The sequence below is a fragment of the Actinomadura sp. RB99 genome, from assembly GCF_014706005.1.
GTDB lineage: Bacteria > Actinomycetota > Actinomycetes > Streptosporangiales > Streptosporangiaceae > Spirillospora.
Map to the genome: position 1 here is coordinate 1 of NZ_JABMCA010000026.1, position 114,134 is coordinate 114,134.

The 114,134-nt window shown below is 72.5% G+C and carries 103 protein-coding genes, 2 pseudogenes and 1 riboswitch (1 of these 106 running past the window's edge); of the genes and pseudogenes, 31 read left to right on the forward strand and 74 right to left on the reverse strand.

The window, feature by feature from the left end; all coding sequences use genetic code 11:
• Window positions 1-1,019, reverse strand: a 1,019-nt coding sequence (locus tag amrb99_RS22905; RefSeq protein WP_190859373.1) for a serine/threonine-protein kinase, incomplete at its 3' end; no start/stop codon positions are given.
• Window positions 1,020-1,110: 91 nt separating this feature from the next.
• Window positions 1,111-2,025, reverse strand: coding sequence for a LysR family transcriptional regulator (locus tag amrb99_RS22910; RefSeq protein WP_190859375.1), 915 nt, complete (start codon window positions 2,023-2,025; stop codon window positions 1,111-1,113).
• A gap of 73 nt (window positions 2,026-2,098) precedes the next feature.
• Here amrb99_RS22910 and amrb99_RS22915 point away from each other — a divergent pair, with 73 nt between their 5' ends.
• Together amrb99_RS22915 and amrb99_RS22920 are read left to right on the forward strand one after the other, a co-directional pair.
• On the forward strand, window positions 2,099-3,109 hold the full coding sequence (locus amrb99_RS22915) for an EamA family transporter (protein WP_190859377.1): 1,011 nt from the start codon (window positions 2,099-2,101) through the stop codon (window positions 3,107-3,109).
• Window positions 3,110-3,114: 5 nt separating this feature from the next.
• Window positions 3,115-4,005: a dihydrodipicolinate synthase family protein gene (locus amrb99_RS22920; RefSeq protein ID WP_190859379.1), complete on the forward strand. Its 891-nt coding sequence runs from the start codon at window positions 3,115-3,117 to the stop codon at window positions 4,003-4,005.
• Between the two features lie 145 nt (window positions 4,006-4,150).
• Here amrb99_RS22920 and hemL read toward each other — a convergent pair whose 3' ends face one another.
• A complete protein-coding gene (hemL, locus tag amrb99_RS22925) occupies window positions 4,151-5,443 on the reverse strand; it encodes a glutamate-1-semialdehyde 2,1-aminomutase (protein ID WP_190859381.1) in 1,293 nt (430 codons plus the stop codon).
• A gap of 136 nt (window positions 5,444-5,579) precedes the next feature.
• Here hemL and amrb99_RS22930 point away from each other — a divergent pair, with 136 nt between their 5' ends.
• Window positions 5,580-7,277 carry a serine/threonine-protein kinase gene (locus amrb99_RS22930; RefSeq protein ID WP_190859383.1) on the forward strand — a complete coding sequence of 566 codons (1,698 nt, stop codon included), beginning with the start codon at window positions 5,580-5,582 and terminating at the stop codon, window positions 7,275-7,277.
• A gap of 84 nt (window positions 7,278-7,361) precedes the next feature.
• Here amrb99_RS22930 and amrb99_RS22935 read toward each other — a convergent pair whose 3' ends face one another.
• The 8 genes and pseudogenes from amrb99_RS22935 to amrb99_RS22970 form a co-directional block, all read right to left on the reverse strand.
• On the reverse strand, window positions 7,362-8,000 hold the full coding sequence (locus amrb99_RS22935; RefSeq protein ID WP_190859385.1) for a bifunctional DNA primase/polymerase: 639 nt from the start codon (window positions 7,998-8,000) through the stop codon (window positions 7,362-7,364).
• Window positions 8,001-8,119: 119 nt separating this feature from the next.
• Complete coding sequence (gene hemB, locus amrb99_RS22940; RefSeq protein ID WP_190859387.1) at window positions 8,120-9,103, reverse strand: porphobilinogen synthase; 984 nt, start codon at window positions 9,101-9,103, stop codon at window positions 8,120-8,122.
• Between the two features lie 54 nt (window positions 9,104-9,157).
• A complete protein-coding gene (locus amrb99_RS22945; protein ID WP_347256816.1) occupies window positions 9,158-10,687 on the reverse strand; it encodes a uroporphyrinogen-III synthase in 1,530 nt (509 codons plus the stop codon).
• Between the two features lie 122 nt (window positions 10,688-10,809).
• Window positions 10,810-11,730: a hydroxymethylbilane synthase gene (gene hemC / locus amrb99_RS22950; protein WP_190859389.1), complete on the reverse strand. Its 921-nt coding sequence runs from the start codon at window positions 11,728-11,730 to the stop codon at window positions 10,810-10,812.
• A 384-nt stretch (window positions 11,731-12,114) separates the two neighbouring features.
• Window positions 12,115-13,407: pseudogene (locus amrb99_RS22955) on the reverse strand (glutamyl-tRNA reductase); the annotation flags it as partial.
• 157 nt (window positions 13,408-13,564) lie between these two features.
• A complete protein-coding gene (locus tag amrb99_RS22960) occupies window positions 13,565-14,308 on the reverse strand; it encodes a redox-sensing transcriptional repressor Rex (RefSeq protein ID WP_190859391.1) in 744 nt (247 codons plus the stop codon).
• Window positions 14,309-14,671: 363 nt separating this feature from the next.
• Window positions 14,672-14,947, reverse strand: coding sequence for a glutaredoxin family protein (locus amrb99_RS22965; RefSeq protein WP_190859393.1), 276 nt, complete (start codon window positions 14,945-14,947; stop codon window positions 14,672-14,674).
• A 2-nt stretch (window positions 14,948-14,949) separates the two neighbouring features.
• Window positions 14,950-16,320 carry an antibiotic biosynthesis monooxygenase gene (locus amrb99_RS22970; protein ID WP_190859395.1) on the reverse strand — a complete coding sequence of 457 codons (1,371 nt, stop codon included), beginning with the start codon at window positions 16,318-16,320 and terminating at the stop codon, window positions 14,950-14,952.
• Between the two features lie 244 nt (window positions 16,321-16,564).
• Between amrb99_RS22970 and amrb99_RS22975 the strand changes: the two genes are divergently transcribed.
• The 4 genes from amrb99_RS22975 to amrb99_RS22990 all read left to right on the forward strand — a co-directional run bounded on the left by amrb99_RS22975 (window position 16,565) and on the right by amrb99_RS22990 (window position 21,702).
• Window positions 16,565-17,191, forward strand: a complete 627-nt coding sequence (locus tag amrb99_RS22975; protein WP_190859397.1) for a sigma-70 family RNA polymerase sigma factor — start codon at window positions 16,565-16,567, stop codon at window positions 17,189-17,191.
• 135 nt (window positions 17,192-17,326) lie between these two features.
• A complete protein-coding gene (locus amrb99_RS22980) occupies window positions 17,327-17,554 on the forward strand; it encodes a hypothetical protein (RefSeq protein WP_190859399.1) in 228 nt (75 codons plus the stop codon).
• A 10-nt stretch (window positions 17,555-17,564) separates the two neighbouring features.
• A complete protein-coding gene (locus tag amrb99_RS22985) occupies window positions 17,565-18,440 on the forward strand; it encodes an HAD-IB family hydrolase (RefSeq protein ID WP_190859401.1) in 876 nt (291 codons plus the stop codon).
• Between the two features lie 61 nt (window positions 18,441-18,501).
• Window positions 18,502-21,702: a BTAD domain-containing putative transcriptional regulator gene (locus tag amrb99_RS22990; RefSeq protein ID WP_347256803.1), complete on the forward strand. Its 3,201-nt coding sequence runs from the start codon at window positions 18,502-18,504 to the stop codon at window positions 21,700-21,702.
• Here amrb99_RS22990 and amrb99_RS22995 read toward each other — a convergent pair.
• The 3 genes from amrb99_RS22995 to amrb99_RS23005 are packed head-to-tail and all read right to left on the reverse strand — an operon-like array spanning window position 21,680 to window position 24,400.
• A complete protein-coding gene (locus amrb99_RS22995) occupies window positions 21,680-22,456 on the reverse strand; it encodes an ABC transporter permease (protein ID WP_190859403.1) in 777 nt (258 codons plus the stop codon). The genes amrb99_RS22990 and amrb99_RS22995 overlap by 23 nt on opposite strands.
• Window positions 22,453-23,466, reverse strand: a complete 1,014-nt coding sequence (locus tag amrb99_RS23000) for an ATP-binding cassette domain-containing protein (protein ID WP_190859410.1) — start codon at window positions 23,464-23,466, stop codon at window positions 22,453-22,455. The genes amrb99_RS22995 and amrb99_RS23000 overlap by 4 nt, the downstream gene beginning before the upstream one ends.
• Before the next feature lie 58 nt (window positions 23,467-23,524).
• A complete protein-coding gene (locus amrb99_RS23005; RefSeq protein WP_190859412.1) occupies window positions 23,525-24,400 on the reverse strand; it encodes a hypothetical protein in 876 nt (291 codons plus the stop codon).
• 484 nt (window positions 24,401-24,884) lie between these two features.
• Here amrb99_RS23005 and amrb99_RS23010 point away from each other — a divergent pair, with 484 nt between their 5' ends.
• The 3 genes from amrb99_RS23010 to istB all read left to right on the forward strand — a co-directional run bounded on the left by amrb99_RS23010 (window position 24,885) and on the right by istB (window position 28,834).
• Window positions 24,885-26,168 (forward strand): HNH endonuclease signature motif containing protein, encoded by a 1,284-nt coding sequence (locus tag amrb99_RS23010; RefSeq protein ID WP_190859414.1) that lies wholly within the window; start codon window positions 24,885-24,887, stop codon window positions 26,166-26,168.
• A 600-nt stretch (window positions 26,169-26,768) separates the two neighbouring features.
• Window positions 26,769-28,013 (forward strand): IS21 family transposase, encoded by a 1,245-nt coding sequence (istA, locus tag amrb99_RS23015; protein WP_190859416.1) that lies wholly within the window; start codon window positions 26,769-26,771, stop codon window positions 28,011-28,013.
• The gene (istB, locus tag amrb99_RS23020; RefSeq protein ID WP_190859418.1) at window positions 28,013-28,834 is read left to right on the forward strand and encodes an IS21-like element helper ATPase IstB; all 822 of its coding nucleotides are present in this window, start codon (window positions 28,013-28,015) and stop codon (window positions 28,832-28,834) included. The genes istA and istB overlap by 1 nt, the downstream gene beginning before the upstream one ends.
• Before the next feature lie 585 nt (window positions 28,835-29,419).
• On the opposite strand, the gene amrb99_RS23025 is transcribed toward istB, so the two are convergent.
• The 9 genes from amrb99_RS23025 to amrb99_RS23065 all read right to left on the reverse strand — a co-directional run bounded on the left by amrb99_RS23025 (window position 29,420) and on the right by amrb99_RS23065 (window position 37,277).
• A complete protein-coding gene (locus amrb99_RS23025) occupies window positions 29,420-30,184 on the reverse strand; it encodes a dienelactone hydrolase family protein (RefSeq protein ID WP_190859420.1) in 765 nt (254 codons plus the stop codon).
• 78 nt (window positions 30,185-30,262) lie between these two features.
• Window positions 30,263-30,607 (reverse strand): peptidase inhibitor family I36 protein, encoded by a 345-nt coding sequence (locus tag amrb99_RS23030; RefSeq protein WP_190859422.1) that lies wholly within the window; start codon window positions 30,605-30,607, stop codon window positions 30,263-30,265.
• A gap of 72 nt (window positions 30,608-30,679) precedes the next feature.
• Entirely contained in the window at window positions 30,680-31,855 is a 1,176-nt protein-coding gene (locus tag amrb99_RS23035) for a low temperature requirement protein A (RefSeq protein ID WP_206700073.1), read from the reverse strand.
• A gap of 37 nt (window positions 31,856-31,892) precedes the next feature.
• Window positions 31,893-32,837, reverse strand: a complete 945-nt coding sequence (locus amrb99_RS23040; protein ID WP_190859592.1) for a lysophospholipid acyltransferase family protein — start codon at window positions 32,835-32,837, stop codon at window positions 31,893-31,895.
• Between the two features lie 105 nt (window positions 32,838-32,942).
• Window positions 32,943-33,968 (reverse strand): NAD-dependent epimerase/dehydratase family protein, encoded by a 1,026-nt coding sequence (locus amrb99_RS23045; RefSeq protein ID WP_190859425.1) that lies wholly within the window; start codon window positions 33,966-33,968, stop codon window positions 32,943-32,945.
• A 38-nt stretch (window positions 33,969-34,006) separates the two neighbouring features.
• Window positions 34,007-34,105 (reverse strand): AURKAIP1/COX24 domain-containing protein, encoded by a 99-nt coding sequence (locus amrb99_RS23050; protein ID WP_018654693.1) that lies wholly within the window; start codon window positions 34,103-34,105, stop codon window positions 34,007-34,009.
• Window positions 34,106-34,551: 446 nt separating this feature from the next.
• On the reverse strand, window positions 34,552-34,755 hold the full coding sequence (locus tag amrb99_RS23055; RefSeq protein WP_067466901.1) for a helix-turn-helix domain-containing protein: 204 nt from the start codon (window positions 34,753-34,755) through the stop codon (window positions 34,552-34,554).
• Window positions 34,756-35,095: 340 nt separating this feature from the next.
• Entirely contained in the window at window positions 35,096-35,995 is a 900-nt protein-coding gene (locus amrb99_RS23060) for a phosphatase (RefSeq protein WP_190859427.1), read from the reverse strand.
• A gap of 70 nt (window positions 35,996-36,065) precedes the next feature.
• Window positions 36,066-37,277 (reverse strand): acetoin utilization protein AcuC, encoded by a 1,212-nt coding sequence (locus tag amrb99_RS23065; protein WP_190859429.1) that lies wholly within the window; start codon window positions 37,275-37,277, stop codon window positions 36,066-36,068.
• Window positions 37,278-37,420: 143 nt separating this feature from the next.
• Between amrb99_RS23065 and amrb99_RS23070 the strand changes: the two genes are divergently transcribed.
• Window positions 37,421-38,413, forward strand: a complete 993-nt coding sequence (locus tag amrb99_RS23070; RefSeq protein ID WP_190859431.1) for an alpha/beta hydrolase — start codon at window positions 37,421-37,423, stop codon at window positions 38,411-38,413.
• Window positions 38,414-38,422: 9 nt separating this feature from the next.
• On the opposite strand, the gene amrb99_RS23075 is transcribed toward amrb99_RS23070, so the two are convergent.
• From amrb99_RS23075 to amrb99_RS23115, 9 genes are all read right to left on the reverse strand, one after another.
• Window positions 38,423-38,605 carry a hypothetical protein gene (locus amrb99_RS23075; RefSeq protein WP_190859433.1) on the reverse strand — a complete coding sequence of 61 codons (183 nt, stop codon included), beginning with the start codon at window positions 38,603-38,605 and terminating at the stop codon, window positions 38,423-38,425.
• Between the two features lie 141 nt (window positions 38,606-38,746).
• Window positions 38,747-39,181 (reverse strand): hypothetical protein, encoded by a 435-nt coding sequence (locus amrb99_RS23080; RefSeq protein WP_190859435.1) that lies wholly within the window; start codon window positions 39,179-39,181, stop codon window positions 38,747-38,749.
• 136 nt (window positions 39,182-39,317) lie between these two features.
• Window positions 39,318-40,112 (reverse strand): pyrroline-5-carboxylate reductase, encoded by a 795-nt coding sequence (proC, locus tag amrb99_RS23085; protein ID WP_190859437.1) that lies wholly within the window; start codon window positions 40,110-40,112, stop codon window positions 39,318-39,320.
• A 110-nt stretch (window positions 40,113-40,222) separates the two neighbouring features.
• A complete protein-coding gene (locus amrb99_RS23090; RefSeq protein ID WP_190859439.1) occupies window positions 40,223-41,143 on the reverse strand; it encodes a proline dehydrogenase family protein in 921 nt (306 codons plus the stop codon).
• A 117-nt stretch (window positions 41,144-41,260) separates the two neighbouring features.
• A complete protein-coding gene (locus amrb99_RS23095) occupies window positions 41,261-42,646 on the reverse strand; it encodes an LCP family protein (protein WP_241755833.1) in 1,386 nt (461 codons plus the stop codon).
• 96 nt (window positions 42,647-42,742) lie between these two features.
• Entirely contained in the window at window positions 42,743-43,477 is a 735-nt protein-coding gene (locus amrb99_RS50155; RefSeq protein WP_190859441.1) for an ABC transporter permease, read from the reverse strand.
• The gene (locus amrb99_RS50160) at window positions 43,474-44,205 is read right to left on the reverse strand and encodes an ABC transporter ATP-binding protein (RefSeq protein ID WP_206700074.1); all 732 of its coding nucleotides are present in this window, start codon (window positions 44,203-44,205) and stop codon (window positions 43,474-43,476) included. Before amrb99_RS50160 ends, amrb99_RS50155 begins: the two co-directional genes overlap by 4 nt.
• Window positions 44,206-44,314: 109 nt before the next feature.
• Entirely contained in the window at window positions 44,315-44,914 is a 600-nt protein-coding gene (locus amrb99_RS23110; protein ID WP_347256804.1) for a TetR family transcriptional regulator, read from the reverse strand.
• Window positions 44,911-45,795 carry a sugar phosphate isomerase/epimerase gene (locus amrb99_RS23115; protein WP_190859443.1) on the reverse strand — a complete coding sequence of 295 codons (885 nt, stop codon included), beginning with the start codon at window positions 45,793-45,795 and terminating at the stop codon, window positions 44,911-44,913. Before amrb99_RS23115 ends, amrb99_RS23110 begins: the two co-directional genes overlap by 4 nt.
• Before the next feature lie 157 nt (window positions 45,796-45,952).
• Here amrb99_RS23115 and amrb99_RS23120 point away from each other — a divergent pair, with 157 nt between their 5' ends.
• The 4 genes from amrb99_RS23120 to disA all read left to right on the forward strand — a co-directional run bounded on the left by amrb99_RS23120 (window position 45,953) and on the right by disA (window position 50,764).
• The gene (locus amrb99_RS23120; protein WP_190859445.1) at window positions 45,953-46,651 is read left to right on the forward strand and encodes a methyltransferase domain-containing protein; all 699 of its coding nucleotides are present in this window, start codon (window positions 45,953-45,955) and stop codon (window positions 46,649-46,651) included.
• A gap of 151 nt (window positions 46,652-46,802) precedes the next feature.
• Window positions 46,803-47,855 (forward strand): alpha/beta hydrolase, encoded by a 1,053-nt coding sequence (locus amrb99_RS23125; protein ID WP_190859447.1) that lies wholly within the window; start codon window positions 46,803-46,805, stop codon window positions 47,853-47,855.
• Between the two features lie 267 nt (window positions 47,856-48,122).
• Window positions 48,123-49,568, forward strand: coding sequence for a DNA repair protein RadA (radA, locus tag amrb99_RS23130; protein WP_190859449.1), 1,446 nt, complete (start codon window positions 48,123-48,125; stop codon window positions 49,566-49,568).
• A 113-nt stretch (window positions 49,569-49,681) separates the two neighbouring features.
• Complete coding sequence (gene disA / locus amrb99_RS23135) at window positions 49,682-50,764, forward strand: DNA integrity scanning diadenylate cyclase DisA (protein WP_190859451.1); 1,083 nt, start codon at window positions 49,682-49,684, stop codon at window positions 50,762-50,764.
• A 12-nt stretch (window positions 50,765-50,776) separates the two neighbouring features.
• Here the strand turns inward: disA and amrb99_RS23140 are convergent, their stop codons facing one another.
• A complete protein-coding gene (locus amrb99_RS23140) occupies window positions 50,777-51,382 on the reverse strand; it encodes a hypothetical protein (RefSeq protein ID WP_190859453.1) in 606 nt (201 codons plus the stop codon).
• 69 nt (window positions 51,383-51,451) lie between these two features.
• Here amrb99_RS23140 and amrb99_RS23145 point away from each other — a divergent pair, with 69 nt between their 5' ends.
• Both amrb99_RS23145 and add read left to right on the forward strand, forming a co-directional pair.
• A complete protein-coding gene (locus tag amrb99_RS23145; RefSeq protein ID WP_190859455.1) occupies window positions 51,452-52,324 on the forward strand; it encodes an A/G-specific adenine glycosylase in 873 nt (290 codons plus the stop codon).
• Window positions 52,325-52,408: 84 nt separating this feature from the next.
• Window positions 52,409-53,383, forward strand: coding sequence for an adenosine deaminase (add, locus tag amrb99_RS23150; RefSeq protein WP_190859457.1), 975 nt, complete (start codon window positions 52,409-52,411; stop codon window positions 53,381-53,383).
• Between the two features lie 43 nt (window positions 53,384-53,426).
• On the opposite strand, the gene amrb99_RS23155 is transcribed toward add, so the two are convergent.
• Window positions 53,427-53,879: an Lrp/AsnC family transcriptional regulator gene (locus tag amrb99_RS23155; protein WP_190859459.1), complete on the reverse strand. Its 453-nt coding sequence runs from the start codon at window positions 53,877-53,879 to the stop codon at window positions 53,427-53,429.
• A gap of 110 nt (window positions 53,880-53,989) precedes the next feature.
• Here amrb99_RS23155 and amrb99_RS23160 point away from each other — a divergent pair, with 110 nt between their 5' ends.
• Both amrb99_RS23160 and amrb99_RS23165 read left to right on the forward strand, forming a co-directional pair.
• Window positions 53,990-54,607, forward strand: coding sequence for a LysE family translocator (locus tag amrb99_RS23160; RefSeq protein ID WP_190859461.1), 618 nt, complete (start codon window positions 53,990-53,992; stop codon window positions 54,605-54,607).
• Window positions 54,608-54,659: 52 nt separating this feature from the next.
• Window positions 54,660-55,592 (forward strand): pyridoxamine 5'-phosphate oxidase family protein, encoded by a 933-nt coding sequence (locus tag amrb99_RS23165; RefSeq protein WP_190859463.1) that lies wholly within the window; start codon window positions 54,660-54,662, stop codon window positions 55,590-55,592.
• Between the two features lie 48 nt (window positions 55,593-55,640).
• On the opposite strand, the gene amrb99_RS23170 is transcribed toward amrb99_RS23165, so the two are convergent.
• The 7 genes from amrb99_RS23170 to amrb99_RS23200 form a co-directional block, all read right to left on the reverse strand.
• A complete protein-coding gene (locus amrb99_RS23170) occupies window positions 55,641-56,297 on the reverse strand; it encodes an ArsR family transcriptional regulator (RefSeq protein WP_190859465.1) in 657 nt (218 codons plus the stop codon).
• Window positions 56,298-56,334: 37 nt separating this feature from the next.
• The gene (locus tag amrb99_RS23175; protein WP_347256805.1) at window positions 56,335-56,736 is read right to left on the reverse strand and encodes a VOC family protein; all 402 of its coding nucleotides are present in this window, start codon (window positions 56,734-56,736) and stop codon (window positions 56,335-56,337) included.
• Window positions 56,737-56,886: 150 nt separating this feature from the next.
• The gene (locus amrb99_RS23180; RefSeq protein ID WP_190859467.1) at window positions 56,887-59,421 is read right to left on the reverse strand and encodes an ATP-dependent Clp protease ATP-binding subunit; all 2,535 of its coding nucleotides are present in this window, start codon (window positions 59,419-59,421) and stop codon (window positions 56,887-56,889) included.
• Window positions 59,422-59,773: 352 nt separating this feature from the next.
• Window positions 59,774-60,097 (reverse strand): Lsr2 family protein, encoded by a 324-nt coding sequence (locus amrb99_RS23185; protein ID WP_151543546.1) that lies wholly within the window; start codon window positions 60,095-60,097, stop codon window positions 59,774-59,776.
• Window positions 60,098-61,058: 961 nt separating this feature from the next.
• The gene (locus tag amrb99_RS23190) at window positions 61,059-61,739 is read right to left on the reverse strand and encodes an RDD family protein (RefSeq protein ID WP_190859469.1); all 681 of its coding nucleotides are present in this window, start codon (window positions 61,737-61,739) and stop codon (window positions 61,059-61,061) included.
• Between the two features lie 7 nt (window positions 61,740-61,746).
• Window positions 61,747-62,634: an RDD family protein gene (locus amrb99_RS23195; RefSeq protein ID WP_190859471.1), complete on the reverse strand. Its 888-nt coding sequence runs from the start codon at window positions 62,632-62,634 to the stop codon at window positions 61,747-61,749.
• A gap of 6 nt (window positions 62,635-62,640) precedes the next feature.
• Window positions 62,641-63,177, reverse strand: coding sequence for an amino-acid N-acetyltransferase (locus amrb99_RS23200; RefSeq protein WP_190859602.1), 537 nt, complete (start codon window positions 63,175-63,177; stop codon window positions 62,641-62,643).
• A 322-nt stretch (window positions 63,178-63,499) separates the two neighbouring features.
• Window positions 63,500-63,689, forward strand: a riboswitch (cyclic di-AMP (ydaO/yuaA leader).
• Between the two features lie 3 nt (window positions 63,690-63,692).
• Here amrb99_RS23200 and amrb99_RS23205 point away from each other — a divergent pair.
• The gene (locus amrb99_RS23205) at window positions 63,693-64,670 is read left to right on the forward strand and encodes an NlpC/P60 family protein (protein WP_347256806.1); all 978 of its coding nucleotides are present in this window, start codon (window positions 63,693-63,695) and stop codon (window positions 64,668-64,670) included.
• Window positions 64,671-64,969: 299 nt separating this feature from the next.
• On the opposite strand, the gene amrb99_RS23210 is transcribed toward amrb99_RS23205, so the two are convergent.
• Complete coding sequence (locus tag amrb99_RS23210; RefSeq protein WP_151543542.1) at window positions 64,970-65,182, reverse strand: LuxR C-terminal-related transcriptional regulator; 213 nt, start codon at window positions 65,180-65,182, stop codon at window positions 64,970-64,972.
• A 493-nt stretch (window positions 65,183-65,675) separates the two neighbouring features.
• On the opposite strand from amrb99_RS23210, the gene amrb99_RS23215 reads away from it, so the two are divergent.
• Both amrb99_RS23215 and amrb99_RS23220 read left to right on the forward strand, forming a co-directional pair.
• A complete protein-coding gene (locus amrb99_RS23215; protein ID WP_190859474.1) occupies window positions 65,676-66,698 on the forward strand; it encodes a LacI family DNA-binding transcriptional regulator in 1,023 nt (340 codons plus the stop codon).
• Between the two features lie 75 nt (window positions 66,699-66,773).
• Window positions 66,774-68,015 carry a cytochrome P450 gene (locus amrb99_RS23220; protein ID WP_190859476.1) on the forward strand — a complete coding sequence of 414 codons (1,242 nt, stop codon included), beginning with the start codon at window positions 66,774-66,776 and terminating at the stop codon, window positions 68,013-68,015.
• Window positions 68,016-68,037: 22 nt separating this feature from the next.
• Here amrb99_RS23220 and lysX read toward each other — a convergent pair whose 3' ends face one another.
• Window positions 68,038-69,528 carry a bifunctional lysylphosphatidylglycerol synthetase/lysine--tRNA ligase LysX gene (gene lysX, locus amrb99_RS23225; protein WP_347256807.1) on the reverse strand — a complete coding sequence of 497 codons (1,491 nt, stop codon included), beginning with the start codon at window positions 69,526-69,528 and terminating at the stop codon, window positions 68,038-68,040.
• Complete coding sequence (locus tag amrb99_RS23230; RefSeq protein ID WP_190859477.1) at window positions 69,525-70,490, reverse strand: LysR family transcriptional regulator; 966 nt, start codon at window positions 70,488-70,490, stop codon at window positions 69,525-69,527. The genes lysX and amrb99_RS23230 overlap by 4 nt, the downstream gene beginning before the upstream one ends.
• 84 nt (window positions 70,491-70,574) lie before the next feature.
• Here amrb99_RS23230 and amrb99_RS23235 point away from each other — a divergent pair, with 84 nt between their 5' ends.
• Entirely contained in the window at window positions 70,575-71,852 is a 1,278-nt protein-coding gene (locus amrb99_RS23235) for an MFS transporter (protein WP_190859479.1), read from the forward strand.
• Here amrb99_RS23235 and amrb99_RS23240 read toward each other — a convergent pair.
• The 5 genes and pseudogenes from amrb99_RS23240 to amrb99_RS23265 form a co-directional block, all read right to left on the reverse strand.
• Window positions 71,827-72,609 (reverse strand): type III pantothenate kinase, encoded by a 783-nt coding sequence (locus tag amrb99_RS23240; RefSeq protein ID WP_190859481.1) that lies wholly within the window; start codon window positions 72,607-72,609, stop codon window positions 71,827-71,829. The two genes, amrb99_RS23235 and amrb99_RS23240, sit on opposite strands and share 26 nt — an antisense overlap.
• 14 nt (window positions 72,610-72,623) lie before the next feature.
• Window positions 72,624-75,166: pseudogene (locus tag amrb99_RS23250) on the reverse strand (L-aspartate oxidase).
• 158 nt (window positions 75,167-75,324) lie between these two features.
• Window positions 75,325-75,741 (reverse strand): aspartate 1-decarboxylase, encoded by a 417-nt coding sequence (panD, locus tag amrb99_RS23255; protein WP_190859488.1) that lies wholly within the window; start codon window positions 75,739-75,741, stop codon window positions 75,325-75,327.
• Window positions 75,741-76,607, reverse strand: a complete 867-nt coding sequence (gene panC, locus amrb99_RS23260; protein ID WP_190859490.1) for a pantoate--beta-alanine ligase — start codon at window positions 76,605-76,607, stop codon at window positions 75,741-75,743. The genes panD and panC overlap by 1 nt, the downstream gene beginning before the upstream one ends.
• Window positions 76,608-76,884: 277 nt before the next feature.
• Window positions 76,885-77,823 carry a DUF2520 domain-containing protein gene (locus amrb99_RS23265; RefSeq protein WP_190859492.1) on the reverse strand — a complete coding sequence of 313 codons (939 nt, stop codon included), beginning with the start codon at window positions 77,821-77,823 and terminating at the stop codon, window positions 76,885-76,887.
• A 325-nt stretch (window positions 77,824-78,148) separates the two neighbouring features.
• On the opposite strand from amrb99_RS23265, the gene amrb99_RS23270 reads away from it, so the two are divergent.
• A complete protein-coding gene (locus amrb99_RS23270) occupies window positions 78,149-78,412 on the forward strand; it encodes a hypothetical protein (protein ID WP_190859494.1) in 264 nt (87 codons plus the stop codon).
• A gap of 263 nt (window positions 78,413-78,675) precedes the next feature.
• Here the strand turns inward: amrb99_RS23270 and amrb99_RS23275 are convergent, their stop codons facing one another.
• From amrb99_RS23275 to amrb99_RS23300, 6 genes are all read right to left on the reverse strand, one after another.
• Window positions 78,676-81,207, reverse strand: a complete 2,532-nt coding sequence (locus amrb99_RS23275; protein ID WP_190859496.1) for an FtsX-like permease family protein — start codon at window positions 81,205-81,207, stop codon at window positions 78,676-78,678.
• 4 nt (window positions 81,208-81,211) lie between these two features.
• Entirely contained in the window at window positions 81,212-81,985 is a 774-nt protein-coding gene (locus amrb99_RS23280; protein ID WP_190859498.1) for an ATP-binding cassette domain-containing protein, read from the reverse strand.
• Window positions 81,986-82,304: 319 nt separating this feature from the next.
• Window positions 82,305-82,598, reverse strand: a complete 294-nt coding sequence (locus amrb99_RS23285) for a chaplin family protein (RefSeq protein WP_190859500.1) — start codon at window positions 82,596-82,598, stop codon at window positions 82,305-82,307.
• A 534-nt stretch (window positions 82,599-83,132) separates the two neighbouring features.
• The gene (locus amrb99_RS23290) at window positions 83,133-83,429 is read right to left on the reverse strand and encodes a chaplin family protein (protein WP_347256808.1); all 297 of its coding nucleotides are present in this window, start codon (window positions 83,427-83,429) and stop codon (window positions 83,133-83,135) included.
• Between the two features lie 155 nt (window positions 83,430-83,584).
• On the reverse strand, window positions 83,585-84,331 hold the full coding sequence (locus amrb99_RS23295; RefSeq protein WP_241755834.1) for a response regulator transcription factor: 747 nt from the start codon (window positions 84,329-84,331) through the stop codon (window positions 83,585-83,587).
• 280 nt (window positions 84,332-84,611) lie between these two features.
• On the reverse strand, window positions 84,612-85,775 hold the full coding sequence (locus amrb99_RS23300; RefSeq protein WP_190859504.1) for a sensor histidine kinase: 1,164 nt from the start codon (window positions 85,773-85,775) through the stop codon (window positions 84,612-84,614).
• 124 nt (window positions 85,776-85,899) lie between these two features.
• On the opposite strand from amrb99_RS23300, the gene amrb99_RS23305 reads away from it, so the two are divergent.
• Window positions 85,900-86,925 (forward strand): SAM-dependent methyltransferase, encoded by a 1,026-nt coding sequence (locus tag amrb99_RS23305; RefSeq protein WP_347256809.1) that lies wholly within the window; start codon window positions 85,900-85,902, stop codon window positions 86,923-86,925.
• Between the two features lie 137 nt (window positions 86,926-87,062).
• Here amrb99_RS23305 and amrb99_RS23310 read toward each other — a convergent pair whose 3' ends face one another.
• Complete coding sequence (locus amrb99_RS23310) at window positions 87,063-88,271, reverse strand: cytochrome P450 (RefSeq protein ID WP_190859506.1); 1,209 nt, start codon at window positions 88,269-88,271, stop codon at window positions 87,063-87,065.
• Window positions 88,272-88,374: 103 nt separating this feature from the next.
• Window positions 88,375-88,821 (reverse strand): MarR family transcriptional regulator, encoded by a 447-nt coding sequence (locus amrb99_RS23315; RefSeq protein WP_190859508.1) that lies wholly within the window; start codon window positions 88,819-88,821, stop codon window positions 88,375-88,377.
• A gap of 99 nt (window positions 88,822-88,920) precedes the next feature.
• On the opposite strand from amrb99_RS23315, the gene amrb99_RS23320 reads away from it, so the two are divergent.
• Window positions 88,921-89,760, forward strand: coding sequence for an alpha/beta hydrolase (locus amrb99_RS23320; RefSeq protein WP_206700075.1), 840 nt, complete (start codon window positions 88,921-88,923; stop codon window positions 89,758-89,760).
• Between the two features lie 129 nt (window positions 89,761-89,889).
• Here the strand turns inward: amrb99_RS23320 and amrb99_RS23325 are convergent, their stop codons facing one another.
• Complete coding sequence (locus amrb99_RS23325; RefSeq protein ID WP_347256810.1) at window positions 89,890-91,146, reverse strand: PH domain-containing protein; 1,257 nt, start codon at window positions 91,144-91,146, stop codon at window positions 89,890-89,892.
• Window positions 91,147-91,409: 263 nt separating this feature from the next.
• Window positions 91,410-92,141 (reverse strand): PH domain-containing protein, encoded by a 732-nt coding sequence (locus amrb99_RS23330; protein WP_190859528.1) that lies wholly within the window; start codon window positions 92,139-92,141, stop codon window positions 91,410-91,412.
• 79 nt (window positions 92,142-92,220) lie between these two features.
• Here amrb99_RS23330 and amrb99_RS23335 point away from each other — a divergent pair, with 79 nt between their 5' ends.
• Window positions 92,221-93,369 (forward strand): NADH-quinone oxidoreductase subunit D, encoded by a 1,149-nt coding sequence (locus amrb99_RS23335; protein WP_190859531.1) that lies wholly within the window; start codon window positions 92,221-92,223, stop codon window positions 93,367-93,369.
• A 72-nt stretch (window positions 93,370-93,441) separates the two neighbouring features.
• Here the strand turns inward: amrb99_RS23335 and amrb99_RS23340 are convergent, their stop codons facing one another.
• From amrb99_RS23340 to dacB, 11 genes are all read right to left on the reverse strand, one after another.
• Window positions 93,442-93,915, reverse strand: a complete 474-nt coding sequence (locus tag amrb99_RS23340) for a DUF3180 domain-containing protein (RefSeq protein WP_190859533.1) — start codon at window positions 93,913-93,915, stop codon at window positions 93,442-93,444.
• Window positions 93,912-94,499 (reverse strand): 2-amino-4-hydroxy-6-hydroxymethyldihydropteridine diphosphokinase, encoded by a 588-nt coding sequence (gene folK, locus amrb99_RS23345; protein ID WP_190859535.1) that lies wholly within the window; start codon window positions 94,497-94,499, stop codon window positions 93,912-93,914. The genes amrb99_RS23340 and folK overlap by 4 nt, the downstream gene beginning before the upstream one ends.
• Window positions 94,496-94,861: a dihydroneopterin aldolase gene (folB, locus tag amrb99_RS23350; protein WP_190859615.1), complete on the reverse strand. Its 366-nt coding sequence runs from the start codon at window positions 94,859-94,861 to the stop codon at window positions 94,496-94,498. The genes folK and folB overlap by 4 nt, the downstream gene beginning before the upstream one ends.
• An 11-nt stretch (window positions 94,862-94,872) precedes the next feature.
• Window positions 94,873-95,310 (reverse strand): nuclear transport factor 2 family protein, encoded by a 438-nt coding sequence (locus tag amrb99_RS23355; RefSeq protein ID WP_190859537.1) that lies wholly within the window; start codon window positions 95,308-95,310, stop codon window positions 94,873-94,875.
• Window positions 95,307-96,188, reverse strand: coding sequence for a dihydropteroate synthase (folP, locus tag amrb99_RS23360; RefSeq protein WP_241755835.1), 882 nt, complete (start codon window positions 96,186-96,188; stop codon window positions 95,307-95,309). Before folP ends, amrb99_RS23355 begins: the two co-directional genes overlap by 4 nt.
• A 265-nt stretch (window positions 96,189-96,453) precedes the next feature.
• Window positions 96,454-97,068: a GTP cyclohydrolase I FolE gene (folE, locus tag amrb99_RS23365; protein ID WP_194737086.1), complete on the reverse strand. Its 615-nt coding sequence runs from the start codon at window positions 97,066-97,068 to the stop codon at window positions 96,454-96,456.
• 5 nt (window positions 97,069-97,073) lie between these two features.
• Window positions 97,074-99,080, reverse strand: a complete 2,007-nt coding sequence (gene ftsH, locus amrb99_RS23370) for an ATP-dependent zinc metalloprotease FtsH (RefSeq protein WP_190859539.1) — start codon at window positions 99,078-99,080, stop codon at window positions 97,074-97,076.
• A 323-nt stretch (window positions 99,081-99,403) separates the two neighbouring features.
• Window positions 99,404-99,967 carry a hypoxanthine phosphoribosyltransferase gene (gene hpt, locus amrb99_RS23375; protein ID WP_190859541.1) on the reverse strand — a complete coding sequence of 188 codons (564 nt, stop codon included), beginning with the start codon at window positions 99,965-99,967 and terminating at the stop codon, window positions 99,404-99,406.
• A gap of 96 nt (window positions 99,968-100,063) precedes the next feature.
• Complete coding sequence (gene tilS / locus amrb99_RS23380) at window positions 100,064-101,149, reverse strand: tRNA lysidine(34) synthetase TilS (RefSeq protein WP_190859548.1); 1,086 nt, start codon at window positions 101,147-101,149, stop codon at window positions 100,064-100,066.
• A 94-nt stretch (window positions 101,150-101,243) separates the two neighbouring features.
• Complete coding sequence (locus amrb99_RS23385) at window positions 101,244-102,356, reverse strand: zinc-dependent metalloprotease (RefSeq protein ID WP_190859621.1); 1,113 nt, start codon at window positions 102,354-102,356, stop codon at window positions 101,244-101,246.
• Between the two features lie 163 nt (window positions 102,357-102,519).
• Complete coding sequence (gene dacB / locus amrb99_RS23390) at window positions 102,520-103,827, reverse strand: D-alanyl-D-alanine carboxypeptidase/D-alanyl-D-alanine-endopeptidase (protein ID WP_347256811.1); 1,308 nt, start codon at window positions 103,825-103,827, stop codon at window positions 102,520-102,522.
• A gap of 221 nt (window positions 103,828-104,048) precedes the next feature.
• On the opposite strand from dacB, the gene amrb99_RS23395 reads away from it, so the two are divergent.
• Window positions 104,049-104,540 (forward strand): inorganic diphosphatase, encoded by a 492-nt coding sequence (locus amrb99_RS23395; protein ID WP_190859550.1) that lies wholly within the window; start codon window positions 104,049-104,051, stop codon window positions 104,538-104,540.
• A gap of 211 nt (window positions 104,541-104,751) precedes the next feature.
• Here amrb99_RS23395 and amrb99_RS23400 read toward each other — a convergent pair whose 3' ends face one another.
• Both amrb99_RS23400 and amrb99_RS23405 read right to left on the reverse strand, forming a co-directional pair.
• Window positions 104,752-105,942 (reverse strand): NlpC/P60 family protein, encoded by a 1,191-nt coding sequence (locus tag amrb99_RS23400; RefSeq protein ID WP_241755836.1) that lies wholly within the window; start codon window positions 105,940-105,942, stop codon window positions 104,752-104,754.
• Between the two features lie 159 nt (window positions 105,943-106,101).
• Window positions 106,102-107,862, reverse strand: coding sequence for a sigma-70 family RNA polymerase sigma factor (locus tag amrb99_RS23405; RefSeq protein ID WP_190859554.1), 1,761 nt, complete (start codon window positions 107,860-107,862; stop codon window positions 106,102-106,104).
• Between the two features lie 294 nt (window positions 107,863-108,156).
• On the opposite strand from amrb99_RS23405, the gene amrb99_RS51355 reads away from it, so the two are divergent.
• Complete coding sequence (locus amrb99_RS51355) at window positions 108,157-109,098, forward strand: MerR family transcriptional regulator (RefSeq protein ID WP_241755837.1); 942 nt, start codon at window positions 108,157-108,159, stop codon at window positions 109,096-109,098.
• Window positions 109,095-111,674 carry a VIT domain-containing protein gene (locus tag amrb99_RS23415; RefSeq protein ID WP_190859557.1) on the forward strand — a complete coding sequence of 860 codons (2,580 nt, stop codon included), beginning with the start codon at window positions 109,095-109,097 and terminating at the stop codon, window positions 111,672-111,674. The genes amrb99_RS51355 and amrb99_RS23415 overlap by 4 nt, the downstream gene beginning before the upstream one ends.
• 82 nt (window positions 111,675-111,756) lie before the next feature.
• On the opposite strand, the gene amrb99_RS23420 is transcribed toward amrb99_RS23415, so the two are convergent.
• Window positions 111,757-113,208 carry an MFS transporter gene (locus tag amrb99_RS23420; RefSeq protein ID WP_347256812.1) on the reverse strand — a complete coding sequence of 484 codons (1,452 nt, stop codon included), beginning with the start codon at window positions 113,206-113,208 and terminating at the stop codon, window positions 111,757-111,759.
• A gap of 102 nt (window positions 113,209-113,310) precedes the next feature.
• Between amrb99_RS23420 and amrb99_RS23425 the strand changes: the two genes are divergently transcribed.
• The gene (locus tag amrb99_RS23425; RefSeq protein ID WP_190859560.1) at window positions 113,311-113,694 is read left to right on the forward strand and encodes a MarR family transcriptional regulator; all 384 of its coding nucleotides are present in this window, start codon (window positions 113,311-113,313) and stop codon (window positions 113,692-113,694) included.
• 38 nt (window positions 113,695-113,732) lie between these two features.
• On the opposite strand, the gene amrb99_RS23430 is transcribed toward amrb99_RS23425, so the two are convergent.
• Window positions 113,733-114,134, reverse strand: partial view of a response regulator transcription factor gene (locus tag amrb99_RS23430; RefSeq protein ID WP_190859562.1) — the 3' portion only. 246 nt of this gene lie beyond the right edge of the window; only the last 402 of its 648 coding nucleotides appear in the window; the start codon falls outside the window, past its right edge — the gene reads right to left on this strand; it ends in the stop codon at window positions 113,733-113,735.

A 114,134-nucleotide genomic window follows, 5' to 3' on the forward strand; every position in this document is an offset into this window, starting at 1 on the left:
AACCCCTTGAACAGCAGCAGCCCGGACAGGAACATCCCGGACATCGCGATCATGACGGTGACGCCGGAGACCAGCACGGACCGTCCCGAGGTGGCCGCGGCGATCGCCAGCGCGCTCTCCCAGGTCCCGGCCGCGGACGCGGCGCCCGGGACGATCCACGCGGCCAGCGGGAACAGCGCCGCGAGCGCGACGGCGGACGCGGCGAGCGCGCGGACCCCGCGCGACTCCCAGTCCGGCCCGTACGCCTCCCGGGCGGTCCGCTCCAGGTCGTCGACGAACGCGGCGGCGCCCGGCGGGCGGTCGGCGGGGTCCTTCGCCATGCCCCGCGCGACGAGGTCGCGGAGCGGTTCGGGGACGGTCTCGACCGGCACGGGACCGGTGAGGTGCGCCCGCATCAGCTCGGCGCGGCCGCCGCCGAACGGCCGTCGGCCGCTGACGCACTCGACGAACACGCAGGTCGCGGAGTACACGTCGGACGCGGGCGTGGCGGTGTGCCGGTCCCACTGCTCGGGCGCCATGTAGTACGGGGTGCCGGCGCCGCCCGCCTCCTGCCCGGCGGGGGCCGCGATGCCGAAGTCGACGAGGCGGCTCCGCCCGTCCGCCGGGACGACGACGTTCGCGGGCTTGTAGTCGCGGTGCACGACGCCGAGGGCGTGGGCGGCGGCGAGGCCGAGCAGCGAGCCCTTCAGCACCGACAGCGACGCCTCGGGGCCGAGCGCCCCGTGCCGGGCGAGCAGCTCCTTGAGCGACACCCCGTCGACGGCCTCCATGATGATCGCGGCGCCGCCGGGGCCCTCGACGAGGTGGAAGAGGCGGGCGACGTGCGGGCTCTCGGCCCGCCCCAGCATCCGGGCCTCGTGCCGCAGCCGCTCCCGCTCGGCCTCGCTCGCGGAGGCGTTCAGGTACTTGATCGCGACGGGGGTGCCGGACGGCTCGTGCCGGGCGAGCACGACGCGTCCCTGGGCGCCCGCGCCCAGCTCCCGCACCTCGGTGTAGCCCTCGACCCGCCAGCCGCTCAACGCGCCCTCCCGCCATGATCGCGAAGAACGTACCGAATCGGGCGCGGTGCGGCGAACCGGCGGCTTCGAGGCGAAGAGCGGGCGGGAAACGTCAGGCGGCGCGCTCGGCGGACGCGGGGACGCCGGCGCGCAGCGCGGTCACGACGGCGCGGATCGCGGGACGGCGCGCGGCCTCCTCCCGCCAGACGGCGTACACGCGGCGGGTCAGCGGCTCGGCGAGCGGCACGATCGCGACGCCCGGCGGCACGTCGCAGCGGCCGAGGCGGGGCAGGATCGCGTTGCCGAGGCCGGCCGCGACGAGCGCGAGCTGCGTCGCGAACTCGTAGGCCATGTGCTCGATGCGGGGCTCGCTGTCGATGGCCCGCAGGGTGCGCAGGAGCCAGTCGCAGCAGATGCTGTCCGGCACGGAGCTGATCCACGGGTCGCCGGCCAGCTCCTTCAGGTCGACGCTGGCGCGGCCGGCCAGCGGGTGCCCGGCGGGCAGCGCGACGTCGGCGACGTCCTCGCAGATGGCGCCCTTGTGCAGGCCCTCGGGCAGCGGGAGCGGCTCGTTGCTCCAGTCCTGGACGACGGCCATGTCGAGGTCGCCGCGCAGGACGAGGGGCATGCTGTGCAGCGGGTCCTCTTCGCGGACCAGGACGTGCAGGTCGGGGTGCTGGGCGCGGAGCGGCGGCAGCGCCTGCGGCATCAGCCCGCGCACGGCGGTGGGGAACGCGGCGATGGTCAGCTGGCCGACGACCGAGCCGCGGTGCGCCTCCAGGTCGGCCTGGGCCTGCTCGACGAGGGACAGGATCCGCTCGGCGTGCCCGACGAGCAGCTCGGCGGCGTCGGTGAGCCGCACGCCGCGGCCGTTGCGCTCAAGCAGCTTCTGCCCGGTCTCCCGCTCCAGCTTGGCGAGCTGCTGGGAGACCGCGGAGGTGGTGACGTGCAGCACGTCGGCGGCGGCGCTGACCGAGCCGTAGGTGGCGACGGAGTGCAGGGCGCGCAGCCGTTCGAGATCGAGCATGTAGCAATTCTAAAACGAGAAGTCGACAGATTCTAGCTTGTCCTAAAACAAGGCCGCGGCGGACGATCGGGGCATGAGACCGCGCCACATCCTGCTGGCCACCCTGATCGCCGCGATCTGGGGATTCAACTTCGTCCCGATCAAGGTCGCGCTGGAGGACTTCCCGCCGCTGCTGCTCGCCGCGCTGCGGTTCACCGCCGCCGCGCTGCCCGCGGTGTTCTTCGTGCGGCGCCCGCCGGTCGCGGTCCGCTGGCTGTGGCTAATCGGGATCCCGCTGGGCGTCGGGCAGTTCGCGCTGCTGTTCATCGGCATGCGGCTGGGGATGCCGGCGGGGCTGTCGTCGGTGGTGCTCCAGGTCCAGGCGATCTTCACCGCGCTGTTCGCCGGGGTGCTGCTGCGCGAGCGGCTCGGCGCCCGGCAGATCATCGGGATGGCCGTCGCGTTCGCCGGCGTCGCCCTCCTCGGCGTCGCTCAGGCCGCCGGGAGGTCGGACGGGGCTGGTTGGTCGGGGGAGCACAGCGGGAGTCCGATCGGCGCGTTCCTGCTGTGCATCGGCGGGGCGGCGAGCTGGGGGCTGGCGAACGTCGCGATGCGGCGGATGAACCAGACCGCGGCCGAGCCCGTCGACGCGTTCGGGTTCATGGTCTGGATGTCGCTGGTCCCGCCCGTCCCCCTGTTCGCCCTCTCGCTGATCTTCGAGGGGCCCGGGGCGGTGCCGGACGCGGCGCGCCACCTGTCCGTCGCCGGGGTGAGCTCGCTGGCGTTCATCGCCTACGTCTCCACGCTCGTCGGGTTCGGCGTGTGGGGCTGGCTGATGCGCCGCTACGAGGCCGGCACCGTCGCCATGTACTCGCTGCTCGTCCCGCCGTTCGGGCTGCTGTCCGCCGCGCTGGTCCTCGGCGAGCACGTGGACGGGACGCGCCTCGCCGGGGCGGCGCTCATCATCTGCGGCGTCGCGGCGGGCAGCGTCCGGCTGCGGTCCCGCGCGGGCGGCGCGTCCGGCGCGTCCGGCGCGTCCGGCGCGTCCGGCGCGTCCCGCGGCCCCATCCAGGTGGCTCCGCCGGAGCCCGTCCAGACGAGGTGACACCCATGCACGGAATCCACGCGGCCCTGGTCACGCCGTTCACCCGCGACGGCGAGGTGGACGCCAAGTCGCTCGAACGCCTCGCCGTCCACTGCCTGGAGCAGGGCGCGGACGGGCTCGTCGCGCTCGGCACCACCGGCGAGGCCGCGCTGCTGACGGCCGAGGAGCGGCGCACCGTGCTGGAGGTGTGCCGGGGCGTCGTCGAGGAGAGCGGGCACCCGCTCACCGTCGGCGCCGGGACGATGGGCACCGAGGACTCCATCCGGCAGGCCCGCGAGCACGCCCCTTACGCGGACGCGCTGCTCGTCGTCGTGCCGTACTACCTCCGCCCGTCCGACGACGGCGTGATCGACCACTTCGCCGCCGTCGGCGCCGCTGTGGACGTCCCGCTCATCGCCTACAACGTCCCGTACCGAACGGGCAAGCAGCTCTCCGTCGACGCACTTCTCAAGATTCTGGCGCTGGACTGCGTCGCCGGGATGAAGCACTGCGCGGACGGCATCGACGCCGACACGCTCGCGCTAGCGGCGGCCGACCTCGGTCCGGGTAAGTGGCTCCTCTGCGGGGACGACGCGTACATCTACCCGATGCTCCGGCTGGGCGCGGCCGGGGGCGTCGCGGCAAGCGCGTGCCTCAGCCCGTCCGCCTACGCGACCATGTACGACGCGACCATGCACGGTGAGACGGCGGACGGGCTGGCGCTGCACAACGCGCTGCTGCCGCTGGCGGGGGCGCTGTTCGCCGAGCCGTCGCCGTCCGTGCTGAAGGCGTGCCTGGCCGAGATCGGCGTGATCGACGACCCCGCGGTCCGCGCGCCTCTGCACGCCCCGCGTCCCGAGTCGACCGCCGCCGCGCTCCGCGCCTTCCGCGCCCTCAGTCCACTCAGGCTGCCTTGAGGTGCCTCAGCCGTCACGCGAGCGCGTTACCTGGCCGGTGAGGCGAAGCCGAAGGCGAGCCTCACCGGGAAGATCGCGAAGCGATGCCGCGCTCGCCCGATCCCGGTCAGGGGGCGAGCCGCCAGGCGAGCCCCCTGGGCCGGGATCAAGAAGACAGCGCCGCCGCGCGGGCGGCGTGCGGCAGGGCGTCCAGGATGCGGCCGATCGCCTCGTCGTCGTGGGCCGCCGACAGGAACCACACCTCGTACGCCGACGGCGGCAGGTAGACGCCGCGCTCGAGCGCCGCGTGGAAGAACGCCCCGTACGCCTTGACGTCCTGGCGCTGCGCGGCGGCGAAGTCGCCGACCGCGCCGTCCGTGAAGAAGATCGAGAAGAGGTTGCCGGCGTTCTGCAGCGAGTGCGGGACGCCCTCCTTCGCCAGCGCCTCCGACGCGGCCCGCGACACGATCCCGGCGGCCCGGTCGATCGCCGCGTACACCTCGTCGGTCGCGCCGCGCAGCGTCGCCAGCCCCGCGGCCGTCGCGAGCGGGTTCCCCGACAGGGTGCCCGCCTGGTAGACGGGCCCGGCGGGCGCGAGCCGGTCCATGATCTCGGCGCGGCCGCCGAACGCCGCGGCGGGCAGCCCGCCGCCCATCACCTTCCCGAAGGTCACCAGGTCCGCCGCGACGCCCTCGATCCCGTACCAGCCGGACCGCGACGCCCGGAAGCCGGTCAGCACCTCGTCCAGCACCAGCAGCGCCCCGTACCGCTCGCACAGCCGCTTCAGCAGCGCGTTGAAGCCGTTCAGCGGCGGTACCACGCCCATGTTGCACGGCACCGCCTCGGCGATCACGCAGGCGATCTCGTGGCCGTGCTCGTCGAACGCCGTCTCCACCGCCGCGACGTCGTTGTACGGCAGCACGATCGTGTCGGCGGTCGTCGCGCCCGTCACGCCGGGGGTGTCCGGCAGCGCGAACGTCGCCACCCCCGACCCGGCCGCGGCCAGCAGCGAGTCGACGTGCCCGTGGTAGCAGCCCGCGAACTTGACGATCTTCGGGCGGGAGGTGAAGCCGCGCGCCAGCCGGATCGCCGACATCGTCGCCTCGGTCCCCGAGTTGACCAGCCGGACCTTCTCCACCGGCGCCCGCGCGACGATCTCCTCGGCCAGCTCGACCTCGCCGGGCGTCGGCGCCCCGTAGGACGTGCCGCGGCCCGCCGCCTCCCGCACCGCCGCGACCACGTCCGGGTGCGCGTGCCCGAGGATCATCGGGCCCCACGAGCAGATCAGGTCGACGTACTCGTTGCCGTCGGCGTCGGTCAGGTAGGGGCCGCGCGCCGAGGCGATGAAGCGCGGCGTCCCGCCGACCGCGCCGAAGGCGCGGACCGGTGAGTTCACGCCGCCGGGGACGAGCCCTTCGGCGCGCTCGAACAACTGCTGGGAGCGATCGGTGACAGTCACGTTTCCAGTCTCTCAGTTGCAGTTCGGCGACTGCGCTTGACCTCGCCGGGTACGGGCCGATATTCCACCAAGTACGACATCGGCGCCCGTTCGGGAGGCGCCCCTTATCTTCACCGGCGTCCGCCGTATCGGAGGGATGGCTTTCAACGTGGTTGACGGCTGGACGGTCCCGGGCTTCACCCAAGAGCGGGAACTGGGCGACGGCGCCGCGGGCCGGGTGGTGCTGGCGGTCGACGACATGACCAGCACGAAAGTCGTGATCAAGTACCTCGCCGGCGGGTTGCGCGCCGACGAGGCGTTCATGGCGCGGTTCCGTGCGTCCGCGCGCACACTGTCCCAGCTCGAGGACCCGAACGTCGCCGATCTCTACGACTTCGTCGAGGCCCCCGAGGGCGCCGCCGTCGTCATGCAGTACGTCGACGGGGTCGGGCTGCGCCGGGTGCTGGCCGCACAGGGGCCCACGGGCCCGCTGGCGGCCCTGTCGCTGCTCGGCGGGACTCTGCTGGGGCTCGCCGCCGCGCACGCCCTGGAGGTGGTCCACGGCGCCGTACGACCGTCCGCGGTCCTCATCGACGGCGAAGGCAACGCGCGCCTCACCGACTTCGCGACCGCCGCGCCCGGCACCGAGGCGCAGCTCGCGCCCGCCTACGCGGCGCCGGAGCTGTGGGACGGGGCGGCCGCCGGCGTCGCCACCGACCTGTACGCGGCGACGGCGATCTTCTTCGAGTGCCTCACCGGGCATCCGCCGTACGCCGGGCGCAACATGGCGCGGCTGCACCGCGAGGCGCCGATCCCGGCCGAGGAGGTGCCCGGCCCGCTGCGCGAGCTGATCGGCCACGGCCTCGCGAAGGACCCGGAGACGCGGCCGAAGTCCGCGGCCGACTACCTCGGCGCGCTCGAAGAGGCCGCCGTGGCGGCGTACGGGCCGTCGTGGGAGGCGCAGGGCCGCGGCCGGCTCACCGAGCTCGCCGCACAGGCCGCGATGCAGCCCGAGCCGGCCAAGCCCAAGGCGTCCCGCAGCACCGGCCGCAACCAGGTCATCGCCACCGGGCAGACCGCCGCGCGCGGCTCCGGCAACCGCCGGATCGCGGCCGCCATCGCGGCGGTCGTCGTCGCCGGCGCGGTCGCGGGCGGCTTCGTCTTCATGAAGTCCGGGGAGGGCGACGCCACGCCGCCGACCCCGTCGCCCGCGCAGAGCAGCACGCCCCAGCCGTCGCTGCCGCCCGGCGGCGTCGCCCCCGCGCCGCTCGCGGCGCGCATCGTCCAGGCCACCGACCAGGCGCCCGGCGCCCGGTTCAGCTTCCGCCGCACCGGCTGCTGCGGCGCGCCCAGCGTCGCGCAGGGCACCTTCGGCCTGGTCCAGGGGACGGAGCCGTCGTACTCGATGACGCTGTCGGGGTCCGCCAAGACGCGCAAGCGGGCGCAGGCCGTGGTGGTCGGCGACCGGGTGTTCCTGCGGGCGGGCAAGAAGTGGCGGCCCTCCCCCGTCGGCGGTCGCGGCTACCCGGGGCTGGCCGAGCAGGTGCGGCGCGGCAGCTCGGTGTCCGCGGTGACGACGCTGCTCAACGCCGCCTCGACGCTGAGCGAGTCCGGAGGGGTGTACAAGGGCGAGGCGCCCGTCGCCAAGCTCGCGCAGGCGCCCGGATCGGGCGCGCTGTACACCGAGATGGCACGCGCCACGGGCGTCCAGCAGATCAGCTTCGCGCTCAAGCTGGACGGCTCGTCCCGCCCGGTGAAGCTGTGGCTGCGGGCCGGGCCGGCGAAGGGCCGCAACCAGATCGTCACGACGTCGTACTCCGCCTGGGGCCGCAAGGCGATCAAGGCGCCGCGCTGACCGCGGGCCGGACCGGTCCTCCCCGATGGCGGGCGGGGGCCGGTCCGCTCCGACGGCGGGCCGGAACCGGCCCGCCCGGGCCGGTCACTCGCAGCTGTCGGCGAGGACCTCCAGGAGCCGCAGCGGGTCGGGCAGCGGCTCGTCCCGCGGCGGCCGCACCCAGGCCGCCTCCTTGCCGGACGCCAGCACCGACGGCGGCGCCACCACGTAGCTGTCGCGGCAGTGCCACCGCATCCCGGGCGTCTCGGCCACGGTCTCCGGCGAGGTGTCGAGGTGGCACGACCACCACTCGTCCTCGTCGGCGGGGGCGCCGCGGGTGGCGACGAAGAACAGGTACCGCTCGTCGCCGAGGTTCGCGACGGGCCCGACCGGCAGGTCCTCGCGGGCGATCCGGCCGAGGGCCGCGGCGCCGGCGGCGGCGGGGACGTCGAACACGTCGAAGACCCGGCCGGTCGGCAGGATGATGTTGGACTCCGGGCGCTGCGTCCACCAGCGCCGGATCCGGTCCGGGTCGGCCGACGCCTGGTGCGCCCACGCCGCCGACACCGGATGCGCCGCCGGGTCGGGACAGCCGATCCGGTCGCACGAGCAGGACCGGTCGCCGGCGGCGGGCGGATGCGCCCCCGGAAAGCAGGGCCAGCCCATCGCGGCGTACCGCAGGGCGGCCGAGGCCATCCGGTCGCGTGCCGCCCGTTGCCGCCTGTTCCCCGAGACCGCCAGCATCTCCGCCCCCCAATACCCAAGGTCGAACGTGGGTTCTTGATAGACGATGATGCCCGCGCGCCGCCGCGCCAGACACGGCGCCCCTGCCAAAACGACCCTAAGTAACTACCCGCCCATGATCATTGGAGCTTCTTGGCGACCTCCGTGGCCCAGTAGGTCAGGGTGAGGTCGGCGCCCGCGCGGCGGATCGAGAGCAGCGACTCCATGATGATGCGGTCGCGGTCGATCCAGCCCTTCTCGGCGGCGGCCTCGATCATCGCGTACTCGCCGCTGACCTGGTACGCGACGACGGGGACGTCCACGGCGTCGCGCACCCGCCGGACGATGTCGAGGTAGGGGCCCGCGGGCTTCACCATCACCATGTCGGCGCCCTCGTCGAGGTCGAGGAACACCTCGCGGAGCGACTCGTCGGCGTTGGCCGGGTCCTGCTGGTGGGTGGAGCGGTCGCCGAACTGCGGGGCGCACTCGGCCGCGTCGCGGAACGGGCCGTAGTAGGCGGAGGAGTACTTCACCGAGTACCCCAGGATCGCGACGTCGCTGTAGCCGGCCTTGTCGAGGGCCTCGCGGATCACGCCGACCTGGCCGTCCATCATCCCGGACGGGCCGACCACCTGGGCCCCGGCGGCGGCCTGCGCGACGGCGATGGACGCGTACCGCTCCAGCGTCGCGTCGTTGTCGATCTCGCCGCCGGCGGTGAGGATGCCGCAGTGGCCGTGGTCGGTGTACTCGTCCAGGCACAGGTCCGTCATCACCACGGCGGCGTCGCCGAGGTCGGACTTCAGGTCGCGCAGGGCCAGCTGGACGATCCCGGCGGGGTCGTCGGCGCCCGAGCCGGCGCCGTCCTTGACCGCCGGGATGCCGAACAGGATGAGGCCGCCGACGCCGGCCTCCGCCGCCTCGTGCGCGGCCTTGCGCAGGCTGTCGCGCGTGTGCTGCACGACGCCCGGCATCGACGCGACCGGCTGCGGCTCGGAGATGCCCTCCTTGACGAACATCGGCAGCACCAGATCGGCGGGCGCGAGCCTGGTCTCGGCGACCATCCGGCGCAGCGCGGGCGTGCGGCGCAGCCGCCGCGGCCGGGCGACGGGGAACTGAGCAGACATGATCCTTCTTTCCCGGTGCCCGGCGCGGCCGCGCCGGGCCCGGTCGGCGGGCTCCTACTTGCGGCGCCGGGCTCCCCGGCGCATCTGGCTGGGCTTGCGCAGCGGGTCGCCGGCCTCGATCTGGGCCGCCCGCCGCTTCGCACCGTACTCCGCGAGCGCCTCCGCGAGCGCCGACACCGACGGCTTCGGCGCCATCACGTCGACGCGCAGCCCGTACTCCTCGGCGGTCTTGGCGGTCTGCGGGCCGATCACCGCGATCACCGTCACGTTGTGCGGCTTGCCGGCGATGCCGATCAGGTTCTTCACCGTGGACGACGAGGTGAACAGCACCGCGTCGAACCCGCCGCCCTTGATCGCCTCGCGGATCGGGGCGGGCGGCGGCGCGGCCCGGACCGTCCGGTAGGCGGTGACGTCCTCGCACTCCCAGCCGAGCTCGGTGAGCTTGGCGATGAGGGTGTCGGTGGCGATGTCGGCGCGCGGCAGCAGGACCCGGTTGATCGGGTCGAGGTCCTCGTCGTAAGGCGGCCACACCTCGGCGAGGCCCTCGCTGGACTGCTGCCCGGTCGGGGTCAGGTCGGGGTGGATGCCGAACTCGACGAGCGCGGCGGCGGTCTGCTCGCCGACGGCGGCGACCTTCAGCCCGGCGAACGCGCGGGCGTCCAGCCCGTAGGCGACGAACTTCTCCCGGACGGCCTTGACCGCGTTGGTGGAGGTGAACACCACCCACTCGTAGCGTCCGGTGACGAGGCCCTTGACGGCCCGGTCCATCTGCTGCGGGGTGCGCGGCGGCTCGACGGAGATCGTCGGGACCTCGTCGGGGACGGCGCCGTACCCGCGGAGCTGGTCCGACAGCGACGCGGCCTGCTCCTTGGTGCGCGGCACCAGCACCCGCCAGCCGAACAGCGCCTTGGTCTCGAACCAGGACAGCCGGTCGCGCCAGCCGACCACGTCCCCCACGATGATCATCGCGGGGGCCTCCATGCCCTTGGTGTCGGACGCCAGCTTCTGCAGCGTGGAGACCACGGTCTCCTGCTCGGTGGTGGTGCCGAGGCTGGTCATCGCGGCGGGCGTCGAGTCGGGGCGGCCGGCCGCGACCAGGCCCTTGGCGACCTCCGCGACGGCGCCCTCCGCACCGAAGATCACCAGGGTGGCGTCGGACCCGCCGAACTGCTCCCAGTCGACGCCGCCGTCGGAGGCGTCGACGAACCGGAACTCGCGGTGCTCGGGGTCGGTCAGCGGGATGCCCGCGTAGGCGGGCACACCGGTCACGGCGGACACGCCGGGGACGACCTCGAACGGCACCCCGGCCTTGTGCAGCGCGGCGCCCTCCTTGGCCAGCCCGCAGACGACACCGGGGTCGCCGTGGAACAGCCGGACGACGCGGCGGCCCGCCTTGGCGGCGCGCGACGCGAGCTTCACCGGGTCGCCCTCGGCGGTGTCGAGGATCTCCACGTCCGGGCGGCAGTGCGCGAGGATGTCGGCGGGGCAGTACGCGCGGCTGACCACGACGGTGTCGGCGCGCTCCAACTCGGCGGCGGCGCGCAGCGTCAGCAGGCCCGGGTCGCCCGGGCCCATCCCGACGATCGCGACCGTGCCGGGGTCGGCAGTGCGGCTCGGCCTCCCCGCCGTGGTCGATCCGGCCGCGGTCGATCCGGCGGCGCCCGGGCCGGCGGCCCCCGGGCGGGCGGGGCTCTGGCTAGCGGGGCTCAATCGCGCTCCCCCATCAACTGGTCGGCCCCCTGCGCGAGCAGCCGGTGCGCGAGATCGCGCCCCAGCCTCTCGGCGTCGTCCGGGTGGCCGCTTGCGGACAGCCTCATCTGCCGGCTCCCGTCGTACGCGGCGACGGTCGCGGTCAGATGCAGCTCTTCTTCTACTTCGGCAGCGTATGTTCCCACGGGCGCGGAGCAACCGCCCTCCAGGACGGCGAGCACCGTCCGCTCCGCGGTGACGCAGGCCCTGGTCATCGGATCGTCGACCGTTCCAAGCAGCGCGCGGAGGTCGTCCCTCCCGGCGGCGCATTCGAGCGCGAGCGCGCCCTGCCCGGGCGCCGGCAGCATCTGGTCGGGGTCGAAGACCTCGGCGACCGCGTCCAGCCGGCCGATCCGGCGCAGCCCCGCGTGCGCGAGCACCACCGCGTCCAGCTCCCCGTCGGCGACCTTGCGCAGCCGGGTGTCGGCGTTGCCGCGGATCGCCACGACGTCCAGGTCCGGGCGCATCGCGCGCAGCTGCGCGACGCGGCGCGGCGACCCGGTGCCGACGCGGGCGCCGCGCGGCAGGTCCGCCAGCTTGCAGGGGCCGCACAGGGCGTCGCGCGGGTCGTCGCGGACGGGGGTCGCGGCGAGCGCGATCCCCTCGGCGGGCCCGGTCGGCAGGTCCTTCAGCGAGTGCACGGCGAAGTCCACCTCACCGGCCAGCAGCCTGTCGCGAAGCGCGTTGACGAAGACACCGGTCCCGCCGATCTGGGCGAGCAGCGCCTTGGAGACATCACCTTCGGTGGTTACCCCGACGAGCTCCACGGCATGCCCGGTCCGCTCCGTCAATGCGTCCGCGACCAGCCGCGACTGCGTCATCGCCATCAGGCTCTTGCGGGTGCCGAGCCGCAGCGGGCCCCTGTCCGCGGTACTCAATGCGCTGCTCCACTCACTGCTCGGCTCCGACCGTAGGACGGGCGGCCCGCTCCACGGCCCCCGCGTTCACGACTGTTCTCCTTCGCGCGGCGCGCCGCCGCGGGCGCTGACCGCCCGGACGCTCGCGGCCTGCGCGTTCACGGTGCCGGCGTCGACCGCGTCCGCCGCGGCGTCCGCGGGCGCGCCGCTCACGCAGTCGGCCTCGGCGCACTCCACCCGCGTCACCCGGGCGACCTCCGCGGCCTTCGCCGCGTCCGCGACCCGCGCCCCGGCGGCCTCGTCCGCCGCACGGGACCCTTCCACCGTACGTGCGGAACCGCTCCAAGGCGCCGGAGCGCTCCCGGGCGCCGGCTCCCCGGCGTCGTCGTCGGCGCGCATGTCGGCGCGCGCGACCGCCACCGGCGCCTTCGGGTCCAGGTCGAACAGCCGGCGCAGCGCGTCGGCGTAGGAGTCGCCGCCCGGCGCCGCCGCCAGCTCCTTCACCCGGACGGTCGGCGCGTGCAGCAGCTTGTCGGCGACCCGCCGGACGGTCTGCTGGATCTCCTTGACGGCCCGCTCGTCCAGCTCCGGCAGCCGGCCCGCGAGCCGGGTCAGCTCGGACTCCACGACCGCCGCGGCCTTGGTGCGCAGCGCCACCACCGTCGGCGCGACCGCCGCGGCGCGGGCCGCGCTGAGGAACGCCTCGACCTCGTCCCGGACGATCCGCCGGACCGCCTCCACCGCCTCAGGGCCGATCGCCCGCGCGGCCTCCTGCGCCGTGCGCAGCTCGTCCAGCCCGGCGAGCCGCACCCCGGGCAGCGCGCCGACCGCCGGGTCCACGTCGTGCGGGAGCGCCAGGTCCAGGAAGAACCGGTCCCGGCCGTCCGCCCCGACGCCCTGCGCCGCCACCTGCGGCGCCGTCAGCACCAGGCCCGTCGCGCCCGTGCACGACACCACCAGGTCCGCGTCGGCGATCGCCGCGTCCAGCGCCGCCAGCTCCACCGCCCGCGACGGCACCTCCAGCGACTCCGCCAGCCGGGCCGCGTTGGCGTACGTGCGGTTGGCGACCACGACCTCGCGGGCCCCGGCCCGGCTCAGCGTCGTCGCCGCCAGCGAGCTCATCGACCCCGCGCCGACCACCAGCGCCCGCACGCCGTCCAGCGGGCCGAGGTGCCGCTGCGCGACCTCCAGGCCCACGCTGACCAGCGACGCGCCCGCCTGGTCGATGCCGGTCTCCGCGTGCGCGCGCTTGCCGACCCGCAGCGCCTGCTGCAGCACGTCGTGCAGGTCGCGGCCGAGCGTCCCCTCGTCCTGGCCGAGCCGGAACGCCTTCCGCAGCTGCCCGAGGATCTGACCCTCGCCGACGACCATCGACTCCAGCCCGCACGCCACCGCGAACACGTGCTGGACGGCCCGCTCCTCGTAGTGCACGTACAGGTGCCGGGACAGCTCGTCCAGCGGCACGCCGGAGTGCAGCGCCAGCAGCTCGGAGATCGCCGAGACGCCGCCGTGGAACTTGTCGACCACCGCGTAGATCTCGACCCGGTTGCACGTCGACACGATCGCCGCCTCCGCGACGTTCGCGGACTCGTGCACCGCGTGCAGCAGCTTCGCCAGGTCGTCCCCGGACACCGCGGCGCGCTCCAGCACCGGCACGGGCGCGCTCCGGTGACTCAGCCCCACCACCAACACACTCATGCTGCGTCTCCCGCGGGCCTACGCGGCTCCATTCGCCGCCGCTCTGCTGTCCCCGACCAACCGACCCCGCCGACCGCCACGGCCTCGTCGCTCTGGTCGCTCGTTCCTCGCTCCCGCCGCTCCTCAGTCCAGGCGACGCCGCGCCGCTCCGTCCCGCTCATGCTTCAACCGCCTCTACGTACTGCGTGGCGCCGGGAGGGGCGTCGCCGCTCTCCAGGGGGGCGTAGTCGTCCGGCCCCCCGGCCTTGCGCTGCTCGTGGAACGCGAGGATCTGCAGCTCGATGGACAGGTCGACCTTCCGCACGTCGACGCCGTCCGGCACCGACAGCACCACGGGCGCGAAGTTCAGGACGCTCGTCACGCCCGCGGCGACGACGCGGTCGCACACCCCCTGGGCGGCGGCCGCCGGGGTCGCGATCACGGCGATGGACACGCCGTGATCGGCGATCACGTCCTCGAGCCGGTCGGTGTGCTCCACGGTCATGCCGGAGATCTCCTGGCCGACGATCGCCTCGTCGGCGTCGAGAAGGCCGGCCACCCGGAATCCGCGGGACGCGAATCCGCCATAACCGGCCAATGCACGGCCCAGGTTACCGACACCGATGATGGCGACCACCCAATCCTGGGTGAGGCCAAGCTCACGTGAGATCTGGTAGACGAGGTACTCGACCTCGTACCCGACGCCGCGGGTGCCGTAGGAGCCCAGATGGGACAGGTCCTTGCGGAGCTTCGCCGAGTTCACCCCGGCCGCCGCGGCCAGTTCCTCGGACGAGACGGTCGCCACACCGCGCTCCTGGAGCCCGGTGAGGGCCCGCAGGTAGACGGGCAGGCGCGCGACGGTGGCTTCGGGGATGCCGCGGTCCGCGCGGTCGCGGTGCGTGCGGTTCTGTCGAGATGTCACGGCCTGCTCTTCGGGGCTCGACGCTGGGGGCGGGGCCCGAGAACCCCTCACCCCGGCTCGTGGCCGGACCGCACGGCCGCGGCCGGACCGCCCCAGGGCTATCCATCAGGTTAAGCCTTTGTGAATACGCGCACAAAGTGCCCCCCGGCGAGCGGGTGGGACGCCCGGGACGCGCACCGCCGTCCAAAGCCCGCCCAGCAGCGGGTTTCGTGACCGTACCGGCGGCGGCCGCCCGGCGCGCCGCGGCGCGGTGTGACCGATGAGACATTCACCGGCCCGCTGTTTCAGGGCCCGGCTGTCACCCTTGCGGACTCTCCGGGCCCTCGGGCGGCGGTCCGTTGAGGGCCGCCCGGGGCTGGCGGGTCAGGCGGTGCCGCGGGCCTTGGCGATCGCGGCGCGCAGGCGGTTCTCGTCAACCCGCCAGAAGTCGTGCTGGACGCCGTTGATCAGCGTGACCGGGATCTGCTCCCAGTACTCCCGGGTGTCCTCCTCGGACCGGGTGATGTCCCGCTCGTCCCACGGCACGTCCAGCTCGGACGCGACGCGCTCGATGATCGCGCGGGCGTCCTCGCACAGGTGGCAGCCCGGCTTGCCGAGCAGCGTGATGCGGACCTCGCGGTCCGGGGCGCCGGCCGGCATGGTCACCTCCCCTGGCGGTCGGGCGCGGGCAGCGGCAGCTTGGCCGCGCCGAGCCGCAGCTCGATCACGTTCGTGGCCAGGACGTGCGTCCGCGACTCGGCGAGGAACCGCTGCAGGTGCGGCTGGCGCCGGTGCGTCGCGAACGCCGCGTCGTCCCGGAACAGCTGGTAGAAGATCCGCTGGGTGGGGCCGCCCACCACCTCGTGGCAGGCGAAGACCAGCGTGTCCGGCTCGACGGCCCGGACGGCCTTGACCAGCTCGGCGGCGAGCCGGTCGAAGGCGTCCTCCCGGCCGTCCAGCAGCGTGTAGACGGTGATCTGGCCGCACCCGTCGGGCAGGCCGCTTCCGGACGGGGCGCCGGACGGGCCGAGCCCCCCGAGCGGGCCCGCGAGGGGGCCGCCGGACAGCACGGACTCGGGTACGGGCGGCGGGCCGTCGACGCTGGTCGGGCCGGCCGGGTCCGAGCCGAAGGCGGACGGGTCGAAGCCCGCGGGGACCGCGGGGGCCGGGGCCTCCAGCGCGGGCGCGTCGGGGAAGCGCAGCTCCTCGGCGGGCGCCGGCTCGGGGAAGCGCAGCTCGCCGCGGCGCGAGTCGCCGGGCGGCGTCGGCGCCGGGACCGGCTCGGAGCGCGACGCGTACGCCTGCTCCTCGTAGCCGGTGGCGGGCTCGTCGGCGTACTCCTCGCCGTACTCGTCGTAGCCCTCGTCGTCCTCGTACACCGGGATGGTGCGCATCGCGCCGTACCAGACGAGGCCGGCGGCGCCGCCGAGCGCGATGATCGCGAGCGGGGCGGGCAGGAACCCGCGGGTGCCGCTGACCACCAGCACCCCCGCGAGCGCGACGAGCGCGACGGGGATGAGCAGCTCGCCGGCCTCGCGGTCGCGCTTGCTCGCCAGGTACGCGGTGACGCCCGTGCAGCCGACCAGCGCGATCACCGCGACCACGTGCGCGCCGTCGATCAGCAGCAGCGGCAGCGCGTCGTAGGTGGCGCTCGGCTTCGGCAGGCTCTTGGACAGCGAGCCCTTGAGCGGGTCGACCAGCAGGATGACGATCGCGACGACCGTGTAGGAGATCGTGAACAGCCAGGCGGCGAACCGGACCTGGACGTACCGGGCGATCAGCTCGATCATGCCGAGGGCCAGCCACACCGGTCCGATCAGCGCCGCGCCGAGCTCCATGATGCGGAAGAACAGGCCGTTGTAGCCGGCCATGAAGCCGATGGCCATGCACAGCAGCGCGAGGGTCAGTCCGACCTGTGTGAACGACCAGGCGATGAGGTAGAGCAGCCGGTCCTTGTAGGCGCGCTGGACGAGCAACCCGGTGGCCGCGAGGGCACCAAGGGTCGCAACGAACGCGATGAGGGCATCGACCATGGCGACCCCATGGTGCCCGATGGCGGGCGATGAGAGGTAACCGCCGTCTTCACAGGGCACCTCGCACCGCGCCCGCGCGGTGCTCGGCCGGTGCGCGGGCGGCGCCCGGCGCGCGCTCGGGGGGCGGCGGCTCCGCGCACGGATTCGCGGCCGGAGAGGGCTCCCCACCCATTGCCTGCTGTACGGATCGGTATCTAGAGTGGCAGATCGCGTCGGAGGTCGCGTACGCCCCGAGGAGAACTGCATGAGCAGCTTGGCCCTCGAAACCCGGGTCGTCCCGCTTCCTCGGCGTTCCCGGGAGCCCGCCCCCGGCGCCGACCGCGCCGAGGTCCTCAAGGCGCTGGTCCTGCGGGCCCGCGAGGGCGACGCCGAGGCGTTCGGCTCCCTCTACGACCACTATGTGGAGCTGGTCTACCGGTACGTCTACTACCGCGTCGGCGTCCACTCCCTCACCGAGGACCTCACCAGCGAGACGTTCCTGCGCGCGCTCCGGCGCATCCGCGACTTCCGCTGGCAGGGCAAGGACTTCGGCGCCTGGCTGGTGACCATCGCCCGCAACCTCGTCGCGGACCACTTCAAGTCGGGCCGCTACCGGCTGGAGGTCTGCACGGCCGAGCCGGTCGAGCCGGAGCGCCCGCAGGAGGGGCCCGAGCGGGCCGTCCTGGACGCGATGACGCACCGCACACTGCTGGCCGCCGTCCGGCGGCTCGGCTCGGAGCAGCAGGAGTGCGTGGTGCTGCGGTTCATGCACGGGCTGTCGGTAGCGGAGACCGCGCTGATCATGGACAAGAAGTCGGGCGCGATCAAGGCGCTGCAGTACCGTGCCGTCCGCTCGCTCGCCCGGATGCTCCCCGCCGACCTGCACCCCTAGCCGTCCCGGCCTCGGCCCTCTCGCCTCCCCGATCGCGCCCCCAGTCGCCTCCCAGGCGCCCATGGAGCTTATTGGACGATTTATCAATTAAGGTCGGGCCGTAACCCGGCGCGCCGTCCGGTCGTTCTTGCGAGCGTGAGGAGCAGGCACGGCAAGAGGACCGAGGCGAGCGCGCGGCTCGACGGGCTGCGCCCGGACCGGCCCGGGGCCGCCGACCCGGGACCCGATCCGCGCTTCCGCGCGCTGCTGCGCGAGCGCCTGGTGACCGCCGCCGGAAGCGCCGGTGAACGCGCGGGCGACGGCACCAGTGACAACGATCGCAATGAGGCGCGGGACGACGGCCGGAACGCGCGGATTGATTAGGCTCGGGCGTATGCGGCGATTCTGGCAGCGCGGCAAGCACGAGGACCCCGTGAGCGCCGGGGAGGCGGCCGCCGCGGCGGCGGCCGAACCGAGCCCGCTCCCCGAACCGGACCCCGCCGCGGCGGCGTTCTTCGACGTCGACAACACGATGATGCGCGGCGCGTCCATCTACTACTTCGCGCGCGGCCTCGCCGCCCGCAAGCTGTTCACCATGCGCGACCTGGCCATGTTCGCCTGGGGGCAGGCCGCGTTCCGGCTGCGCGGCACGGAGAACTCCGAGCACATCGGCAGCGCGAAGGAGGCGGCGCTGGCGTTCGTCGCCGGGCAGCGCGTCGCCGGGATCGTCCGGCTGTCCGAGGAGATCTACGACGAGGTGATGGCGGACCGCATCTGGCACGGCACCCGCACCCTCGCCCTCCAGCACCTGGACGCGGGCCAGCAGGTCTGGCTCGTCACCGCCACGCCCGTGGAGGTCGCCCGGACGATCGCGCACCGGCTGGGGCTCACCGGCGCGCTCGGCACCGTCGCCGAGACCCGCGACGGCGTCTACACCGGACGGCTCGTCGGGAACCTGCTGCACGGGCCGGCGAAGGCGGAGGCGGTCCGGGCGCTCGCGGCGCGCGAGGGGCTGGACCTGTCCCGCTGCTCGGCCTACAGCGACTCGGTCAACGACCTGCCGATGCTGACGGCGGTCGGGCACCCGCACGCCGTCAACCCCGACGCCGCCCTGCGCGAGCACGCCAAGGAGAACGGCTGGCCGATCCACGACTTCCGGACCGGGCGGAAGGTGACGATGGTCGCGCTGCCGGCCGCCGCGGGCGCGGGCGCGCTGGCGGGCGGGGTCGCCGCCGGCATCGCCCTGCGCCGCCACTACCGGTCGAACTGACACCCGTGCCCATAACTCGCGACCTATCGCGAGTTGTGGCGACACGCTCTAATCTGTCGGTGTGGAGCCGGACCGGGTGAACGTCGAACTCGCGCTGCTGTCGCGCGTCTCGTGCCGCGGACGCGAGATCACCGGCCCCCGGCTCCGCGGCCTCCTCGCTCTCCTGGTGGCCGAACCCCGCACCGGCCTCAGCGCGGCCCGTCTCGCCGAGGGCCTCTGGCCGGACGACCGACCGGAGAACCCGGCGAAGGCGCTGCAGGTCGTGGTGTCCCGCGCCCGGTCGCAGCTGGGCGCCGACGTCATCGTCAGCACCCCGGCCGGCTACCGGCTCGGGCTGGACGAATCGGCCGTGGACGCGTCCGCCGTGCTGGCCAGCGCGTCCAGGAGCGCCCGCAGCGCCCGCGAAGGCGACCACGCCGCCGCGCTCGCGCACGCCGAGGACGGGCTCGCGCTCTGGGACGGCCCGCCGGACGCGTCCGGCGACGACCCGCTCTCGCTGCTGCGCGCCGACCGCGCCCGGACCTACCGCGACCTCGTCCGCGGCCGCGCGCTGGCGCTCTCCCGGCTCGGCCGCCACGCGGAGGCGGCCGGCCCGCTCGCCGCCCTCGCCGCCGAGCACCCGCACGACGAGGAGCTCCTCGCCGAACTGCTGCGCAGCGAGGCCGCGACCGCCGGACCGTCCGCCGCGCTGGCCCGGTTCGAGACCTACCGCCGCACGCTCCGCGACACGCTCGGCAGCGACCCCGGCCCCGCCCTGCGCGCCGTCCACCGGGAGCTGCTGCGCGCCACCACCGCCGACACCGCCGATACCGACGCGGAGGCCGCCCCCGCCGTGCGGCGCGGCATCGTCCATGAACCGAACCCGCTGCTCGGCCGCGACGGCGACATCGCGAACGTCCTCGACCTGCTGCGCACCTCCCGCGTCACCTCGATCGTCGGGACGGGCGGCCTCGGCAAGACCCGGCTCGCGCACGCCGTCGCGCGCGCGGCCGAGCAGCGGACCGTGCACGTCGTGCCGCTCGCCGGCGTCGCACCGGACGGCGACGTCGCCGGCGAGGTCGCGTCCGTCCTCGGCGTCGGCGAGGCACGGCGCGCGTCCGCCCTGATGACCGGGTCCACCGGCGAGGTCGCCGGGATCGCCGACGCCCTCGGCCCCGGCCCGGCGCTGCTCGTCCTCGACAACTGCGAGCACGTCGTGTCCGCCGCCGCCGAGCTCGTCGGCGCGCTCGTCTCGACGACCCGCGACCTGCGCGTCCTCACCACCGGCCGGGCACCGCTCGGGCTGTCGTCGGAGACGGTGTACCCGCTGCCCGAACTGGACGAGGCGACGGCCGCCGAGCTGTTCGAGCAGCGCGCCCGCGCCGCCCGCCCGAACGCCGAACTGCCCCCCGAGCGCGTCCGGGAGCTGTGCCGGCACCTGGACGGGCTGCCCCTCGCCGTGGAGCTCGCGGCGGCGCGCGTGCGGATCATGTCGGTGGCGGAGATCGCCCGCGGGCTGGACGACCGGTTCGCGCTGCTGCGCGGCGGCGCCCGCGACGCCCCCGCCCGGCACCGCACCATGCACGCGGTCGTCGACTGGAGCTGGACCCTGCTCGCCCCGCGGTCGCGCGCCGCGATGCGGGCGCTGTCGGTCTTCCCCGGCGGGTTCACCGCCGACGCCGCCCGCCATCTCGTCGGCGACGGCGTCCTGGAGGTCCTGGAGGACCTCGCCGACCAGTCCCTGCTCGTCGTCACCGACACCGGCTCCGGCGCCCGCTTCCGGATGCTGGAGAGCGTCCGCGAGTTCAGCGCCGCGTACCGCGAGGAGGCCGGCGAGACGGAGCGGGCCGTCGACGGGCTGCTCGCCTGGGCGCGCGAGTTCGGGACGGCGCACCACGAGCGGCTCTTCGACGCCGAACCGCTCGACACGATCGACCTCGTCCGGGCCGAGCAGGACAACCTCCAGCAGGCCCTGCGGCACGGGATCGCCCGCCGCGACGGCCCGTCGGTCGCGGCCGTGACGGCCGTCCTCGGAGCGCTCTGGACGATCGAGTCCGCCTTCACCCGGCTGTCCGCGCTCGCCGGGGAGGCGTCGGGCCCCCTGACCATGTTCCGGCCCGAGCCCGCGCAGGTCGCCACCACCCGCACGGCCCTCGCGCTGTGCTCCATGATCTCGCTGGTGCTCAAGGGCCCGCAGGTCACGCGCACGCTGGTCGCGCTGCGGCGGCTGCCCCCGCCGTCGCCGTCCACCCTGGGCGGCGCCATGGCGCTCGTCATCCGGTCCGCGCCGGAGATCTTCGCGAAGGACTCCACCGTCCTGGACGAGATGTGCGCGAGCGACGAGCCCCTCCTCGCCGGCATCGCGGACGTCCTCGCCGGATACGTCCTCGAACGGGACGGCGACCTGGAGGGGGCGCTCGCCGCCACCGAGGTCGCGCTGAAGGCGATCGAGGGGCCGGTCACCCCCTGGGTCGGGCTCGCCGCCCACTCGCGGCTCAGCGAGCTGCTCATGCAGGTCGGCGAGAGCGAACTCGCCCTGACGCACCTGCTGGCGGCGCTGCGGCTGATGGAGCGCTACCGCTGGCGGGACATGTTCGGGCTGCACTGGGCGATCGCCGGCGTCAACCTCCACCTCGGCGACCACGACGAGGCGGAACGCTGGCTCGACAGGTCCCTGCTCCACGGGCCCGAGGATTCGTACGGCACCGCCAGCTTCGACCTCGGCGCCCGCGCCGAACTCGCGCTCGGACGCGGCGACACCGACACCGGGCTCCGGCTCTGGCGGGAGGCCGTCGGGCGGCTGAAGCACGACCCGGACCCGTCCGTCGAACCCGAATTCGACCCCTGGACGCTGGAGACGCACATCGCCGCGGTCGTCGCGCACGCCCGCCACGGGCGGCTCGACCTCGTCCAGGACGTCGTCGCGGGGCTCCCCGCCAAGCTCGCCGCCCTGCTGGCCGACCCGCCGCTGCCGGTGCCGGCGTTCTTCATGGACCTGCCCGTCCAGGGAGGGATCCTGGTGGCGCTCGCCATGGTGGACCTCGCCCGGGGCGGCGACCGGGCGCGCGCCGCGCGGATGATCGCCCTGGGCGAGCGGCTCAACTTCGTCCGGACGTTCCAGCCGACGATGGCCCCGCCCGCCCTCCGCCGCGCCGCCCAGGACGCCGACGGGTCGGCGTACGCCGACGCGGTGTCGGCCTACGCCGGCCTGGACCGGGACGGGCTGCGGACCGCCGCCCGCGCGGCGCTGGACGCCTGGGTCAGCGCGACGGATCGCGGTTGAACAGCCACTTCGCCCACAGGTAGCCGACCACCGCGACGCCCACGCACCACGCGATCGAGACCGCCGTGTCATGGCCCGCGGGCCGGCCCATCAGCAGCTGCCGCAGCGCCTCGATCATCGGCGTGAACGGCTGGTACTCCGCGAACCACCGCACCCCCGCCGGCATCGAGTCCGGCGGGACGATCGCGCTGCCGAGGAACGGCAGGAACTGGATGATCAGCGGCGAGTTGCTCGCCCCCTCCGGACCCTTCGCCAGCAGCCCCAGCGCCACCGCCAGCCAGGTCAGCGCGAACGTCAGCAGCACCATCAGGCCCGCCGCGGCGAGCCAGCCGCCGAGCCCCGCGTCCGGCCGGTAGCCCATCGCGACCGCCGCCAGGACCGCCAGCACCAGGCTGGTCAGGGTCTGGATCATGCTGCCGGCGACATGCCCCGTCAGCAACGACGACCGCGCGATCGGCATCGTGCGGAACCGGGTGATGACGCCCTCCGTCATGTCCACCGCGACCGCCACGGACGGCGACATGCAGCCCGACGCCACCGCCATCAGGATGATCCCCGGCGTCACGTAGTCGACGTAGTCGACGCCGCCGACGCCCTTGCCGAGCGCCTTGCCGAACACCCCCACGAACAGCAGCAGGAACAGGATCGGCGTCATGATCGAGCTGACCGACAGCGCCGGGTAGCGCAGCGCGTGCCGGAGATTGCGGCGCAGCATCGTCGCCGAGTCCGCCGTCACCTGGGAGAGCGCGGTCATCGCGAAGCCGCCTTCCGGTCGTCGTCCTGCGTGGTGTCGGTGGGGGCCTCCGGGGCGCCGCCGGTGGCCGTGTGCGGGGCGTCCCCGGTGAGGGCGAGGAACACGTCGTCCAGATCGGGGGTGTGGACGGAGAACTCCTCCACCTCGATCGCCTCGTCCTCCAGGCGGCCGAGCAGCGCCCGCAGCGACCGGACGCCGCCGTCGCTCGGCACCTGGAGCGTCAGCGCCTCGTCGTCGCGCCCCGACACCGGCAGCACCCGCGCCGCCGCGTCCAGGCCGTCCGGACCGGCCAGCCGCAGCACCACGTGCCCGCCCGGCACCATCCGCTTGAGCTGCTCCGACGTGCCCTCCGCGACCAGCCGGCCGCCGTTCAGCACGCCGATCCGGTCGGCGAGCCGGTCCGCCTCGTCCAGGTACTGGGTCGTCAGGAAGATCGTCACGCCCGCGGCCACCAGGCCCCGCGCCAGGTCCCACATCGCCCGGCGGCTGCGCGGGTCCAGGCCCGTCGTCGGCTCGTCCAGGAAGATGATCTGCGGGTCGCCGACCAGCGTCATCGCGATGTCGAGCTTGCGCCGCATGCCGCCGGAGTAGGTGGACGCCAGCTTCCCGCCCGCCTCCACCAGGTCGAACCGCTCCAGCAGCTCATCGGCGCGCCGCCGGCCCTCCGCGCGGCCGAGCCGGTACAGGTCGGCCATCAGGATCAGGTTCTCGCGGCCGGTCAGCAGGCCGTCGACCGCCGAGTACTGGCCCGTCACGCCGATCGCGCGCCGCACCCCGTCCGGGTCCCGCGCCACGTCGCGGCCCGCGACCCGCGCACGCCCGCCGTCCGCGCCGATCAGCGTGGACAGGATCTGCACCGCCGTGGTCTTTCCCGCGCCGTTCGGACCCAGCAGCGAGAAGACCGTCCCCCGGGGCACCTCGAAGTCGAGCCCGTCGAGCACGACCTTGTCCCCGAACGTCTTCCGCAGTCCGACCACCTCGATGGCCGTCTGCGCTGGTTTCGTCGTCATGCCGCCGACTCTGCGCCCGCCCGCCTTCAGAACGCTTTCACCGCGGTTTCAGCCGGTTTCAGCTCGTCCTCTCCGCCGGACGGCGCTCGGACGGCGGCTGAGTGAGCGCCTCGATGAGCATGCCCAATGTGGCCCAGTCGACGAGCCGCGCCGCGCGGATCTCCCCGAAGGTCGCGATCTCCACCCACGTCCGCTCGGAATCGCCGTCCACGCCGTGCGGACGATCCCGCTGCGTCCGCAACCAGGCCAGCTCGTCATCGGTGATCTCGGCGGAGAAGAGATGCGCATGATGCGCGGACACGGTCGCGGCGACCTGGCGGCTCCCATGCGCGCGGAACCGGCCGGCGTCGACCCGCAGGCCGGTCTCCTCCACCAACTCATCGACCGCCTGATCCAACACCTCAGCAAGCACCGCCACGCCACCAGTCTCGGTGGGCTTGGCCGCCCCGGTGAGGCTGGCTGGCTCGGTGGGGCTGGCTGGCTCGGCGGGGCTGGCCGCCTGGACGGGGGTGGCTGGCTCGGCGGGGGTGGCCGCTTTGGCTGGTGACGAGCCGCCGGGCAGTTCGTGCACGTACCCGTCGGGCGTCGAGGCCGGGCTGCGGAACTCCCGTACGAGCACCACCGTCGTCTCGTCCAGTGACGGACCAGGGCGGTAGAGGGCCACCACAGAGACGTCCGGCCGGGAGATGACGATCTCATTGCCCTTCGTCCTGTCCTCGGCGGCGACATGCATCCGCACATGCAGCGCCCAGAAGAACACCGCACCCGATTCACCGTTGATGGTTGACGTCCATACGGGCCTAGCACCGAGCAGCACATTGCCTGCGTCGCGCTGTGCGGTGTACCAGCGCTGAAAACTCGGGGTACGCCAGATCCTCGACGGGACGTCCTGCTCGCCGCCGGTCATCGAATCCTTCATGCCATCCGTGTCCATGCTCAACATGCTTCTGCAAGGCCGCGCACGTTCAAAGTGCGAAAGTTGGACAATTGGAAGTTGGGCGGAGAGACCAGAGAGAAGGCGGAGACAGGGGAAACGGGAGGCCGGAAGACGAGGAGACCGAGTTCTCGAGCATAGGGCCCAGAGGCGGTGGGGGCGGCGCTTGCGTACGGGGCCGCCCCTCCAAAGTCAAGGGCGCCTTCGGCGTCGCTTCGCGATGGACTTCGTCCACCCTTGACTTTGGAGCCTCTGCGGCCCCTAGGCAGGTGATGGGGGCAGGCTCCGCCTGCCCCGCCCCGGGTCGCGCCGCCCCCACCGTCGCCCACGCAAGGGAACTGGAGGCGAAATAGCGCGATGAATTGGCGCCGACTCGAACCCCGCAAGGAAATGTAGGTATACCCAGCTATACCTATCCTCAGAGCAACAAAAATAGCCCCCCTTTCTCAACTCCAAGTCCAGCCACAGTCGATATACTTGACTCATGCATTCGGTTAAGGTCGATCTCAACGAGGCGTCCACCATGGAATTGGTGAACGCCGCTGCGATGATCGCCGCCGAACTGGCCACCCGTGAGGCTCCCGAATCTCCGGCAGCATGCCTGGAGCTCACCGAGACCCTCGTGGCAGCGTCCGATATGCAGGAAAGCGCGCTGGCATCGTTCATCGGTCGGGTCGACACCGCCGGAGAACAGGCCCGGTGGGGATATCCCTCCGCACAGGCGTGGCTGCGGTCGCGGCTGGGCATGCGCGACAGCCGAGCCAAGGAGCGCCTCACCCTCGCCCGGCAGCGCCACCGCCTACCGGAGGTCTGCGCGCAGTTCGCGGCCGGGGATCTGTCCTACGGCTACGCCGTCACGGTCGCCGACTCGGTCGCGCGCCTCGACGACACCGACTGCGCCGAGGCCGAGGCGATCCTGCTGGGCATCGTTGAGCAGGGCTTCTCGGCCGGGAAGGTCGCTGCTTTCGGGCGCCGCATCCGCGACCTCATCGCCGAACGCGACGACACCGAAGACGCCCCTGATGAGGACACCAAGCGCGGCTACGACAAGTCCTGGCTCACCACCACCCGATCCCTGGACGGCGGCCGCTACGTCAAGGGCTGGCTGAACCCCGAAGACGCCGCCATCTGGGACGGCACCCTGGCCCCACTGGCCAAGCCGGCCGGACCGGACGACCGCCGCGACCTCCCCGAACGCACCGCAGCGGCACTGTCGAGCGTGCTCTCAGGCGGCCACAAGGCCTCCAAGGTCACCGTCATCTGCGACCTGGACACCCTCACCGGAGGCAACGCCCCGGCCCGCCTCACCGACGGCACCCCCATCCCCGCCGCACAAGCCCGCCGCATCGCCCTAGCCGCCGGAGTCTCACCCCTCCTCCTCGGACGCGGCAACACCCCGCTCTACCTCGGCTACCGGGAACGGTTCGCCTCCGCAGCGCAGCGCCAAGTCCTTGAGACGCTCTACTCCTCCTGCGCGGTACGAGGCTGCGAAGTGCCCGGCACGCTGTGCGAGGTCGACCACGTCCACGGATGGGCACTGGGACAATCGCCCACCGACATCGACCAACTCGCACTCACCTGCGGATGGCACAACCGCTTCAAACACAGTCGCCCCGATCAAGTCCAGATCACCAAAGATGGCGACGGGCGATATGTCTACCGGCTACTCCCACCAGCCGACGCCAGAGGATCGACAATCGGGACCGGGCCACCAGGCAGCATCGGCCGCCCACCACTGGATAACCCCGCCCTCGACTGGGCCGCCTGATCAACACTCGACACCGCCACACCGGGTACACACACGCTCGCGCTACCGGCGCGGGAGGCGCCCGGACGCCTCCCCGCGCCGGGTGGCCGGGGCGCCGCGAGCCCACTCCTGTCGCCACGCCGCTCTAATGCCTCCGGTGACACTGCCTCCGGTGACCACGCCCGCGCCCTGGTGTCCGTACGGCTCTTCCAATGAACGGGCCGAGCGCTGCCGATCCCTCCGAGTCACCCCGGGCAAATCACCGAATGGCCTCGCCAGCGAACTCGGCGGCGGGTCTCTCGAATTCTCCTGGTCTCCCTTACGTGGGCGACGGTGGGGGCGGCGCGACCCGGGGCGGGGCAGGCGGAGCCTGCCCCCATCACCTGCCTAGGGGCCGCAGAGGCTCCAAAGTCAAGGGTGGACGAAGTCCATCGCGAAGCGACGCCGAAGGCGCCCTTGACTTTGGAGGGGCGGCCCCGTACGCAAGCGCCGCCCCCACCGCCTCTGGGCCCTATGTCCCGATGCCCCCGATACCCGATGCCGCCAATCGTCGTGTCGACGACGGGTGAAAACTGACCCCCAGGCGACGGCTGAAAACTGACCCCTCTCACTGTGTGGAGGGTGATCAAGGTGGAGGACTGGGCGGAGATCCGCCGGTTGCACCGCTCTGAGGGCGTGCCGATCAAGGCGATCGCTCGGCGGCTGGGCATCTCGAAGAACACCGTCAAGCGGGCGCTGGCGGCTGATGAGCCTCCGAAGTACCGGCGGGCGGGGAAGGGGTCGATCGTGGACGCGGCCGAGCCGGCGATCCGGGAGCTGCTGGCCCAGTTCTGGGACATGCCGGCCACGGTGATCACCGAGCGGATCGGTTGGGAGCGGTCGATGACGGTGCTCAAGGACCGGGTCCGGCTGCTGCGACCGCTATACAAGCCGGCCGATCCTGCGTCCCGGACGGCGTATCAGCCCGGGGAGCTGGCCCAATGCGACCTGTGGTTCCCGCCGGTCAAGGTGCCGGTCGGGGCGGGGCAGCAGAGCAGCCCGCCGGTGCTGGTGATGGTCAGCGGCTATTCGCGGTGGATGATGGCACGAATGCTGCCCTCGCGGGCGGCCGGGGACCTGTTCGCCGGGATGTGGACGCTGCTGCGGACGCTGGGCGCGGCGCCCAGGACGCTGGTGTGGGACAACGAGAGCGCGATCGGGCAGTGGCGGGGCGGCCGTCCGCAGTTGACCACCGAGGCCAGCGCGTTCCGCGGCACCCTGGGCATCGCGATCGTGCAGTGCCGTCCCGCCGACCCCGAGGCCAAGGGCCTGGTCGAGCGGGCCAACGGCTATTTGGAGACCTCGTTCCTGCCGGGCCGGTCCTTCACCTCACCGGCCGATTTCAACGCCCAGCTGGACCAGTGGCTGGCGCATCGGGCCAACGTCCGCCACCACCGGCGGCTGGAGTGCCGGCCCGCCGACCGGATCGTGGCCGACCGGGCGGCGATGGCGGCGCTGCCGCCGCTCGCCCCGGTGGTCGGGTGGCGGACGGCGACCCGGCTGGCCCGCGACCACTACGTCCGCATCGCCTCCAACGACTACTCGGTGCACCCGTCGGTGATCGGACGGCTGGTCGAGGTCGTCGCCGACCCGGAGCAGGTGCGGGTGACCTGCGCAGGGCAGCAGGTCGCTGCGCATCAGCGGTGCTGGGCGGTCCACCAGACCATCACCGACCCCGCCCACGCCGAGGCCGCCGCGGCAATGCGGCGCACCCGGTTGCAGACCGTCCGGCCACCCGCCGACACCGAGGTCGAGCAGCGGCGGCTGACCGACTACGACACCCTGCTCGGCCTCGACACTGGAGCCGACGTCGAGGGAGTGGCGTGATGACCGGCCGCACCACCAAGACCACCGGCACGACCAGCACCGGCGGCCGCAACGTCGAAGCCGAGCTGGCCTATCTCACCCGGGTGCTCAAGGCACCCTCACTCCAGGCCGCGGCCGGGCGTCTGGCCGAACGGGCCCGCACCGAGTCCTGGACGCACGAGGAGTTCCTGGCCGCCTGCCTGCAACGCGAGGTCGCCGCCCGCGAGGCGCACGGCGGTGAGGCCCGCATCCGTTCGGCCCGCTTTCCCGCCCGCAAGAGCCTGGAGGACTTTGACTTCGACCACCAGCGCTCCGCCCGACGCGAGGTCATCGCCCATCTGGGCACCCTGGACTTCGTCGCCGCCCGCGAGAACGTGGTCTTCCTCGGCCCGCCCGGCACCGGCAAGACCCACCTGTCGATCGGGCTGGGCATCCGCGCCTGCCAGGCCGGACACCGCGTCGCCTTCGCCACCGCCGCGCAATGGGTCGCCCGCCTGGCCGACGCCCACACCGCCGGACGACTGCAAGACGAGCTGACCAAACTCGCCCGTGTCCCGGTCCTGATCGTCGACGAGGTCGGCTACATCCCCATCGAAGCCGAAGCCGCCAACCTGTTCTTCCAACTCGTCTCGTCCCGCTATGAACGCGCCTCGCTGATCGTGACCAGCAACAAGCCGTTTGGACGGTGGGGCGAGGTGTTCGGCGACGACGTCGTCGCCGCGGCCATGATCGACCGCCTCGTCCACCACGCCGAGGTCATCAGCCTGAAGGGAGACAGCTACCGCATCAAGAACCGCGACCTGGGCCGCGTCCCCGCAGCCAACCACAACGACGACCAGTAACAGACAGCAACAAACAACAACACCAAGGGGTCAACTTTCACACGTCCCCAGGGGGTCAGAATTCAGCCGCCGTTGACACGTCGATCCCGCCAATCCCGGACGCGCAGCATCGGCGCGCAACACCTACTTGCCCATCCCGACTAGCAAGCCCCGACTCGTCCACCCCGAATCGCAACCTCGACTCGCAATCCTGGTGCGCCGCCCCCCAGCCCACGAGCACCAACCCGCAAGCACCGCTCCCACAAGCATCCAACCGGCAAGCACCACGACCAGATGGCACCACCGCCAGACGGCACCACCGCCAGACGGCACCACCAGGCATCACCGGCAGGCACCAGCGGCAGGCACCACCGGCAGATGGCACCACCACAGACACCACCCCAGCAGGCGGCAGGCAGCACTTCAGCTCTGCCTCACACCCCGGGTTCAACGTGCCGTCCCCGGGCGCACCAGTGCCTCCGCTTCGGTGCCGCTCCCATAGCCGCTCCGCTCAGCTCCAAGCGAAGCCGAGCCAAACGAAGCCGATCCAACAAAGCGAGCCAACGAAGCGAGCCGAGAGAAGCGAAGGGCGGCGTCCAAGCGCCCCTACTGGGCGAGTTCGGCGGTGAAGAGGGCGCGGACGCGGGCCCAGGAGTCTTCGGCGGCGGAGGCGTCGTAGGGGTCGCGGCCCGGGAAGAAGAAGGCGTGCTGCGCGCCCGGGTAGACGACTTCCTCGTGGCGGACGCCCGCCGACTCCAGGGCGGCGGTGATCTGGTCCCGTTGGGCCGCGTCGATGACGTGGTCGAGCTCGGCGAAGAACATGAGCGTGCGGACGTCCCCGGACGCGATGGCGGGGGCGTCGTCCAGCAGGGGTTCCGGGCGGCTGAGCGCGGTGCCGGCGACGGGGAGCCAGCCGGGGTAGTAGATCGCGGCGGCGGCGAGGTCGAGGCGGGTGGCGGCGAAGAAGGCGATGTGGCCGCCGAGGCTGAAGCCGAGGACGCCGGTCTTCTCGGTGGCGTTCGCGTGCTCGCGGACGTGGGCGACGCAGGCGCGCAGGTCGGCTTCGACGTCGTCGCGGGTGAGGCGGCCGAGGAGGTCGAAGGCGCGGGTGCGGTTGGCGTCGCTCTCGGCGAAGCCGGACGCGGTCTCGGGGCCGGAGCGGTGGTAGAGGTTCGGCGCGATGGCGACGTAGCCGAGCTCGGCGACCTGCCGGGCGATGTCGCGGACCTGGTCCGTCAGGCCCCACAGCTCGGAGCAGACGAGGACCGCCGGGTGCGCGCCGGAGCCGGACGGGCGGGCCAGGAACGCGGTCATCGGCGCCGGGCCCCCGACGTCGATCCGTACCTCGTCCGCGGTGATCTGGGTCGCCATGGGAGCCCCCGTCGTCAGGTCGCGCGCCCGCGGCGCGAACCCGATGATCTTACTCGCGCAGTGCGACCCAGGCCGCTCCTACAAGTAGGCGCGCATAGGGACGGGGAACGCGGGCTTGGTCGAGTGGGCGGGCAGGGTCGCGACACGGCTGCTGCCCGAGCAGGCCGGGGCGTCGTAGAGGCTGAGGAAGTACGGGGTGTTGTTGACGCCCGACCGGACGGTCTGGGACAGGGACGCGCACTGCGACGGATACTGGTCGAAGCGCAGGACGGTGACGGCGCCGGTGTAGTCAGGGTTCTCGTAGAGGCATGCCGCGTCCTGCGGGCAGGAGGACGGGTCGTCGGCGGCGGCGGGTGCCGCGGATGCGACGGATCCCGCCGCGATCGTGAGCGTGGTCGCCGCGAGCCGGAATCGACGGAGCATGATGGTCCCCCTGGTGGCCGGTGCTTCTCCTTTCAAGATCATAGCCGTGCGTGATCATCTGACCGCGTACCGTCAGGACGCGGCGAGGCTCCGGCTCTTGCGGACGAGGGTGGCGCCGAGCAGCAGGACGAGCACGACGGCGATCGCGGTGAGCGAGGCGGCGACGCCGATGGTGGCCGCGCCGGGCACGGTGAGCAGGGTGAGGACGACCGCGACGGCGGTGAACGGGGGCGGGACGGTGACGTGCCCGAGCGGGGCGTGCAGGGCGTACAGCATGGCCAGGACGATCGCGACGGGCACGGCGGTCGCGGCGACGACGGTGGTCGGGCTCGCCGCGATGCCGTGCTCGCCCTCGCCCGCGGACGCGACGGCGACCTCGAGTCCGGCGCCGAGGGCGGCGAGCGCCGCGAACATGGCGTAGTGGCCGTAGCCCCAGATGAACGAGCGGTCGCGCCGCGCTTCGAGGCCCTCGCCGGCGGGTTCGGAGAAGTAGATCCACCAGATCGTGAACAGGACGGTCAGCCCGGCGAGCGCGATGACGACGAGTTCGGCGCTGAGCCCGTGGGCGACGGCGCCCTGGACGGCGTTGGTGGCGGCGAGGACGCTCTCGCCCAGCAGGATGATGGTGAACAGGCCGTACCGTTCGGCGATGTGGTGCGGGTGCCAGGTCGTCATGCCGGGGCGTTCGGCGAACAGCGGGACGGACAGGTCCGCGAGGGCGCAGACGACGAACGCCCACACCGGGCCGTCGCCGGGGAGCGCGAGCCGGGACACCCACAGCACCTGAACGAGCGAGACCCCGATCGCGTAGCGCAGGGCGGTGGCGCGGCCGTCGGGGTGGGCGATGGCGGCGCGCACCCAGAGGCTGACGAGGCCGACGCGCATGACGAGGTAGCCGATGGTGACGGTGGTGAAGTCGCCGTCGAACGCCGACGGCACGCCCGCCGCGAGGACGAGGACGCCGGCCATCTGCAGGAACGTCATCACGCGGTACGGGACGTCGTCGGTGTCGTAGGCGGACGCGAACCAGGTGAAGTTCATCCACGCCCACCAGATCGCGAAGAACACGGCGAGGAACGCCCCGACCGCGTGGCCCGCGTGGCCCTCCTCGGTGGCGTGCGCGAGCCGTCCGGCGATCTGCGACACGGCGGCGACGAACGTCAGGTCGAACAGCAGCTCCAGGGGGCTGGAGACGCGGTGGGGTTCGGCCAGGTCACGGGCGACCATCCGGGTACGCAGCGATGGCATGCGCTCACTCTAGGGCGCGCCGCGCCCGCGGGCGTTCTCAGAAGAACGCGGGCCCGCGGCGCAGCAGGGTGTCGTACAGCATCTGCTGGACGTTCTCGCGGACGTGGTCGGTGACGTTGAACAGGGTCATCGGGTCGTCGGCGTCCTCGGCGGCGTACTCCTCCAGCGTCATCGGCTCGCCGAACTGGATCATCCACTTGGACGGCAGCGGGACGAGCCCGGCGGGCCCGAGCAGCGGGAACGTCGGGGTGACGGGGAAGTACGGCAGGCCGAGCAGCCGGGCGAGCGGCCGCAGGTCGCCGATCTTGGGGTAGATCTCCTCGGCGCCGACGATGGCGGCCGGGACGATCGGGACGCCGGCGCGCAGCGCGGTGCCGACGAAGCCGCCGCGGCCGAAGCGCTGCAGCTTGTAGCGGTCGGCGAACGGTTTGCCGACGCCCTTGAAGCCCTCCGGGAACACCCCGACGAGCTCGCCCTTGCCGAGCAGCCGCGCGGCGTCGGCCTGGCAGGCGAGGGTGTGGCCGGCCTTGCGGGCCAGGTGCGCGAGGACGGGCACCTGGTAGACGAGGTCGGCGCCGAGGAGCCGGACGCACCGGCGGGCGTTGTCGTGCAGCGCGACCGACAGCATCAGCGCGTCGAGCGGGAGGGTGCCGGAGTGGTTGGCGACGATCAGCGCGCCGCCCTCCGCCGGGACGTTCTCGACGCCCGCGACCTCGACGCGGAACCAGCGCTCGTAGAGGGCGCGGGCCGCGGGGAGCAGGACGTTCTCGTTGAAGTCGGGGTCGTAGCCGAACTCGTCGACCTCGTACTCGCCGGAGATGCGGCGGCGCAGGAAGGCCAGTCCGGACGCGATGCGGCGCTCCAGCGGCCCGGGTCCGGTGCCGGCGTCGCCGCCGGACTCCCCCGCCTCGCCGCCGTCAGGGCGGGCCGAGGCGAGCCGGATGACCTGCGCGCCCTCGTCGTCCTCGTGGCGGGCGTGCATCATCCTGCCTCCTTCCCCGCGCGGCGCGGGCCGCACGGTGTCGTCCACCGGACGGGTCGCCCGGTCGCGCCGGCCGGACCGTGCCGGTACGGCCGCGCTCGCCGGTCAGCCGCGCAGCAGCGAGGCCAGCCGTGCCGCCGGGCCGTGGCGGCCGAGGCCCTGGGCGGCGACGAAGTCGGCGAACGCCGCCTCCGACCCGTACTTCGGGCGCCATGCCAGCTCCTCCTCCAGGGCCGAGGTGTCGATGACCCTGCCGTAGGTGAGCCAGCGCAGCAGCTCGGGCGAGAATCCCGACATGCCCGCGAACCGCCGTCCCATGTCGCCGAACAGCGAGATCGACGGCGCCGGGACGGGCACGTAGGGGCGGCCCGCGCGGCGCAGCGCCTGCGACAGCAGGAGCACGCCGTCGCCGGCCACGTTGTAGCAGCCGGGGTGGTCCTCGACGGTCATCCGCCGCAGCACCTCGACGCCGTCGTCCTCGTGGACGAACTGGAGCCGGGGATCGAAGCCCAGCACCGTCGGGACGACCGGCATGCGCAGGTACCGCGTGAGCGGCGAGTCGACGCCGGGGCCGACGAAGTTGGCGAACCGCAGCACCGACACCGTCAGGTCGGAGCGGCGCCGCGTCAGCCCGCGGACGTACCCCTCGACCTCGACGGCGTCCTTGGCGTACCCGGACGTCGGCGCCTCGACGGGCTCGTCCCGCTCGGTGAACACGGCCGGGTCCATCGGGGAGGAGCCGTAGACGGCGGCCGAGGACCGCACGACGAGCTTGCGCGCGTCGGGCGAGCGCTGGCACGCCCCGAGGAGCTGCATCGTCCCGATGACGTTGAGCTCTTTCACCTTCGCCCGCGGCACCGACGCCGAGGTGACCAGGTTGAGGTGCACCACGGTGTCGACCCGGGCGGACGAGATGATCTTCGCGATGCCGGGCGTGCGGATGTCGACCCGCACGAACTCGGTGCGGCCGAGCGGCATCGTGGGCGGCACGGTGTCCACCCCGATGACCCGCTCGATCCCCGGGTCGGCCTGCAGGGCGTGCGCGACCCGCGCCCCCAGGAAACGGGAGACGCCCGTGACGAGGACGACACGGGCCGCGGCGGGCTTGGCTGGCCCCGACTCGACAGGCACTGTGCGCCCCACCCCTTACGGCTGAGCGACCGGCGTGCTCACTTCTTGTTGCGGCGCTGGATGCGCGTCTTCTTCAGCAGCTTGCGGTGCTTCTTCTTGGCCATCCGCTTGCGGCGCTTCTTGATGACAGAGCCCACGAGACCTCGCTCGGCGTATCGGGTGTTGTGCAGGAGACGAACGTGCCGCAGGCGAGTGATGACTCGATACGCGCGCACGGTCCGCTGCCCAAGGGTACCGCTGCGCAGGTGGAGATCTCGCCGCGGCATGGCGCGCGGCGACCGGCACCGCGCCGCGCGCGCCGTCCCGCGGCGCCGCCCGCGATGCCGGGCACCGTTCCGCGCGGGCGGGCGGGGATGGTGACTCCGCCCGTCCCGCGGTGTCCGGACCGGCTCCGGACCGGGGGTCGCGCGGGGCATCGGCGATGCCCCGTCCGCCCGGTCCCCGGGTCCGGCGGCCTACCGGCCGCCGGCCGGTCCTCGTCCTGTTTCCCCAGCTCCGGGACGGTCCTCGCGGGTCGTCCCGGCGCCCCCTGCACGGCCGGGTGGCAGGTTCGGCGAGGGCCTGTCGGCCCCGCCCTCACCCGTTATCCGGCTTCGATGTACGCGTCGCGCAGGTAGTCGTGAACAGCCTGTTCGGGGACCCGGAACGAGCGGCCCACCCGGATGGCGGGAAGCTCGCCCGAGTGGACGAGGCGGTAGACGGTCATCTTGGACACCCGCATCACCGAGGCCACTTCGGCCACGGTCAGGAACCTGACCTCGCTGAGAGGTCGCTCGCCTGAGCTCATCGGACGCCCTCTTCCACACGTGCCGCGCACCGGCCCTTCGGGTGACTTTGATCACGCACGTGTACTTCCTCCAGCGTAAATCGCGTATCGGCAGTCGCAAGAGGGGAGTTCCGCACATTTCCGTATCCGACCCTGACCGGGCGGCCATATCGTTGCTCCCGTACGGAGCGCGAACATGACGGCACTGGGCGTGGCAATCCCACCGAATGTCAACCGAAAACAGGGGATGACCTGCGACTCAGAGGTTCGCGCTGGGGCCGCGCCAAACCACGGACACCGTTACGGCAGCCCTGTCACACCCAGTGACAGGATGGACGGCCGCGCCGGAAGGTAAGCAAGGTCAGTCCTTCGGGGACAGGCCCGCGCGGGCGAGGAGATACGCCGTCAAGGGCCCGTAATGGTGCGGAGACACGCCGTCGTCCAGCGGGACGACCACATCGATCTTGCCTTCGGCGGCGCCGGCGAACAGCGCGGGATCGTTACAGTCCGCGAATCCGACGGTGTCGATGCCGGCCTGGCCGGCGGCGCCCGCCCAGCCGTGATCGGCAATGGCCAGATCCGGCCAAGAATCGTGTTTATCGTTCATGGTCTCGCCGTTTCCGCTATCAGCGGGCGCGGCTGCAGCGGACGCGGCCGGGCCGGGGCCTCCCGAGGCCAGCTCGCGGAGCATCGCCTCCATCGGATGCGGGTCGTGCGTGTGGTGGGTGCGGAAGTCCTCGCCCTCCAGCATCGCCACGCCCGGCTCGGCGTAGACGATCCGGCGCAGGTCGGAGCCGCCGTAGTCGACCTCGATCTCGTACGTCCAGCCCGCCGCCGGGGTCAGGATGCGGCAGCCCGCGCCCGCCAGCGCCCGCGCGACGCCCTGGTACAGCGGGGTCAGCGTGGCCGGATGCCCGGTCGCGATCACCACGGTCTCCCGGCGGCGCGCCGCGAGGCCGATCCGGTCGCCCATCGCCTCCAGCGTGTCGAGGGTGATGTCGGGGTCGATCGTGTCGTCGCCGTACACGTGCCGCGGATCCGGGTTCACGCCGCAGCGCTCGACCATCATCTCCAGCACGGACCGCTCCGTCCACGACGGCTTGAGCTCCAGCCCGAACCGGTAGTACGGGTTGCCGGCCGCCATCCGCCGGTAGTGCAGCAGGTTGTTCTGCCGCGGTGTCGCCACGTCGCCCGCGATCATCGTGCGGACGAGGTGCGCGCGCAGTTCGTCCCGCGTGGGGGGCTTGCCAGGATCCGCCATCACTCGTCCGCCGCCGCTCTACTTGTCGCTTGTCGCTCGTCGTCGCCCGTCCGGGGTGACTCGTCCGCGGTCACTCGTCCGTCATCGGGTCGAGGCCGTGCTCGGGGAAGACCTCCCGCCGGGTCGCCAGGATCGCCTGGTCGACCGGGTTCGCCGGGTCGTAGCCGTTCCCCCACCGGTGCACCTCCACCACGTCCGTCCCGTCCGTCATCCGGCGCGGGGCGATCTCGCCGGTGCGCCTCCGCACGAACTCGCGCCAGGCGTCCGGGGTCTCGGTGGCCGGCGCGATCGGGTCGCCGGACGCCTCCGCCAGCAGGTGCGTCCAGGCGCGCGGGACGACCTGGACCAGCTCGTAGCCACCGCCGCCGGTCAGGATCCAGCGGCCGCCGGCCGTCTCGTGCGCGAGCCGGTGCAGCGCCGCGTACGCGGTCCGCTGCCCGTCCACGGTGAGGATCAGGTGGGCGAGCGGGTCGAGCGCGTGCGAGTCGGCGCCCTGCTGGGTGACGAGCACCTGCGGGCGGAACCGGCGCAGCAGCTGCGGGACGACCGCCTCGAACGCGCGCAGCCAGGACGCGTCGTTGGTGCCGGGCGGCAGCGAGACGTTGACCGCCGTGCCGTCGGCGCCGGTCTCGGTGGGGAACCCGGTGCCGGGGAACAGCGTCCGCGGCGTCTCGTGCAGGCTGATCGTCAGGACGCGTGGGTCGTCGTAGAACGCGGCCTGGACGCCGTCGCCGTGGTGTACGTCGATGTCGACGTAGGCGACGCGCTCGGCGCCGTTCTCCAGCAGCCACGCGATCGCGACGGCCGGGTCGTTGTAGACGCAGAAGCCGCTCGCGGCGCCGCTCAGCGCGTGGTGCAGGCCGCCGGAGACGTTCGCGGCGTGCTCGGCGCGGCCCGTCCAGACCGCCTCCGCCGCGGCCACCGAGGCGCCCGTGACCAGCGCGGACGCGTCGTGCATGCCGAGGAAGACGGGATTGTCGTCGGTGCCGAGGCCGTACCGCGGCTCCGGCAGCCCGGTCGCGCCCGCGTGCTTGACGGCCGCGATGTACGCCTCCTCGTGGACGAGGCGGAGCAGCTTGTCGTCGGCGGTCTCGAACTCCGACACCCGCACGTTGCTGCGGTCCAGCACGCCGAGCTCGCGGGCCAGCGCCATCGTCAGCTCGACGCGGACCGGGTTCATCGGGTGGCCGGGCCCGAAGTCGTAGGAGACGAGCCGGTCGTCCCAGAAGATCTCCAGCCCGCAGCCCCGGGGCGGAGGCTGGGAGGGCGGCGCGACGCTCATGACCTCACGGTATCGCGGCGGGTCCGTGGCCAGGATCACAGACCCCACCGGTCCGGACGTCCCTCGCGATCAAGCTGTGATGTTGATTACACGACATAAATGGGCATGTACATAACACAACGGAAACAGCCAGTGAGGTGCCGATGGACCAGAGCGTCCGCAGCCGCGCGATCTCCGGCGCCCTCCGGCTGGGCGTCCACCCCTTCATGCACCGGGTCCCCGGGCACGCCCCGAGCATCCGCACCGCCCGCTCCGCCGTGGACGCCGCGTCCCTGCTGCTGCGGGCCGGCTCGCGGGCCCGGGTCGTCCCACTGGCGGACCCGCGCGTCGAGAGCCCCGGTGACCGACCGGTCAGGGGCGAGTGGGTCGTCACCCGCGACGCGCCCGAGGCCCCCGCCGCGGGCACGTCGCCCGCAGGCGCGATCCTCTACCTGCACGGCGGCGGCTACGTCGTCTGCTCGCCGCGCACGCACCGGTCGATCACGTCGCGGCTGGCGGTCGAGACCGGTCTGCCCGTCCTCGTGCCCCGCTACCGGCTCGCGCCCGAGCACCCCTTCCCCGCCGCGCTGGAGGACGCCGTCGCCGCCTACCGGTGGCTGCTCGACCGCGGCGTCCCCGCGTCCGGGATCGTCGTGGCGGGCGACTCGGCGGGCGGGCATCTCGCCGCCACGCTGGCGGGCGAGATCTGCCGGACGGGGCTGCCGTCCCCCGCCGGGATCGTCCTGTTCTCCCCCTGGGTCGACCTGACCTGCGAGCTGTCCACCCGCGAGCAGCGGCACGCCCGCGACCCGTACATCAGCGCGTACGCGGCGCGCCGGGTCGCCCGCCTCGTGGTGGGGCCGGGCGGCTTCGACGACCCGCGCCTCGCCCTGCTCACCTGCGCGTGGACGGACACGCCGCCGGTGCTGATCCAGGTCGGCGGCGCGGAGGTGCTGCGCCCCGAGGCGGAGGCGCTCGCGGACGCGCTGACCGCCGCGGGCGCCGACTGCGAGCTCCAGGTCTGGAAGGGGCAGATGCACGTCTTCCAGATCCTCAACCGGGTGCTTCCGGAGGCGAGCGCGGCGATGCGCGACGCCGCCCGCTTCATCGGGTCCGTCACGGCCCCGGCGCCCAAGAAGTCGGAGGTCGCGGCGTAGGCGCGCGGACTACCGGCCGTCGCCCTTGCCCTCCTTGGGCGCGGAACGGCGGTTCGCGGCCAGGAGCGCGGCCGCGTGGTCGGCCATGAAGCGCGGCACGCCGAGCCTGATGAGCGTGCGGTGCAGCAGCGTCCGCTCCACCGGGGACGCCGCGCGGGGCACGCCCGCGTCCCGTTTCCGCCGGTCGACCATCCCGCGCCTCCCCCGCCGTCATCAAGATCAACGGGGATGGTAGCCAGGAAAATCCCTGTTTCACCCGGGAATCGGGCTCATTAGCCACGCTAGGGAATTCGCCCGTCACCCCGCGTGGCCCGATCGGCGAGTCGTCGCGGGTCAGAAGTTGCGGGCGTGCTCGGGCTCGAAGACCGGGTCGCCGTCCTCCGGTCGGCGACGCGCGGTGAGGAAGCCGACCGCCGCCGCGACCGTCGCGATCCCCTCTCCGACCAGGCTGATCGTCTTCTCGGTGTACCAGACGGGCTCGTGCATGTCCGGCAGCGGACCGAGCGCGCCGACGTCGACGTAGTAGTACAGCAGGAGCGCGCCGACCGCGCTCCCCGCGACGAGGAACGCCAGCGCGTACGACCAGCGGGCCGCGTAGGTGAGAATGATCACCGCGACGACGGCGGCGATCCCGGCCTGGATGCGGAAGAGCAGGTCGCCGTGGATCGAGCCGCCCTGGACGAACGCCATCTGGGGAGCGAACCTCCAGTGCACGACGGCGTCCGCGGCGAGTCCCGCGGCGACCAGCAGTCGGAGTATGAGTCGCATACTCCTAACACGGCCCCGCACCCCCGCCCGGCTCAACCCGATCATTCGGAATTCAACTTTTTCCGGGCGATGTGCGCGGTGCGGGGCAGGGCAAAACAGGGCAGGCGGGGCGGAGCAGGGCAGGCGGGTGGGGCGGTCAGCCGCCGGCGAGCTCCCGGCCGCGGTTGCGGGCCGCCTCGATCGCCTCCAGGACGGCGGCGCGGACGCCGTGCCTCTCCAGCTCCCGGATGGCCGAGATCGTCGTCCCGCCCGGGGACGTCACGGCCTCGCGCAGCAGCACCGGATGCTCGCCGGAGTCGCGCAGCATCACCGCGGCGCCGACCGCGGACTGGATCACCATCTCCAGCGCGGCGGCGCGCGGCATGCCGAGCAGGATGCCGGCGTCGACCATCGCCTCGACCAGGTAGTAGAAGTACGCGGGGCCGCTGCCGGACAGGGCCGTCGCGCCGTCCTGCAGCGACTCGGGGATGCGCAGCACCTTCCCGACCGGCGACAGCAGCTCCTCGGCGAGCTTCAGGTGCTCCTCGCCCGCGTGCGACCCCGCCGAGATGACGCTCATCGCCTCGTCCACGTGGACGGGCGTGTTCGACATGACGCGGACCACCGGCGTCCCGGCTGGGAGCCGCTCCTCGATGAACGCCGTGGGGATGCCCGCGGCCATGGAGACGACCATCCGGTCGCCGCCGACGTGCGGGCGGATCTCGTCCAGCAGCGCGCCCATGTCCTGCGGCTTCACCGCGATGACCAGCGTCTCGGCCTTCGCGGCGGCGTCGGCGTTGGACACGGTCTCGATGCCGTAGCGCTCGCGCAGCAGCACCGCGCGCTCCTCGCGGCGCGCGGTCGCCACGAGCTCGGACGGGCGGCGGCCGGCCCGGAGCACCCCGGACAGCAGCGCCTCGCCCATCTTCCCGGCACCCAGAATCGCGATCATCGGCATACCTTGACGTGGGGATCCAGTGACCGGACCAGCCTATCGGGGGCCGCCCGGCCACCGGACGGCCAGGCGCGGACGGTCAGGCGCGGACGGTCAGGCGCGGACGGTCAGGCGCGGTGAACGAGGGAGCGCGCGAACAGCTTGAGGTTGGACGGCCTCTCCGCGAGGCGCCGCATGAAGTACTCGTACCACTCGCGCCCGTAGGCGACGTACACGCGGACCTGCGCGCCCTTCGCCGCGAGACGGCGCTGCTCCGCGGAGCGGATGCCGTAGAGCATCTGGTACTCGAACGTGTCGGCGTCGCGCTCGTTCAGCACCGCCAGCGCGCCGCCGATGTCGATGAGGCGCGGGTCGTGGGTGGCGATCATGGGGTAGCCCTTGCCCGCCATCAGGACCTTCATACAGCGGACGTACGACTTGTCGATCTCTTCCTTGTCGGTGAAGGCCACCGCATCGGGCGCGGCGTAGGCGCCCTTGCACAGCCTCACGCGGGACCCCTCGTACGCCAGCTCCGCGCAGTGCTCCTCCGCGCGCCGCAGGTACGCCTGGATGACCGCGCCCACGTCCGGGAAGTCGCGGCGCAGCTCGTGGACGATCCGCAGCGTCGCGTCGACCATGGTGTGCTCTTCCATGTCGAGCGTGACGGTCGTGCTGGCGGAGCGTGCCGCGCCGCAGATGCGGCGCGCGTTCTCCAGCGCGGTTTCCTCGCCCAGGGTCAGCCCGATCGCCGACAGCTTCACCGACACCTCGGCGCGCGCCCCCAGCCCGGACTCCCCGAGCCGTTCGAGCAGGGCGACGTAGTGGTCGGCGTTGGCCTCGACGCGCCCGCCGTCCTCGGTGTCCTCGCCGAGGACGTCCAGCGTGACGAGCAGACCCTCCGCGGTGAGGTCATCGATGACGCGCGCCGCGTCGTCCATGGTCTCCCCGGCGACGAACCGCCGGACGACGTCGCCGGTGAACGGCGCGGTCTCCATGATCCGGCGTGCGCCGCCACTGCGCGACGCGAACAGCAACGCCTGACGAAGCACTGGTGCACAACCCCTTGTCCGGCGGGACGGCCCGCTCCTTCACAGCCGCCGTCCCCTACCGCCCAGGTTATGCCCGGACCGGCGCCCCGATCACGACGCCCCGGCCCGGGAGCCCGCTCAGGACACCGTGCCGACGCCGTGGCCGCCGCCGTACTTCTGGACGTACTGCTGCATGCCGGCCGTCTTCACCGCTTCGAACAGCGTCTTCGCCTTGGCCGGGTCCAGGAAGACCACGCTCTGCTTATTGCGCATCCCGGTGCCCTTGTAGGGCGTCGTAAGGAACGTCACGTCGCCGACGCGCAGGTGCCGCAGGCTCAGCGCCAGCGAGCGCAGGTCCCCCGCCGACTCGCTCGAGTCGACGCTGATCGACTTGGTGAACGCCGACAGGAACCGGTCGAGCTTCAGCGGGTTGGTGATCGTGCCGCCGTCCGCGGCCTGCTTGGCGAGCGCGCCGAGGAACGCCTGCTGTCGCTTGATCCGGTCGAAGTCGCCGTTCGGCAGGTTGTAGCGCTGCCGGACGAACAGCAGCGCCTCCTCGCCGTTCAGCTTCTGCCGGCCGGCGTTCCACCGCTTCTTGCGGGCCGGGTCGTACACGCTCTGCTTGATGTCGACGGTGACGCCGCCCAGCGCGTCCGTCATCGACTTGAAGCCCTCGAAGTCGATCGCGCCGTAGTGGTCGATCCGGACGCCGGTGAGGTTCTCCATCGTCTCGATCAGCAGCTTCGGGCCGCCGAACGAGAACGCGGCGTTGATCTTCTGCTTTCCGTACCCGGGGATCTGCACGTAGGAGTCCCGGGGGAAGGAGATGATGTACGCCTTCTTCCGGTCCGCCGGGAGGTGCAGCAGCATGATCGTGTCGGTGCGCTGCTGGCCCGGCTTCCAGAGGTCGCCGCCGCCGTCTCCGGTCGTGCCGACGTCGGCGCGGGTGTCGGAGCCGACCAGCAGCCAGTTCTCGGTGCCCGCGCTGTTCGGGCCGGGCCGCTTGCCGCCCGGCATGACGCCCTGGATCCGGTGGATGTTGCCGTTGTACGACGACTGGCGCTGCCAGATCAGCCCGCCGATCCCCGCCACGAGCAGCACGAGGAACACGCCGATCGCGAGCAGGACGCGCGGCCAGCGCTTCTTGCGCGGGCGCACGCCGTCGCCGTCGTCGCCGCCGGGACCGCCGCCCCAGAACGCCGCGCTGTCGGGATCCTCGCCGCCGAGGCCGCCTGGACCGCCGGGACCGCCGTCTCCGGGTCCGGACGGGCCGCCAGGCCCTCCGGGCGCACCGTGCCCCTCGTGCCCGCCGATGCCGGGACCGCCGGGGCCGCCGGGACCGGCAAGGCCCGGCGCGGCGTGGGCCCCGGTCGCGCCGGGGCCGGACGGAGCGCCCGGACCTGCCGGGACGCCCGGACCCGCCGGGGCGTCGGGGGCTCCGGACGCGTGGCGTCCCGCGTGCGGCGGCAGGGCCCCATCGGGCCGCTGCGGCAGCGGCGGGCCGGGGAGGTCTCGGGGGGTCATGGCGCAGAAGCTACCAGCCCGATCAGTGCGGTTAAGGCGCGTTTCACACGTCCGTCCTGATCGAGACCGGTCCCGGCCCCCGGGTAAACCTCCGGGCTACGGCGTCCTTCTCGGCAGGGTCGCGGCGCCGAGGAGGAGGGCGACGACGGTGAAGGCGGCGATCACGGCGACGTCCGTCGTGAGGGTGCCGGTGAAACCGGGCTTGGCGCTGATCTCCTGCATGCCCTGCACCGCGTAGGTCAGCGGCAGCACCCGGGAGACCGCCTCCAGCCAGCCCGCCATCTGGTCGCGCGGGATGATCAGCCCGCACAGCAGCGTCTGCGGCAGCACGAACGCCGGCATGAACTGGACGGCCTGGAACTCGGTGCGGGCGAACGCGCTGGCGAACAGGCCGAGGGCCATGCCGAGCAGCGCGTCGAGCACCGCGACGAGGACCAGGGAGCCGAGCGAGCCGGTCAGGTCCAGCCCGAGCCAGGTCAGCGAGATCACCAGGACCACGCCGACCTGCACCAGCGCGGCGAGCCCGAACGCGAGCGCGTAGCCGAGCAGCAGGTCGAGCTTGCCGAGCGGCATGCTCATGAGGCGTTCGAGGGTGCCGCCGGTGCGCTCGCGGAGCGTGGCGACGCTGGTCACGACGAACATGACGACGAACGGGAACAGCCCGAGCAGCATCGGGCCGAGCCGGTCGAACATCGCCGGCGCCTGGAACACGTACCGCAGCAGGATCATCAGCAGGCTCGGCACGACGACCAGCAGCGCGACGGTCCGGTGGTCGTGCCTGAGCTGGGCGAGGATGCGGCGGGCGGTGGCGAGGGTGATCGCGGGGTTCACGCGGGGCTCCCGGCGGTCTCGGCGATGAGGCGGAGGAACGCCTCCTCCAGGTCGGGGGCGCCGGTCCGCTCGCGCAGCTCGTCGGGGGCGCCGTCGGCGAGGATGCGCCCCTCGCGCATCAGCAGCAGCCGGTCGGTGCGGCCCGCCTCGTCCATGACGTGGCTGGACACGATGAGCGTGACGCCGCGTCCGGCGAGCGTCCGGAACAGCGCCCACAGCTCCTGCCGCAGGACGGGGTCGAGGCCGACGGTGGGCTCGTCGAGGACGAGCAGTTCGGGCGAGCCGAGGAGGGCGACGGCGAGGTTGGCGCGGTTGTGCTGCCCGCCGGACAGCGTCGCGACCGGCTGGTCGCGGTTGCCGGCGAGGCCGACCTCCTCGATGACGCGGTCGGCGTCGCCGCGCGGCGCGCCCAGCACGGAGGCGAAGTAGCGGAGGTTCTCGGCGACGGTCAGGTCCCCGTAGACGGCCGGGGTCTGGGTCGCGTAGCCGACGCGGTTCCGCAGTCCGCGCGACCCGGCGTCCTCGCCGAGGACGGTGACGCGGCCGCTCGCGACGACCTGGACGCCGACGAGCGCCCGCATCACGGTGGTCTTGCCGCAGCCGCTCGGGCCGAGCAGCCCGACGACGCGGCCGCGCGGGACGTCGAAGCTCAGTCCGTGCAGGACCTCGCGCCCGCCGCGCACCACCCGCAGGTCCCGCACTTCCACGGCGGGACTGGAACTCATCATGTGATGAATTTAAGTCCGCGCGGAGGCCCGGTCAAGAGGCCGGGAAGGTCCGGTTTCCGCACCCGGTTCCGTCCGGGTTCCGTCCGGGGGCTCCGTGCGGGGAGGGACGTCAGTCCAGGTAGCGCTGGAGGGTCGGCGCGACCAGCTCGACCAGCTCGTCCTCGCTCGCGGACGCCATCGGCTCGACCCGCAGCACGTACCGCAGGATCATCACGCCGATCATCTGCCCGACCGCCGCCTGGACGTTCAGCCGCGGCAGGGACCCGGCCGCCTCGGCGCGGCCGAGCAGCGCCGACGTCACGAACTCGCGCATCATCGCCGCCGCCCGCTCGTTGGTCATCGCCGAGCGCAGCATCGCCAGGATGGGCGCGCGACGGTCCGCGTCGGCCCAGACCTGGAGGAACGTCCGGACGATCGTCTCGCCGAGCCGCTCGCGGGGCAGCGACAGCAGGTGCGGCAGCACGACCGACGGGTCCACCGGGAACCGCATGGCCTCGACGAACACGCCCTCCTTCGTGCCGAAGAAGTGGTGCACGAGCGCCGGGTCGACGCCGGCGGCGCGGGCGATCGCGCGCAGCGACGTCCCGTCGTAGCCCTTGTCGGCGAACATCTCGCGCGCCTCGGCGAGGATCGCCTCGCGCGTCTCGGTCGGGCCGGGCCGGCGGCCCCGCGCGGACGCGGTCCGCCCGGAGCGCGTCCCGTCGGTCACCGGGCGCCCCGGCGGGTGACCTCCCCGCCCGAGGTGACCTGCCAGGTGTGGTCGGCGGCGGCCAGGTGCAGCCGGGCGAACGCGAGCGCCTCGGCCAGGTCCTCCATGCGCTCGGCGCGGCTGGACGCACGGCGCGTGTTGACCTCCAGGACGACGTGCCCGCGGAACCCGGATTCGGCGAGCGTCTCCAGCATCGGCCCGCACGGCTGGTTGCCGCGGCCCGGGACGAGGTGCTCGTCCTTGTTGGTGATCCCGACGCCGTCGGCGAGGTGGATGTGGCGGAGCCGGTCGCCGAGGCCCGCCGCCATGCCGAGGGCGTCGGAACCGGACACGGCGGTGTGCGACAGGTCCAGCGTGACGTGCGGGTAGTCCTGGTCGACGGGGTTCCAGTCGGGCAGGTACATGCCGGCCTCGGCGCCGCGCGCCTTGAGCGGGAACATGTTCTCGACCGCGAACAGCACGTCCGTCTCGTCCTGCATGCGGGCCAGGCCCTCGACGAACTCCTTGGCGTAGTCGCGCTGCCAGCGGAACGGCGGGTGGACGACCACGACGTCGGCGCCGAGCTCCTCGGCGACCTCCTTGGAGCGGACCAGCTTGCCCCACGGCTCGCGCCCCCAGACCCGCTGGGTGAGCAGCAGGCAGGGCGCGTGGATCGACTTGATCGGGACCTGGTGGTAGTCGGACAGGCGGCGCAGGACGTTGAGGTCCTGCGAGGACGCGTCCGTGGACACCATGACCTCGATGCCGTCGTAGCCGAGCAGCGCGGCGATCTCGAAGGCGCTCGGCACCTTCTCGGGATAGACCGACGCGGTGGACAGCGTGATCGGTGCGTCCGGCACGCGCAGGGCCGGTGAACGGGCGCCGTTGTGCTGCGGGGTCAAGGCTTCCTCGCCAGGAATGATCGCTCGGCTGGGTCCGTGAGAGGCGGTGTTCGTAAAGGAAAGCCTATGCGCCCGCGCCGGTGATGAAACCCTCGCCCCGAGTGATCCGCGCTGCTTCCCGCAGGGGCCGCTCCGGGCGCGGCTACGCTCTGTTCCCGTGGCCGAGATCGCGCCGGGCGCCGTGCCGAGCCCGAACATCTGGAACTCCCCGCAGGTCTACGAGCTGGAGAACCGCGCGGTGGACCCCGACGGCGTGCTGGACACCGCGATGCGCGCGATCCGGCCGTGGACGGGCGCGACCGTGCTGGACCTCGGCTGCGGCACCGGCTTCCACCTGCCGCATTTCGCCGCGGAGGCGGACCGGGTGATCGGGATCGAGCCGCACGCGGGCCTCGCGGGGGCCGCGGCGCGCCGCGTCCGCGACCTTCCTAACGTCACCGTGCGTGTCGGCGCGGCGCAGTCGCTGCCGCTGCCGGACGCGTCGGTCGACGTCGTGCACGTCCGGTGGGCGTACTTCTTCGGGCCGGGCTGCGAGCCGGGCCTCGCCGAGCTGGACCGGGTCGTCCGGCGCGGCGGGGCGGTCTTCGTCATCGACAACGACGCGACCCGGTCCACGTTCGGCCGCTGGTTCCGGCGCGGGCTGCCGAAGTACGACCCGGAGGCCGTCGAGCGGTTCTGGACGCGGCGCGGCTTCACCCGCGAGCCGCTGATGATCAAATGGTCGTTCGGGAGCAGGGAGGACCTCGCGGCGGTGCTGCGGATCGAGTTCCCTGCCGACCTCGCGGACGAGTTCCTGCGCGAGCATGCCGGCCTCGAAGTGGACTACGCCGTCAATCTGTGGTGGCGTTGCGCCTGAGGTTACTGACGAGTCCGTCACAGTCGGCGTCCCGATGTGGCCACTCTTGGACCCCGCGTACAACAATTGGCGCCGTACCCCCACCGGCGCCGAAGGCGCCGCGACGCCGCCCCCCGGCCGGCGTCCGCCCGAAGGAACGGAGGAACCGGCCATGGGCCGTGCCGCCAGGACGAGCCGCAATATGATCGCCGCCGCCGCGCTCGCCGGAGCCGGCGCCGGGGCGGGACTGGCCCTGCAGCGCCGCGCCGTCCGCCGCCTCCAGCTGCGGCCCGACCCCTACGCCGGGGAGCCGTTCGGCTCCCTACGCGGCCGCCCCGTCCCCGTCCGCGCCGACGACGGCACCCGGCTCTACGCCGAGATCGACGGCGAGGACCGCACCGACCTCGCCGTCGTGTTCTCGCACGGCTGGACCCTCACCCAGGACTCCTGGCACTTCCAGCGCAAGGCGCTGCGCGGCCTCGGCCGGCTCGTCTTCTGGGACCAGCGCGGCCACGGCCGCTCCGACGGCGGCGCCCGCGACGGCTACACCCTCGACCGCCTCGCGGGCGACCTCGCCGCCGTCATCGAAGCCACCGTCCCCGCGGACACCCCCGTCGTCCTCGTCGGCCACTCCATGGGCGGCATGACCACCATGCGGTACGCCGACGCCAACGCCGGGCTCGTCGGCGGCAAGATCGCCGCCACCGGGCTGCTGTGCACCTCGTCCGGCGGCCTCGGCGAGGTCACCCTCGGCCTGCCGGCCCTCGTCGCGCGCTCCACCCAGCGCGTCCTGCCGCGCGCACTGCGCGCCCTCGGCGCCGGCTCCGCCGCCATCGAGAAGGTCCGGCACCTCGGCCGCGACGGCTCCATGCTGATCGAGGACCTCATCGCCTTCGGCCCCGACGCCAGCCCCGCCGCCGTCGCGTTCGCCGAGCAGATGATGACCGAGACCCGGATGGACGCCTTCATCGACTTCCTCCACTCGATGGTCACCACCGAGGTCATCAGCGACTGCGCCGCCCTCGCCGCCGCCGACACCCTGGTCATCGGCGCGGAGAACGACATGCTCACCCCGGTCGAGCACAGCCTCGAGATCGCCGGCTGCGTGCCGTCCGCCCGCCTGGAGGTCGTCCCCACCGCCGGCCACATGGCCATGCTGGAACGCCCCAGCATCGTCTCCGACCACCTAGGCGACCTCATCGAACGCGCCCGTAAGCAGTGTTAGCCCAGGGGGGCGACCCCCTGGAACCCCCGTCGCGGTCGGCAACCTGTTTCCCGCTCCGCTAGAGCTCCGCGCGAAACAGGCCGCCGACCGTCGGGCAGGCCCGCTGCGCTCGCTGCACTCGCTCCGCGTGCCTGCCCGTAACGTCAGCTGAGCTTCGACCCGGCGGGGCCGGGGTTCGAGCCGGCGGGGCCGAGGTTCGAGCCGGCGGGACTGGTGGGGCGGGCTTTCGGGGCGGACTGTCGGCGGGGGGCTCTAGAGTCTCGGGGCATGGCGAAGGCTAAGACGGCGAAGGCCGCCTACCGCTGCTCGGAATGCGGCTGGCAGACCTCGAAGTGGGTGGGGCGCTGCGGCGAGTGCCAGACGTGGGGCACGGTCACCGAGGCGGCGTCCGCCACCCCCGCGCGGGTCGTGACCGCCGGGCCCGTCAGCACGCCCGCCAAGCCGATCGGGCAGGTCGACGTCCAGAACGCGCAGACCCGGCCCACCGGGCTGGACGAGCTCGACCGGGTGCTCGGCGGCGGCATCGTGCCCGGGGCCGTGCTGCTGCTCGCGGGCGAGCCCGGCATCGGCAAGTCCACGCTGCTGCTGGAGGTCGCGGCGCTGGCGTCCACGCCGCCGGAGGCGGCCGTCCCGCGGCAGGCCCCCGCCACCGCCAGGCGCGTCCTGTACGTCACCGGGGAGGAGTCGGCCGAGCAGGTCCGGCTGCGCGCCGACCGGGTCGGCGCCATCACCGACGACCTGTACCTGGCCGCCGAGACCGAGCTGTCCGCCGTCCTCGGGCACGTCGACGCCGTCGAGCCCACCCTCCTGGTCGTCGACTCGATCCAGACCATCGGGACGTCCGAGGTCGACGGCGCGCCCGGCGGCGTCACGCAGATCCGCGAGGTCGCCGCGAACCTGATCAGGATCGCCAAGGAGCGCGGCATCACCGTCGTGCTGGTCGGCCACGTCACCAAGGAGGGCGCGATCGCGGGCCCCCGCCTGCTGGAGCACCTCGTCGACGTCGTCCTGTACTTCGAGGGCGACCGGCACTCCCGGCTCCGGATGATCCGCGCCGTGAAGAACCGCTACGGCCCGACCGACGAGCTGGGCTGCTTCGACCTGTCGGAGGTCGGGATCGTCGGGCTGCCCGACCCGAGCGGGCTGTTCCTCACCCGCCGCGAGGAGCCCGTCCCCGGCACGTGCGTCACCGTCACGCTGGAGGGCCGCCGGCCGCTCGTCGCGGAGGTGCAGGCGCTCGTCGCCAAGTCGCACCTGCCCGCGCCGCGGCGCGCCACGTCCGGCCTCGACACCTCCCGCGTCGCGATGGTGCTGGCCGTTCTCGCCCAGCGCTGCAAGATCTCGATGCACGAGCAGGACGTGTACGTCTCCACCGTCGGCGGCGTCCGGCTCGCCGAGACCTCCGTCGACCTCGCGCTCGGCCTCGCCGTCGCCGGGTCCACCGTCGAGCAGGCGCTGTCGAGCAGCCTGATCGCGCTCGGCGAGGTCGGCCTCGCGGGCGAGGTCCGGGTCGTGCCCGGCGTGCAGCGGCGGCTCGCCGAGGCCGCCCGGCTCGGGTTCAAGCACGCCGTCGTCCCGCGCGGGTCCCTGGAACTCGCCGACGGCTCGCCGCTCAAGCGCGCCGACCCGCAGCTCACGAGCTACGAGGGCATGAAGGTGATGGAGGTCGACAGCCTGCAACAGGCGCTCCAGGTCGCCTTTACCGCGCCATGACGCGGGTAGCGCGAGAGTATTACGGCACGCGTCAGAGGGATGCGACCAGGGGAGGAACCGGGTCACCGCCCTGCTCGGTAAACTGACGCCGTCCAGCGACCTCCGGGGGCCAGGTGCCAGAACACGACAAGGCTCATGACGAACGACGCCGCGCCACGCTCGCCGCGGTGGCCCCGGGCACGCAGATCCGCGACGGCCTGGAACGCATCCTGCGGGGGCACACCGGCGGGCTGATCGTCCTCGGCTACGACCAGGCCGTCGAGGACCTGTGCTCGGGCGGCTTCGAACTCGACGTCGAGTTCTCCGCGACGCGGCTGCGCGAGCTGGCCAAGATGGACGGCGCGATCGTGCTGGACAACGACCACTCCCGCATCGTGCGGGCCGCCGTCCACCTCGTGCCGGACTCCACCATCCCCACCGAGGAGTCGGGCACCCGGCACCGCACCGCCGAGCGCGTCGCCCGCCAGACGCCCCACCCGGTCATCTCGGTGAGCCAGTCGATGCGGATCATCGCGCTCTACCTGGACGGCATCCGCTACGTCCTGGAGGACTCGGCGGCGATCCTGTCGAAGGCCAACCAGGCGCTCGCCACGCTCGAGCGCTACAAGCTGCGCCTCGACGAGGTGTCCGGCACGCTGTCCGCGCTGGAGATCGAGGACCTCGTCACGGTCCGCGACGTCAGCGCGGTCGTGCAGCGGCTGGAGATGGTGCGCCGCATCGCCGACGAGATCGAGGGCTACGTCGTCGAGCTCGGCACCGACGGCCGGCTGCTCTCCCTGCAGCTGGACGAGCTGGTCTCCGGCGTCGACGTCGACCGGGAGCTGATCGTCCGCGACTACCCGTCGGACGACACCCGCGCCCGCGGCGTGTCGGCGATCCTGTCCGCGCTGGACACGCTGTCGGCCAACGAGCTGCTCGACCTGTCCACGGTCGCGGAGGTGATGGGGTTCGCCGGGCCGGACGCCCTCGACCTGCCGGTCAGCCCGAAGGGGTTCCGGCTGCTGGCGAAGGTGCCGCGGCTGCCCAGCATGGTCGTCGAGCGGCTCGTGGAGCACTTCGGCGGGCTGCAGAAGCTCCTCGCCGCGAGCATCGACGACCTGCAGGCCGTCGGCGGGGTCGGCGAGTCCCGCGCCCGCAGTGTCCGCGAGGGCCTGTCGCGGCTCGCCGAGTCGTCGATCCTCGAACGCTACGTCTGACGGTCGCGAGGGTCAGCGGAGGTGGAAGATCCGCTTGCCGGCCTTCCCGCCCTTCAGCGACGCGACGTAGGTTCCGGGCCGGGCGGGCGCGCCGCCGCAGCCGCGGCGACGGTCCCAGGTGAAGGCGGCCGTGGAGGGGACGCCGCGCCGCAGCGTCCGCTTTCCTTTCCCGGCCTTGAGGCACTCCCCCGATGACCAGATCCGGTCTTTCCCGGACCTGACGACGACGGAGAGCGTTCCAGCGTCGAATCCGCAGGACGCGCTGCTCGTGTTCACGACGGTGACGCCGAACCGCGGCTCCTGCCCCGCCGCGTACGTCTTCGCCGCCGAGATGGTGAACACCAAGTCGGCCGCGTTGCACGGCGCGCCGTCCTCCGCGGCCTCCGGCGTGACGGTCGTGGTGACGGTCACCGTCGGCATCGCTCCCGGCGGCATGGCGGGCGCGGCCGAATCGATCGCCCCGGCGTTCCGGACCGGCTCCTTCTCACCGCCCCCGCTGCTCCCGCCGCCGCACGCCCAGGCCAGCGCCGCGACCGCACCGGCCGTTCCGGCGAGCGCCGCCACGCGGCGCCGCCAATACCGGTCCAGCGATAAATGACGCTCGGTACCCGTATCCATACGGTCAGTATGCATTCGCTGAATCGGCACAGGGGTCCGACCCGCCGCATGCCACAATGGCGGTCCGCCATGAACTCCACCTATACCGATCCGATTCTCGACTGGTACGCCGCGAACGCGCGGGATCTCCCGTGGCGCGCCGCCGACGCCACCCCCTGGGGCGTCCTCGTCAGCGAGATCATGCTCCAGCAGACCCCCGTCGTCCGCGTCCTGCCCGTCTGGCGGGCCTGGATGGAGCGGTGGCCCACCCCCACCGCGCTCGCCGCCGAACCGTCCGGCGAGGCCGTCCGCGCCTGGGGCCGGCTCGGCTACCCGCGCCGCGCGCTGCGCCTGCACGAGAGCGCCCGCGCGATCACCGAGCGGCACGGCGGCGAGGTCCCCTCGTCGCACGCCGACCTGCTCGCCCTGCCCGGCATCGGCTCCTACACCGCCGCGGCCGTCGCCAGCTTCGCGTTCCGGCAGCGCCACGCCGTCCTCGACACCAACGTCCGCCGCGTCCTGGCCCGGCTCGTCTCCGGCGAGGAGTACCCGCCCAAGGCGCAGACCAAGGCGGAGGTGGCGCTCGCCGAGGGCCTGGTGCCCCTCGACCCGCCGACCGCCGCGCGCTGGGCCGTCGCCGTCATGGAGCTCGGCGCGCTCGTCTGCACGGCCCGCACGCCGCGCTGCGTCGACTGCCCGGTCCTCGCGCAGTGCGCCTGGCATCTGAACGGACGTCCCGCCTACGACGGCCCGCCCCGCCGGGGACAGACCTACGCGGGCACCGACCGCCAGTGCCGGGGCCGCCTCCTCGCCGTCCTCCGCGACGCCGACGGGCCCGTGGAGAAGCCCGCCCTCGACGTCGTCTGGTCTGACGCCCTACAGCGCGAACGCGCCCTCGACGCGCTCATAGCGGACGGCCTCGTCGACCCCCTCGACGACGGCCGCTACACCCTCCCCACCTGAGCGACCGCGCCCGCGCCGGAACGGGGGCGGTCTGCGGGGATATTGGGTGGTCGGGCGGGCCGGTGGGGTCGTACCGTTCGGCGGGTGCGCGACCTCTTGAGCCTGCCGAAAGCCCACCTGCACGTCCACCTGGAGAGCACCGTCCGGTGGGACACGCTCAGAGCCATCGGTGACGCGAACGGGGTCGAGGTGCCTCGCGACGGCGGGACCTTCGGCGGTTTCGCCGCCTTCTTCGCCCAGAACGAGCTGGTGCGCACGTGCCTGCGGCGGCCCGCCGACTTCCGGCGGATCGCCTACGAGTTCTGCGAGGACGAGGCGGCGCAGGGCACCCGCTACGCCGAGGTCTCCTTCACCGCCGCCGCGCACGGCGAGCGGCTCGGCGACCTCGACATGCCGCTCACGGCGGTCCGCGAGGGCCTGGCCGCCGGACGCGAGGCGTTCGGCATCGAGGTCGGGCTGCTCCTGGACCACTCGCGCCGCCGCTCCGTCGAGCGGGCCTGGCACACGCTGGAGCTCGCGCGCCGCCACGAGGGCGTCGTCGCCGTCGGTCTGGCGGGCGACGAGTCGTACCCGGGCGACCCGTTCACCGAGGTGTTCGCGGCGGCCCGCGACGCCGGCCTGCACGTCGTCCACCACGCGGGGGAAGGCGAGGGACCGGCCAGCATCCGGCAGGCGCTCGGCCCCGGGCGCACCGAGCGCCTCGGCCACGGCATCCGCGTCCTGGACGACCCGGACCTGGTCGCCGAGGTCCGCGAACGGGAGATCCCGCTCGAGGTCTGCCCGTCGTCCAACGTCGCCCTGGGCTTTGCGGCGTCCCTCGCCGACCACCCCCTCCCCCGCCTCCGCGACGCGGGGCTGATCGTCACCGTGAACACCGACATCCCCGCCCTGATCGGCGCGCCGCTCGCCACCGAGTACGCCCGCGTCCGCGACGCGTTCGGCTACGACGACGCCGCGCTCGCCGACCTGGCCCGCGCCGGCGTGGACGCCTCCTTCGCCTCCGCGTCCACCAAGGCCCGCCTCAACCGCGAGATCGAGACGTGGCTCGCGGCCACCTGACCCACGCGCCGGCCGGGGCGTCAGGTGGGCGCCGGCCGGGGGGTCACGTGGGCAGCGGGCGGTCGTTGACGATGTGCTTCATCACGAGCGTCGAGTTCAGGCGCTGGACGCCGGGCAGCGCGGAGAGCACGTCGTCCTCCAGTTCCTGGTAGGCGGTCAGGTCGGCGGTGACGATGCGGAGCAGGTAGTCGGGGTCGCCGAACAGCCGCTGCGCCTGGACGACCTCCGGGACCCGCTCGACCGCCGCCTCGAAGCCGAGCAGGGTCTCCCGGTCCTCCTGCCGCATGGTGACGAACACCAGCGCCTGGAACGTCAGCCCCAGGGCTGCGGCGTCCACGACCGCCCGGTATCCGCGGATGGTCCCGTTGCGCTCCAGCTCCCGCAGCCGCCGGTGGCAGGGCGAGACGCTCAGCCCGACCCGCGCCGCCACCTCGGTGATCGTCGCCCGGCCGTCCTCCTGGAGCACCGCAATGATCTTCCGGTCGATGGCGTCCATGCAGAAGATCCTTCCACGCCGGCGGCGTGTTCTGGTGAAACTTGGCAGCACATTTCGGCAGATCAAACATATTCTCCCCTCATCAACCGCCATACGAGGGGATTCCCGCCATGGCCACCGGCTCCGTCCTCGCCTTCTGGTCGGTCGCGTTCCTGCTCATCGCCGTCCCCGGAGCGGACTGGGCCTTCACGATCAGTGCCGGGCTGCGCGGGCGCTCCGTCCTCCCCGCGGTGAGCGGGCTGGTCACCGGGTACGCCGCCGTCACGGTCGTCGTCGCGGCCGGGGTCGGGGCGCTCGTCGCCGGCTCCCCGGACCTCCTCACCGGCCTCACGCTCGTCGGCGGGGCCTACCTCGTGTGGCACGGGGCCGCGACCCTCATGCGCCCGGCCGCGCCCGACCCGCAGGGCGCCGGGCCCGAGGGCACCGAGTGGCGGATCTTCCTGCGCGGCATCGGCGTCAGCGGCCTCAACCCCAAGGGGCTGCTGATCTTCGTCGCGCTGCTGCCGCAGTTCACGGACCCGGACGGCCGCTGGCCGGTCGCCGGCCAGATCGGCGTCCTGGGCGCGACCTACATGGCGACCTGCGCGCTGTTCTACCTGACCCTCGGCACCGTCGCCCGCGGCGCGCTGAAGGGCCGTCCCGACGCCGCCCGCTCGATCGGCCGGCTGTCCGGCGCCGCCATGGCGGGCCTCGGCGCCTGGCTGCTCGTCGACCGCCTCTTCTTCTAAACAAACAAGTATGTCTGTTAGAGTGGCGGTCGCTGAGCCGAGGAGGCGACCGATGAGCACCGCGCACTGGCCCGACGGCGTCGATGACATCATCGGCGGCGACCAGGCCGTCATGCTCGCCTCGGTCACGCCGGCCCGCGGCGTGGTGCTCACCCCGGTGACGAACTTCGGGGCACGGGACCGCGACGCCGGCACCGTGACCGTGAACAGCTCGGCCGGGGGCTGGAAGAAGCTGGAGCGGATCAGGCGGGATCCCCGCGTGGCCCTGGCCTTCCACACCCGGCTGCACGGCTACAGCGACCGTCCGGAGTACGTCCTGGTCCAGGGCACCGCGTCGCTCTCGGCCCCGCGCGACGACTATCCCGCGTCCCTGGGCACGGACTGGGAGCGCTTCGATGGGCCGCGTGCCACCGGCCCCTTCTGGGGCCCCTGGCTGCGCCCCTACTACACCCGCGTGGTCATCGACATCGCTGTCGAGCGGCTGATCGTGTGGCCGGACCTCTCCTGCAAGGGGAGCCCGGAGGTCTTCGGACCCCCGCTGCCCGGCCCGCCGCCGCCGCAGAAGGCACCGGGCCTCGGCACCGGTCCGCGCATCGACCACGTCAAGGCGGCGCACCGGCTCGCGAGCCTTCCCGACGCCCTGCTCGGGTGGACCGGCGCCGACGGCTTCCCCATGGTGATCCCCGTCGGCTTCAGCGGCCAGGACGCCGAGGGGATACTGCTCCACGTCCCGCTCGGAGTCCTCCCCGACGGGGGACGCCGCGCCGGCCTGACCGCCCACTCCTTCAGCAAGTACGTGCAGGGGCAGCACCAGCGCGTCCACACGGGCTGGCTGGACAGCGGCCCGCAGGTCCGCTACGCCCCGCACACCGAACTCGCCTACCGGACGCCCCCGTCCAAGCTCCTCTACCGGCTCGGGATAGGGGTGGCCATGCGCGTCGCCCTGCGCCGCGCCCGCAGCGCGGGCCACGACATCGTGCGGTGACCCGGCGGCCGGTGACCCCGCAGCCGCCCCGGCGCCCCTGAGCGGCGTTCAGCGGACGACGGTGTGCACGTGCCCGGCGCGGATCTCGCGGAGGAACGGGTCGGCGTCGTCCGCCCACTCGGCGGGCGTGCGGACGACCGGGTGGACGGGGAGTCCGAGCCGGGCGGCCGCCTCCTGGGCCGCGTCGAAAGCCGTCTCGCGCCCGAGCTCGCCGACCAGCAGTACTTCGACGTCGCCGGGCTGTTCGCCCGGCACGCCCGCGTAGCGGGCCGCCCAGGGGCCGAACAGGTGCGCCTCGCGGACGGCCGGGAGCCGGCCGAACTCCTCCGCGACCACGGCCGCGGGGCCGAACGTCAGCATGACCAGGCGGGCGAGCGGCTCGTACAGCGGGCTCCCCTCGTCGCGGGACACCAGCCGCCCGGCGAGCGTGCGGCGCAGGGCGAGGACGCCGGCCCGCGACAGCCGCTCCACCTCCCGCATCACCGAGCCGAGGTCGGTGCGGAGCATCACCGCGAGATCGAGCATCGACGCCTCGCGCCGGGGCCCGAGCAGGAGCCGGCCGAGCAGTTCCCCCTGCAACCGTGATCTGAAGATCGGCAACTGCGGCGGGGCGGGCGCGCGCAGGTCGCGCTGGAACGCCGCGTCCAGCGAGCGGCCGCGAGGCCGCCCGAACTCCGCCGCCGAACCCACCACATTCGATCGCATGTTCGAATACTAGGAGCCGCCTCCGACAACCCCGGGCTCATAGCTCAGTGGGGGACTCCGGCTCCCGGAGGAACAGGCAGAACGGGTGGCCGACCGGGTCGAGGAAGACGCGGACGTCATCGTCCGGCTGGAAATCAGCGAGGACGGCGCCCGCCTCCTCCGCGTGCCGGGACGCCGCCTCCAGGTCGTCCACCTCGACGTCCAGATGGATCTGGATCTGCTGCGCGCCCTCGGCGGCCGGCCACGTGGGCGCGACGTGGATCGGCTCCCGCTGGAACGACAGCCCCGTTCCCCCGCCCGGAGGGCGCATCTTCACCCAGTCCGGCTCGTTCTGCACCACCGTCCAGCCGAGGAGGCGGCGGTAGAACGCGGCCAGGGCGTGCGGATCGGGAGCGTCGAGGACGGGGGCGGACAGGGTCATGCGCGGCGGGCGGCTCACGTCGGCTCCAGCGGCGTCGGAGGATCGGTCGGAGCGATCTTCCCCGCGGACGTCCCGGGCATGCGGTCGTCCCGACATGCGGAAGGGCCGGACATGCGGAAGGGCCCGCACCGACCAGGTCGGTGCGGGCCCTGCCGAGGGCTGAGGTGATCAGTCCTTGTTGAAGTTGACCGCGCCCTCGATGGGCGGGGCGTCGGGGACCGTGGCGGACGGCTTCGGCACGCCCCGGAAGGTGAACTTGGCGTTCTCCGCCGTGTCCTTGTCCTCCGGGTTGAAGCCCTCGGTGCCGACGATCACGATCTGGCCCGGCTTGAGCTCGTTGTACAGGATCTTCTCGGACAGGTTGTCCTCGATCTCCCGCTGGATCGTGCGGCGCAGCGGCCGGGCGCCGAGGACCGGGTCGTAGCCCCGGATGGCCAGCAGGTCCTTGGCCTCCTGGCGCAGCTCGATGCCCATGTCGCGGTCCTTCAGCCGCTCGTCCACCCGGGCGATCATCAGATCGACGATCTGGATGATCTCCTTCGGGGTGAGCTGGTGGAAGACCACCGTGTCGTCGACGCGGTTGAGGAACTCGGGACGGAAGTGCTGCTTGAGCTCCTCCGACACCTTGGCCTTCATCCGGTCGTACGAGCCCTGCTCGTCGTTCTGCCGGGCGAACCCCATGGAGACGCCCTTGGAGATGTCCTTGGACCCCAGGTTCGTCGTCATGATGATGACGGTGTTCTTGAAGTCCACGACGCGGCCCTGCGCGTCGGTGAGGCGGCCGTCCTCCAGGATCTGCAGCAGCGAGTTGAAGATGTCCTGGTGGGCCTTCTCGATCTCGTCGAACAGGACGACCGAGAACGGCTTGCGGCGCACCTTCTCCGTCAGCTGGCCGCCCTCCTCGTACCCGACGTAGCCGGGCGGGGAGCCGAACAGCCGCGAGACCGTGTGCTTCTCCATGAACTCGGACATGTCGAGCTGGATCAGCGCGTCCTCGTCGCCGAACAGGAACTCCGCGAGCGTCTTGGACAGCTCGGTCTTACCGACGCCGGACGGGCCGGCGAAGATGAACGAGCCGCCGGGACGCTTCGGGTCCTTCAGGCCGGCGCGGGTGCGGCGGATCGACTGCGAGAGCGCCTTGATGGCGTCCTCCTGGCCGATGACGCGCTTGTGGAGCTCGTCCTCCATGCGCAGCAGCCGGGTGGACTCCTCCTCGGTCAGCTTGAAGACCGGGATGCCGGTGGCGGTGGCGAGGACCTCGGCGATCAGCTCGTCGGTGACCTCGGCGACGACGTCCATGTCGCCGGCCTTCCACTCCTTCTCCCGCTGCGCCTTCTGGCCGAGCAGCTGCTTCTCGGAGTCGCGCAGCGCGGCGGCCTTCTCGAAGTCCTGCGCGTCGATCGCGGACTCCTTCTCGCGCCGCACGTCGGCGATCTTCTCGTCGTACTCGCGCAGGTCCGGCGGCGCGGTCATCCGGCGGATGCGCATCCGCGAACCGGCCTCGTCGATGAGGTCGATCGCCTTGTCCGGCAGGAACCGGTCGCTGATGTAGCGGTCGGCGAGCTGCGCGGCCGCGACCAGCGCGCTGTCGGTGATCGACACGCGGTGGTGCGCCTCGTAGCGGTCCCGCAGGCCCTTGAGGATCTCGATCGTGTGCGACAGCGACGGCTCGGCGACCTGGATCGGCTGGAAGCGGCGCTCCAGCGCGGCGTCCTTCTCCAGGTGCTTGCGGTACTCGTCAAGCGTGGTGGCGCCGATGGTCTGCAGCTCGCCGCGGGCCAGCATCGGCTTGAGGATGCTGGCGGCGTCGATCGCGCCCTCGGCGGCGCCCGCGCCGACGAGCGTGTGCAGCTCGTCGATGAACAGGATGATGTCGCCGCGGGTGCGGATCTCCTTGAGCACCTTCTTCAGGCGCTCTTCGAAGTCGCCGCGGTACCGGGAGCCGGCGACCAGCGCGCCCAGGTCGAGGGTGTAGAGCTGCTTGTCCTTCAGCGTCTCCGGGACCTCGCCCTTGACGATCTTCTGCGCCAAGCCCTCGACGACGGCGGTCTTACCGACGCCGGGCTCGCCCACGAGGACCGGGTTGTTCTTGGTGCGGCGGGACAGCACCTGCATGACCCGCTCGATCTCCTTGTCCCGGCCGATGACCGGGTCCAGCTTGCCCTCGCGCGCGGCCTGCGTCAGGTTGCGGCCGAACTGGTCGAGCACAAGGGAGGTGGACGGCGCGGACTCCGAGGGGCCGCCGGAGGCGGCCGGCTCCTTGCCCTGGTAGCCGTGCAGCAACTGGATGACCTGCTGGCGCACCCGGTTGAGGTCGGCGCCGAGCTTGACCAGCACCTGGGCGGCGACGCCCTCGCCCTCCCGGATCAGGCCGAGCAGGATGTGCTCCGTGCCGATGTAGTTGTGGCCGAGCTGCAGCGCCTCGCGCAGTGACAGCTCAAGGACCTTCTTGGCGCGCGGAGTGAACGGGATGTGGCCCGACGGCGCCTGCTGGCCCTGGCCGATGATCTCCTCGACCTGCTGGCGAACCGCCTCCAGGCTGATCCCCAGGCTCTCCAAGGCCTTGGCAGCGACGCCCTCACCCTCGTGGATCAGACCCAGGAGGATGTGCTCGGTGCCGATGTAGTTGTGGTTGAGCATCCTGGCCTCTTCTTGGGCCAAGACGACAACCCGCCGCGCGCGGTCGGTGAACCTCTCGAACATCTCGTCGCTCCTCACAGAGCGGTTGGGCAGAGTCCGGAACGTCCGGAACTGTCCTTCCGCATGCTAGCCCGCCCCGAGGAGGCCGCCCGGTGCACTCCCACCAGGAGACGTTCCCCAGCTAAGCGCTGTTCAGTCTCATCCAACTACCGCATCGGTGCGTCATGTTCCCGCTACGCCCCAAGCGAACGGGGGCTTTCCGCAGGTCGTTCGGGGTCGCGTCCGAGGATCGCCGAATGGGGGCGAAGTCCCGGTGTACCTCGCCCGGGCGGACGGGAAACCGGGCGGGCGCTACGCCACAAGCGAACGGCCCGTCTCATGGAGGGAGACGGGCCGCCGGCGCGGGGGTGGCGGGTCAGTTCGCCGCCTCGTACTGCTCGATCACGGTGGCCGGGATCCTGCCGCGCTCGTTGACCTTGATGCCATTGTTCTTGGCCCAGGCGCGGATCTCGGCACTGCGCTCGCGGCTGGACGCGCCGCGCGGGCGGCGCCGCTTGTTGACCGTGCCGGCCTTGCGCGACTTCTCCACGAACGGCAGCAGAGAATCCCGCAGCTTCTTAGCGTTGGCGCCACTGAGGTCGATCTCGTAGGAGGCGCCGTCGATCGAGAACGCTACGGTCTCGTCCGCCTCGCCACCGTCGAGGTCGTCGACGAGAAGCACCTGAACCTTCTGTGCCATGGGGACAGACCTTTCGGCTGGAGCAAACTATGCATTCGGTTGACAAAGATATACCGGGAAGTCTGCGGATGACAATTCAAGTCGAGGATGAACATCCCTTGGCGGCCGGTAACGGCATGACCACCGGTGCGCGGAGGGCGGCGCGGGCCGGGCGGATGGGGCGCCGTTCAATTACCGGGGACGGACAGGGCCGCGGATTTCGGGGTGACCGGCGTCACGGCGCACGGCGCTGACCTGGGCCGGCGAAGGCGCATTGGACCAGGTATCGGGGCGCCGAGGCATTCCGTCGGGGGGACCTCGACTGGAAAAGGTTCCACCGGGACCTTAACAGGGTGGGCACACCCGCACCGCTTGCCGACGATTAGCCCTGCCGTAACGGCACTAACCGGGGCACGCGCCCGGAATACCCGGCAGACCGGCCCGGAGCCCGCCCGACCGGGACCGCAGCGCCGCTACCGGCGGATGTCGAGGGATTACGGGTCGCGATGCCGGGACGAAAATCTGTTGCCTTCCGGCGCTCGGGAACTGGCGGCGGGATGGCGGAGCGTCACCCCGCCGATACCAGTCCATCCCGAAATCGGGGGATAAGCGGCAGATTCCGCCTCGGTGCCCGGTCGACGCGAGACGGCGTCCCATCCCGACTAAGTGCGGCGGGGCCAATGAACGCCGACTCCGTGCGCACCGGGAAGCAACTCCAAACCGGAGGGGCCTTCCGGCACGAGACACATCCTCCGGGAATCCCGCCCGTAACCTGAACACGCCGGGAACGAGCTGGCATTGCCCGGCGAAGTCCGGTGTCCGAAACGGCGCGAGGATCTCCCCAAAGCCCTGCGGCCCGCAGGGCCGGGGCAAAGCCGCGCGGCGCCCCGCGCGGGCGCTCGACGTGATCAGCGCGTGCCGGGGGCGGACGCGCCCGGGACGGCGCGCCGCCAACTCCGAGAGTGCCGCAAACGCCGGTGAATCAGGGCGTGCGGCGTTTTACGACCAGGGTGCCGGCGAGCCTGTCATGGACGGCCCTGCGGTGCGTCCCCTCGTATATGAACCCGGCGTTCGCCACCCAGAACAGGCTCGCCAGAAGGCCGAGAATGTGGACGGGCCGCAGCGCGATCGGCACGGAGTACACGGCGGCCCGCAACACGGCCCGCAGGACGCTCGGACGGCCGTCTCCGCCCTCAGGCGCACCGGCGAAGGTTTCAGGGGCCGCGGCCCGTTCCGCGCCCGTGAGGGCACCCTCAGGGACGGACGGGTCCGGGACGACCTGGATCCCCGCGAAGCGCTTGCCGAGGGTCTGCCCCCACAGGGCGAGCTGCACGGCCTCGTACAGCAGCATGCAGCCCGCCACGGCGGGCGGTGCGACGACATCGAGTTGGTGGCCGGACACGAACTCCTTCACGACGATGATGACGGGCAGGCCGACCACGAGGGTGTCGACGATGCGCGCCAGCAGGCGCTGCCCGGGTTCGGCGAGCGCCGGCCCCTCCCCCGCGGCGCCCTCCACGGGGTCATCGACAGGATCAGCGGCGAGGTCATCGGCGGGATCAGCGGCGGGGTGGCCGTACAGCGCAGGTTCGCCGTCCGGGAGGGCGCTCCCGGTCCCGGACGGCTCATCCGACCCCTGCGCGGGCGTTCGGGGAGTCGCCATCGCGGACCTACTCCGCGTACTCGGCGTACTCGCCGTATCCCGCGCGCTCGTCGATGACGAGGGTGCCGGCGACGCGGTCGTGCAGGGCCTGGTGGAGGGGCTGGTCCCAGATGGCCCACAGGTACGCCATGAGCGCGCCCGCCCAGACCAGCAGCATCCCGTAGGCGAAGTACTGCCACACCATCACGGCGAGGACAAGGAAGAAGAAGACGCCGAGCTGGTACCCCACGTGGGTGATGGCGGCCCGCCAGACGGCCTGCGTCGTCGTCAGCTGGTTCCCGGCCGGACGGGCCTGGACGACGCCGATGCCCAAGAAGCGCTTGCCGAACGTCCGGCCCCACATGGACAGCTGTACGGCCTCGTAGATGAACGGCAGGACGGACAGGACGGCGAACAGCGTGAAGATGATCGGCCAGTTCCAGATGCCGCCGTCGTCCTCCGTCTTGCTCCCGGGCTTCCCCAGCCCGAACGCGCCGACCGTGATGGGGAGGACGAGCGCGAAGCCGAAGGCCGCCACGAGCGTGTTGTCGATGAGGCGGGCCCCCGCGCGCCGCAGGATCGGCGCCAGCGGCATATCGCCGCCCGAGGAACCGCCGTACTGGTCGTAGGACGGCTCATAGGACTCGTACGAGGGCTGCCCCCACTGGTCCTGCTGGGGTTCCTGCCACTGCTGTTGCGACGGCTGCTGCTGTTGCCATTGCTGTTGCTGCTGCCACTGTTGCTGTTGGGGCTGTTGCGGCTGCTGTGACTGCCACTGCTGTGCGGGCGGCTGAGCCTGGCCTTGCCGCTCGGGCTGCTGCCATTGCGGGGGACCCTGGTAGGGGGGCGGCGGGCCGTACGAGCCCGGCCCCTGCGACGACCCGTAGGGCTGGCCGCGGTTGGGGGAATCGCTCATGTGGGGTCAGTCCTCCAGGCGAAGCAACATCCGTGTGTTGCCCAACGTATTGGGCTTGACCCTGTCGAGGTCCAAGAACTCTGCCACGCCTTCGTCGTAGGAGCGGAGGAGTTCCTCGTACACCTCGGGCGCCACCGGAGTACCCAGGATCTGCTGAAAGCCGTGTCGTGCGAAGAACTCCACTTCGAAGGTAAGACAGAAAACCCGCCGGACGCCGAGTTCCCGTGCCGTCTCCAGGAGCTTGGAGACGATGCGGTGCCCGAGCCCGCGGCCGCCGTACCCCTTGTCCACCGCGACCGAGCGGACCTCCGCCAGGTCCTCCCACATCACGTGCAGCGCCCCGCAGGCGACGATGGGCCCGGACTCCCCCGGCCCGGCGCCCTGGACGTCCTCGGCGACCCAGAACTCCTGGACGTCCTCATAGAGCTTCACCGTCGATTTCTTGAGCAGGCGACGGCCCGATCCCGCGTACAGATCGACCAGCCTGCGAATCCCCTGAACGTCGGCGGTGCGCGCACGCCTGATGACGACTTCCACAAACAGGCGAGATTACCGAACTCGCCGCCCGTCCCCGGCCACCGGCGGCCACCCGGCACCGGTCCGGCGCTGCTCCGGGACGTGGCCGAGGGGCACTCCGGGACGTGGCCGAGGGGGCTCCGGGTCTGGCCGGGGGTGGCCCGGGGCTTGACAGGTGCCGGGCCGCGGGCGCCGCGGCGGGCCGGAGCGGTGCCGTCCGCAACCGCCGCTTACCCCCCGTACCGTCCGCCACGACCTGCGAATTCGCATGTTCTGGTTGGCATCCAATGGCGCTTCCGTTAGTGTCCCGCTCTGACACCGGCCTTCCGCGAGGCGGAGGCCGGACCGCCGAGTCCACGGGCCGCAACCAGCGCCCCGAGGAGCCGGGGACCCACTTTCGGAGCGTTCGGGGGAGCACCCTGAGCCGATGCCGTCTGGGGTGAATCCGCAGCCGCGTGGAGGGATGCGCGCGCCCAGCGGACGGGCTGCTCCGGCCCGAACCCGTCAGCTAACTCGGTAGGCGGACGAGGAGAGGAGATTTGGTGCGGACGGCTCGTTTCCGTGTCCGGGCGCTCACGATCGCCGGCGCGCTCGTCGCCCTTTCCATCACGCCCCACGTGGTGGTCCCGCATTCGCTCTCGATGGCGCACGCCGACCCCGACCCGTCGGCCAAGGAGCTCAAGGACCAGGCGTTCAAGCTGGCGGACCAGCTGGAGAAGCTCACCGAGCAGTACAACGGCCTGAAGGTGAAGCTGGAGCAGTCGCAGCAGGCGGCCAAGGTCGCCGCCGGCAACGCCGAGCGCCAGCAGAAGTCCCTGGAGGGCCTGCGCGAGAAGGTCGGGAGCCTGGCCGCCACGAGCTACATGCAGGGCGGCACCGACCCCACGGTCTCGTTCATCTCCGCCCAGGACCCGCAGGTCGTCCTCGACCGCGCCGCCACCCTCAACTACTTCGCCACCCAGGACAGCACGCAGGTCCTCGGCCTCATGCAGGCGATGCAGTCCGCCCAGCGCGCGCGCAAGTCCGCCGAGGAGCGCGCCCAGCAGGTCACGCAGCTGAAGGCGCAGCTCACCGCGCAGAAGAAGAAGGTCACCACCGCCTACGAGAAGGTCCGCGGCAAGGCCGTCAAGAAGGACCCGTCCCTGCTGGCGAAGCTGCCCGTCATCGGCGAGGGCAAGGCCGCGGAGGCGCTGCGGTACGCGATGAGCAAGCTCGGCAGCCCCTATGTCTGGGGCGCCGCGGGGCCGACCACGTTCGACTGCTCGGGGCTGACGATGTGGGCCTACAAGCAGGTCGGCATCAACCTGCCGCACTACACCGGCAGCCAGTGGAACGCCGGGACCCACGTCTCGGAGAGCCAGATGCAGCCGGGCGACCTGATCTTCTTCTACTCCGACCTGCACCACATGGGGATGTACGTGGGCGGCGGCAAGATGATCCACGCCCCGCACACCGGCGACGTCGTCCGCATCGCGTCCCTGGCCGGTCGGCCGATCGCCGGCGTGGTCCGCGTCGCCTGAGCGCTCGGCAGACGCCCGCACGACAGACGCCCCTAGAGACGCGTCGGCAGCAGAGCCGATGGCCGCAGAACACGCGGCAGCGGCGGGTGCCGGCTGGAGAGCCGGCACCAGACAGCCCGGTGCAAGGTGATGTGAACTGCGTCCGCGGCGGCGCTGCGCTCTTGCAGGGACCTACCTGCCGGGCGTAGGGCGCCGCCGCTGCGGGGTCGGACGAGTTCGTATCGCTGGACTTGCTTCCGGTCGGGCTGGTTTCCGGGTGATGACGCCCGCCGTCCCCTGACGGGCGTCGTCGGGTCGCGCTAGATGAGCTGCCTTCTGGCCGCCCACACCACGGCCTCGATAGGGGTGTTGACCTCCAGCCGGTCGCAGATGTTCCGCAACCTGCGGCGCAAGGTCCGTGCGCTCAGTTCCAGCTTGCGCGCCGCCACATCAGCGGTGACACCGCTGGCGATCTGGGCGAGCAACCTGATCTCCTCGTCGCTCAGCCCGAAATCGAGTGTGGCTGTTTCCACTCCGTCCTCCCTCGTCCGTGGTTGATGACCGCGGGGATGCAGCCGTCCGCTGCACAGGCACGGGTTGGGCCCTCGAACTGCATGCGTTGGGTTGCCGGGTCCGGAGCCTTCCGGACTCAGATCATCGGGTCGGGTTCCTTTTCCGTCTCGCGAGCTTGGCCGGAGGTGGCCGATGGGCCGATTGCGGGGTCGTGCGGGGGAACTCCGGGTGACGATTCACTCGTTGGCCACGTGTCAGGGTCGGGTCTGGGTCGTCGGTTCCGAACCCGCTCCCTCCTCGTTGGACTCACCGGATCTCGCCGCGGACGAAGATCGTGAATCGTTTCAAGCTACGCTTCGGCTCGGAACGCTAGGCGGCCGGATCCGGCCCGTCAAGCGCTGATTACGTGCTGTCTGTGCCCGAATGGTCGCAATACGTGACCGGGTTTTCGGGGATTGACAGGGGAAAGCCCAGCTACCTGGGAAAACACCACCGGGGCGGACGAGGAGCGACGTGCCACAGACCAGTATTCGCGAGGTCGCGCGGCGTGCCGGGGTCTCGGTTGGGACCGTTTCGAATGTCCTAAACCGGCCAGATCTCGTGGCCGAAGCAACCCGTAACCGGGTGCGCGAGGCGATCGAGGAGCTCGGATTCGTCCGCAACGAGTCCGCGCGGCGGCTCCGGACGGGCCCCGACCGCACCGCCGGCGAGTTCGGCGACGAGCCGCGCCGCGCGTTCGGCGTCGTCGTCGAGGACCTCACCAACCCGTACGCGGCCGACGTCGTGCGCGGCGCCGAGGAGGCGCTGAACGCGTCGGGCCACGACGCCCTCTGGCTGTCGAGCGACCACTCCGCCGCGAAGGAGGCGCGCTCGCTGGAACTGCTGGAGGAGCAGCACGCCGCGGGCGCCCTGATCGTCCCGGTCGGGCTGGGCAAGTCGCGCATCCGGCGGCTGCGCGCCGCGGGGCTGAGCGTCGTGCTGATGGACCGGGACGTCACCGACGCGTGCGCGGTCCACGTCGACCACGTCGCCGGCGGGGAGCTGGCCGCAGCGCACCTGCTCGGCATCGGCCGCGAGCGGATCGTGTTCGTCACGGGTGCTCCGGAACCGCAGCCGTGCGTCGAGCGGCGCGACGGCGCGGCCCGCACGCTCGTCGAGGCGGGCCGCGGGAAGCCGCCCGTGCTCGTCCAGGGCGCGCTGAGCCCCACCGAGGGCCGGCTCGCGGCGCGGCTTCTCCTGGAGATGACGCCGCGGCCGGACGGCGTGTTCTGCGCCAACGACCTGCTGGCCATCGGCCTGATCAACGAGCTGACCCGGCTCGGCGCGCGCGTCCCGGACGACATCGCGGTGGTCGGCTACGACGACATCGAGCTGGCCGCCAGCGCCGCCGTGCCGCTGACCACGGTGAAGCAGCCGCGGCGGGCGCTCGGCTGGGAGGCCGCGGAGCTGGCCATGGCCGAGAACCGGGAGGGCCGGTCGCACCAGCACCGCCAGGTCGTCCTCCGCCCCGAACTGGTGGTGCGCGAGTCCGCCTGACCTCCCGGCGCCGATCACCGCCGCCCGCTCCCCGCCGCTATTGACATGCTGTCTGAGATCCGCGTGACTTGGCCTATGGAGGACACCAGGGAACAGGCCGCGCAGGACGTGGAGGCGGCGGCGATCCTCGGGTTCGACCCGTCGGACCCGGCCTTCCGCGCCGACCCCTACGCGCACTACCGGGGGCTCGCGGCGGGCGGGAGGCTTCAGCGGACCGCGGTCGGCCTGTGGGTCAGCACGTCCTACGAGCTGTGCGAGGCGGCGTTGCGGGACCCGCGGTTCGGGCACCGGCCCGAGAACGGCGGCCTGTGGCGGGACGCGCCGCAGCGGAACCGGTCGTTCCTCACGATGGACCCGCCCGACCACACGCGGCTGCGCAGGCTCGTCAGCAAGGCGTTCACGCCGCGGCTGGTCGAGCGGCTGCGGCCGCGCGTCGAGGCGCTGGTGGACGAGCTGCTGGACGCGGCGTCCGGCGAGGTCGACCTGATCGCCGCGCTGGCGTACCCGCTGCCCGTCATCGTGATCAGCGAGATGCTGGGCGTGCCGCCGCGCGACCGCGACCTGTTCAAGGGCTGGTCGGACGCCCTCGCGCGCGGTCTCGACCCCGACTTCCTGCTGCCCGAGGCGGAGATCGCGCTGCGCGACGAGGCGCGGGCGGAGTTCGCCGCGTACTTCCGCGAGCTGGCCGCCGAGCGCCGCGCGGCCCCGCGCGACGACCTGCTGAGCGCGCTCGTGGGCGTCTCGGACGGCGGCGACGTCCTGTCGGAGGAGGAGCTGCTCGCGACCTGCGTGCTGCTGCTCGTCGCGGGCCACGAGACGACGGTCAACCTGATCGGGAACGGGGCGCTGGCGCTGTTGCGGCATCCGGAGCAGCTCGCGCTGTTCCGGGAGCGTCCGGAGAACGTCGCGGCCGTGGAGGAACTGCTCCGCTACGACCCGCCCGTCCAGCTGACGCTGCGGGCCGCGCTGGAGGACGTCGAATTGGGCGGCACGCTGTTCGAGCGGGGGCGGCTCGTCCTGCTCCTGACGGGCGCCGCGAACCGGGACCCGTCGGTGTTCGCCGACCCGGACCGCCTCGACCTGCTCCGCTACGCCGAGGGACGGGACGCGCCGCGCCACCTGTCGTTCGGGCACGGGATCCACTTCTGCCTCGGCGCGCCGCTGGCCCGCCTGGAGGGGCAGATCGCGCTGCGGAAGCTGTTCGAACGCGACGTGGCCCTCGCCGCCGACCACGGCGACCTCGAGCAGGGCGACCTGGTGTACCGCGACAACCTCGTCCTGCGGGGCCTGCGCGACCTGCCGGTCCGGATCGGGTGACCGGCAGGCCGCTCCGCGCCTGCTACTCCGGCTTGACCAGCGGGAACAGGATCGTGTCGCGGATGCCCTTGCCGGTGAACGCCATGATCATCCGGTCGATGCCGGCGCCCATCCCGCCGGTCGGCGGCATCGCGTACTCCAGCGCGCGCAGGAAGTCCTCGTCCAGCTGCATCGCCTCGGGGTCGCCGCCCGCCGCCAGCAGCGACTGCTCGGTGAGCCGGCGGCGCTGCTCGACGGGGTCGACCAGCTCGGAGTAGGCGGTGCCGAGCTCGGTGCCGAACCCGATCAGGTCCCACTTCTCGGTCAGCAGCGGCTCGCGCCGGTGCTGGCGGGTCAGCGGCGAGGTCTCCACCGGGTAGTCCATGACGAACGTCGGCTGGACGAGGGTGTGCTCGATCAGCTCCTCGAAGATCTCCTGGACGAGCTTGCCCTGCCCCCACTTGGGGTCCCGGCTGATGCCGCGGGCGTCGGCGAGCTTGCGGACGGTCTCGATCGGCGTGTGCGGGGTGATCTCCTCGCCGAGCGCCTCCGACACCGACCCGTACAGGGTGATCCGCGGCCATTCGGGAAGGCCGAGGTCGATCTCCACGCCGTCGTGGACGACCACCGACGTGCCGAGGGCGGCCACGACCGCCTTCTGGTACATCCGCTGGGTCAGGTCGGCCATGTCGTTGTAGTCGAGGTACGTCCCGTACGCCTCGAGCATGGTGAACTCGGGGTTGTGGGTGGAGTCGGCGCCCTCGTTGCGGAAGTTGCGGTTGATCTCGAAGACCTTCTCGATGCCGCCGACGACGAGCCGCTTCAGGTACAGCTCGATCGCGATCCGCAGGTACAGCTCCATGTCGTAGGCGTTGATGTGCGTCTTGAACGGACGCGCCGCCGCCCCGCCGTGGATCGGCTGCAGCATCGGGGTCTCGACCTCGAGGTACCCCTCCTCGTGCCAGAAGTCGCGGACGGCGCGCACGGTGGCGCTGCGGATCCGCGCCATCTTCCGGGCCTCGTCGTTGACGATCAGGTCGACGTAGCGCTGCCGCACCCGGGCCTCGGGGTCGGTGAGGCCGGCGTGCTTCTCCGGCAGCGGCCGCAGGCACTTGGAGGTGATCGCGAACCGGTCCGCCATCACGGACAGCTCGCCGCGCTTGGAGGTGATCACCTCGCCCTCGACGCCGATGTGGTCGCCGAGGTCCACCTCGCGCTTCCAGAAGTCGAGCTGCTCCTGCCCGACCTTCGCCAGCGACAGCATGACCTGCAGGTCGCCGGAGCCGTCCCGGATGGTGGCGAAGCACAGCTTGCCGGTGTTGCGGACCAGCATGACGCGACCGGTGACGCCGACCTTCTCGCCCGTCTCGGTGCCCGGCTCCAGGTCCGGGTGTTTCTCCCGGATCTCGGCGATCGTCGCCGTGCGCGGGAAGGTCACCGGATAGGGGTCGACGCCGGCCTCGCGCAGGCGGTCGAGCTTCTCCCGGCGCACGCGCATCTGCTCCGGAAGGTCATCGAGGGTCTCGTCACTCACGGCTCAAGGCTATCCAGCCCACCGGACGCCCCGCGAACGAGTTCGGGGTGATCGCCCGGCCCGGCCGAGACGAGGGGTCCGAGGTCGCGGGCCAGGGCTGCGGCGATCGCGCGGAACGCGGCGACGCGCGGGTCGGTGTCGCCGCGGCGGGTCGCGAGGACGCTGCTGTCCCACGGCGCGTCCAGGATCGGGACGTACCGGACGCCCGGCCACGCGTAGAAGCGGGCGAACGACCGCAGGGCCGACCCGACGGTGCGCCCGGCGGCGATGCTGAGCATCACGTCCTGCGGGTGGCGGGCGACGTCCGGGCCGCGCCGCCCGCGCTCGCCGTTCACCGCCGGGGTGAAGTACAGGTAGTCGGTGAACACGCTCGGCGTGATGTCGGGCACGGCGACGATCGGCAGGTCGAGGACGTCGGCGAGGCGCAGCGCGCCGGCCTCCGCGACGGGGCCGTCCGCCGGGACGCCGACGATCCGCGGCTCGGTGGTCAGCACGTCGCTGGCGATCCGGTCGTCGTCGGGCGCCGGGCGCACGAACGCGACGTCCACCTTCCGCTCCACCAGCGCGGAGACGTGCTCGGTGAAGTCCAGCGGCATGATCGTCAGCCGGACGCCGGGCCGGGCCTGCCGGAACGCGCGGACGATGGCGGGTGTCAGCTCGGCGGAGCCGTGCCCCATCACGCCGACGCGGAAGGCGCCGTCGTCGTCGCCGCGCAGGTCGGCGACCGCGTCGGCGGCGGCGTCCACGGCCGCGAGGGCGGCCCTTGCGTGCGGGACGAACCGCTGCCCCGCCTCGGTGAGCCGCAGCGGGGACCGTTCCAACAGCCGGACGCCGAGGTCCCGTTCGAGCCGCTGGACGTGCGCGGTGACCGCGGGCGGCGACAGGAACAGCCGGGCCGCGGCCCGCGCGAACTGCCCTTCCTCGACGACCGCGAGGAAGGAGGCCAGCTCACGCAGTTCCATGCTCGTCACGGTAACCGGCCGGGGGCCGTTCACGAATCGCGAAGCGGCGGAGGAGGACGGTTCAGGACGTTCTAGACAGGGATCATGACCAGCGATCCGTCCCTTCCGTCCGGTACCGCCCGCTGGCTCCCGGTCGCTTCGATCATGTTCGGGGTCGGCTGGGGCGCCAACCAGTTCGCGTCGCTGCTCGGGCTCTACACCGACCGGCTGCATCTCGGCGACGGCGGCGCGCAGGCCATGTTCGGCGTGTACGCGCTCGGTCTCGTGCCCGGGCTCGTCCTCGGCGGCCCGGCGTCCGACCGGTACGGCAGGCGCCGGATCGCGCTGCCGTTCGCGTGCCTGTCCGCGCTCGTCACGCTGGTGCTGATGGCGGGCGTCGCGGCGCCGCCGCTGCTGTACGCGGGCCGCCTGCTCGCGGGGGTCGTGACCGGGGCCGTCCTGGCCGCGGGCACGGCGTGGGTGAAGGAGCTGACGCCCGTCTCCGGGACCCGGATGACGGCGCTCGCCGTCTCGGCGGGCTTCGGCGCGGGCCCGCTGGTGTCCGCGCTGGTCGCGCAGTGGGCGCCGCACCCGCTGGTCACCGCGTACCTTCCGCACCTGCTGATCATGTTGCTGACGGTGCCGCCCGCGTTCCGCGTGCCGGAGACCCACGTCCCGCGCGCACACGAGAGCAGCTCAGCGGAAGGCCCTGACGGAGGACCCGCCACGTCCGGACGGGGACGGTTCGGATTGTCGGGAGTCCGCAATCCCGCGTTCCGCCGGACGATCGCACCGGTCGCCATCTGGACGTTCACGGCACCGGTCAGCGCGTTCGCGCTGCTGCCAGCGGTCGTCCCCGTCCACCACCTGCCGATCGCCTACGCGGGCGCCATCACAGCGCTCACCCTCGCGTCCGGGATGGCGGCGCAGCCCGTCGCCCGGCGGCTGGAGGCGCGGCATCCGCGGCTCGTCGCCCGCGCCGGCCTCGGCGCGATCATCGGCGGGCTGCTGCTGGCCGCGCTGACCATCGCCACCGGCCTGCCCGAGATCAACGCGGTGGCGGCGGTCGCGCTCGGCGCCGGGTACGGGTTCGTCCTGACCTACGGCCTCGGCGAGGTCGCCCGGATCGCCTCGCCCGGCGAGCTCGCGGGCCTCACCGCCGTCGCCTACGCCCTGGTCTACGTGGGGATGTTCGCGCCGCTGCTGCTGACCGTCCTGGCCAAGGCGGTCCCGCTCGGCGCGGCCCTCACCGCGATGGCGGCGCTGGCGGCCACGTGCCTCGTTTACGTCTCCCGGCAGCCGCGCGTTCCCGGCCGGGCGCCCGCCGCGCGGGGCCCGGTCCCGGAGATTCCCGAGGTCAGGGAGTGTTCCGCTGGTAGATGAGCCGGAGCCCGATCAGCGTGAGCCACGGCTCGAACACGTCGATGCTGCGGGACTCCTCCAGCACCAGCGGCGCGAGGCCGCCGGTCGCGATCACGGTCACCTCGTCGGGCTCGTCGGTCAGCTCCTCCGACATCCGCTCGACGATCCCGTCCACCTGCCCGGCGAACCCGAAGATGATCCCGGACTGCAGCGCCTCCACCGTGTTCTTCGCGATCACGCTGCGCGGCCGGACCAGCTCGATCTTGTGCAGCTGCGCGCCGCGCGACGACAGCGCGTCGATCGAGATCTCGATGCCCGGGGCGATGGCGCCGCCCACGTACTCGCCCTTCGCCGAGACGGCGTCGAACGTCGTCGCGGTGCCGAAGTCGACCACGATCGCGGGGCCGCCGTGCGTGTGCACGGCGGCCAGCGCGTTCACGATGCGGTCGGCCCCGACCTCCTTGGGGTTGTCCATCCGGACGGGGACGCCGGTCTTGACGCCGGGCTCCACGATCACCGCCGGCACGTCGCCGTAGTAGCGGCGGCACATCTCCCGCATCTCGTGCAGGACGGACGGGACCGTGGAGCACAGCGCGATGCCGCTGATGTCGGTCTCGGCCAGCAGCGGGCTCTGCTGGACCAGGCCCTGGAGGACCACCGCGATCTCGTCGGCGGTGCGCCGCGGATCGGTGTTGATCCTCCAGTGCTCGATGACCTCCTCGCCCTCGAACAGCCCGAGGACGGTGTGGGTGTTACCGACGTCGATGGTGAGCAGCATCCGGTCCCCGCTGGTCAGGAGAAGTCAAGGCCGATGTCGAACACGCGCGCCGAGTGCGTCAGCGCACCGACGGCAAGGTAGTCCACCCCGGTCACGGCGACGTCTCGGGCCCGCTCCAGGGTAAGCCCACCGCTGGCCTCCAGCTCCGCCCGGCCCGCCACGATCCGCACCGCCTCGGCCATCTCCGCGTCGGTCATGTTGTCCAGCAGGATGCTCTTCGCGCCGACCGCGAGCGCCTCCTCGACCTGCTCGAGGGTGTCGCACTCGACCTGGACGTGCAGCGACGGGTACACCGCGCGGATCGCCTCGTAGGCCTTGGTGACGCTTCCGGCCGCCGCGACGTGGTTGTCCTTGATCAGCGCGGAGTCGTGCAGGCCCATCCGGTGGTTGACGCCGCCGCCGCAGGCCACGGCGTACTTCTGGAGCGCGCGCAGGCCCGGCAGGGTCTTGCGGGTGTCGCGGACCCTCGCCTTCGTGCCCTCCATCGCGTCCGTCCAGCGGCGCGCGGCGGTCGCGATCCCGGACAGGTGGGTCAGCAGGTTCAGCGCCGTCCGCTCCGCGCGGAGTACGGCCCGGGTGGGGCCCTCGACGGAGATCAGCACCTGCCCGGGGACGACCCGGTCGCCGTCCGCCGCCTTCGCCTCGTACGCGACGTCCAGCAGCTCGAACACGACCGCGGCCACCGGGATCCCGGCGACGACGCCCGCCTCCCGGGCCCGGAAGTCCCCGGCCGAGGCCGACTCCGGTGCGAAGATCGGCTCGCTGGTCACGTCGACCGGGCCGTCCTCCTCCAGGGCCGTCCGGACGAGGTTTTCCACAGCCTGTGGATCGAGCCCGGCGTCCTTGAGCCGCTGCGAGAGTTCGGGTGTCACTGGTCGTCCCCTTCCAGAGGTTCGTATGCCGTCGTCAGGACGTTCCCCGCCAGCCGCGTGACCAGATGCCCGCGCCAGCCCGCGTCGGAACGTTCCGGGAAGTCCTGCCGCCAGTGGCTGCCGCGCGTCTCCTCGCGCAGCCGGGCGGCCGCGACGATGGCGGACGCCACGGTGTGCAGGTTCGTGGCCTCCCACGCCTCCACCCCGGGCTCCGCGCCGCCGTGCGGCAGCGCGGCAAGCTCGCGCGCCGCCGTGTCGAGCCCCTCGGCTCCCCGCAGCACCCCGGCGTGCGAGGTCATGATCCGCTGGATCTCGCTCCGCGCCCCCGGGTCGACCAGCCCACCGGCCCGGGGCGCCTCCGCCGCCGCGCCGGGCGAGGTCGCCGTGGTGGGCGAGGCGGCCGGGTCGGGCGGCGCGGCGGTGCCGGCGAACTCGGCGGCCGCCAGGTCGTCGGTGAGGGCGATGGCGATGCGGGCAGCGAAGACCAGCCCTTCGAGGAGGGAGTTGGACGCCAGCCGGTTCGCGCCGTGCACGCCCGTGCAGGCGACCTCGCCGCACGCGTACAGGCCGGGCACCGACGTGCGCCCGTACAGGTCGGTGCGGACGCCGCCGCTGGAGTAGTGGGCGGCGGGGACGACCGGGATCGGCTCGGTCACCGGGTCGATGCCGTGGTGCCGGCACGCCGCCAGGATGGTCGGGAACCGCCGCTCCCACATCGCCGCGCCGAAGTGCCGGCCGTCCAGCAGCATGCAGGGCTCGCCGGTCTCCCGCATCCGGTTCATGATCCCCTTCGCGACGACGTCGCGCGGGGCGAGTTCGGCGAGCTCGTGGCGGCCGACCATGAACCGCTCGCCGGAGTGGTCGATCAGGTGGGCGCCCTCGCCGCGGACGGCCTCGGAGATCAGCGGCTGCTGCCCGCGCGCGTCCTCGCCGAGCCACAGCGGGGTCGGGTGGAACTGGACGAACTCCAGGTCGGCCACGGCGGCGCCGGCGCGCAGCGCGAGCGCGACGCCGTCGCCGGTCGACACCTCGGGGTTGGTGGTGGCGGAGAACACCTGGCCGAGGCCGCCGGTGGCGAGCACGACGGCGCGGGCGCGGACGGCGCCGACGCCGTTCGGCTGGCCCTCGCCCATCACGTGCAGGGTGATCCCGGCGGCGCGCCCGGCGGCGTCCTTCAGCAGGTCGAGGACCAGGGCGTGCTCGATGACCTCGACGCCGGAGTCCTTCAGCTCGGCGAGCAGGGCGCGGCTGATCTCCGCGCCGGTGGCGTCGCCGCCGGCGTGCGCGATGCGGCGGCGATGGTGGCCGCCCTCGCGGGTCAGCGCGATCTCCCCGTCGCCGGAGCGGTCGAACGCGGCGCCGAGGTCGATGAGCCCGCGGACGGCGTCCGGGCCCTCGGTGACGAGCACGCGGACGGCGGCCTCGTCGCAGAGCCCCACCCCGGCGGTGAGGGTGTCGGCGAGGTGCTCCTCGGGGCTGTCGTCGGGGGCGAGGGCGGAGGCGATGCCGCCCTGCGCCCAGCGGGTGGACCCGGCGTCGAGCAGCGCCTTGGTGACGAGAAGGACGCGCCCGTGCGGGCGGCAGCGCAGCGCCGCGACGAGACCGGCGATGCCGGAGCCGATGACGACGACGTCGGCGTCGGCCGTCCAGCCGGGGGCGGGGGCGTCGAGAACGGAAGGGATCATGAGCCCTCCTCGGGGTTCGGTTCTCGTCATTGTGACATTATCCCCGGCGGGCTCGGATGCCCGGCCCCCGCCTTCGGGATGAATCCCCAGATGGCAGGGCGGCCGCGCACCCCCTCACGGGAGGTGCGCGGCCGCCCTGAACCGCTGCCGCCGCGTCCTCAGCGCGCCACGAGGTCGCCCCGCACGTCGTCGCCGCCGGGGACCGGCTCGGCCGGGTCGGACCCCAGGGAGACGATGGCGTTCGAGCGGTCGACGTGCACCACGCGCGGCTCGAACTCGCGCGCCTCGGCGTCGGTCATCTGCGCGTACGCGATGATGATCACCAGGTCGCCGGGCTGCACCAGGCGGGCCGCCGCACCGTTGATCCCGATCACGCCGGAGCCCCGCTCGCCCGCGATCAGATAGGTCTCCAGGCGGGCGCCGTTGTCGATGTCCACGATGTGCACCTGCTCGCCGGGCAGCAGGTCCGCGGCGTCCATCAGGTCCTGGTCCAGGGTGAGCGAGCCCACGTAGTGCAGGTCCGCCTGGGTGACGGTGGCGCGGTGGATCTTCGACTTGAACATCGTCCGGAACATCAGCGCTCCTTCGGGGTGACGAGCTGGAGGGGCAGATTGTCGATCAGGTGGGTGGAGCCGACGCGACCCGCGACGGCGAGCACGGCCGGACCGGTGTAACCGGTCGTGACCTGCAAGAACGTGGACGGGTCCACGAGCACGAGGTAGTCGAGTTCGAGCGGCGGGTCGGCGGCGGCCGCCTGGTCCAGCACGGCGCCCGCAGCGGCGACCACCGCGTCCGGGCCCTCGTCCGCCGCGTCCACGCCCGCGTACAGCGCCCTGGACAGGGCGAGCGCGGTGCGCCGGTCGCCCTCGGACAGGTACCGGTTCCGGCTCGACAGGGCCAGCCCGTCCTGCTCGCGGACGGTCGGGGCGCCGACGATCTCGACCGGCACGTTCAGGTCCGCGACCATCCGGCGGATCATCGCGAGCTGCTGCGCGTCCTTCTGCCCGAAGACGGCCACGTCCGGACGCACCAGGTTCAACAACTTCAGGACGACCGTGAGCATTCCGTCGAAGTGGCCGGGGCGCGCGGCGCCCTCCACCCGCTCGCCCATCGGGCCGGACTTGACCGTGACCTCGGGCTCGCCCGGGTACATGACCTCGCGGGACGGCGCGAACACGATGTCCGCGCCCTCCGCCGCGCACGCCTCAAGGTCCGCCTCGAACGTCCGGGGATAGCGGTCGAAGTCCTCGTTCGGGCCGAACTGCAGCGGGTTGACGAAGATGCTGACCGCCACCGCGTCCGCGCGGCGCCGCGCCTCGCGGATCAGCGACCGGTGCCCCTCGTGCAGCGCCCCCATGGTGGGGACGAGCGCCAGCGTGCCCTTCGCGTCGGCACGGGCGGCGGCCAGCTCCTCGCGCGTCGCGGCGATGACGGGCGTCACGACGCGTCCTCCGGCTCGCTCACTGATCCTCCCTGGTCGGTCCTGCTCGGTGCTCGTCGGTCCTGCTCGGTGCTCGTCGGTCCTGCTCGGTGCTCGTCGGTCCTGCTCGGTGCTCGTCGGTCCTGCTCGGTGCTCGTCGGTCCTGCTCGGTGCTCGTCAGTGCTGTTCGGTGCTCGCCGGTGGTCCGGCGGTCGCTCGCCGCCGGCGGTCCGGTGCCCGGCGTCCACGGCGGCCACGGCGTCCATGGCGTCCTCGGCATGCGGTGGCGGCCCGGCCGTCAGTCGGCCAGCGCTTCGAGGAGGCGCTCGGCGGCCTCGGGTTTGAGGAGTCCCGCGGCGAGCGCGCGGTCGGCGGTGAGGCGGGCCAGCGCGATGTAGGCGCGGCGGCTCTCCGCCGACACCTTCCCGAGCTCGGCGACGTGGTCGGCGACCGTTCCGGCGTCGCCGCGCGCGACCGGGCCGGTCAAGCCGTCGATGCCGAGCCGCAACGCGTTGTCGAGGGAGGCGCCGAGCAGCGGGCCGAGCATCCGGCCGGGCTCGCCGACGCCCGCGGTGCGCAGCAGGTCCATCGCCTCGACGACCAGCGTGACCAGGTGGTTCGCGCCGCCGGCGAGCGCCGCGTGGTACAGCGGGCGGCGCTCCTCGGTGATCCACACCGGCTCGCCGCCCATCTCGACGACGAGGGCCTCGGCGACCGGGCGCAGCGGTTCGGGCGCGGTGACGCCGAACGAGATGCCGGTCAGCCGGTCGACGTCGTCGGGGCGCCCGGTGAACGTCATGACCGGGTGCAGCGCGAGCGGCAGCGCCCCGGCGCGGGTCAGCGGGTCCAGGACGGCGGACCCGTACCGCCCGCTGGTGTGCATGACGAGCTTCCCGGTGACGGGGACGCCCGCCGCGACCAGGCCAGCGGCGAGTTCCGGCAGCGCGTCGTCGGGGACGGTCAGCAGCACCAGGTCGGCGGCAGCCACCGCGTCCTGCGGGGTGACGACGGCCGCACCCGGCAGCCGCTCCTCCACCCTCTCGCGGGACCGGTCGGAGACCGCGGCGGCGGCGACCACGCGGTGGCCGGCGCGGGCGAGCGCCGCGCCGAGGGCCGTGCCGACGCGTCCCGCGCCGACGACGCCGACGGCGAGCCGGGCGGGCCGGTCCTCGGGCCGCGTCTCCCCGGCCTCCGGCCCGTCTCCGGGCGCGGCGGAGTCAGGCGTGAATGGGTCCATCTGTTCGTTCCAGTCCTCAGTTGGGTACCGGACGTGCGCGCCCAGCGTACCCGCGGGTCCCGGGCGCGCGTTCCGGTGGGTCTTCCGGTGCTCCGGTGACGCCTTGACGGTACGGGCGCCACGAACACCATCACACATCGGTGATGATCCGGCTACCCGCCGTAACGCCTCCGTCGGCGGGCGGGCCACACTTCGCGGGTCACGGATCGTGAACCCTTGCGGCGGCCCGGAACCGGGGCGTAACCATGATTGTGACGACGTCGTCACGCAAGGTGAATGGCAGCAATGACCAGGGCGCTCCGCCCCCGACGAGATGGAGCAGACTTTGATCAGAACAGCCCTCAAGACCGGCGCGGTCGTCGCGACCCTCGCGGGGACGGCCTTCGCCGCCGTCCCGGCCAACGCCGACACCTACAACCACAACACCGCCGTCGGCAACACGACGAACGTCTTGATCGTCGGCGGCTACGGCGTGACCTGCGGCTCGGTCTCCGTCGGAAGCCAGTCCGGGACGGGCTGCAACGGCAACCACGTGCACAACCGGCACAACCACAGCGGCGCCGGCGGCTGGATCGGGCACCGCTGGTGACGAGGTGACGCCGCCGCGGGGCCGTCCGGCGGCCCGGGGCCGGACCCTTCCCGGCCGCCCCTAGGGAGGTTCCCGCGGAGCCTTCGCCCCGCCGCAACGCCGTCCCCGCGGCGCGGCGAAGGGAGTGTCCGTGACGCGACGCGCCCGGATTCGGTGACTCTCCGAATCCGGGCGCTCGTCACGCTCCGTGCTCATCCCTCCGCCACCGGCCGGTGCGGCTGACCGGTGCGGCCGGTCGCCGGTGCGGCCGGTCGCCGGTGCGGCTAGTCGTGGGCGAGGGACTCGACGATCGAAGCCTTGGCCGCGCGGCGCGCCGGCATCACCGCGGCGAGCACCCCCGCCGCGCCCGCCAGCAGCACGAACCCGACCACCTGGAGGTAGGGCAGCGAGAAGATCGCGCCGTCCTCCATCGCGTTGGTTGCCGCCCAGCCGAACGCCACCCCGAGCACGACCCCGGTGACCGCGCCGATCACGGCCATGACCAGCGCCTCCACCGACAGCATCCGGCGCAGCTGCCGCCGGGTGAGGCCGAGGGCGCGCAGCAGCGCCGACTCGCGGGTCCGCTCCACCACCGACAGCGTCAGCGTGTTGGCGATCCCGAACAGCGCGATGACGATCGCCAGCCCGAGCAGCCCACCGAAGATCATCAGCATCATGTCGATGGCGTCGCTCACGCTCTTCTCGAACTCGGCGGACGAGTACACCTTCGCGGCCGGGTAGGGGCGCGCCGCCACCTCGACGGCCTTGCGCGCGGCGTCGGGGGGCACCCCGTCCCGGTCCTTGATGTAGATCGCCGAGTCGTCGGGCGCCGCGAAGTAGCGGGTGAAGTCCGCCTCGGGGACGACCAGCGCCCCGAGGGTGGTCGCCGGAGTGCTGAACACCGCGGCGATCCGCACCGGGGCGGTGCCGTGCGCCGTCCGGACCCGGACGGTCTGCCCGACGCTCATGCCGTGCCGCTTCGCGACCCCCTGCTCCACGATCCCGGTCCCGGGCTTCAGCCCGCCCGAGGCCAGCGCGGACGCCGACCCGTGCACGAGCTTCGGCTTCAGCACCGTCCCGAGCGCCGACCCGGTCAGGCTCGCGACGTTGGTCTCCTTGCCGTCGACCTTGGCGTCCTTGGCCAGCAGCTCGAACACGTGGGAGAACTCCGGCCGCTTCCGGAGCGCCTCGGTGAGGCCCTGCGGCGCCCGGCCGCCGCCGTCGCCGGTCCGCGTCTGCACCTGGAACTCGGCCGGGTACTGCTCGGCCAGCTTCTCCGCCGACGTCGCCTTGCTGCTGGCCGCGACGACGGCGAACAGGCTCATCAGCCCGATGCCGACGGTCAGCGCGATCGTCGTGGTGGCGGTGCGGCGCGGGGACCGGCGCGCGTTCGCCACCGCGAGCCGTCCCGGCACCCCGCCGAGCCGCGCCGGGACGGCCCCGGCGAGGCGTCCGAGCGGGCGCACCAGGGCGGGCATCGCGGTCACCACGGCGAGGAAGAACACGGCCCCCGCGAGGGCGACCGTGTACATCGCCGTCTGGCCCTTCTCCATGGTCACCGACCCCATGACGCCGAGGCCGAGGCCCGCCGCGCCGAGCAGCACGGCCAGCGCCGTCCGGATCGGGCCGAGCCGGAACCGGCCACCGCCCGGCTCCGTCTCCGAGCGCAGCGCCGCGACGGGCGCGACCCGCGTCGCCGCCCGCGCCGGCAGCAGCGCGGACAGGACGGTCACCACCACGCCCACCGCGAGGCCGATCGCGACCGTCCGGGCCGACAGGGCGACCCCGTCCATCCGCACCCTGTCGTTCACCTGTGCCATGACGGCGACCGCCCCGGCGCCGAGCCCGACCCCGGCGAGGATGCCGAGCACCGACCCCGCCAGCCCGACGGCGAACGCCTCGGTGACCACCCCGCCGAACACCTGCCGGCGCGTCGCGCCGACGCAGCGCAGCAGCGCCATCTCCCGCATCCGCTGCGCGATCAGGATGGAGAACGTGTTGTAGATGACCAGCGCCGAGACCAGCATCGCGACCAGCCCGAAGATCAGCAGGCCGGCCTGGATGATCTCGGTGTCGGCGCCCGCCGAGTCCGCGAGCCGCTTCCCCAGCTCCTTGCCGGTGTAGACCTCGTACTCGCCGCCGACCGCGGCCTTCACCGCCGGCTTTGTCCCGCCGAGGACGTCGATCTCCTGGTACTTCTTCACGCCCGTCATCGCGAGCGCGGTCGCGGCGTCGAAACCGACGCCGCCCCGGTAGCCCGCCTCCTCGTCGATGCCGAAGTCGACGAGCCCGACGACCGTGAAGCGGTGCGGGCGGTTCGCGTGGTCCAGGACCGTGACCGCGTCGCCGACCTTGTAGCCGGACCGGTCCGCGAGGTCCTTGCCCAGCACCGCCTCGGACGCGCCCGACGGCGTCCTGCCCTTGGTGACGTCGTAGCGCAGCAGCTTCCCGGACGGCACCGAGATCCCCACGGTCGGCAGGTCGCCGACCGTCTTGCCGTCCTTGCCGACCAGCGCCGCGTCGCCGCGCACCGTGCCCTGCGCCTGCGTCACGCCCGGCACCGCCTTGACGCGGTCGAGAACGCCCAGCGGGATGCCGGGCTCGTCCTTCGGGCCGGTGTCCGTCCTCGCGTCTGGCTGGACCGCGACGTCGACCTTGTCGGCCGACCGCGCGAACGTCCGCGCGACGCCCTGGTTCATCGTGTCGGTCAGCACGAACGTGCCGGAGATGAAGCCCACGCCGAGGGTGATGGCCACCGCCGTCAGCAGCAGGCGCAGCTTGTGGGCCCGCAGGCCCGCCAGCGTCGTCCTCAGCATCGGGTCAGGCCCCCAGGCTCTTCAGCCGGTCCAGCACCGCGTCCGGCGTCGGCTCCAGCAGCTCGGACGTGATCACGCCGTCGCGCAGGAACACCACCCGGTCGGCGTAGGACGCCGCCACCGGGTCGTGCGTGACCATCACGATGGTCTGGCCCATCTCGCGGACCGAGGCGCGCAGGAACCCCAGCACCTCCGCGCCCGCGCGCGAGTCCAGGTTGCCGGTCGGCTCGTCCGCGAAGATCACCTCGGGGCGGGCGACGAGCGCCCGCGCGCACGCGACGCGCTGCTGCTGGCCGCCGGACAGCTCGCTCGGCCGGTGCCCGAGCCGGTCCCGCAGCCGCACCACGTCCACGACCTGGTCGAACCAGGCCCGGTCCGGCTTGCGGCCCGCCAGTTCCAGCGGCAGCAGGATGTTCTGCTCGGCGGTGAGCGTCGGCAGCAGGTTGAACGCCTGGAAGACGAACCCGACGCGCTCGCGGCGCAGCATCGTCAGCTGCCGGTCGCCCATCCCGGTGATCTCCGCGTCGCCCAGCACGATCCGCCCGGCGGTGACCGTGTCCAGCCCCGCCAGGCAGTGCATCAGCGTGGACTTCCCGGACCCGGACGGGCCCATGATCGCGGTGAACGCGCCGCGCGCGAACCCGACGCTGACCTCGTGCAGCGCCCGCACGGCCGCGTCGCCCGACCCGTACACCTTGGACACCCCGGCGGCGGCGACCGCCGGCGGTGCCGCGGCATGGGGCGCTCCCCCGGACGGGCTGGTGAACGTGCTGGTCACGGCGACTCCTTCGTGGACGGATACGACCGTGATCAACGCTAGGAATCCGCGCCGCCGCTGCCATCGGCCGAGCGGCTCCGCTCCGTGTCAGCTTTCCGGCTGCCCCGGCGCGCGGCGTACGACCTGAGGCGTACGCACCCGTCACCCGTTCCGCCGACCCGCCGCGGGCGCCCGCCCGTCCCCCGCCACGTCGGACCCCTCTGCACGTGCGCCCTGACCAGCACATCCCGTCACCGGGGCACGGACGCGAAGGCGCCGGAGGCCCCCGTGGGACCTCCGGCGCCTCGGTGCCGGGCCGTTGCGCGCCCGGCGCGGCGGATCAGCCGTTGTCGACGGACGCGCCGCCCTTGCAGCCCGCGCCCGCGATGCCGACGACGGCGACGGCGTTGCCGCACACGTCGATCGGGATCGAGATCGGGGCGTTGATCTGGTTGCCGCCCAGGATGGAGAAGTTGCCACTGGTGTGGTTGCCGTTGAACTGGCCACCGTGGCCATGGCCCTTGCCATGACCGTGGCCGTGGTCCCAGCCCCCGGCGTACGCGGGGGCCGCGGCCAGAACCGAGCCGGCGACCGCGAAACCGAGGATGCCGGTGGCGGCGAGCTTCTTGAACACGAGAGTCCTCCGTACCGGGCCGAGGGCCCGAAGCGAATATTTCCAGAGCCCCCCTCAGAGGGCGTCGCGTACGGTAGTTACCCAGCTACTCTGCGGTAATCCAATAGTGCGGCCCAGCATGACGGCAAATAGTCACCAAGCAGTAATCATGACGTTACAAAAAGTAACCGTTTTGCTCGCATTCGCCGGACCTGTCGCAAAGGTCAGCGCGACCACTCGCGCGCCGCCAGAAGCCCTACGTCGCCAAGATGAACCCAAAGCACGGCCTCGCCGACGCTTCCACGGCGCGAGCCGCCCCGCGAAGCCGGGTTTCACCACCCGCCACCAGCCGTAACAACTCCCCGCACTCAGAGAGAGCCACGCGCCGTCCGCCCCATCGGCAACGCCGAAACTCCAGCGGCCGACGCGAGCGGGAGCCAATGCGAGCGAAAGGCCGACATCGACGAGGGGCACCTGCCATCACGAACGCGCCGGAGGCCCCCATGGGACCTCCGGCGCTTCGATGCCGGGCCGTTGCGCGCCCGGCGCGGCCGATCAGCCGTTGTCGACGGACGCCCCGCCCTTGCAGTGGGCGGCCGCGATGCCGACGACGGCACCGACGGCGTTGCCGCAGACGTCGATCGGCACCGAGATCGGGATGTTGACCTGGTTGCCGCCCAGGATGGAGAAGTTGCCGCTGGTGTGGTTGTTGTTGAACTGACCACCGTGGCCGTGGCCGTGGCCCTTGCCATGGCCGTGGTCCCAGCCGCCGGCGTACGCGGGCGCCGCGCCCAGGGCCGAACCGGCCACCGCGAAACCGATGATGCCGGTGACGACGAGCTTCTTGAACACGAGAGTCCTCCCGTACCGGGCCGACGGCCCGAAGCGAATGTTTCCAGAGCCCTCCGCAGAGGGCATCGCGTACAGTAGTTACCCTGATACTCTCAGCTACGGGACCTGCGCGGCCCAGCACGACGGCAATTGGTCACCATAAAATGATCATGGACCTACCAAGCGTCGCCGCTTTGACCGCTTTTCACCAGGCCTGTCTCGTAGGCGAACACCACCGCCTGCACCCGGTCCCGGAGCCCCAGCTTCATCAGGATCCGGCCCATGTGCGTCTTGACCGTCGCCTCCGAGACGAAGAGCCGGCCCGCGATCTCCGCGTTCGACATCCCCCGCGCCACCAGCCGCAGCACCTCGCCCTCCCGCTCGGTCAGGCTCTCCAGCGCGCCGCTCGCCCTCTGCTCGGTGTCCGGCAGGTGCAGCGCGAACCGGTCGAGGAGCCGCTTGGTGGTGCTCGGCGCCACCACCGCGTCCCCCGAGTGCACCGCCTTGATCGCCTCGATCAGCTGCGCCGGGCCCGCGTCCTTCAGCAGGAACCCGCCCGCGCCGGCCTTGATCGCCGCGAACGCGTACTCGTCCAGGTCGAACGTGGTCAGGATGATCACCTTCGGCGCCCCGTCCCCACCGTGGCCGCCTGCGGCGCGACCGGACCCGCCCCACTCGCCCGACACCACCCGCCGCGTCGCCTCGATGCCGTCCATCCGCGGCATCCGGACGTCCATCAGCACCACGTCCGCCGCCGTCGTCCGCAGCAGGTCGAGGGCCTGCTGCCCGTCCCCCGCCTCGCCCACCACCACGATGTCGGGCTGCGCGTCCAGCACCATCGTGAAGCCCGCCCGCACCAGCTCCTGGTCGTCCACCAGCACGACCCGGATCGGCCCGGTGTCCAGTTCGTCGTCCATCTCCATCACGTCTCTCCTCACAGCGGACTCGGTCCCGCGGCACGCCTGGCGCCCGCCCTCCACGTCCTACGCTCCCACCCGAACGCCCCGCTCCCGCCCAACCCCGCCCACGCAGCCACGCCCCCACGCCCCCACCACGCCACTGCCCGCCCGGTCACCCCCACTGCCACACCAAGCCACCGCCCACACGGTCACGCCAAGGGGTCACTCCGCACGTCACCACTCCCCACGCCACCACTTCGGGCGGCGCCGGTCACGGCGCCGACTGCGTGGGCATGGCAGTCGGTCACGCGGCTTCTCCCGTCGGGATCCGCGCGACCACCTCGAAGCCGCCGCCTGGACACGGCTGGGCGTGGACGCTGCCGCCGTATACCGCAGCGCGTTCCCGCATCCCCGCGAGCCCGTGGCCTCGTCCGTCGTCGGCCGCCGCCGCACCGCGCCCGTCGTCGTGCACCCGCACCTCGACCGCGTCCCCCGCGTACCGGAGCCGGACCGTCGCGGCCACGCGCGGACCGCCGTGCTTGAGGGTGTTGGTCAGCGCCTCCTGCACGATCCGGAACACCGTCAGCTGCCGGCCCTCCGACATGTCCGGCGGCGAACCGGCGACCTCGTACGTCACCGGCAGTCCGGACGAGCGCACCTGCTCGACCAGGTCGTCCAGCTGCGCCACGCCCGGCTGCGGCGCGTACGCCCCCGCGTCGTCGCTCTCCCGCAGCACCCCGAGCAGCCGCCGCATCTCCGCCAGCGCGTTGCGTCCCGTCTGCGAGATCGTCTCCAGCGCCTGCCGGGCCCGTCCCACGTCCGTGTCGATCGCGAACGACGCGCCGTCCGCCTGCACCACGATCACGCTGACGTTGTGCGCCACCACGTCGTGCAGCTCCCGCGCGATCCGGGCCCGTTCCGCCGCCATCGCCATCTTCACCTCGGCGTCGCGCTCCTGCTCAAGCCGTGCCGCCCGTTCCTCCAGCGAGCTCAGGTAGGCCCGGCGCGTCCGGATGTGCAGCCCGAGGATCCACACGCCGGCCACCAGGGCCGACAGCATCAGCAGCGTCGACCGCTGATCGGCACGCCCGGACGCGTACCGCAGCGCCGCCATGACCGCGCCCAGCTCGGCGGTCAGCGCCGCCGCCAGCCCCCAGCGGAACGTGAAGTCCGCCGCGACGGTGTACAGGCCCATCAGGACGGCCATGTTCGCCGGGATCGGGACGATCCCCGCGACGCACTGGACGCAGCAGATCAGCGCCACCACGGCGAAGACCGTCCGCGGGAACGTCCGCCGCATCACCAGCGGCGCGACGAGCCCGACCGTCAGCGCCAGGTACTCCAGCCTCGGCACGGCCTGCGCGTCGCCCAGCCACGCGGGGAGGGAGAGCAGCACGACCGGGGCCGCGAAAAAGGCGTCGACCAGGGGTTTCCTGCCGCGCAGCCAGTCCCAGAACCTCCCGACCATGCGCACAGCGTATGTACCGCCAGGTCAGCCCGGGATCAGCCGCAGGTCGGACCGCCGTCCGCCGCAGGGATGGTCCGGCCGCGGCGGGACCGCCCGGCGGCCGCCGCACGGTAACGTCACGGTCGTGGAGGCGTTGGTTACCGAGTGGCTGACATGGCGCACCGCGATGGAGCGGGCACTGTACGGGGAGGGCGGCTTCTACCGACGGGGCGAGCGCCCCGCCGAGCATTTCCGCACCTCGGTGCACGCCTCGCCGCGCTTCGCCGCCGCGATCGCCCGGCTCCTGATCGACGTCGACACCGCCCTCGGCCACCCGGATCGGCTCGACCTCGTCGACATCGGCGCCGGCTCGGGCCGCCTGCTCGCCAACATCCTGGCCGGTCTCCCGTCCGGCATCACCTCCCGCCTCGCGCCCACCGCCGTGGAGATAGCACCACGCCCCTCCGACATTCCGGCGTCCGTCACCTGGCGCGCCGACCTCCCCGACCGCATCACCGGCCTCGCCGTGGCCAACGAGTGGCTCGACAACATCCCCCTCGACGTCGTCGAGCGCACCCCGGACGGCGTCCGCACCGTCCTGGTCGATCCGTCCAGCGGCGGCGAGCGCCCCGGCGCCGAGCCGTCCGCCGAGGACCGCGACTGGATGGACCGCTGGTGGCCCCTCCGCGAGCCCGGCGACCGCGCCGAGATCGGCCATCCGCGCTGCGCCGCGTGGGCCTCGGTGATCGGACGCCTCGACCGGGGCCTCGCGATCGCGGTGGACTACTCGCACGCCCGCGACTCGCGTCCCCCGTACGGCACCCTCACCGGCTACCGGGACGGCGCCACGGTCCCGGCCGTCCCGGACGGCTCGTGCGACGTGACGGCGCACGTGGCCCTGGACGCCTGCACCACCGCGGGCGAGCGGGCCGGCGCCACGTCCACGCTCCTCACCACCCAGCGCGCCGCCCTCCTCGCCCTGGGCCTGTCGGGCGCCCGGCCGCCCCTGGCGATGGCCCACACCGACCCGCGCGGATACGTCGCCGCCCTGTGCCGCGCCGGTGAGGACGCGGAACTCCTCGACCCGTCCGGCCTGGGCGGTTTCGGATGGCTCGCGCAGACGGTCGGCATTCCGCTGCCGCCGTCCCTGTCCTCGCCGCCCGCACGCTGACCCGCGATCTCGCCCTTACCTACCAGCCGCCCGCACGGCGAAACCGCTACTGACGACCGAGACCCCTCCTACCGACTTGCGCTCCCGGAAGACCGTCCCAGAGCCACGAGCCGAGGGTGCTCAACCCACCACGGCACTCAGCACTCGACGTGCAGAGCCTGAAGCCCGCGCAGGACGAACCCGGGCTTCCACTCCGGCTCGGAGACCAGACGGAGTCCCGGTGCCAGCCGGAGCAGCGCCGACAGCGACTCGGCCAGCTCGATCCGGGCCAGCGGGGCGCCCAGGCAGTAGTGGATGCCGAGGCCGAACGTGATGTGCGGGTTCGGGTCCCGGGCGAGGTCGAGCCGGTCGGGGTCGGCGAAGACGGCCGGGTCGCGGTTGGCGGAGGCGAACTGCAGCGCCACCTCGGCCCCGCGCGGGATGTCCACGCCCGCCACGGTGATGTCCTCCAAGACCCACCGCTCGAACATCGGCGCCGGAGTGTCGTACCGCAGCAGTTCCTCGACGGCCGTGGGGACGAGCGACGCGTCCCCGCGCAACCGCTCCAGCTCGCCGGGGTTGCGGAACAGCGCCCACCAGCCGTTGCCGGTCGCGTTGACCGTGGCCTCGTGGCCCGCGTTGAGCAGCAGGACGCAGGTGCCGATCAGCTCGTCCTCGGTCAGCCGGTCGCCCTCGTCGACGACCTGGGCGAGCGCGCTGATCAGGTCGTCGCGCGGCTCCCGGCGCCGCGACCGGGCCAGGTCCCGCAGGTAGTCGGAGAACTCCACCGCGGCCCGGACGGCCGTCCGCTGCACCTCCTCCGGCGGGTTCAGCTCGTACATGCCGCAGATGTCGGCGGACCAGGGACGCAGCAGCGGCCGGTCCGCCACGGGCACGCCGAGCATCTCCGCGATCACGTTGACCGGCAGCGGCTCCGCGACCTCGGCGAGCAGGTCACCGCCGCCCTTGGCGGCGAGCGTCCCGGCCAGTTCCCCGGCCAGCCTGCGGATCGTCGGCCGCAGCCCTTCGACCATCCGCGCGGTGAACGCCTTGGACACCAGCCGCCGCAGCCGCGTGTGGGTGGGCGGCTCGACGTCGAGCATCCCGGCCCGGATGAGGTCCCAGAACGGCTTGAGGAACTCCGCCTCCGGCTGCTGCCCGAACTCCTCGTGCCCGGCCACGTGCAGGTAGGAACGGCCGAGCCGCCGGTCGCGCAGCAGCGCGTCGACGTCCGCGTACCGGCTGATCACCCACTGGCCGGTCGGCTCGTGGAAGAACGCCGGCCGTTCCTCCCGCAGCCGCGCGAACACCGGATACGGATCCGCCACGAATCCCGGCGCCCACGGCTCATACCCCAAATCGCTCATCCACCGACAATACGACCAGCACCCCAGAGCGAGCCCGAACGAACCACGACGACCGCAGCCGGACGCGCACGAACAGGCCAGTGTGCGGGTGAGAGCGGGCGGGTCAGGGGGCGCGGAGGTGGGCGAGGCTTTCTGGGCTCAGGTGGCGGGCCAGGACGTCGAGGGCGTTCGCCACCTCGGCGAGGTGCTCGCTTCCGCCGAGGGCCGCGACCAGGGCGGCGTCGATGGAGGTGGCGCGCACCTCGGCCACGCGCTCGGACACCTCGTCGGCCTTGCGGACCAGGGAGCGGCGGCGGTCGTCCGGGTCGGGGGCGGTCACCACCGAACCGGTCTTCCTGAGCCGCGCGACCGCCGTGGAGACCTGGCTCTGCGGCAGCCCGGTCCGCTCGGCGATCTCCCCGATGGCGCTGTCCGGATGGCCGACGATGTCGCTCAGCACGATCAGGACCGCGCGGGTCCCGCCCGCCGGGCCGCCGCGCGGCGCCGGCATGGCCTCTTCGCCGATCTTCATCAGTGTCCGTCCCAGCAGGAACAGCTCGACTCCGTTCACACCTCCCAACTTACATCTGGACAGATGTATCTTTTTCAATGTATCTATAGAGATGTGTTCACCGACCGCCGGTGAGCCGACCGATGCGGAGGACGACGGATGGACGCGACCAAGACCGCGATGCTGCGGGTGCCCGGCGCCGAGGTGTACTACGAGGTCCGCGGGGACGGCCCGCTGATGGTCATCGGGCAGAGCGGCGAGGGGGACGCGCGCCGGACCGCCGACCTGGTCGACCGCCTCGCCGAGCACTACACGATGGTCACCTACGACCGCCGCGGCCTCTCCCGGACGCGGGTGGAGGACCCTTCGGTCCCGGTGACGCCCGCCATGCACGCCGAGGACGTCCACCACCTGCTCTCCGCGCTGACCGACGAGCCGGCCCTCATGCTCGGTTGCAGCCTCGGCGCCCTCTACGGTCTGCACTTGGCCGCAGCGCACCCCGGCCAACTCGCCGCACTCATCGCCCACGACCCTGCGACCCCTGGCCTGCTGAAGGATCACGACCGGGCCGACATCGAACGCCGGCTCGGCGAGATCGAGGCCGCGTACCGGGCGGACGGCTGGCGCGCCGCCGTGCCGCTGGCCGCCGCGCTCACCGGTCTCGACCCGGCCCGGATCGAGACCGAGGCCGGGGTCATCGCCGCTCCGATGACCGAGGAGCGCGCCGCCGACTTCGGCTACTACCTGGCCAACGACATCCCCCAGTGCCGCGTGGACACGCTGGGCGCCGCGGAGGTCCGCGCCGCCGCCGCGCACACCCGGATCATCCCCGCCGCCGGTAAGGACTCCAAGAACGCGTGGAACCACCAGTGCGCCGTGGAACTGGCGGCGCTGCTCGGGCGCCCGGTCGAGGAGTTCCCGGGCGGCCACAACGGCAACACCTCGTTCCCCACCGGCTTCGCCGCACGCGTCCACGAACTGTTCACGCCGACCTCCTGATCCGCGGATCGGCTCCGCGCTTCGGGCGGAGGGCCGCCGCCCTTCGCCGCTGCGAGGGGGACGACCGCCATCCATGCTCGACGGCGCCGAACGGTCAGGAAAGGCGAACGTGATTCTGTGGATAACCGGTCAGCGCGCGGCCCAGTGGGCCGGGTCCCCGGCAGTGCTGCGGGCGGCCTGGGCGCGGCGCGCCGCGGACTCGACGATCACTCTGGCCTCGCCGACCTCCCGGTCGGCGGCCGCCACCTTCACCGGTCCCGGCGGCGCGTCCACGTGGACGGTGGCCAGCCCGAAAACGCGCTGCACCGGGTTCATGGTCAGGCGGACGCTCTGCGCGCGCGCGTGCGCGATCACGTCCGTGCGGCGGCACGGCCAGCCGTGCCGGGCCACGAACACCACGTCGTCGGCCCCGGCCCCGTCCGCCCGGTCGATCGCGATGGCCTTCGACGAGGCGGGGACGAGCGGCACCGCGTCCACGTGCGTGCCGGGGAAGACCTGCGTGACCAGGTGCATGGCGACGTGCCTCGGCGCGATCGGCAGCAGCGTCGAGGACAGCGCCTCCCGCTCCCCCGCGTAGCCGGCGACGGTCACCTCGACGCGGGCCCACCCGATCTTCCGCCAGATGGCTGGCTCGACGATGCTGACGGCCTGGATGCGGCCCGGCGGGAGCGTCTGCATCCGCGTCTCGAGCAGCCCGTACCGCAGCCGTATCCCGTCCGGTGACATCGCGACCGTGAAGTTGGCGTACATCACCAGCGGCGCGATGACGGCGCGGATGAGCCCGAGCACGATGGGCAGCGTGACCGCCAGGATGCCGCCCTCGGCGTACACCACGAGGAAGACCAGGGTCGCGAAGAAGAGGATCCCCGTGCCGAGCACGGGCAGGCGGAGGATCAGCGAGGCGAGGAGGTTCCCGAAGGGGACGCGCCACATGTGCCGTTCCGGCGCCTCGGGCGTGGTCCCGGGGAGGCCCGCCGCGCGCGCGAGGAGTTCGGCGCGCAACTGCTGGGCGGAGTGGCGTCCGAGGTAACGCAGAGCGATCTCGCTCTGCTCCCCACCCGCGAGCTCAACCCGGACCTCCGCCAGGGAGAACACCCGCGTCACGAGCGGACGGACGACGTCGATGGCCTGGATGCGCGAGAGCGGGATGCGGCGCTTGCCCTTGCGGATCAGGCCCGTCTCCACCACGAGGTCGTCGCCGTCGATGCGGAAGCGCAGGCTCAGCCACGTCCACAGGCCGGAAACGGCGGCGATCACCGTCATGGGGAAGGACACGGCGAAGAACCGCGTCAGCACGGCGGGCGTGAGCTCCAGCGTGACGCCGCCGCTCGTCTGGGTCAGCAACAGCGGGAAGCCGAGCAGGACGAAGTAGACGACGAGGAACACGAACGCGCGCAGCGGTGCCGTCGCCCAGTGCAGCCGGTGCGTGCCCTCGGAGAACCGGACCGGCGGCGGTGGCGGCCGGTAGCCGGGCGGCGGTCCGTACGCTTGGGGCGGCCCATAAGGCGGTCCGGGCCGACCGTAGGGGCCAGGGGGCGGCCCGTACGGAGGACGAGGCGGCCCGTAAGGACCCGGCGGTTGAGGCCCATAGGGACCAGACGGTCCGTACGGGCGGCCATGGCCGCCGGGAGGAGGACCATAGGGGCCGTTCATAGGCCCATGCTCCGTGCCTCGCCCTTCTGGGCGAGTCGATCGCGCAGATGTGCGGCCTCCATGGCGGGCAGGCCGGGAATGGCCGCGTCCGTCGCCGCGGCCGCGGTGTGCATGCGCACCGTGGCGATCCCCATCCAGCGCTCAAGGAGACCCGCGGTCACGTCCACGAACTGCATGCGGCCATAGGGGACGACGATGAGCCGCTTGACGAACACGCCATGGGTCACCACGAGGTCGTCGGAACGCTCGACGTAACCGAAGGACCGGCGGTCGAGCTCCGCCATGACCCACGTGACGATGGTGACCAGCACTACCGCGGCGAGCCACATCACGGCGGCCACCGCGCCTCCGTTGCGCCACACCAGGAACGCGCCCACGGCACCGATGGGGACCGCCCACAGCACGGCGGTGAGGAGCCTGTGCGGTGCGTGCCGCGCGGAGATGGTCGCCCACTGGAGGCCCCCGCCGGGGGCGAACGCCTCGTCGGCCCGGTACGTCGGAGGCACCGCGGCGGGCGGGCCAGGGTGCTGCTGCGGCTGTGGACCGCCACCGGGCGGCACCTGCCCGCCCGCGCCGGGCACGAAGTCGGGCCGGCCAGGCGGCGGGCCCGCCGGGTCCTGCGGATGGCCGCCCTGTCCCGGCCCGGACGGCGCGGGAGGGTGCGCCGCGTCCTGGTATCCAGGCTGCGCGGCGGGCTCGTACGGCGGTTCGCCGTGGCTCGGGTTCATTGCCCCCTAGTCAACCGGATAACGGCCGCCGCTCGCCATGGGACCATGAAGCGGTGATCGGAGCGGCGGAGACGCGACCATGACCACCGAGCGGATCGTCGGGATCGGTGCGGGCGCCAAGGAGCTCGCCACCGAGGACATGACGTTGAACATCGGCCCCCAGCACCCGTCCACGCACGGGGTGCTGCGGCTGCGGCTGACCCTGGACGGGGAGCGCATCTCGGGGGCCGAGCCCATCATCGGCTACATGCACCGGGGCGCCGAGAAGCTCTTCGAGGTGCGGGACTTCCGGCAGATCATCGTGCTGGCCAACCGGCACGACTGGCTCTCTGCGTTCTCCAACGAGCTCGGCGTGGTGCTCGCCGTCGAGCGGATGCTCGGCATGGAGGTGCCGGTCCGCGCGGTGTGGACGAGGACGCTGCTGGCCGAGCTCAACCGCGTCCTCAACCACCTCATGTTCCTCGGCTCCTACCCGCTGGAGGTAGGCGCGATCACGCCGATCTTCTACGCGTTCCGTGAGCGCGAGACGTTGCAGCGGGTGATGGAGGAGGTGTCCGGCGGCCGCATGCACTACATGTTCAACCGCGTCGGGGGCCTGAAGGAGGAACTTCCCGCCGGCTGGACGGCGCGCGCGCGGACCGCCGTCTCCGAGGTGCGCTCAAGGATGGGCGACATCGCCGACCTCATCATGGGCAACGAGATCTTCCGCGCGCGCACGCGCGGCGTCGGGGTGCTCACCCAGGAACAGATTCTTCAGTACGGCGTGTCGGGCCCCATCGCGCGCGCGTCCGGTCTCGATTTCGACCTGCGCCGAGACGAGCCGTACCTCGCCTATGGAGAACTCGACGTGCCGGTGGTCACCCGGCAGGAGGGCGACTGCCTCGCCCGCTTCGAGTGCCTGCTGGACCAGGTGTACGCGTCACTGAACCTCGCCGACGCGTGCCTCGTCCGCCTCGGTGAACTGCCGCCGGGGCCCGTCAACCAGCGGCTTCCCAAGGTCCTCAAGGTCCCGGAGGGGCACACCTACGCCTGGACCGAGAACCCGCTCGGCATCAACGGCTACTACCTGGTGTCGCGCGGCGAGAAGACGCCGTGGCGGATGAAGCTGCGGTCCGCGTCGTTCAACAACATCCAGGTGCTGGCCGAACTGCTGCCCGGCAACCTGGTCGCCGACATGATCGCGATCCTCGGCTCGATGTTCTTCGTCGTCGGCGACATCGACAAGTAGCGATGGGCAAGTAGCGATGGGCAAGTAGCGATGGGCAAGTAGCGGCACCCTGTCGGGGACGGCCGCAGGAGCTCACGCCCTGGAGGCGTTCCTGTCGCGCTCCTCCTCGTCGGGGTCCTTGGGCACACGGCACGCGTACTCCAGGAAGAACGCCGCGCCCACCAGCACCACGGCCGCCAGGAACGTGCCCACGCTGACGAAGAAGTCATGGCGCGGGGTCGACTTGTCCAGCGAGTCCGCCAGGCTGGCGGCGAAGCCGCCGAAGACGCCGGCGATGAGCGCGGCAGTGTGCGCGCTGGCCTTCCCCAGGGCCGCCATGCGCGCGACCACAAGGGGCTCCACCGGCTTGGTGTTCGGCTTGCGGCGGATCCGGCGCAGCAGGTTGTAGCCGGTGAAGGCCTCGCCGAGCGCCAGCAGCAGCAGTGTGGGCACCGCCGTCCACGGCAGGGGCGGCAGCGACACGTACGCGGAACGCAGCACCGCCCAAGTGATCACCGCGACGACGATCACCAGGGCGACGAGGAACAGCGGGCGGGAGGGTCTCATGCAGGCTGCTGCAGGGTCAGGTCGTCACGGCGGCGAACGGCCGAAGGGCCCCCTTCCGCCTGCTTGGCCTCGGCCAGGTCGCCGACGCGGCCGTGCCCCGGCAGGAGCACGTCCGGCTCGATGTCGGCCCACGGCACGAGCACGAACGCCCGCTCGTGCGCGCGCGGGTGCGGGAGGGTGAGGTCGGGGCGGTCGGACGAGATGTCACCGAACACCACGATGTCGATGTCCAGCGTGCGCGGCCCCCAGCGGACCTCGCGGACGCGGCGCAGGGAGTTCTCGATGTTGAGAACGCGTTCGAGAAGGTTCTCCGGCGCGAGCCTGGTGTCGGCCACCACGACGATGTTCAGGTAGTCGCCCTGTTCCGGGAGCGTCTCCCCGGGCGGTGCGAACGGGGCCGTCTCGTAGACCGGGGAGCAGGCCACGAACTCCAGGCCGGGGGCGTCGAACAGCGCGTCGACCGCCTCCTGGAGGTTGTCCAGGCGATCACCGAGGTTGCTGCCGAGCGAGAACACGACGCGGTGCGCGACCAGCATGTGGCCGCCGGTCGCGGTGCGATCGGGCATGCGGTCTGACGCTGTCATGGGCGACTCCTCCTGATCTTCACGGCGACGTCCGTGAAGGGATGCGGCACCGGGGCGCTCGGCTTGTGGACGGTGACCTCGACCTCCACCACCGCCGGGTCCTCCAGACATATCTTCGCGAGCCGGTCGGCCAGCGTTTCGATCAGGTCGACGGGCTCGCCCTCGACGGCCGCGACCAGCCGGCCGGCCAGCGTGCCGTAGTCGACGGTACGCGACAGGTCGTCGGTCTCCGCCGCGGGGCGGGTGTCGAGGCCGAGCGACGCGTCGACGACGAACTCCTGCCCGAGTTCGCGTTCCGCCGGCAGCACGCCGTGCCGCCCCCGGGCCCGCAGGCCGCGCAGTTCTATGCGGTCCAGTTCCATGCGGTCCAGGCTCATTCTTCCTCTGCATCCGCGGGAGTGAGGACGGGCGAGCCGTGGTGCAGCAGCAGTCGCCACTGCCCGTCGACGCGTACGAACAGTTTCGTGGCCACGATGCTGCCTCCCGCGAGGAAACCGGCCTCGGTGTCCTCGTCCGCGGTGAGGACGTTCTCCTTGCACGTGACCACGGCGTGGTCGCCGTAGACGTCCGTCTCGACGTCGGTCAGCACGAACTGGATGTAGGTGGTGTTGGCCATGATGAGCGCCCACGAGCGGAGGACCTCCTCGCGCCCGCGCAACATCGTCCAGCCCGGGTGGACGCAGGAGACGCCCGCCGCGTAGGGGCCCTCCGCCCACACGTCGGACATGCGGTCGAAGTCCCCCGCTTCGAAGGCGGCGTAGAACTCGGCATGGACCTCTTCCAGGTCGGCGCGGTTCACTGCACGGCTCATCGCTGGTCGCCTCCGGGGTGCATGGGACGGGCGGCCTCGATCGCGGCCGCCACGCGTACGGCGTCCACGTTCGGACGTACCCGGTGCACGCGGACGCACCACGCACCGGCGGTCGCGGCGAGGGCCGTGACGGCGACGGTGGCGTCGTCGCACTCGGCGAACGGGCGGCGCGTCCCGTCCGGTTCGGCCAACAGGGTCGTGAAGAAGCTCTTGCGGGAAGCGCCCACGAGAAGGGGGTAGCCCGTACCGACGAACTCGTCCAGGTGGGCCAGCAAGGCCCAGTTGTGCCCGGCAGTGGGGCTTTTGGCGAACCCCAGCCCGGGGTCGAGGACGACCATCGACGGGTCGACGCCTTCCCGCAGGACCGCGTCGACGCGGTGCAGCAGTTCCTCGCGCACTTCGCGGACCACGTCCGCGTAGACGGACCGGGTCTGCATGTCGTGGCTGTGGCCGCGCCAATGCATCACCACGTAGGGCACGTTGGCGGCAGCCACCACACGGGGCATGTCCGGATCGGCCAGGCCGCCGCTCACGTCGTTCACGAGACGGGCGCCCACGGAGACGGCGGCCTCCGCCACCTCCGCGCGCATGGTGTCGACACTGACCGGAACGTTCTCTTCCGTGAGCGCCTTGATGACGGGCACCACGCGGCGGAGTTCCTCGTCCAGCGACACCCGCTGTGCCCCCGGGCGCGTGGACTCCCCGCCCACGTCGACGATGTCGGCGCCCTCGGCGACGAGGTCCAGGCCGTGCCTGACGGCCTTCTCCGGATCGAACCAGCTCCCCCCGTCGGAGAACGAGTCCGGGGTGACGTTGACCACGCCCATGACGAGGCATCGCCCCGGCTGGGGCAGCCCCGGAACGGCGGCACTGGTCATACAACAACCCTATGCCTTGCCTGCACCCCTTCAGATCGTCGCCCTAGGCCGCTCTAGCCCCGTCCTAGGCGCGCTCTAGGCGACGCGGGCGCACCCCCGGCCTGCCTGGCCGGCGGCCGTGGCCTGCTCGGCCGGCGGCCGTCGTCTCGCAACGGCGCTCGCGCCCCGGTCGTCCGTCGCCGCTCACCCATCACACGCTGAACGGGCCTCAGCGCGACGCTGAGGCCCGTTCGGACGTTCTGGGGATTCGAGATGCGGACGAGGGTCAGGGGCGGCCCAGGATCAGGCTCATCGCCTCGCTGCGGGTCTCCGCATGATCGCGGAAGTCACCGCGCACCGCCGAGGTCACCGTCTTGGCGCCCGGCTTGCGCACCCCTCGCATGGTCATGCACAGATGCTCGGCCTCGATCACGACGATCGCCCCGCGCGGCTCCAGCACGCGCATCAGCGCGTCCGCCACCTGGCTTGTCAGCCGCTCCTGCACCTGCGGGCGACGCGCGTACACGTCGACCAACCGGGCCAGCTTCGACAGGCCGGTGATCTGCCCCTTCTTGTTGGGCGTGTACCCGACGTGCGCCACCCCGTGGAACGGCACCAAGTGGTGCTCGCACACGCTGTACACCTCGATGTCCTTCACCAGGACCATTTCCTCATGGTCGGCGTCGAACACCGTCGTCAGCGCGTCCTCGGGCCGCTGGCGCAGCCCGGCGAACTGCTCGGCGTACGCGCGCGCGACGCGCGCCGGCGTGTCGCGGAGCCCGTCGCGATCGGGATCCTCCCCGATCGCGAACAGGATCTCGCGCACCGCCTTCTCGATCCGCGCGTGGTCGAACCCCGGAGGGTCCTCCCGCACGGGCTCTTCGTCGTAGGGGATGGCCAAGGCGGTCAGCTTTCGCCCGGGGCCGGGTCGGCGGACTCGGAGGTGACGCCGCCGCCCTGGCCGTTGTTCTTGGTCAGGTCGGTCACGTCCTGCGGGCCCAGCAGAGCCAGTTCCTTGGGCGTGAGCACCGGCGGGCGGTCCGACGGGAGGCGCTTGCCGTAGCCGGTGTAGGAGTTCTGGTGCGGCCGCTTCTGGATCGGAGCGAAGATCTGCAGCACCTGCTCCTTGGAGAGGGTCTCCTTCTCCATGAGGTTGACCACCAGGTCGTCCAGGACGTCCCGGTACTCCATGAGGATCTCCCACGCGGTGTCGTGGGCGGCCTCGATGTAGCGGCGCACCTCGTCGTCGATCGCGGACGCGATGTCCTCGGAGTAGTCCCGCTCGTGGCCCATGTCGCGGCCGAGGAAGACCTCGCCCTGCCCGGTGCCGAACTTGCGGGCGCCGAGGCGCTCGCTCATGCCGTACTCGGTCACCATGTTGCGGGCGATGGAGCTGGCCTTCTCGATGTCGTTGGCCGCGCCCGTGGTGGGCTCGTGGAAGACCAGTTCCTCCGCGGTGCGCCCGCCCAGCAGCATGGCCAGCTGGTCGGTCATCTCCGAGCGCGTGGTGAGGAACTTGTCCTCCATCGGCAGGGTCATGGTGTACCCCAGTGCGCGCCCGCGCGGGAGGATCGTCACCTTGTGCACGGGGTCGGAGTTCGGCAGCGCGTGCGCCACCAGCGCGTGCCCGCCCTCGTGGTAGGCGATGATCTTCTTTTCCTTCTCCGACATCACCCGGGTCTTGCGCTCCGGCCCGGCCATGACGCGGTCGATGGACTCCTCGAGGGTGTCCATGTCGATCAGCTTGCGGTCGAAGCGCGCGGTCAGCAGCGCCGCCTCGTTGATCACGTTCGCGAGGTCCGCGCCGGTGAAGCCCGGGGTGCGGCGCGCGATGACGTCCAGGTCGACGTCCGGGGCGAACGGCTTGCCGCGGCCGTGCACCCGGAGGATGCCCTTGCGGCCCTCCAGGTCGGGACGGTCCACGGTGACCTGCCGGTCGAACCGGCCGGGACGCAGCAGCGCCGGGTCCAGGATGTCGGGGCGGTTGGTCGCCGCGATCAGGATCACGCCGCCCTTGACGTCGAAGCCGTCCATCTCGACGAGCAGCTGGTTCAGCGTCTGCTCGCGCTCGTCGTGGCCGCCGCCGAGGCCCGCGCCGCGGTGCCGGCCGACGGCGTCGATCTCGTCGATGAAGATGATCGAGGGGGCGTTGGTCTTGGCCTGCTCGAACAGGTCGCGCACCCGGGAGGCGCCGACGCCGACGAACATCTCGACGAAGTCGGAACCGGAGATCGAGTAGAACGGCACCCCCGCCTCGCCGGCCACCGCACGCGCGAGGAGCGTCTTACCGGTGCCGGGCGGGCCGTACAGCAGCACGCCCTTGGGGATCTTCGCGCCGATCGACTGGAACTTCGCCGGGTTCTGCAGGAAGTCCTTGATCTCTTCCAGCTCCTCCAGGGCCTCGTCGGCCCCGGCCACGTCGGCGAAGGTGGTCTTCGGGGTGTCCTTGGTGATGAGCTTGGCCTTGGACTTGCCGAAGTTCATCACCCGCGAGCCGCCGCCCTGCATCTGGTTCATGATGAACAGGAAGATCAGCACGATGACCACGATGGGCAGCAGGCTGAACAGCAGGTTCAGGAAGAAGCTTTGCTTGGGGACATCAACGTTGTAGCCGCCGGGCAGCTTGCCCGCGTCGGCCTGCTTCTGCAACTGGTTCTGCAACTGCAGGCCCTGGCCGTCGACCCAGGAGGCCTGCTGCTGCTTGCCGTTCTTGAGCGTGACCTCGATCCGCTGGTCCTTGTCCACGATCTTCGCGGACTTCACCTGTCCGGCGTCGATCTCCTGGACCACCTTGGAGGTGTCGGTCTTCTCGAACGAACGGCCGGGGTTGACGCCCCACATCACCAGGGCGACCAAAAGGCCGAACAGCAGGATCCACAGCAGCGGCCCGCGAAAATAGCGCTTCACGTCCATTTATCCGGTTACCCCTACGGGGCCCGTCCCTCCTGACCAACGTCTGTGTGCGATCCTCGCCCGTCCCGGGGGGGCGGACGCCACTGCGACCAGCAAGGCCCGTCGCCCGGGGCTCCGGACCCACCGAGGCGGTCTCCCTCACATGGCTCCCTGACCCGAGGGCCCGGGATAGTGACGGTACACCGCAGGGCACAGGAGACGCAGCCAGCGCCGATCTCCTGATCCTCTTCATATACCCGTCAACGACCTTTGCAACGATCCGTCACGGCCCCTTGTTCCCTGGGGGCTCCCAGGGAACGCCGGTAGACCGCGCACGGGCGGGTTCAGGAGCCCTCCCCGCCGTACACATGGGGCGCCAAAGTCCCCACGAACGGAAGGTTCCGGTACTTCTCGGCGTAGTCGAGCCCGTACCCGATGACGAACTCGTTGGGGATGTCGAACCCGATGTACCTGACGTCGAGGTCGGTCTTCACCGCCTCGGGCTTGCGCAGCAGCGCGCAGATCTCCAGGGACGCCGGGCCGCGCGAGCGCAGGTTGCTGACGAGCCACGACAGCGTCAGGCCCGAGTCGACGATGTCCTCCACGATGAGCACGTGGCGGTCGAGGATGTCGGTGTCCAGGTCCTTGAGGATGCGGACCACGCCCGACGACTTGGTGCCCGACCCGTAGGACGAGACGGCCATCCAGTCCATCGAGGCCGGCGTGTGCACCGCGCGCGCCAGGTCCGCCATGATCATGACGGCGCCCTTCAGGACGCCGACGAGGAGCAGGTCCCTGCCCTCGTAGTCGGCGTCGATCTGCGCGGCGAGCTCGCGCACCTTCGCCTGCAGGTCGGCCTCGGGGATCAGCACCTTCGCCAGGTCGTTGCCCAGGTCCTTCTCGTCCACAACCCCACCCTCATCGTTGTGACTCTTCGCCCGCCGCACGGAGCGGACGCCTTGCGCGACGGGCACGCCGTGTGACGAGACGCACACGGCATGGTGTCAAACCGGGCCGAACAGCAGCCTCCCATACCGCCGGAACGCTCGAAGGCCCCCGGGCAGGTCGACGTGCCGCTGGCCGTGCCAGGCCGTGACCAGCCGATCCACTGCATCGACATGGACGGCCGCGAGCGTACCCGGTGGGCTGCCCGCTTTCACCGCGGCCATCCGCAAGACGCGGGTACGGACGGCTCTGGGCAGTTCTTCGAGGCCGTCCACACGGATCGCGACGGTGTGGCCTTCGTCATCGACGGTGTGGCCTTCGTCATCGCGGTCGGCTGCGTCATCGCGGTCGGACGCGCCTGCCCCGTCACGGTCGGACGTGTCGTCGAGGAGTTCGTCGTAAGCGCGCGCGGCGAGACCGTCCAGGGCGTCGGCGTCGTCGCGCAGCATCCGGGCCGTTCGCGCCAGCGCCTCGGCCACGCCCGGCCCGATCGTCTCCTCCAGCACCGGCAGGGCCTGGTGCCGTACGCGCACGCGCGTGTAGGCGGGGTCGTCGTTGTGGGGGTCGTCCCAGGGCTCCAGGCCCATCGCCAGGCAGGCCCTACGCATGGTCGCCCGGTCGAGTTCCAGCAGGGGCCGGAGATACAGAACATGGCCCCGCGCGGTCGGACGCTTGAGGGCTGGGGGCATCCCCGCCAGTGAGCGCGCTCCGGAGCCGCGTGCCAGCCCCAGCAGCACGGTCTCCGCTTGGTCGTCGCGGGTATGGCCCAGAAGGACCGCTGCCGCTCCGAGCCGATCTGCGGCGCGGTCCAACGCCGCGTAGCGGGCGTTGCGGGCGGCGTTCTCCATGCCACCCTCGCCGTCCACGGTGACCGCTACCGACCCGGCAGGGTCCAGCCCAAGGTCGGCGAGCGTCCGGACGACCGCGTCCGCGCGCGCGCCCGATCCGTCCTGTAGGCCATGGTCGATCGTGATGCCGCCTGCCTGGAGCCCCGCCCTGGGCGCCTCGAAGGCGAGGGCTCCCGCGAGCGCCAGTGAATCGGCACCGCCACTACATGCCACGAGCGTCATCGCACCAGCGGGCAGGTCGGCAAGGACGTGCCGCACCGCCCGCCGCACAGCCGCCACCGCCGGATCAGGCCCCATGGGAAACGTCTACCACCGGACGGCACGGCATGGCGGAAGCGGTCTCCGCCCTCCCCGCCCGCTGGGCAGGCGGCTTGCGTGTCCTGTTATCGCGTCACGCCTCGCTGGCCTCGGGCGGGGCCACGTCGATGGCACGCGGGCCGATGACCCGGTTCATCCACTCGGCCGGTTCCTTGATCTCGTCGTGCGTGGGCAGGCTCTCCGGGGACTGCCAGACCTGGTTGAACCCGGCCATGCCCGCCTCCGCGACGACCCGCCGGACGAACCGCGAACCCTCCGCGTACTGCTTCATCTTCAGGTCGATGCCGAGCAGGCGGCGGATCGTCTTGTCCAGCTTGGAGCCGCCGTCGCGGCGCCCCTGGAACCGGGAGCGGATCTGCTCGACCGAGGGCACGACCTCGGGACCGACCGCGTCCATGACGTAGTCGCCGTGCCCCTCGACCAGGGTCATCACCGCGGTGAGCCGGTCCAGGATCTTGCGCTGCTCGGGAGTCTGGATCGCGTCGATGAGGTTCGCGTCCCCGCCGCGCATCGCGTCGGCGACGGCCTCGGCGGCGTCCCGGATGCGGTCCAGCATCACGCCCGGGTCCAGGTCGGACGCCAGCAGGAACTGGGTCATCTGGTCCTGCACGTACTCGCGCAGCCACGGAACGCCGGTGAACTGGGCGCGGTGCGTCTCCTCGTGCAGGCACACCCACAGCCGGAAGTCGCGCGTGTGGACGCCGAGCTCCTGCTCCACATGGACGATGTTGGGCGCCACCAGGGTGAGGCGTCCGGTCGGCGCCTGCCCGGACGGGTCCGGCGGCAGGAACAGCTCGTACTGGCCCAGCACGCGGCTGGCCATGTAGGCGAGGATCGCGCCCACCTGCATTCCGGTCACTCGCGAACCGACCGCCTGCACGACCACATTGCCGGCGCCGCCCAGCGGGCCGGGGCCTCGGCGCTCGGTCATCTGCTCCATGAGCGGTTCCAGCACCACCCGGAAGCCGTCCACGTTGGCGCGGATCCATCCGGGCCTGTCCACGACCGTCGCCGGTGCCGGATCGAGCTCGGAGGCCATGCCCGTGAAGTCCCGCACGTGCCCGTGCGCGTCCCTGGACAGCTCGCGCAGCTCCGCCACGACCGCGCGGGCCTCCTCGTGGCTGACCTGCGGTCCTGGACGCACCAGACGGGTTCCCGCCTGCACCGCGACGTTCCAGTCGATCATTGAGGCGCTCATGTGCTCCACCGTACTTTTCGGACACGGCGCCGGGGCGCCCCTGCACGATCGTTCAACGAACAACCGTTCTGGTTATCTCCCGTACGGCCCCGCCCACACTCCGCCGGGCGCCCGCAGGTGCGGACGATCAGCGGCCGCGGGCGGCCGCGCCTCAGCAGCCGCAGGTGGCGACGGCGGCCGCGAGCTGGTCGAGCTTGCCCGGATCCACCGGCCCCTTCCCGTCGCCCGCCATGAACGCGAACGTCAGCAGCCGGCCGTCGGCGTCGTAGGTGAGGCCGGCCAGGGTGCTGACCCCGGCCAGCGTGCCCGTCTTCGCGCGCACGACGCCCGCGGCGGCCTGGCTGGTGGCGAGCGTGTAGCGCGGCGGTCTCAAGGTGCCCGAGAACCCCGCTATGGGCAGGCCGGTGATGACCGAACGCAGCTGCGGGTGCGCGGGGTTCGCCGCGAGGGCGACGATGCGGGCGAGCGCGAGCGGCGTGATGCGGTTGCGCGGCGACAGGCCGCTGCCGTCGTTGACCGATACGCCCTGCGTGACGCCGAGCCTTGCGAGCGTCTGCCGCACCGCCTGCGCCCCGTCCACGAACGTGGCCGGACGCCCGAGCTTCATGGCCACCTGCCGGGCCACCGCCTCGGCCACGTCGTTGTCGCTCTCGGTCAGCAGATGCTCGATCAGCGCGGAGAGCGGCGGGGACTGGACCGCGCCCAGGCGCTGCGCCCCCTTCTGCGCGACGGTCCTACGCCCCGCCTTGGCCGCCACCCCGTTTCTGGTCAGGAGGCTCGCGAAGATGCTCGCGGCCGCTGCCGGCGGGTCCGACACCCGCGCGCGCTTGGTCGGGTCCGCCGGGGAGACGCGTCCCTCGTCCACGGTCAGGGCGGTGACCGGCGCCAACTCGCCTTCCGGCAGATAGTTCGGCTTCCACCCGGCCGCTGTACGCGGCCCCTGGTACGCCGAGGCGTCGTAGTCCACGCGCACCCGCGTCACACCGGACGCCTTGAGCGCGGTGGCGGTCTGCTTCGCGAGGTCCAGCAGCGATGCGTAAGGCGGGTGGCCCTCGTCCGCGCGCGCGGGAAGGGCCGTCAAGGTAGGATCCCCGCCTCCGACGAGGACGATCCCGCCGCCGGTACCGCGCACGACCTGGGTGTTGATCCGGTGCGAAGGACCGACGGTGGCCAGTGCGGCGACGGTCGTCGCCAGCTTGGTCGTGGAGGCGGGCGTGGCGGGCTGGTCCCCGCGCTGCGCGAACAGCGTACGGCCGGTCTCTGCGTCCACGACCACGGCGTTGATCTTCGCCTTCGGGCCGCCGATGAGCGCCGCCAGCCGGCCCGACAGGGCCTGGGGGTTCGGCGCGCGCCCCCCGGCGGGATCGGCGGCGGGGATCCGGGCCGACGACCGCACCAGATCGCGCGCCGCGACGCCCGGCGGCTGCGGGGACAGGTGCCGGTCGGGTGTGAGTTTCACCACTGCCAGCCCCGCGCCGACGACGAAAACGTTAAGGAGGGACAGCGACAGTACGGCGAGGGCACGACCGCGTGCAGGCACGTGACCGCCCCTCTCCCACTCAGCACTCACCAACGTGCGACATCCTTATATAAGGGAACTCACCCCTGTGGGGGTCGGCCTCGCCCGCACAGACCCCCGAAAGACTATTCACTGCGACCGCGCAGGGAGCGGAGGACATCTTGGATTTCGACGTCACCATTGAGATCCCCAAGGGCCAGCGGAACAAGTACGAGGTGGACCACGAGACCGGCCGCATCCGGCTCGACCGCATGCTGTTCACCTCGACGCAGTACCCGGCCGACTACGGGTTCATCGAGAACACGCTGGGCGAGGACGGCGACCCTCTGGACGCGCTGGTGCTGCTCCAGGAGCCGACGTTCCCCGGGTGCCTCATCCGCTGCCGCGCGGTGGGGATGTTCCGGATGACGGACGAGGCCGGTGGTGACGACAAGGTCCTGTGCGTGCCCGCGACGGACCCGCGCATGGAGCACCTGCGCGACATCCACCACGTCCCCGAGTTCGACCGGCTGGAGATCCAGCACTTCTTCGAGGTCTACAAGGACCTGGAGCCCGGCAAGTCCGTCGAGGGCGCCAGCTGGGCGGGACGCGTCGAGGCCGAGGCCGAGATCGAACGGTCCCGCAAGCGCGAGGCCGAAAAGGGCGGTCACTGAGCAGCGTCCGGGCACTCCCGGTCCCCCACAAGGACCGGATCCGGAAGCCGCGCGACGGCGTAGATCCGCTCCCCGCCGTACGCGCCCCAGGATTCGCGTAGAGCCCTTCCGTACGGGTGACCGTATGGAAGGGCTCTCGCTTCCGCGCAGAGAGCGTTCGCCCCTGCGCGGGCCATGTGCGGTCACCTGCCCGTGCCATGCGGCGCCATGCTCAGCCCGCAGGACGGGTGGCTCCGATCAGATCGCTCCGGTGGATGCTGGAGATGCGCACGCGCGCGCCCGTGTAGGGCGCCTCCACCATCCGGCCACCGCCGATGTAGACGCCCACGTGGTGGATGGTGTCGGGGTTCGAGGTGTCGGTGGCGAAGAACACCAGATCCCCCGGGCGGAGCCTGCGGACGGGGATGTGCGGCCCCGACGTCCACTGAGTGCCCGTCCAGTGGTCGAGCCGGATGCCCGCCTTGCTCCACGCGTACATGGCCAGGCCCGAGCAGTCGAAGCCGAGAGTGCCCGCCCCCCGGTCGACTCCTAGGCTGGGGCCGTCGTACGTCCCTCCGCCCCAGGAGTACGGGGTGCCGAGCCATTCGAGCGCCGCTCGCGCCACGGTCGCACCGCGCCGGACGACGTTCGCCGTTTCCAGGCCGGCCCGCGCCTTGCGATCCGCGCGTGCTTCGAGCGCCCGCTCCCGCTCGCGCGCGAGTCGCTCCGCGCGCGCTTGGGCCGCGCCGAGCCGCTTCTCCAGCGCGCGCTTGCGGTCGGCGATCCGCCGGATGGACGCTTGTTGCGCCGCGACCGCCGCCTGAGCCTGCCCCTTCGCTACTTCCGCGCTCTTGGTCGCGGCCGTCTGCTCTTGGAGCGCGGCCTGCGCCTGCCGCCGGAACACGTCCGCGACGGTCTTGGACGCCTCGACCCGGCGGACCATCGCGGTCCGCTGCTCGGCCAGGACGTCCACCATCCCCGCCCGGTCCATGAAGCCCTGGGGGCCGCCCCTGCCGGAGATCGCGGAGGAGACCCGGTCGTAGCCGGTGTTGTCCTGGTACACGCGCGCGGCGAACGACGCCAGCTGGTCCTGGGCCTCGCCCACCCTGCGGGCCGCCTCGGTCAGCCGCTGCTGCGTGTCACGGTAGGTCTGCTGGGACCGTTCCAGCTTGACCCGCTCCCCGTTGTAGCGTTCCACCGCCGCCTCGGCCGCGGCGTTCAGCCTGTCCAGCTCCCCGTCCGCCTGCGCGAGCTCGGCCTTCGTCCGGCCGATGGCCGCGGCGCGGTCCTTCACCAGCTGCCGGCTCTTCTCGACGTCGTGCGCGCTCGGAACCGGCTTGCCCGCGGCGCGCGGCGCGGTACGGGCCGACACCGGCGGGGTCAGCCAGCTCATGCCGACCGCCATCCCGGCGGAGAACACCATCAAGCGAAGGGTCGCGTTCCTGGCGGAGGACACCGTTCCGCGACGGCGAGGCTCTACTGCGCTCGGTCCCATGAACACGTCCTCCCCCTGGCGTGTTTTACTTAGCGCAAATGATCACCTACGAAGCGTAGTTGAGACGGGCAACAATCGGAACGTCCGTCACGCGGGCGCCGTGCTTCCGTTCGGGGCGGACGGTGCGCCGGACGCCGACGAAGAGGCGGGCGGGTCCGACGGCGGAGGCGGATCCGGTTCCCCGCCCGAAGGCGGGGCTTCCCCGCCCGAGGGTGGCGGATCGGACGACGGCGGCGGGTCCGACTCCGGCGGCGCCGACGAGGGCGGCGGGCTCGGGTCGGACGACGTCGGCGGATCACCCGGCCGGTCCGTCTCGGGCGGAGTGGACGGGGCGCCCGTACCGGGGCCCGTCGGAGGCGGGGTGGGATTCGAGCCACCGCCGGGCGTACTTGGAGTATCGGCACGCCAGGTGACGCACACCTCGGTTCCGCCCGGCTGGAACGAAATGCCGCCCTCTCCCCGCGCGCGCGAGCGGCGGGACACGTGCACGGAGACGGAGACGGTCTGGCCGGCCTCCAGTCGCCCGGAGGACCTGCTCAGTCGGAGCGCACCCCAGGTCTTGGCGCTCCACGCCACGGGTCCACCTGTCGCCTGCAGCTCCACTGAGCCGTCCGAGCCTCCGGCAAGGTCCAGGTACAGCGGGGACACCACGAGGACGCTCGGCGGTTTCGTCGGCGAAGGGAGGGGGCCTCCCTGCGGCGGCGCGGGGGGCGACGGGTACAGGGCGGTGGGCGGTGCGGAAGAACCTAACGAGCCCAATGGATAGGTGGCCGAAACCGGCGCGGCGTCGACGACACCATCGCGGCCTGCGCCCGGACGGCCGTCAGCCATCGGACTGTGGGAAAGACCTGGAACCGCACTGGGCCGGGGCCCAGTCAGAGCGCCCGCCCGCCCGGCGTCCTCCGCCTGGCCGAACAACCCGCGCACGGCGGCGATCCCACCGCTGAACAGGACCGCCACCATCACGAGCACGGCGAAGGCACGGGCGGCCTGCGCGGCCAGCCCGTCCGGCGGTAACGCACTGCGCTCCCCCTTCGGCCGCCTTCGCAGGAAGAGCCGCTTTCTGGGACGAGGCACCCGGACCTGGCCGGCGGCCTGCCCCGACTGCACAGGAAACCCGGCCGAAGTGAACTCGGTGACGCGGGTGGCCACGAACAACCGGTAGCCGACGAGTTCGGAATCCATGAAGCAGCTCATCACCCGGAGCCGCAGATCCTCGGGCGGGTCCGCGTCCGGGAGCAGCCCGTACACCTTGGCCGCCGATACGCTGCGCGGCCGGAACGGGCCGCAGGCTGAGCATTCCTGGGCGTGCGCCAAGAGCCGCTCGCTCAGTTCCGCGGTGAGGTCACCGTGCCGCTGCCGCAACAGCCGAGCACGTTCCGCGCAACCGTACGGCCCCTGCTTCACCAGGATCTCCGCCGTCAACGCCGCTTCGAGTTCGGCGTGCGCGCGCTCCAGGACCGCCTCGGCCTCCTTGCCCGGGACATCGAGAATGGCCGCCAGATCCGGAATGGACATCTGGTGCCGGACCCGTAGCTCAAGGACTTCCCTGGAAACGGCCCGAAGCGACGCCACGGCCTCCCAGGCGGTGATCCGCTGATCGACGTCGTCCTGGTCGTGGCTGGCGACCGGCAGGTCGGGCGGATGCTCCCGCACCGGCGACCGCCGGGCGCACTCCAGCCGCGCGATGGCGTACAGCCACGGCCCGAACCGGTCCGGATCGCGCAGCTTGCCGATGTGCGCCTCGGCCACGACGAACGCGTCCCGCAGCGCGACCTGCGCGGCGTCCCGCTCCCGCAACTGGAACCAGCAGTAGGCGTAGAGCCGATCGGCGTAGGCCGCGTACATGGCGGCCGGGGCGCCGACGTCGCGCCCGCGCAGCGCCTCGACCAGGAGATGGTCGTTCATACCAGAAAAGGTAAAGCCTCCCGTAGGGCTTTACTGGCAATTTCAAGAGATCGAACTCGGTGACACCGCTCAATTCTTCCGCATTTTTAGATGCTTTTCCCGAGTGTTGCATTTGGCCGTTTTAGCGGGGATTCGTCCGGTCTCCCACCTTCCGCCCGACCGGCGGCCGGGGGCGCGCCCGCTACCGGGCCCGCGTATTTGACACTGTCATCATGACAGTGTCATCATCGAGCCATGGACGTCACCTGGACCATCGGAGAGCTGGCCGAGCGCGCCGCCGCGGTGCTCGCCGCCGGCGAATCCGCGCAGGTCAACGGCCGGGTGCGCGACCTACCCAACGAGCGGCTGATCCGCTGGTACACCACCATCGGGCTGGTCGACCCGCCCGCCGGCCGGCGCGGTCGCACCGCGCTCTACGGCCCGCGGCACCTTCTCCAGCTGGTCGCGGTCAAGCGGCGCCAGGCGGCGGGCCGCTCGATCGCCGAGATCCAACTCGAACTCGCCGCGGCGACCGACGCCACTCTCGAACGCATCGCCGCCCTCCCGCCCGGCGCCATGGATTCCGCAGCGGAAATGCCGCACCCGGCCGCCGGAGCGACCGCGGTCGGTTCGGCACCCGACACGGAAGCGGATGACGCAGAAGCAGCAGCTACAGAAGCATCTGACGTAGAAGCAGCCGACACGGAGACGGCCGGTTCTGTGCGGCAGCCGACCCGGCCGCGCCCCGAAGCCGCCCCGACCAACGACACCGCGACCCCGCGCGCAGCGTCCGCGGAAACCGCACCGCCCGCCGACGGCGCACAGCAGGCCGACAGCGGTCGGCAAACGGACGACGCACGGCAATCGGCCAGCGCACAGCAATCGCATGACGCGCAGCAGGCCGACGGGGAAGCGCGGGCCAGAGGGCGCTTCTGGAGCGCTCGCCCCGACATGTCGTTCGGCCGAGCCACTGTGGCGGCGGACTATGCCCGTCCGGTCCTACCCGTCGTGCAAGGCGTCCGCCTCGCCCCCGACCTCACCCTCCTGCTGGAGGCCGGCTCGCTCAGCGCCGACGACCTCCGCGCCATCGAGACCGCAGCGCGGCCGCTGCTCGACGAGCTGGCCGCGCGGGGGCTCATCGCCTCCCCCGCAGACTCCGCTCGCCCGCCCGCCGATCCTCCCCGGAGGCCGCAATGACCGTTCGCATACTCCCCCTGCCCGAGACCGACGCGCCCGCGGAACCCGGCGGCGGGCTCGGCGCCCTGGCCACCGACCGGGGCAACCTTCCGCTCGACTCCCTCGACGTGCACGCCGCGATCACCGGTCTCGCCGCCGGCGTCGAGGTCGTCCAGGGGTTCCACAACCCGTTCGACGTGCCCTTGGAGGCGACCTACATCTTCCCGCTGCCCGACCGCGCCGCCGTGACCGCGCTGCGCATGGAGGCGGACGACCGGGTCATCGAGGGGACGTTGAAGGAACGGGGCCAGGCCCGCCAGGACTACAGCGCCGCCATAGCGGCGGGGCAGCGCGCGGCCATCGCCGAGGAGGACCGCCCGGACGTGTTCACCATGCAGGTGGGCAACATCCTCCCGGGTGAGCGGGTGACGATCCGGCTGGGGCTCACCCAGCCGCTGCCGCACGAATCGTCCTCCACGGCGACGTTCCGCTTCCCGCTCGTCGTCGCCCCCCGGTACATCCCGGGAGCGCCTCTGGACGACGAGGCCGCGGGCGGCGGAGTGGCCGAGGACACCGAAGCGGTGCCGGACGCGTCCCGGATCAGCCCGCCGGTCCTGCTGCCGGGGTTCCCCAACCCGGTCCGGCTCGCGATCAGCGCCGACATCGACCCGTCCGGACTGCCGCTCACCGAGATCCACTCGGCTCTGCACGTGGTGACCGAGGAGAGCGGCGGCGACCGCACCACGGTCCGGCTCCATCCCGGCGAGCGCCTCGACCGCGACTTCATCCTGCGCCTGGGCTTCGCGCCGCAAGAGAGCGCGGCGCTGTCGCTGGTGCCGGACGAGAGCGGCGACGAGGGCACCTTCAGCCTGACGGTCCTTCCCTCGGGCGACGCCCGGCCGAGCCCCCGCGATGTGGTGCTCGTCCTCGACCGTTCGGGCAGCATGAGCGGCTGGAAGATGGTCGCCGCCCGGCGGGCCGCCGCGCGGATCGTCGACACGCTCCGCGACCAGGACCGGTTCGCCGTCCTGTCCTTCGACAGCGTCGTCGAGCGCCCCCGCGGCCTCGGCTCGGGGCTGGCCGCCGGCACGGACCGCAACCGGTTCCGCGCCGTCGAGCACCTGGCCGCGCTGGACGCCCGCGGCGGCACCGAGATGCTCGCCCCGCTCGACGAAGCCTGCGGCCTCTTCGCCGGCTCCAAGCGCGACCGGGTGCTGGTCCTCATCACCGATGGGCAGGTCGGCAACGAGGACCAGATCCTCGCGCGCCTGGCGCGGCGGCTGCGGGGCGTGCGCGTCCACACCGTCGGTATCGACCGCGCCGTGAACGCGGGCTTCCTGAACCGGCTGGCCTCGATCGGCCAGGGCCGCTGCGAGCTGGTCGAGTCCGAGGACCGTCTCGACGAGGCCATGGACGAGATCCACCACCGCATCGGCGCGCCCGTCGCCACCGGCCTCTCCCTGCGGGCCGAGGGCCTGGAGATCGTCCCCGACTCGGTGGCGCCCGCCCGGCTGGGCGCCCTCTTCCCGGGAGTGCCGCTCGTGATCGCGGGGCGGTTCCGCGGCGCGACCGCCGGATCGATCACCGTTGAGGGCACCGCGTCCGACGGCACCGCCTGGCGGCAGCAGGCGCCCGGCACCATCGCCCGGAACCCCGCCGCCACGGCGATCTGGGCACGCGCCCACCTCCGCGACCTCGAGGACCGCTACACCGTCGGCGGGCCCCCCGACCTCGAACAGCGCATCGTCGAGGCCTCGCTGCGGTTCGGGGTGCTGTGCCGCTTCACGGCCTTCGTCGCCGTCGACAGCCGGGTCGTGACCGACTCCGCCGCGCCGCACCAGGTCGTCCAGCCCGTCGAGATGCCGGACGGCTGGGCCGCCTCCGCACCCGCCCCCGCGGTGTACGGATCGGCGAGCCCGCTGATGGCCCCGCCGTTCGAGCAGCTCGAGGGCGCGGCTCCGCCGCGGCCCAGCTTCGCGCCACCGGCCCCCGGCGGACCTCCGCGTCCGAGCGCCGCCCCTTCGCCGGCCGGTCCGGCCGCGCCCGGCAGCGCACCCCGGAGCAGGCGCCCCGCCGGCGGCGGTGCCCCGGCTCCCGGTGGTCCGCCCGCGCCGCCGGCCGCCCCGGTGCCCCCGGACGCCTTCGACGATCACGACGACCTCGACCTGCCCGACTTCCTCCGGGACACCTCGCCCCCCGTGCCGCCGGCGGGCGACACCGGCACGCCTTCCGGCTACGGCTCACCCCAGCAGCCTTCGACGCCCGACCTCGATGCCTACAAGCGGGAACTGGCACGCCTGCTGGAGTCGCTGCGTGAGGCCTCGTCCGACACCGCCGACCGCATCGGCCGTCTGCAGCACGAGGCGCTTCCGGCGCTGACGTCGGTCGTCGAACGCATGGGTGCGCATTTCGCGCCGGACGCCGAGCCCCTCCGCACGCTGGAGACGCTCCGCCAAGCCCTGCTCCGCATCGTCCCGACGAGCCCGAAGCGCGAGGTCGACGACCTCTGGACCCGCGTGCTCCAGACCCTCGGCGAGTTCACCGGCGAGCCCGTCCGCCCGCCGACCCGCCGCCCCTTCTGGAAGCGAGGCCGGTGATCCCACCTGCGGACGGCGAAGGGGCGGCCTCCCGGTCGGGAGGCCGCCCCTGGGGCCCGGCGTGCAACCGGGGACGGAGAGGTCAGGCGCGCTTGGCGCGCGTGACGCGGAGCAGCGGGATCAGGTTCAGCGCCAGGCCGACCACCGCGACGCCGCTGACCAGGTTGACGCCCGGGTGGAACTCGGCGAAGCCGCCGCCTCCCCCGGCCGTGCCGCCCACGACCAGCGCGGTCACCACGGCGAGGACCAGAGCCGCGCCGACCTGGCCGGACGTCTGCACCAGGCCGGAGGCCAGGCCCTGCTCGGAGTCGTCGATGCCGTCGGTCGCCTGCGCCATGATCGAGCTGAAGCCGAACGCGAAGCCGCCGCCCAGCAGGAGCATCGTCGGCAGGATCGTGAACGCGTAGTGCGGGGTGTTCCCGGCGGTGGCCAGGAACCACACGTACCCGAGGCTCAGCGACGTCATGGAGCTGATGATCAGCCGCGGCGTCCCGTAGCGGTCGATCAGCCGGCCGACGAACGGGGAGCCGAACGCCACGATGAGCCCGGCGGGCAGCAGCGCCATGGCCATCTTGAGCGGCGACCAGTGCAGGACGTCCTGCAGGTACAGGGTCATCATGAACTGGAAGCTCAGGTACGAGCCGAAGAGCGCGACGATGCTGAGGTTGGCGCGGACGATGGTGCCGATCCGCAGGATGCCGAGCCGGATCAGCGGGTGCCGCACCTTGTTCTCGGTGACGACGAAGCCGATCAGCAGGGCGGCGGCGAGCGCCACGGAGCCGAGCGTGACCGGGTCGAGCCAGCCGCGGTCCGGCGCCGAGACGACGGTGTAGACGGCGAGGAGCATGCCGCCGGTCAGCGTGACGGCGCCGACGAGGTCGTGGCCGCCGTCCGCCGCGGCCTTGTCCCGCGGGATCAGGGCGATGCCCGCGGCCAGCGCGACCAGGGCGAGGGGAACGGGGGTCAGGAACGTCCAGCGCCAGCCGAAGCTGGTGAGCAGCCCGCCGAGGATCAGCCCGGAGGAGTAGCCGCTCGCGCCGAAGACCGAGAACACCGACAGCGCCCGGTTGCGCGCGGGTCCCTCGTGGAAGGTGGTGGTCAGGATGGACAGGGCGGTCGGCGCGGTGAACGCGGCGGCCAGGCCCTTGACGAAGCGGGTGACGATGAGCAGCGTCCCGTCGCTCACCAGGCCGCCCACCAGCGAGGCGGCGGCGAACACGGCGAGCGCGATGAGGAAGACCCGGCGGCGGCCGAGAAGGTCGGCCGTGCGTCCGCCGAGCAGCAGCAGGCTGCCGTAGCCGAGCACGTAGCCGTTGACGATCCACTGCAGGGACGTGGTGGACAGGCCGAGCTCGGTCCCGATCGAGGGGAGCGCGACGCCGACCATCGAGACGTCGAGTCCGTCGAGGAACAGCACGGCGCACAGCACCGCGAGGACGCCCCACAGCCGGGGAGTCCAGGCCTGCTCGGCCGGCGCGCTCGCGGCGGCCGGGCCGCGGACGGCGGAGGCGGGTGAGGTGTCGGTGAGAGTCACGTCGGAGGACGATACATGCACATGCATTCAATGTCCAAGCATAAATTTCGTACGAACTTAATGCGGGTGCATCTGATGCGCGCGCATGCTAAGATGCGCGGCATGGAGTCGGAGACGGCCCTGGTGGGCCGGTGGCGCTCGCTGGCGACGTGCTACAACACGGTCGCCTGCGACCTCGATCGCTCGCTGCAGGAGGCGCACGGCCTGAGCATGAGCGAGTTCGAGACGCTCGACAGGCTCGTCGAGGCCGACTGTGAGAAGCGCCGCATGCAGGAGATCGCCGCGGCGATGTATCTCAGCCAGAGCGCGCTGTCACGGACGGTCGCCCGGCTGGAGAAGCACGGCCTGGTCGAGCGCGTGATGTGCGAGTCGGACCGCCGCGGCGTGTTCGTCGCCGTGACCGAGGCCGGCCGCGCGCGGCACGCCGAGGCGCACAAGACCCACATCGATGTCCTCGCCAGGCACCTGCCCGTCCCCGTGTCCTGACGCGCCCGGCGAGCGAAGGCCGGAAGCCCCAGGCCGCCTCAGCCGGACGGCCTGACCAGACCCAGCTCGTAGGCGATGATGACGAGCTGGACGCGGTCGCGCGCACCGAGCTTGGCGAGCAGCCGCGCCACGTGCGCCTTGGCCGTCGCCACGCTGATGACCAGTTCCGCCGCGATCTCCTGGTTGGACAGGCCGCGCCCGACCAGGGTGAGGACCTCGCGCTCGCGCTCGGTGACGCCGTCGGCGGGGCGCGGCGGCCTCGGCGCCGGTTCCGGCCGCGCCGCGAACTCCTCGATCAGCTTCTTGGTGACGCTCGGCGCGATCAGGGCCTCCCCGTTCGCGACGACGCGGATGGCCGCCAGGATCTCCTCCAGCGCCATGTCCTTGACGAGGAACCCGCTGGCGCCCGCCCTGAGCGAGCCGTAGACGTACTCGTCGTC

Excerpts from the sequence above, each read along its gene's own strand:
- amrb99_RS22910 (WP_190859375.1), bottom strand. The coding sequence starts at position 2,025 with ATGCTCGATCTCGAACGGCTGCGCGCCCTGCACTCCGTCGCCACCTAC.
- amrb99_RS23170 (WP_190859465.1), bottom strand. The coding sequence starts at position 56,297 with ATGCGATCGAATGTGGTGGGTTCGGCGGCGGAGTTCGGGCGGCCTCGC.
- proC (WP_190859437.1), bottom strand. The coding sequence starts at position 40,112 with ATGATCGCGATTCTGGGTGCCGGGAAGATGGGCGAGGCGCTGCTGTCC.
- amrb99_RS23230 (WP_190859477.1), bottom strand. The coding sequence starts at position 70,490 with ATGGAACTGCGTGAGCTGGCCTCCTTCCTCGCGGTCGTCGAGGAAGGG.
- amrb99_RS23330 (WP_190859528.1), bottom strand. The coding sequence starts at position 92,141 with ATGAACCCGAGCCACGGCGAACCGCCGTACGAGCCCGCCGCGCAGCCT.
- amrb99_RS23005 (WP_190859412.1), bottom strand. The coding sequence starts at position 24,400 with ATGGACACGGATGGCATGAAGGATTCGATGACCGGCGGCGAGCAGGAC.
- amrb99_RS23030 (WP_190859422.1), bottom strand. The coding sequence starts at position 30,607 with ATGCTCCGTCGATTCCGGCTCGCGGCGACCACGCTCACGATCGCGGCG.
- amrb99_RS23405 (WP_190859554.1), bottom strand. The coding sequence starts at position 107,862 with ATGTACGCGGCCTACGCCGATCGGCTCTACGCCTACTGCTGGTTCCAG.
- amrb99_RS23320 (WP_206700075.1), top strand. The coding sequence starts at position 88,921 with ATGGACGCGACCAAGACCGCGATGCTGCGGGTGCCCGGCGCCGAGGTG.
- amrb99_RS23070 (WP_190859431.1), top strand. The coding sequence starts at position 37,421 with ATGGACCAGAGCGTCCGCAGCCGCGCGATCTCCGGCGCCCTCCGGCTG.
- amrb99_RS22970 (WP_190859395.1), bottom strand. The coding sequence starts at position 16,320 with ATGGTCGATGCCCTCATCGCGTTCGTTGCGACCCTTGGTGCCCTCGCG.
- istB (WP_190859418.1), top strand. The coding sequence starts at position 28,013 with ATGACCGGCCGCACCACCAAGACCACCGGCACGACCAGCACCGGCGGC.
- amrb99_RS23010 (WP_190859414.1), top strand. The coding sequence starts at position 24,885 with ATGCATTCGGTTAAGGTCGATCTCAACGAGGCGTCCACCATGGAATTG.
- folB (WP_190859615.1), bottom strand. The coding sequence starts at position 94,861 with ATGGAACTGGACCGCATAGAACTGCGCGGCCTGCGGGCCCGGGGGCGG.
- amrb99_RS22930 (WP_190859383.1), top strand. The coding sequence starts at position 5,580 with ATGGCTTTCAACGTGGTTGACGGCTGGACGGTCCCGGGCTTCACCCAA.
- amrb99_RS23065 (WP_190859429.1), bottom strand. The coding sequence starts at position 37,277 with ATGAGCGTCGCGCCGCCCTCCCAGCCTCCGCCCCGGGGCTGCGGGCTG.
- folK (WP_190859535.1), bottom strand. The coding sequence starts at position 94,499 with ATGACAGCGTCAGACCGCATGCCCGATCGCACCGCGACCGGCGGCCAC.
- amrb99_RS23160 (WP_190859461.1), top strand. The coding sequence starts at position 53,990 with ATGGCCACCGGCTCCGTCCTCGCCTTCTGGTCGGTCGCGTTCCTGCTC.
- amrb99_RS23355 (WP_190859537.1), bottom strand. The coding sequence starts at position 95,310 with ATGAGCCGTGCAGTGAACCGCGCCGACCTGGAAGAGGTCCATGCCGAG.
- amrb99_RS23190 (WP_190859469.1), bottom strand. The coding sequence starts at position 61,739 with ATGGCGACTCCCCGAACGCCCGCGCAGGGGTCGGATGAGCCGTCCGGG.
- amrb99_RS23080 (WP_190859435.1), bottom strand. The coding sequence starts at position 39,181 with ATGCGACTCATACTCCGACTGCTGGTCGCCGCGGGACTCGCCGCGGAC.
- amrb99_RS22985 (WP_190859401.1), top strand. The coding sequence starts at position 17,565 with ATGCGGCGATTCTGGCAGCGCGGCAAGCACGAGGACCCCGTGAGCGCC.
- amrb99_RS23075 (WP_190859433.1), bottom strand. The coding sequence starts at position 38,605 with ATGGTCGACCGGCGGAAACGGGACGCGGGCGTGCCCCGCGCGGCGTCC.
- amrb99_RS23025 (WP_190859420.1), bottom strand. The coding sequence starts at position 30,184 with ATGGCGACCCAGATCACCGCGGACGAGGTACGGATCGACGTCGGGGGC.
- amrb99_RS23335 (WP_190859531.1), top strand. The coding sequence starts at position 92,221 with ATGACCACCGAGCGGATCGTCGGGATCGGTGCGGGCGCCAAGGAGCTC.
- amrb99_RS22915 (WP_190859377.1), top strand. The coding sequence starts at position 2,099 with ATGAGACCGCGCCACATCCTGCTGGCCACCCTGATCGCCGCGATCTGG.
- amrb99_RS23295 (WP_241755834.1), bottom strand. The coding sequence starts at position 84,331 with ATGGAGATGGACGACGAACTGGACACCGGGCCGATCCGGGTCGTGCTG.
- amrb99_RS23145 (WP_190859455.1), top strand. The coding sequence starts at position 51,452 with ATGAACTCCACCTATACCGATCCGATTCTCGACTGGTACGCCGCGAAC.
- amrb99_RS23275 (WP_190859496.1), bottom strand. The coding sequence starts at position 81,207 with ATGCTGAGGACGACGCTGGCGGGCCTGCGGGCCCACAAGCTGCGCCTG.
- amrb99_RS23095 (WP_241755833.1), bottom strand. The coding sequence starts at position 42,646 with ATGACCCCCCGAGACCTCCCCGGCCCGCCGCTGCCGCAGCGGCCCGAT.
- amrb99_RS23125 (WP_190859447.1), top strand. The coding sequence starts at position 46,803 with ATGGGCCGTGCCGCCAGGACGAGCCGCAATATGATCGCCGCCGCCGCG.
- folP (WP_241755835.1), bottom strand. The coding sequence starts at position 96,188 with ATGACCAGTGCCGCCGTTCCGGGGCTGCCCCAGCCGGGGCGATGCCTC.
- tilS (WP_190859548.1), bottom strand. The coding sequence starts at position 101,149 with ATGGGGCCTGATCCGGCGGTGGCGGCTGTGCGGCGGGCGGTGCGGCAC.
- amrb99_RS23040 (WP_190859592.1), bottom strand. The coding sequence starts at position 32,837 with ATGCACGCCCGCCACGAGGACGACGAGGGCGCGCAGGTCATCCGGCTC.
- amrb99_RS23400 (WP_241755836.1), bottom strand. The coding sequence starts at position 105,942 with ATGGTGTTCTCCGCCGGGATGGCGGTCGGCATGAGCTGGCTGACCCCG.
- amrb99_RS23310 (WP_190859506.1), bottom strand. The coding sequence starts at position 88,271 with ATGAGCGATTTGGGGTATGAGCCGTGGGCGCCGGGATTCGTGGCGGAT.
- amrb99_RS22935 (WP_190859385.1), bottom strand. The coding sequence starts at position 8,000 with ATGCTGGCGGTCTCGGGGAACAGGCGGCAACGGGCGGCACGCGACCGG.
- amrb99_RS22975 (WP_190859397.1), top strand. The coding sequence starts at position 16,565 with ATGAGCAGCTTGGCCCTCGAAACCCGGGTCGTCCCGCTTCCTCGGCGT.
- amrb99_RS23340 (WP_190859533.1), bottom strand. The coding sequence starts at position 93,915 with ATGAGACCCTCCCGCCCGCTGTTCCTCGTCGCCCTGGTGATCGTCGTC.
- amrb99_RS23220 (WP_190859476.1), top strand. The coding sequence starts at position 66,774 with ATGGAGGACACCAGGGAACAGGCCGCGCAGGACGTGGAGGCGGCGGCG.
- amrb99_RS23180 (WP_190859467.1), bottom strand. The coding sequence starts at position 59,421 with ATGTTCGAGAGGTTCACCGACCGCGCGCGGCGGGTTGTCGTCTTGGCC.
- amrb99_RS23185 (WP_151543546.1), bottom strand. The coding sequence starts at position 60,097 with ATGGCACAGAAGGTTCAGGTGCTTCTCGTCGACGACCTCGACGGTGGC.
- amrb99_RS23035 (WP_206700073.1), bottom strand. The coding sequence starts at position 31,855 with ATGCCATCGCTGCGTACCCGGATGGTCGCCCGTGACCTGGCCGAACCC.
- amrb99_RS23140 (WP_190859453.1), bottom strand. The coding sequence starts at position 51,382 with ATGGATACGGGTACCGAGCGTCATTTATCGCTGGACCGGTATTGGCGG.
- amrb99_RS23000 (WP_190859410.1), bottom strand. The coding sequence starts at position 23,466 with ATGACGACGAAACCAGCGCAGACGGCCATCGAGGTGGTCGGACTGCGG.
- hemB (WP_190859387.1), bottom strand. The coding sequence starts at position 9,103 with ATGTCTGCTCAGTTCCCCGTCGCCCGGCCGCGGCGGCTGCGCCGCACG.
- amrb99_RS23240 (WP_190859481.1), bottom strand. The coding sequence starts at position 72,609 with ATGCTGCTCACCATCGACGTCGGTAACACCCACACCGTCCTCGGGCTG.
- amrb99_RS23265 (WP_190859492.1), bottom strand. The coding sequence starts at position 77,823 with ATGGACCCATTCACGCCTGACTCCGCCGCGCCCGGAGACGGGCCGGAG.
- amrb99_RS23415 (WP_190859557.1), top strand. The coding sequence starts at position 109,095 with ATGACCGTTCGCATACTCCCCCTGCCCGAGACCGACGCGCCCGCGGAA.
- amrb99_RS23300 (WP_190859504.1), bottom strand. The coding sequence starts at position 85,775 with ATGGTCGGGAGGTTCTGGGACTGGCTGCGCGGCAGGAAACCCCTGGTC.
- amrb99_RS23155 (WP_190859459.1), bottom strand. The coding sequence starts at position 53,879 with ATGGACGCCATCGACCGGAAGATCATTGCGGTGCTCCAGGAGGACGGC.
- amrb99_RS22965 (WP_190859393.1), bottom strand. The coding sequence starts at position 14,947 with ATGCCGGCCGGCGCCCCGGACCGCGAGGTCCGCATCACGCTGCTCGGC.
- amrb99_RS23385 (WP_190859621.1), bottom strand. The coding sequence starts at position 102,356 with ATGATCGACTGGAACGTCGCGGTGCAGGCGGGAACCCGTCTGGTGCGT.
- amrb99_RS23060 (WP_190859427.1), bottom strand. The coding sequence starts at position 35,995 with ATGGCGGATCCTGGCAAGCCCCCCACGCGGGACGAACTGCGCGCGCAC.
- ftsH (WP_190859539.1), bottom strand. The coding sequence starts at position 99,080 with ATGGACGTGAAGCGCTATTTTCGCGGGCCGCTGCTGTGGATCCTGCTG.
- amrb99_RS23165 (WP_190859463.1), top strand. The coding sequence starts at position 54,660 with ATGAGCACCGCGCACTGGCCCGACGGCGTCGATGACATCATCGGCGGC.
- amrb99_RS22995 (WP_190859403.1), bottom strand. The coding sequence starts at position 22,456 with ATGACCGCGCTCTCCCAGGTGACGGCGGACTCGGCGACGATGCTGCGC.
- amrb99_RS23425 (WP_190859560.1), top strand. The coding sequence starts at position 113,311 with ATGGAGTCGGAGACGGCCCTGGTGGGCCGGTGGCGCTCGCTGGCGACG.
- amrb99_RS23055 (WP_067466901.1), bottom strand. The coding sequence starts at position 34,755 with ATGAGCTCAGGCGAGCGACCTCTCAGCGAGGTCAGGTTCCTGACCGTG.
- amrb99_RS22920 (WP_190859379.1), top strand. The coding sequence starts at position 3,115 with ATGCACGGAATCCACGCGGCCCTGGTCACGCCGTTCACCCGCGACGGC.
- amrb99_RS50160 (WP_206700074.1), bottom strand. The coding sequence starts at position 44,205 with ATGATGAGTTCCAGTCCCGCCGTGGAAGTGCGGGACCTGCGGGTGGTG.
- amrb99_RS23195 (WP_190859471.1), bottom strand. The coding sequence starts at position 62,634 with ATGAGCGATTCCCCCAACCGCGGCCAGCCCTACGGGTCGTCGCAGGGG.
- radA (WP_190859449.1), top strand. The coding sequence starts at position 48,123 with ATGGCGAAGGCTAAGACGGCGAAGGCCGCCTACCGCTGCTCGGAATGC.
- amrb99_RS23235 (WP_190859479.1), top strand. The coding sequence starts at position 70,575 with ATGACCAGCGATCCGTCCCTTCCGTCCGGTACCGCCCGCTGGCTCCCG.
- panD (WP_190859488.1), bottom strand. The coding sequence starts at position 75,741 with ATGTTCCGGACGATGTTCAAGTCGAAGATCCACCGCGCCACCGTCACC.
- amrb99_RS51355 (WP_241755837.1), top strand. The coding sequence starts at position 108,157 with ATGGACGTCACCTGGACCATCGGAGAGCTGGCCGAGCGCGCCGCCGCG.